Below are 113,451 nucleotides of genomic sequence, written 5' to 3'. Positions count from 1 at the left end.
TTCGGCTGGATGGCGCCGTGTTTGTTGATCCACACGGAGCCGCAGGCCATGCGGCTCGCGACCTTCTTCGCCGCCGCGATATCCGACGACCAGACCGAGCCGCCGAGCCCGTTCGGGCTGTCGTTCGCCAGCCGGATCGCCTCCTCGACATCCGAATAGCGGATGATCGGCAGCGCCGGCCCGAACTGTTCCTCATCGACCAGCGCATCGCCGTTACGCAGACCGGACACGATGGTCGGCGGGAAGAACAGGCCCTCGCCCGGCTCGCCGCCGAGCAGTACCTTGCCGCGTCCCTTGGCATCCGCCACGAGCCGCGAAACCTTGTCGAACTGCATGCGGTTCTGGATCGGGCCGAGAATGCTCGCCTCCTCCATGCCGTTGCCCACGGGGATGTTTTTCGCATAGGCGACGAGCGCGTCGCAGACGGCGTCGTGGATGGAATCGTGCACATAGAGCCGTTTCATCGCCGCGCAGGTCTGGCCGTTGTTGATGAAGGCGCCCCAGAACAGGCCTTCGGCAATCGCCTGCGGTTCGGCATCCGGCAGCACGATGCCCGCGTCGTTGCCGCCCATTTCCAGCGTCAGGCGCTTCATGGTCGATGCTGCGGACTGCATCACCTTCTGGCCGGTGGCGCAGGAGCCGGTGAAGACGATCTTCGCGATATCCGGATGCGCCGACATGGCACCGCCGAGATTGAACGCCTTGTCATCGCCCGTCACGACATTGACGACACCGGGCGGCAGCACCTCGTTCATGATCTCGACAAGCCGCAGCGTCGAAAGCGGCGTATAGGGCGACGGCTTCACCACCACCGTGTTGCCGGTGCGCAACGCCGGCAGGATATGCCAGACGGCGATCATGACCGGGAAATTCCACGGCGTGATCGAGCCGACGACGCCGAGCGGCTTGCGGTGCAGCTCCACCCGCCCTTGCTCGTTGTCCTGCACAACCTTGACCGGGATCGACAGCCCCGTCGTATAGCCCGCCCAGGCGACGGCGCCGCCGACCTCCCAGCGCGAACCGAGGCCGTTCAACGGCTTGCCCTGCTCCAGCGTGATGATTTCGGCGAGTTCCGCCGCATGTTCCTCGATCTTCGCCGTGACAGCCGCACAGGCCGCCTGCAACGCCTCATCGCTCTGCGCCGACCACGACGCGAACGCCGCCTTGGCGACCGCGACGGCCGCATCCAGCTCGACACCACCCATGTTCGGCGCGCGGCCGACCTCTTCGCCCGTCGCCGGGTTGATGACGGCGAAGTCCGCGCCTGATGGCGCCGGCTTGCCGCCGATGGTCGCCTTGAATTCCATCATTTCCGCCTCCTCCATGGCAGGCCACCTCCTCCGGCGGTCCTATCTGGTGGCAGAGATTAGAAGCGGGCGCGGCATCAGACTTGGACGGCGCCGTCCCGCCTTTTGGACAAAAGCGTCAATGACAGCGCGCAACCGCACCCGGCGTCGCGCCGTATTTCTTGCGGAACTCGCGGTAGAAATAGGAGAGATCGTTGAAACCGCAGTCGAAGGCGACGGCAGTGACGCCTTCCGACGGTTGCTCCCGGCGCGCCGTCAGCCGGGCATGGGCCAGTTCCAGCCGGCGGTTGAGCAGCCGGTGGCCGGGCGTTTCGCCAAGCGGCCGGAAATGCCGTTGCAGCATGCGTTCGGACACATTGAGACGGGTGGCCAATTCGCGCGGGCCGAAGGTCGGGTCCGCCCGGTTACGATCGATCATCGCCAGGGCGCGCGACAGCAGGGTCTCGGCCGGCGTTGCGGCACCCGTCACCCGGCTGGAATGCAGGTAAGCGCCCATCAGGCAGAGGAAGGCTTCGCCGAGCTGCGCCTGCGCGCCGTCTTCCAAAAGCATCTTGGCGATGACCGCGCGCATGGCGACCCAGAGCGGGTCCTCCCGCGAGATCGAAAGACCGCCCGCACAGGCATTGCCGAAACGATGCACCACCTCGTCGCGCGGAATGTGCAGCGAGACCTGGTTGGAGCGTTCGCCGCGATAGAGGAAGGTTGAGGGCTTGACGGAATCGACGAGGAACATGTCCCCCGGCAAAAGCTCGGCCACGTGGTCACCCTGTTCGACGCGACACTGGCCGGCATCCTGCACGAGCAGAAAGAAATATTCGCCTGGGTCCTGCCGGATGGAACGGGTGCTGCGCGCCACCTCGGAAGCATCGAGCGCGACGATCGCCGTATCGAACGGGCCGACGCGCCGCGTGGTCACGTCACCATTGACGACGCCGGTGCGCCGCATGGGCTCCAGATCGAAGGACCCGCAGACCTTGCGGATTTCCGCCTCGAGAATTTCCACCTGTACCGGCTTGTGCCCCGGTGTCATCAGCGACTGCATTGCGCCCTCCCCGGCTCCCGCAGAATGCTACGTCTCCCAAACTATCTCATCACAGTCCGCAGCGCTTGCCTATCGTTCCAGCGCTGAAAATCCACCGGCTGCCGCCGCCCGGCGCAGCCCCTCCGAGGGCGCCTCGGCAAGCCCATCCGCCGCGAGCCGGTCGAGCACGGCCACGACCTCCGCAAGCCCGCGCGCCTCAGCATAGTGCATCGGCCCGCCACGCCAGCGCGGAAAACCATAGCCGTGGATTTTCACGAGATCGATATCGGCGGCGCGAAGCGCCACGCGCTCCTCCAGAATACGCGTCGCCTCGTTGACCATCGGCAGCAGGATCGCGTCGGCGATCTCGGCTTCACTCCATGCTCGTCGCGGCCGGTCCGCCGCCTCTTCGGCGATGATCGCCGCCACGGTTTCCGAGGGTTTTGGCGCACGATCACCCGACTGGTAATCGTACCAGCCGGCCCCGGTTTTCTGGCCGAAACGCTGAAGCCCGCAAAGCCGCTCCGCGACCGGGGCAAAGGGTGTTTCACCCCGCTCGCGCGCCGCCTTGCGCTGGAAGGCGGCGATGTCGAGGCCGCCGAGATCCTGCGCCTCGAACGGCCCCATGGGCAGGCCGAAAGCGCGCATGGCGGCATCGACCGCCGAGGGCGTCGCACCCGACAGCAGCAGGCGCTCGGCCTGGGCACGCGTCACCTTCAGGATGCGGTTGCCGATGAAGCCATCGCAGATTCCGGCGCGGACCGGAATTTTCCCAAGCTGGCGGGCGAGCGCGAAACCGGCCGCCAGAACCTCCGGCGCCGTCGTTTCCGTCGGCACGATCTCCAGCAGTTTCATGACATGGGCCGGGCTGAAGAAATGCAGGCCGAGGAACCGCTCGGGATGCGCGATGCCGTCGCTGATCGCGCCGGGATCGAGATAGGAGGTATTGGTGGCGAGCACCGCATCCGGGCGGCAGACCGCCGAGAGCTTTTCGAAGACGGCGCGCTTGACGGCGAGGTCCTCGAAGACGGCCTCGATGACGAGGTCCGTGTCGGCAAGCAGGCCGTAATCATCGCCGCCGGTCACACCGGCCATGCGCTGATCGGCAACCGCCTGCGTCATACGCCCGCGTTTGACGGAGCCGTCGTAGATCGACTTCACATTGGCAAGCCCGCGCTCGACCGCCGTGGCGTCGCGCTCGATCAGCACTACCGGCAGGCCGGCATCGCGCAGGGCCGCGGCAATGCCCGCCCCCATCGTGCCTCCGCCGATCACGGCCGCCGAACGGATGTCGCGCGGGGTGATGCCGGCGAGTTCCGGCGGACGGGGCGCGGCGCGCTCGGCGAAGAAGACATGGCGCAGGGCTGCGGCCTGTTCGGAGCCGCGCAGAGCGAGGAAGGTTTCGCGCTCGAAGGCCATGGCATCGGCGAAATCCGTCTCGCAGGCCTTGCGGATGGAGGCGAGCGCGCGCAGCGGCGCGATCTCGCGCTTCGCCTTGGCCGCGACGGCCTTTTCGGCGCTCTCCCAGAAGCCGGCTTCGATGGCCGGAACGGCACGGCGGGAGATCGGCTGGGGCAGCAATTTTTCCGCAATGCGCTCAGCGAAAGCGACAGCACCCGCGCGCAGATCCCCGTCGATGACGGCATCGATAAGCCCGAGGCCTTCCGCCTTCTTCGCACTGAGCGGGCTGCCGCCCGTCACCAGATCGACGGCCGCCGCTGCACCGATCAGGCGCGGCAGACGCACCGTGCCACCGGCACCGGGAATAATGCCGAGCTTCACCTCCGGTAGGCCGAGGTTGGCGGAGGAGACGGCGACGCGATAGGCGCAGCCGAGCGCCACTTCGAGGCCGCCGCCGAGCGCGCTACCATGAATCGCCGCAATCCAGGGCTTTTTCGTCCCCTCGATAGCCGCCACGACATCCGGCAGATGCGGCGGCTGCGGCGGCTTGCCGAATTCGCTGACATCGGCGCCGGCGATGAAGGTGCGGCCGGCGCAGATCAGGACCACGGCCTTCACCGCCGCATCCGCATCCAACCCCACGACCGTGTCGACAAGCGCCTGGCGCAGCGCCTGCGACAGCGCGTTGACGGGCGGATTGTCGACGGTGACGACGGCGATGGAACCTTCTCGGGCGATGGTTACGGTCATGATCTCAAATTCCCAGATAAGCGGCGCGGATGCGTTCGTCGGCAATCAGTTCAGCGGACGGGCCGGACATGGTGATACGGCCCGTCTCCATGACATAACCACGGTCGGCGACGGACAGCGCGCCAAAAGCGTTCTGCTCGACAAGGAGCACAGTGAAGCCGAGCGCCTTCATGCTTTTGACCACGTCGAAGATCTGCGCGACGAGAATGGGGGCAAGGCCCATGCTGGGTTCGTCAAGCAGCAGGCAGGAGGGCCGCGCCATCAGCGCGCGGGCAATGGCCAGCATCTGCTGCTGGCCGCCGGAAAGGCCGCCCGCCGCAAGATTCCGCTTCTCCTTGAGGATCGGAAACATCGCGAAGGCGTCCTCTCTATCGCGGTCAACCTTGTCATCGGCGAAGAGATAGGCGCCGAGACGCAGGTTCTCCTCCACCGTCAAATTGGTGAAGATCTGCCGGCCCTCAGGCGACTGAGCGAGACCGCGCCGAACGCGGGCATGGGCCGGCACCGTTGTCAGCGCCTCGCCGCGGAAGACGATCGAGCCAGACGAGACCGGCTGAATACCGGAGAGGCATTTGAGCAGCGTCGTCTTGCCTGCACCGTTGGCGCCGACCACCGTGACGATCTCACCGGAGGCGACATCGAGGTCGATGCCGTGCAGCACCTCGATACGGCCGTAGCGCGAGCGCAGTCCCTCAACCGTCAGCATGTTTCGCCTCCGCCGCCTGCGCACCCAGATAGGCTTCGATGACGCGCGGATCGCGCGCAATCGCCGCCGGCTCGCCCTCGGCGATCTTCTCGCCGTGATCGAGCACCACGATATGGTTGGAAATACGCATGACCATCTTCATGTCGTGCTCCACCAGGAGGATCGAAACGCCCTCGGCTGCGACCTGCGCGATGAGGTGATCGATCTCCTCCGTCTCGACGGCATTGCAGCCGGCGGCGGGTTCGTCGAGCAGCAGAACGCGGGGCTTCAGCGCCAGCGCACGGGCGATTTCCAGCCGCTTCAGCGCGCCGTAGGAGAGCGAACCCGCCTCCTGTTCGGCGGCGCGGCCGAGGCCGACGCGGTCGAGCAATGCACGGGCGCTTTCCTCCGAGGCCTTGCTGCGCTGGCGCGCGGCGGGCAGCGCGAAGAGATCGGCAAGCACCGAGCCGCGCTCATGCAGGTGATGGCCGGCGACGGCGTTTTCGAGGACGCTCATCGACTGGAAGATTTGCAGGTTCTGGAAGGTGCGCGACAGGCCGCGCCGCGCCAGAAGATGCGGCGGCACGCGGGTGACGTCCTCACCATCCAGCACGACGCGGCCGCGCGCCGGGGCATAGACACCCGAAATCATGTTGAACAGCGTCGTCTTGCCGGCGCCGTTCGGGCCGATGACGGAGACGATCTCTCCGGGTTTCAAGGAGAAGCCGACACCGTTGACGGCGCGCAGGCCGCCGAAATCGATACCCAGGCCTTCGATCTGAAGCAGGCTCATTCCGCCCTCCCCCGGATACGGCGCGCAATGGAGGGCAGCAGCCCCTCTCGCATGAAAATCATCACGAGCATCATGACCAGGCCGAGCATGAGCTGTTCGTATTCCTGGAAGATCGTCAGCACCTGCGGCAGCGTCGTTAGGATCGCGGCACCCAGGATAGCGCCGAGCACGGAGCCCGCGCCGCCGAGCACCGTCATCGTGACCATCTCGATGGAGTGCATGAAGCCGGCGACGTCAGGCGTGATGAACTTGTTCTGCAGGGCCAGAAGCGAACCGGACACCGAGGCATAAACCGCCGAGATGACGAAGGCTACGAGCTTGTAATGCGCGACATCGACGCCAACAGTGCGGGCCGCAATCTCCGAACCGTGCAGGGCGCGCAGCGCCCGGCCGGTCGGGCTGTGATAGAGATTGAGCGCGAGCCAGGCACCCAAAACCAGCACGAAGCCGGAGAAGGCATACCAGAATTCGGTGTTGGAAAGATCGAAGCCGATAGCCTTCAGCGCGCCGCGAAGGCCAAGTTCCGGCACCGCCATGCCATCAGGCCCACCCGTGAGCTGCGCCTCGTTGGAGAGAACCATGGAGACGAGGATGCCGAAACCGAGGCTGGCGACGGCGAGATAATAGCCCTTGAGCCGCAGGATCGGCCGGCCGACGAGATAGGCGATTGCCGCGGACAAAAGCGCGCCGAGCAGGGCGGCGAGTGCCGGATGCAGACCAAGATGAACCGGCGCCAGCGCGCAGGCATAGGCGCCGATGCCGGCGAAACCGGCATGGCCGAGGCTGATCTGGCCGGCATAGCCGATGAGGATGACGAGGCCCGTCACCGCCACGCCGTTGACGAAGATAAGCGATCCCACGCGGAAATAATAGGAGGACGGGAAGAAGACCGGCGCGATCGCGATGACCGCGGCGAGAACGAGGAGCGTGGTAACCTTGCTGGAGAGCCGCATGATCATACCCGATCCGTCGACTTGCGGCCGAACAGGCCCTGCGGCATGGCGAAGAGCACGGCGAGGATGACGACGAAGGCCGCCGCATCCTTGTATTGAGAGCTGATATAGCCGGCCGTCATCGCCTCCAGCATGCCGAGCAGTAGGCCGCCGACCAGCGCCCCCTTGGGATTGCCCATGCCGCCGAGCATGGCAGCGGCAAAACCCTTCAGCGCCAGCGCGAGACCGACATCGTAGCCGGTCAGCGTGATCGGCGTCACCAGCACGCCGGCCAGCGCCCCGATGGCGGCGGACATGGCGAAGGACAGCGTCATGACATAATTGGTGTTGATGCCGACGAGTTGGGCGGCGATGCGGTTGTTCGCCGTCGCCAGCACCGCGCGGCCGATAAGCGTGCGCGTGAAGAACAGCCAGAGACAGAGGAAGACGGCGAGCGCGCCGGCAATGACCCACAGGCTCTGCGGCAAGATGGTCGCGCCGCCGATCAGGATCGGCTGGTCACCGGAAAAGGCCGGGAAGCGGTGCAGCTGCTTGTCGAAGACGAGTTGCGTCGCCCCGCGGATGAAGATCGACGCGCCGATGGTGATGATGATCAGCGAGACGACAGGCGCGCCGCGGGCGGGCTCGATGGCGAGCTTGTTGAGCGCCACGCCCACCGCCGAGGTGATGATGATGGCGATCAGCGCGGCGAGCGGCAACGGCAGGCCGCTAGCATGCGCGAAGAAGGTGATCATGCCGCCGAGCATGACGAACTCGCCCTGGGCGAAGTTCACGACGTCGGATGCGTTGTAGATGATCGTGAAGCCGAGCGCGACCAGCGCATAGACCGCGCCGACCGTGATTCCGGACAGGAGAAATTGCAGGAGTTCGGGCATGGATGCCTCCGCTTCGCGCACGACGGTATCCGCCGGCCCGCGCCTTGAAGAGGCGGGCCGGCAGGCTCGATTACTCGACGATCTTCCAGCCGCCCTTTTCGATCTGCAGCATGCGGAAGGCCGAGAGGTCGAGGCCGAGGTGGTCCTCGGCCGTCATGGTGACGGTGCCTGTTGTGCCGACGAGACCCTTCGTGCCTTCGATCGCGTCGCGGATGTCGGACGGTTCGGCGCTGCCGGCACGCTTCAGCGCGTCGACGAGGATGCGCAGCGCATCATGGGCATAACCGCCGAAGGTCGAGACCGGCTTGCCGGTCGCCTTCTCATAGGTGTCCTTGTAAGCCGTGACGACGGCGCGCTGCGGATCGCTTTCCGGCAGCAGCTTTGCAACCAGAAGCGCCGTGCCCGGCAGGCGCACGCCTTCGGCCGCTTCCGCCCCGGCAAGCTCGATGAAACCATCCGAGGCAACGCCATGCGACTGGTAGAGCGGCAGGCCTACGGCGAGCTGGGCATAGTTACGCGTCACGATGGCCGGGCCCTGGCCGAAGCCGGGGTTGAGCACGGCCTGGATGCCGTCCTTGCCCTTGATGTTGGTGAGCTGCGGCGTCATGTCGGCATCGGTCGGGCCGTAGGTCTCGTCGGCCAGCACCTCGATGCCGTATTCGCCGATGATGGCGAGGCACTGCTTGTGCATGGAGGCGCCGAAACCGTCGGAACCGGAGATCATGCCGATCTTGGTGATGGCGTTCTTCTTCATGTCTTCAAAGATCTTCGCGCAGGCCATGCGATCCGTGTGCGGCGTCTTGAAGGTATAGGGCTTTACCGGATCGATGATCTCGATGGCGCCGGCGAGCGAGATGAAGGGCACTTCCGCATCCTCGAAGACCGGGATGACGGCCATGGAGGTGCCGGTCGTCGTGCCGCCGATCACGGCGACCACTTCGTCGTCCTCGACGAGACGGGTGGCGAAAGTGCGCGCCTTATTCGGGTCGCCGCCATCGTCATAGATGACGAGTTCCAGCTTCTCGCCGTTGACGCCGCCGGCCGCATTGATCTCTTCGACCAGCAGCTTCAGCGTCTTGGCTTCCGGGTCGCCAAGGAACGAGGCGGGGCCGGTTTCGGAAATGGTCGCGCCGATCTTGATATCGGCAAGCGCGGGCGCTGCAAGTCCTAGGATCAGGGCAACTGCGGTGGTGGTGAGCGCAAATTTCATGTCGGTTTCTCCTCCCAACAAAGACAAAGGGTTAAAACGAAAACTCCTCTCACGCCGCCGCAGGGCGGCGCCACATGACCACGCGGAACCGGTTGGCGACGAAAGCCGCATCCGTGAGGCTGGCATTGCCGGCCGGGTTGGCGCCGGTGACGTGGAAGTCGCTGAAGGCGGCGCTCTGGTTCACATAGATGCCGCCGGTCAGGTTGACCGAAAGATTGACGCCCGCCGCGGCAAACCGGTCGGCGACGGCGAGAATCTGTGCCTCGTCGGTGGCATAGAGGGCGGCGGTGATCGCGCCCTTGCGCTCGGCAAGTTCAGCCGCGCGGTTCACGCCATCGACGACATCGTCGACCGCAACGACGAAGGCGATGGGGCCGAAACGTTCCTCCGCATAGGTTTCGCTGTCTGCCGCGTCGACGGCGAGGATCAGCGGCGTTGCTGTGCGAGCATCGTCGAGACCTTCAACCGGGGCGGAATCGCGCACGAGACGGCCGAGCGCGCGAACGGTGGATATACGGGCGAGCGTCGCGGGATTGGCGATGGCGCCGCAGACGCCGGCTGCGCGGGTCGGATCGGAGAGCAGACCATCGACGGCAGCGGCGATGCCGGACGCCACCGCATCGAAGCTCTTGTGCCCCTCATTCGTCTCGATGCCGCCGCGCGGGACAAAGATATCCTGCGGGGCCGTGCACATCTGGCCGGAATAGAGCGACAGCGAGAAGGCGATATTGCCGCACATGCCGGCGAAATTGTCGGTGGCGCCGATGACGATCGAATTGACGCCGGCCTCTTCGGTATAGACGTCGGCCCCGCCGGCATTTTCGCGCACCCATGTGCCGAAGCTGTTGGAACCGGTGTAATCAACGATGGCGACGGCCGGGTGCTGCACGAGGTCCTTGGTGATCTCCGAACCAGGTGCATCCGCGGCGAGCAGCACGATATCGGCGGCAAAGCCTTCTTCCACCAGCACCTGCCTGATAATCTCGACGGTGATGGCAAGCGGAAGGATCGCGGCGGGATGCGGCTTGACGATGACGGTGTTGCCGGTAGCGAGGCTGCCGAAAAGGCCCGGATAGCTGTTCCAGGTCGGGAACGTGTTGCAGCCGATGACGAGCGAAACACCGCGCGGCACGATGCGCCAGTGCTTTTCCATGACGATGGGCGCGCCCTTGCCCTGCGGCTTGGTCCAGATCGCGGTCGCCGGTATGCGGGTCATCTCCGCATAGGCGTAAGTGACGGCTTCGAGGCCGCGATCCTGCGCATGCGGGCCGCCGGCCTGGAAGGCCATAGCAAAGGCCTGGCCCGTCGTGTGCATGACGGCATTGGCGATCTCGAAACTGCGCGCATTGAGGCGGGCGAGGATTTCAAGGCAGATACCGACACGGACTTCCGGCGCGGCGGCGGCCCATTGCGGGGCGGCGGCACGCGAGGCCGAAACGATCCTATCCACGGAGGCGGCGGGATAGGTGATGCCGAGGGAGGGTCCGTAAGGCGAGACTTCCCCACCGACAGTGCCTTCGGAGGGGTGATCGACAAGCGCGAAGGGTTGGCCGAGACGCGCCTTGTAAGCGGCAAAGCCGTCGTCCTTGGCGGTCTCGCCATAAATCTTGCCGCTTGGCACTTCCGGATAGGCGGACCAGAAATCGCGCTTGGCGGCGGCCTGCAAGGCGGCTTCCAGCGTCGGGCGATGGCGCTCGAAAAGTGCGGTCATGATCTGTCCTCCCAGTCAGTGCTTTTATAATTGACTGACCGGTCGGTTTATGCAAGAGTTTTTTTACGGTCGCCCCTGGGAAGGGCGACAGGGAGGAAAAATGTCCAATTCCGACACCATTCTGTCGGCGCTTGCCGATGGCGTTCTCACCCTCACGCTGAACCGCCCCGACAAGCTCAACGCCTTCAACGACGAGATGCATCTTGCGCTGCGCGCCGGCTTCGAGAAGGCCCATGCGGATGACGCCGTGCGTGCGGTGCTGCTGACCGGTTCCGGCCGCGGCTTCTGCGCGGGCCAGGATCTCGGCGACCGCGACCCGAAGAAGGGCGCGCCGGACCTCGGTCACACCATCGAGACCTTCTACAATCCGCTGCTGCGCCTGATCCGCAGCCTGGAAAAGCCCGTTATCTGCGCCGTCAACGGTGTTGCCGCCGGCGCGGGCGCCAATATCGCCTTTGCCTGCGACATCACCTTCGCCGCCCGCTCTGCCCGCTTCATCCAGGCCTTCGCCAAGATCGGCCTCGTGCCGGATTCCGGCGGCACCTGGAGCCTGCCGCGCCTGATCGGCGAAGCGCGCGCCAAGGCACTGGCGCTGACGGCCGAGCCGCTCAGCGCGGAAACCGCCGCCGACTGGGGCCTCATCTGGCGCGCCGTCGATGACGACAAGCTGATGGAAGAGGCGACGGCGCTCGCCACCCGCCTTGCCGCCGGCCCGACGCGCGGCCTCGGCATGACCAAGCGCGCCATCCAGGCCGCCGCGACCAATTCGCTGGATCAGCAACTCGACCTCGAACGCGACCTGCAGCGCGAAGCCGGCCGCAGCGCCGACTATGCCGAAGGCGTCTCCGCCTTTCTCGAAAAGCGCAAGCCGGAGTTTAGGGGTAAATGAGCGCCGCGACCCTTACCCCACAAGCGCTGGCCGAAGCCTGCGCGAAGGCCATGTGGGACGACGACAACGCCACCCGCCATCTCGGCATGGAGCTCGTCTCCATCGCCCCCGGTGAAGCGACCATCGCCATGACCGTGGCCGAGATCATGACCAACGGCCACGGCACCTGCCATGGCGGCTACATGTTCACGCTGGCGGATTCGGCCTTCGCCTTCGCCTGCAACACCTACAACCAGCGCACCGTCGCCCAGCACTGTTCGGTGACGTTTCTCGCACCGGCTTTCAAGGGCGACAGGCTGACGGCCACCGCGCGCGAAGTATCGCGCCGCGGACGGGGCGGCATCTACGATATCCGCATCACCAATCAGGTGGGCGAGGCGATCGCGGAATTCCGCGGCCACTCGCGAACAGTCAAGGGCATACATCTGCCGGAGTGAGGTAGATCATCCCCCATTCTTGCCCGTATTCTTGGAGGAGAATTTCATGGAAGACCTGTCCCCCCGCCCCGGAGACCTCGAACCGATCGAGACCGCCTCGCGCGATGAGATTTCCGGGCTGCAGCTTGAGCGCATGAAGTGGTCGCTGACCCACGCCTACGAGAACTCGCCCTTCTACCGCCAGCGCTTCGACGAGGCGGGCGTGCATCCCTCGGACCTGAAAACGCTGTCCGATCTCGCGAAATTCCCCTTCACCACCAAGAAGGACCTGCGCGACACCTATCCCTTCGGCATGTTCGCCGTGCCGCGTGAAAAACTCGCCCGCATCCACGCCTCCTCCGGCACCACAGGCAAGCCGACCGTCGTCGGCTACACGAAGAACGATATCGACACCTGGGCGACCGTCGTCGCGCGCTCGATCCGCGCCTCGGGCGGCCGAGCCGGCGATATCGTGCATGTCGCCTATGGCTACGGCCTGTTCACCGGCGGCCTCGGCGCGCATTACGGCGCGGAAAAACTCGGCTGCACCGTGGTGCCGATCTCCGGCGGCATGACGGAGCGCCAGGTCACGCTGATGCAGGATTTCAAGCCGCGCATCATCATGGTGACGCCCTCCTACATGCTTTCCATCCTCGACGAGTTCCGCAAACACGGCATCGATCCGCACGAAAGCTCGCTCGCTGTCGGCATTTTCGGCGCAGAACCCTGGACGAACGCCATGCGCGAGGAAATCGAGCAGGCCTTCGACATGCATGCGGTCGATATCTACGGCCTCTCCGAGGTCATGGGCCCCGGCGTCGCCAATGAATGCGTCGAGACGAAGGACGGCCTGCATATCTGGGAAGACCATTTCTACCCCGAGATCATCCATCCCGAGACCGGCGAAGTGCTGCCGGACGGCGAGATCGGCGAGCTGGTCTTCACCACGCTCACCAAGGAAGGCCTGCCGATCATCCGCTACCGCACGCGCGACCTGACGCGGCTGTTGCCCGGCACCGCCCGCTCCATGCGTCGAATGGAAAAGGTCACCGGTCGCTCGGACGACATGATGATCCTGCGCGGCGTCAACGTCTTCCCGACGCAGATCGAGGAACAGATCCTGAAATGTCGCGGCCTGGCGCCGCATTTCCAGATCGAGCTGAGCCGCACCAGCCGTATGGACAATATGACGGTTCATGTCGAATGTACCGTCGAAATGGCGGACGAAGGTGCCCGCGCCGGTTCGGCCAAGGAACTCGCCCATCACATCAAGAGCATCGTCGGCGTCTCCACCAAGATCACCGTGCACGAGCCAGGCGGCGTCGCCCGCTCGGAAGGCAAGGCGAAACGGGTGGTCGACAACCGACCCAAAGAGTGAAACGTCGGGATAGCCGGGCACCGGCTTGACTGTGTATAGGAAGGGCGGCCGCCCTTCCCGCGGCCACCAGCCGGAAAGAGCAGAGCAGGACATATGGCACGCACGCGCGCAGTGGATTTCGAAGAAAAACAGCGTGGCATTCTGTCGAGTGCCGCAGCGGTGTTTGCCGAGATGGGCATGGAGAAGGCGTCCATGTCGCAAATCGCCTCACACAGCAATGTCTCGAAGGCCCTGCTCTACCACTACTATCCAAGCAAAGACGCGCTGATCTTCGACATCGTGCGCACGCATCTTTCGGAGCTGGAAAGCGCCATCGAAGCGGCGGATCGTCAGGATGTGCCTCCTCAAGACCGGCTGCGGCTGCTCGTGAAGGCGGTTCTGGCAAACTACGAAGGCCGCGACAACGAGCACAAGGTGCAGCTCAACGGCACCAGCGCCCTTTCACCGGAGCAGCTTGCCGAATTGCAGGCGATCGAGCGGCAGATCGTCAAACGTTTCTCCGGCGTCATCCGCGACATCAACCCGGATCTCAACAAGGACCGCCCGCTCCTCATGCCCGTCACCATGTCGCTCTTCGGCATGATGAACTGGGTCTATATGTGGTTCCGTCCCAACGGACCGGTAACGCGGGACGAATATGCGGATATCGCCACAACACTGATCCTCGAGGGCGTCAAGGCCGTAACCTGAGGCTTACGCAATCTAATTGACGCGCGTCGGCCGCAACAGCGTGCGCTCCGTCACCGGGCAGCCTCCCTCGATCTTTGTCCAGGACGAGACATTGAGCTTCATCTCGCAACGCGCGAGATAGGAGCCGCCATCGACCCTTAAGCAGGATGTCTGGCCTAGTTCGAACATAACGCCGCGATTTCGGCATTTGCAGTTGTGAGCATCCGCCACAGTGGGGGTCAGGGCCAAGGCGAGACTCAATATGAGCGCTCCAAGATGCATGATCGATGCCTCCGGACGAAGGCGAATAGAATACACCCCGCCGAAGGCATCGTCAAAGTGACAGCCAGGCATGCGGCGACAAGCCGGGCAACGCGCAGGAACGCTTACGCGCCATCCTTCTCCACATCCTTGCCCGTCGCGGCAACCGACTCCAACCGCTCGGCAAACTCCCGCCGCAACGTGCGGCGCAACTCAGCCGCCTTGTAGCGCCTGACATCCACAGCGTCCTTCGGCTGCAAGTCGGGCACGCGCACCGGCCTTCCCGCATCGTCCACCGCGACCATGGTGAAGTAACAGGAATTGGTGTGCCGACGCTGGCCGGAGCGGATGTTTTCCGCCTCGACACGGATGCCGATCTCCATGGAGGTGCGGCCGGTGTGGTTGACCGAGGCGCGGAAGGTGACGAGTTCGCCGACGTTGATCGGCTCCTTGAACATCACCTGGTCGACCGACAGCGTCACCGCATATTGCTGCGAATAGCGGGAGGCGCAGGAGAAGGCCACGCGGTCGAGCAGGTTGAGCAGCGCGCCGCCGTGGACCTTTCCCGAAAAATTCGCCATGTCGGGCGTCATCAGAACGGTCATCTCAAGGCGGCGCGGGTCCATTCGGTCACTCTCTCGTTTTGGCTACCATCGTCAGAACGTCGTATTGCGCGACGGTAGCGCCCAGTTGGTTCGTCACATTGCAATCCCAGCGCACCTCGCCGTGTTCGGCATTGGCGCGCGGATTGATCTCCTTGCAGGTGAGCTGCACCTTCAGCGTATCACCGGGATTAACCGGTGTCAGGAAGCGTAGGTTATCGACGCCATAATTGGCAAGGACGGGACCCGGCGCCGGATCGACGAAGAGACCGGCGGCGAAGGAGACGATGAGATAGCCATGCGCCACGCGCCCGTCGAAGAACGGGTTTGCCTTGGCCGCTTCCTCGTCCATATGCGCATAGAAAGTATCGCCGGTGAAGTTGGCGAAATGCCCGATGTCGTCGAGTGTCACCGTGCGCGTGGCCGTAATCAGCTGGTCGCCGATCTTCAGTTCGGCAAGCGACTTGCGGAACGGATGCTCGCTGCCGACATGCGCCTCAGCACCCTGCATCCAGCGGCCGGTGACTGCGGTAAGCAGCGTCGGCGCACCCTGTATGGCGGTGCGCTGCATGTAATGTTTGACGCCACGCATGCCGCCCAGCTCCTCGCCGCCACCAGCGCGGCCGGGGCCGCCGTGCACGAGGCCCGGCAGCGGCGAACCGTGACCGGTGGATGACTTGGCGCTGACGCGGTTGCCGATCATCACGCGGCCGTGGAACGGCGCGAGGCCGAGCACGACCTCTTCGGTGAAAGCCGGATCATTGGTGAAAACTGAGGCGACGAGGCTGCCCTTGCCGCGCCGCGCCAGATCGACCGCTTCTTCCGCCGTGTCATAGGGCATGACGGTGCTGACCGGACCGAAAGCCTCGACATCATGGATAGCGCGCGCCGCGCCCGGCTTGTCGCAATAGAGCAGCACCGGATTGAGAAAAGCGCCGGCCGCGGGATCGCCGGACTGGATGTCCGCATTATTGGGATCGCCGGCGACGATTTCGGCATCCGCCGAGAGATCGCGGATACGGGCGCGAACCTCCTCGCGCTGGTCCAGGCTGGCGAGCGGGCCCATGCGGACGGCCTCGTCGGCCGGATTGCCGATGACGGTCTTGCCGAGGCGCGCGCGCAGGCTTTCGATGAGGGCTTCGCTATAGGAACGCGGGGCGATGACGCGGCGGATCGCCGTGCATTTCTGCCCGGCCTTCACCGTCATCTCGCGCGCGACTTCCTTGACGAAGAGGTCGAACTCGTCCGTGCCAGGCGCGGCGTCGAGGCCAAGCACGGCGGCGTTGAGGCTGTCGGCCTCCATGGTGAAGCGCACGGAATTCTGGACGATGGCCCTGTGCGTCTTGAGCCGCTGGCCCGTGGAGGCTGAACCGGTGAAGGTCACGGCATCCTGCCCCTCGACATGGTCGAGCAGATCGCCGACCGAGCCGCAGACCAGCTGCAAGGCCCCCTCGGGCAGAATGCCCATCTCGATAATGCGGCGGACCATCAATTCCGTTAGATAGGCCGTCTGGCTCGCCGGCTTGACGATGGCGGGAACGCCGGCCAGCAGCGTCGGCGCGAGCTTTTCCAGCATGCCCCAGCAGGGGAAGTTGAAGGCGTTGATATGGACTGCCACGCCCTGCAAGGGGCTCAGAATATGCTGCGCGGAAAACGTGCCGTCCTTGGAGAGCAGCTCCACGTCGCCATCGAGCAACACGCGGGTGTTCGGTAGTTCACGCCGGCCCTTGGAGGCGTAGGACAACAGCGTGCCGATACCACCCTCGATATCGACCCAACTGTCGGCGCGGGTGGCGCCCGTCGCGGTGGAGAGGGCGTAAAACTCTTCCTTCCTCTCCATCAGCGCTTGGCCGAGCGCCTTCAGCATGGCGGCGCGCTCGTGGAAGGACAGGCGGCGCAACGCGGCCCCGCCCTTCTCGCGGCCATAGGCAAGGCTCGCCTTGAAATCGACGCCGGTGGAATCGATGAAGGCGACGGGCGCGCCCGTCGAGGCGTCGAGCAGCGGCACGCCCTCCTTCGCGCCGGCAACCCACTGGCCGCCGACATAGCTTTCGAGCCGGCGCGGCCGGTTTGCCATGACGTTCATGTCACTATCCTTTCAATTCAGGCCAAGCGCAGAAAGCTGCGCATCGACCTCGGCCCGCCATTCGGCAAGCAGGGTCTCGTTTTGCGTGTGCCGCAGGCCGAAGCGCGACAGCGTCTCGAAACGAGCTGAGCCGGAATGGCCGAAACTCGCAGCAACGCGCGGATACCAGTAAGCGACCGAGGCTTTCGCTTTAGCGCGACCTTCCGCATCGTCGACGATCTGCACGAGACCGGCGAGGCCGAGTTCCGCATGGCGCGTCTCGCGCGGCAGGATGGCGCGAAAAACCTCGGCGAGCGGCTGGTATGAGACCCGCGACAGCTCCTTGAGCTGCACGACGCTTGCCCGGCCCATCAGCACGTTCATGACGACGGCATCCACCCAGCCTTGCAGCGGATAGTGGAAGACGGAGAGACGCATATCGCCCCCCTGCCGCGCCGCGCCGATATCGGCCTCACGGGCAAGCCTGATGGACCAGGGGTGATGCACGGCGTAACGCCCACCATCCGCGCCAAAGGTCTCCATTATCTGAAGGACCTTGCCGGCGTGATCGGCCTTTTCCAGCACGATACGGGCGGCGGAAATGCGTTCCTGAATGCCCGGCGCATCGTTGATAACATCGGCAAAGCCGGCGGAACCAGCCAGTTCGCTGTCAACGAAGCTCGCCATCAGGCGCAGCAACTCGCCGCGATAGCGCGGTGGTACATTGGCAGGAGACGAGAGAACGCCGCCCTGGGCGAGATAATCCTCGATCGGCATCGTATCGGACATGGCGTATCCCCCTTACTGGTCGTAGCTGACGACGATGCGGTCGGTGAGCGGGGTGCATTGGCAGGTCAGCACATAACCCTGGCGCACCTCGTAATCCTCGAGCGCGTGGTTGACCTCCATCTCGGCCTCGCCCTCGATGATCTTGGCGCGGCAAGTGGAACAGACACCGGCCTTGCAGGCGTAAGGCGCGTCCATGGCGTTTTCGAGCGCCGCGTCGAGCAGGCTCTGGCCCTGTTTCGGGAACTTGAAGGTCCGTGTCGCACCGTCGAGCGTGACGGTTGCCTCGCACATCGCCCCCTGGTCCACACCGGCAACGGCCTCGACCTTGCGCCTGATACGGCCGGGCTGCGAAGACGCGAAGAGCTCAAACTTGATCTGGTCGTCGCGAAGGCCGTGCTCGCGCAGCGCGGCGGCAATCGCCAGCATCATCGGCTCGGGGCCGCAGATGAAGGCGGTTGTCACCGACTTCGGGTCGATCCAGTTGCGGAAGAGCGCCGCACATTTCTCGCCGTCGATGCGGCCGGTGAAGAGGTCGATGTCCTGCGCCTCGCTCTCCAGCACATGCAGCACGGAGAAGCGGCCGAGATAGAGGTTCTTCAGGTCCTCCAGCTCCTCGCGGAACATGATCGAGCTGATCTGGCGGTTGGCATAGACCAGCGTGAAGCGGGCGCGCGGCTCGCGCGACAGCACCGTCTTGATGATCGAGAGAACGGGCGTGATGCCGCTGCCGCCGGCAAAGCCGAGATAGTGTTTTGCGGCATCGGGTTCCAGCGCGGTGAAGAAAGCGCCCATCGGGGGCATGGCCTCCATCACATCGCCGGCCTTCAGGTTCTCGTTGACCCAGGTGGAAAAGCAGCCGCCGTCAACGCGCTTGATGCCGACCTTCAAGACACCCTCATCCTTGCCGGCGCAGATCGAATAGGAACGGCGCAGCTCCTCATCCTCGAATTTCTGGCGGAAGGTCAGGTACTGGCCCTGCGTGAAATCGAAGACGGCGCGGTCCTCGTCCGCAGGCCGGAGCGTGACCACGACCGCATCGCGCGTCTCGCGGCGAACATCCGTCACGGTCAGGGGGTGAAAACGTGCCATGCGCGGGCCTCTCCCTATGGGTCAGATGCACTTGAAATAGTCGAACGGTTCCAGGCAGTCGGTGCAGCGATAGCTCGCCTTGCAGGGCGTCGAGCCGAACTGGCTGATCTTCTCGGTATTCACGGATCCGCAGCGCGGACAGGCGATCGTCAGGTTCGAGCGGCCGGAGAGCCGGTCGACGCGTTTCATCAGGATGCCGTCGGCCGCCGTGCCGTCGATCGGCGGGGCGATGCCGTAGGCCTTCAGCTTGTCCCGGCCTTCGGTGCTGATCCAGTCCGTCGTCCAGGCCGGTGAAAGCCGGCGCTCCAGCCGCACCTTGGAAAGCCCCTTTTCGGCAAGCGCCGTCTCGATATCGAGATTGATGATCGTGGTGGCGGGACAGCCCGAATAGGTCGGCGTCACCGTCACGACAAGCGTATCCTCCCGCCATTCGACATCCCGGATAATCCCAAGGTCGGTCAGCGAAATGACCGGGATTTCCGGGTCAGGCACCTGAGCCAGCCAGTGCCAGACCTCATCCAGCGAGGGGCGGAGTGCCGGTTCCATGGCCGCCTCCTACCAGGTCGCGCCCGGATAGGCGCGCTGCAGGAACTGCATTTCGGTCAGGATGAAGCCGAGATGCTCGGTATGCACGCCGCGCCGGCCGCCCTTGTGCATATAGCCGTCGGCGGGCTTCTTCAGCGTGCCCTCAGTCAGCGCCTCGGCGACGATCTCGTCCCAGCCGGCCTTGAGGCTCGCAGGTGCCGGGATGACGCCGGCCTCCACCAGTTCGGTATCCAGCGCATCGCTCATGAACATCTCGCCGGTATAGGGCCAGAGATCGTCCAGCGCCTCCTGCATGCGGCGATGGCTTTCGGCTGTGCCGTCGCCGAGGCGGATGACAAGGTCGCGGCTGCGGTCGAGATGGTAGGACACCTCTTTGAAGGCTTTTTCCGCGATCTCGGCGACGCGCTGGTCGGAAGACCCCTTCAGCGCCTTCAGCAGCAGATAGTGCCAGGCGTCGAACAGGAACTGCCGCATCAGCGTCTTGCCGAAATCGCCGTTCGGGCGCTCGACGAGCAGGATGTTGCGGAAGTCGTAGCCGTCGCGCAGATAGGCGAGGTCATCGGCAGAACGCCCCTTGCCCTCCACCTCGCCGGCAAGGCCGAGCCAGAGCTGGGTCTGGCCGATCAGGTCGAGCGCGGTGTTGGAAAGGGCAATGTCCTCTTCCAGTGCGGGCGAATGACCGCACCATTCGGAAACGCGGTGGCCAAGGATCAGCGTGTTGTCGCCGATGCGCGCCAGGAATTCGAAAAGCGCCGCGTTCGCCATCACATGTGCCCCACTTCATCCGGAATGTCGAAGAAGGTCGGGTGACGATAGACCTTGGAATTCGACGGGTCGAACAGCGGGCCTTTTTCCGAGGGCGCGCTGGCGGTGATCTCGGAAGACCGCACCACCCAGATGCTGACGCCCTCGTTGCGGCGCGTATAGACGTCGCGGGCATTGTTGATCGCCATCTCGGCGTCGGGCGCGTGCAGGCTGCCGACATGACGGTGGTTGAGGCCATGCTGACCCCGGATGAAGACTTCCCAAAGCGGCCATTCGCTGGACATGTTCTCTCTCCCCTACTCAGCGGCGATCTTGGCGGCGGCGCGGCGCTCGGCTGCCTTTTCCGCATGGGCCGTCAGGCCGTCGCGGAACCAGGCGCCGTCGCTCCAGGCTTGTCTGCGGGCGTCGAGACGCTCCGCATTGCACGGGCCGTTGCCGGCGATCACGTTGAAGAATTCCTCCCAGTCCGGCTCGCCGAAATCGTGGCCGCCCTTTTCCTCGTTCCACTTGAGATCAGGGTCGGGAACGGTAAGGCCGAGATATTTCGCCTGCGGCACCGTCTGGTCGACGAATTTCTGGCGCAACTCGTCGTTGGAGTTCTGCTTGATCTTCCAGGCCATCGACTGGGCCGAATGCACGGAAGCATCGTCCGAGGGCCCGAACATCATCAGCGACGGCCACCACCAGCGGTTCAGCGCATCCTGCACCATGGCCTTCTGGGCCGGCGTGCCCTTCACCATACGCATCAGCGCGTCATAGCCCTGGCGCTGGTGAAAACTTTCTTCCTTGCAGATGCGCACCATGGCCCGCGCATAGGGGCCGTAGGAACAGCGCTGCAACGGCACCTGGTTCATGATGGCGGCACCATCGACAAGCCAGCCGATCGCGCCGATATCGGCCCAGGTCAGTGTGGGATAGTTGAAGATCGAGGAATATTTCGCCTTGCCGGAATGCAGCTGCTCATACATCTGGTCGCGGCTGATGCCGAGCGTTTCGGCGGCACAGTAGAGGTAGAGGCCATGGCCCGCCTCGTCCTGCACCTTGGCGAGCAGGATCGCCTTGCGCTCCAACGTCGGCGCGCGGGTGATCCAGTTGCCCTCGGGCAGTTGCCCGACGATTTCCGAATGGGCGTGCTGGCTGATCTGGCGCACCAGCGTCTTGCGGTAGCCCTCGGGCATCCATTCCTTCGGCTCGATCTTCTGGCCGGCATCGATGCGCTCCTGGAAGGCGCGCTCCTGCGGCTCCATCTCGTCGAGGGACCGGACGCGGGCGGCATCGGTCTTCACCATTTGTGCGTACATGGTCTCTCCTCCGGTTTGCGCGTCAGACGCGTTCGAGAATGATGGCGATGCCCTGGCCTACGCCGATGCACATGGTGCAGAGGGCATAGCGTCCGCCCTGGCGGTGAAGCTGGTAGGCAGCGGTCGTCACGAGGCGCGCGCCGCTCATGCCGAGCGGATGGCCGATGGCAATCGCGCCGCCGTTCGGATTCACATGCGCGGCATCGTCGGGCAGGCCGAGATCGCGCAGCACGGCGAGTGCCTGCGAGGCGAAGGCCTCGTTGAGTTCGATGACATCCATCTGGCCGAGCGAAAGACCGGCGCGTTCGAGCACCCGGCGCACCGCAGGCGCAGGACCGAAGCCCATGATGCGCGGCTCAAGCCCCGCCGCCGCCATGGCGACGACACGCGCCTTCGGCGTCAGGCCCTGTGCCTTTGCGGTCGCTTCGTTGGCGATGATCAGCGCGGCAGCACCGTCATTGACGCCGGACGCATTGCCGGCAGTGACCGAGAGATCCGGGCCGTTGACACCCTTCAGTCTGGCAAGCTGTTCGGCAGTCGTGCCGGGACGGGGATGCTCGTCGGTATCGATGACAAGCGGATCGCCCTTCTTCTGCGGCAGGGAGACCGGCACGATCTCGTCAGCAAAAACGCCGGCTTCATGCGCGGCCGCCCAGCGCGCCTGACTGCGCGCGGCAAAGGCGTCCTGATCCTCGCGGGTGATGGCGAAATCGGCGGCGACGTTGTCGGCCGTCTCCGGCATGGAATCGACGCCGAATGCCTTCTTCATCTTCGGATTGACGAAGCGCCAGCCGATCGTCGTGTCGTAAACGGCATTGGCGCGGGAGAAGGCGCTTTCGGCCTTGGGCATGACGAAGGGCGCACGGCTCATGCTCTCGACGCCGCCGGCGATGACGAAATCGCAGTCGCCGGCGCGGATGGCGCGCGCCGCCATGCCGACGGCGTCCATGCCGGAGCCACAGAGGCGGTTGACCGTCGTTGCAGGAATGGAAACGGGAAGCCCGGAGAGCAGCACGGCCATACGGCCGACATTGCGGTTGTCCTCGCCGGCCTGGTTGGCGCAGCCATAGATGAGGTCATCCACCTTCGACCAGTCGACTTGCGGGTTACGCGCCATCAGGCCGGCAAGCGGCAGGGCGGCAAGATCATCGGCACGCACCGACGACAACAGCCCGCCATAGCGGCCGATGGGTGTACGAACGGCATCGCAGATAAAGGCTTCGGACACGCGGCTTCCTCCCTGGCATCCAGGCCGGTTTCCCTCTCCTCGAAAGATTAACCGACCGATCGGTTACTTATTAACAGCACAAACATCACAAATCAATGGCGATTTTCATATTTTCTGTGACACTTCATTCCAGCAGCTCCCATCATACCACAAGGGTCGGCTTTTCCGTGCAAATTGTGCGCTAGTTTGCGCCGCGCAACAGCGAAAGACGGCGCGCCGTCGCCTCGCTCATCTCCGGCAAGCCACCATCCACCGTTACGAAATGGCGGGCGACATACTGGTCCGCTTCCGGCGAAAGGCGAAGATAGAGATCGGTGAACAGGCTGCGCGCCGCCTCGCCCGGCCAGTCCGCGGGCAGCGCTGCCTGCGGCAGGCGCGGATCGCGCAGCACGACCAGACGGAACTGATGCACCAGAACCAGTCGCGCCACGAGGCTTTCGGCCGCACTAAGGCGCACTCGCCCTGCCAGCAGATCGGAAAGGCGCCGGAACCGGTCGATAAAGCCGCGATAGGCATCCGCATGCTGCGCAAGGTTCCAGTGATCGGCGGCAAACGCCCCGAGATCGCCCTGGCCGCTCACCACCTCCGCGCGGAAGATGACGGCGGACTGTTTCAGCACCGGCATGGCGCGGGCGCCGACGGCAAGCCGGGGCCCAAGCCGGGCGTGACCGGCCCGCTCCAGCTGCTGCATCGCCTCGTCCGGCGCGTCACCGGTCAGTTGCACGAAATGCCAGTCCGCCGTCTCCGGCGGGCCGAACAGCAGGCGGGCGGCAGCGGCGAATTCCGCGCGGGCAGGAGCTGCGAGGCGATAGAAACTGCGCCGTCCCTCGCGCTCGCCCGAAAGCTGGCCGGCGGCGACCAGCCGCGAGACGGCGGTGCGCACCAGGGTTTCGCTGATGCCGACAGCCGCACAGGTCTCGATGAGATTGCCGGTCCAGACCACGCCGCCGCGCGGCTCCACCACGTCGCCATAGATGGTGACGATGAAACCGGCCGCCTTCAGCGGGCTCTCCTCGACAATCCCGCGGACCAGCGCGCCGAACACGCTTTCCGCCCTGTCCTGATGCGACGGCAAACCTGCCCCCTTCTGTTTCGATTGCGCCGAGGACTAGCGCGAACGGACGGTGACGGAAAGAGCCCGTGCAAAAGTGCTCCCCAAACCGTTCAGAATCGGCCGACACCTCGTCAGCAAATATTAAGTTGCATCTGCCATCGTTCCCCAAACGCCCAAGAGCCGCCTGCCGGTGGCGCGAGCAAATGGGAACGAACTGGCAGAAATGAACGATCGCAATGCGACATTCTCCTTTCGAGGGCTGGGATACTACATCCCCGCCATCGTCGTCGCATTCGCGGTTCTCGTCGCCGCCGTGCTCGCCGATGCCCAGAAGCGGCGGCTGGAAGAAGAATATCTGCGCTCTTCCACCACCGAACAACTCGGCCTGCTGCGCTCCCGCCTTGAGGGCAATATTCTCGGCAATGTAAAGCTCGTGCAGGGCCTCGTCGCGACATTCTCGACCGAACCGGACATGTCGCCGACGCATTTCGACGATCTTCTGAGCCGCATCTTCCGCGAAGAAAACCAGCTGCGCAGCCTCGCCATCGCACCGGATTTCGTCGTCAACCGCGTCTACCCGCTGAAGGGCAACGAACGCAGCCTTGGCCTCGACTATCGCAAGAACGAGCGCCAGCGCGCCGCCGCGCTCCAGGTGATGGAACAGGATCGGCTGATCGTCACAGGACCGGTCGATCTGGTTCAGGGCGGGCGCGGTGTGATCGCCCGCTATCCGATCCATGTTGGCAAGGAAAATGCCTTCTTCGGCATCGCTTCCGCCGTCATCAGTCTCGACAAGCTCCTGGCCACCAGCGGGTTCACCGACGACCTCAAGATCGCGGTCACCCTCTCAAGCAAGCCGCACAACGGCCAGGAGGCACGGACGTTCTTTGCCACGCCCAACACGGTCGATGCCAATCCCGTCGATATGACGATCGATATCGGTCACGAGATCTGGACCATGTCGGCCGCGCCGCTGAAGGGCTGGCGGCAGCCCTCCGCCGATCTCGGCACCTTCCGCGCGGGCCTTGCCCTGCTCGCCATCATCATTGTCGCCCCGATATTCTGGGTCGGCTACCTCATGAAGGAGCGCCACAAGCACATCCTCACCCTGCAGGATCGCGAAGATCGCCTGGAAACCATCTCGCAGCGCCTGCAGCTCGCGCTCGATGCTTCCAAGGTGGGTGTCTGGGAATATGACAGCGAGACCTCGGCGCTCTCCTGGGATGCGCGCATGCGCGCGCTCTACAATGTACCGCCGGAGCAACCGATCTGCGGCTACGACGATTGGCGCGCTGCACTTCATCCCGATGATATCGCAGAAGCCGAACGTGTCTTCGCGACAGCCATTGCCGATGAAAAACCCTACATTACCGAGTTCCGCGTCATCGGGCATGACGAGCGTATTCGCCATATCCGCGCCCATGGCATGACCTATCGCGCCTCGTCCGGCGCCAAGCGCATCGTCGGCGCCAACTGGGACGTTACGGAAGATACGCTCTTGCAGGCCGAACTGCTCGAGGCCAAGCTGACGGCCGAGGCGCAGAACCACGCGCTGGAGGAAGCCCGCCGCGTCATGGAGCACAATTCGCTGCATGACGCGCTGACGCGCCTGCCCAACCGCCGCTTCCTCGATCAGCAGCTGGCGCTCGCGGGCAATGGCGACGGCCGTCCGCTGACGCTGCTGCATATCGACCTCGACCGCTTCAAGGACATCAACGACACGCTGGGCCACGCTGCCGGCGACGAAGTGCTGAAACACGCCGCCGGTGTGCTGCGTGCCCATATTCCGCTGGAAGACTTCATTGCCCGCATCGGCGGCGACGAATTCGTGCTGCTGTCGCGCCGCGATCCGGCACAGGCCGATTTCACCGGCCTCTCCGCCCGCCTCATCGAGGCGATCAGCGAGCCGATGATCATCGAAGGCCATGACTGTCGCATCGGCGCGAGCATCGGCATCGCCACGCGCAACGATGCGGACGAGTCCCCCGAGCAGCTTCTCGTCAATGCCGATATCGCGCTCTACGAGGCCAAGCGCCGCGGCCGCAACCGCGTCGAGGCCTTCAACGATGAACTGCGTTTGCGCACGGTCGAAGTGAAGCGCCTCAGCGACGATATCCTGCGCGGCCTGGAACGCGGCGAATTCCGCCCGTTCTTCCAGCCGCAGTTCGATGCGGAAACGCTTGAAATCGTCGGCGTCGAAGCACTCGCCCGCTGGGAGCATCCGACGCGCGGCTTCATCGCGCCCGATGTTTTCCTGCCGGTCGCCGAAAGCCTCAATGTCGTCGCCCGCATCGACGAGACGATCCTCGACCAAGCGCTGTTCCAGGCGACACGCTGGGAAGGCCAGGGGCTCGGCATTCCGCGCGTCTCCGTCAACGTCTCCTGCCAGCGCCTGCGCGACGAGGGCCTGATCGACAAGCTGAAGGCGATGAACATCCGCCCCGGCGCGCTGACCTTCGAACTCCTGGAGTCGATTTCCTTCGACACGGCCGACGACGGGCTGCGCCAGGCCATCGAGGAGATCAAGGCGCTCGGCATCGATATCGAGATCGACGATTTCGGCACCGGCCACGCCTCCATCGTCAGCCTGTTGGAGCTTTCGCCCAAGCGCCTGAAGATCGACCGCCGGCTCGTGCAGCCACTGTTGGAATCGACGTCGCAGCAGAGCCTCGTGCGCTCGATCATCGATATCGGCAAGGTGCGCGATATCGAGACCGTCGCCGAGGGCGTCGAGACACTGGAGCATGCCGCGCTGCTGCGCAGCCTTGGCTGTCACACCCTGCAGGGCTATGCGCTGGCACGGCCCATGGCGGCCGATGATTTCCTCGCCTTCGCCAAGGGGCGAAGCTGGATGCCGGACGCCAGGATCACGCCCGCAAAAGCGAGCTGAGACTGTCGGCAACCGCCGCGCCGTCATGGTGGCCGCGCTGCCAGGCATCCTCGAACTCACCGATGACGGCCTCGGTGCCAAGTCGCGCGCAGGTCGCCTCCAACGCCCCGTTGCCGAGATAGGCGAAAGCGCCGACGGTCTTTTCGAAGGGCAGAAGCTGTCGGTTTGCCAGCGCATGGGTGAAGGGCCGCACATCCACTCCGCCGCGCTCGCGCCAGACGGATGCCGCGGTCTGCAGCATCTGGGCGAGGTCGAGGCCCCGCGTCTCTCGGCATTGCAGAATGTTGCCGATGAAGACACGGCGGGCGTGCAAATTCCGCGCGATGGCCGGCACGACGCCCTCGACGAGAAAATGCGGCAGCACGCTGGTATAGAAGCTGCCGGGGCCGAAGACCACGACGTCGGCACTTTCAAGGCTTTCGATCACCGCCTCGTTGGCAGGAGCCGGCGCGCCGTTGCGGCCGGATAACAGGATCTCGCGAATGCCGGTCCTGCCCTGCTCCTCGGGAAGCGCCGTCACGCGGTGCTGGCCGGATACAACAGTCTCGTCCTTCAGCACGGCCGAGAGATCGGCGCTACTGTCCGCCGTCGAGGGCCAGACATGGCCGGCGACATCGCAGAGCTTGCGGAAGACGAAGATGGCGGTGTTGATGTCGCTGTTGTGGGCAAGATGCGCGCCGGTGAGGATGAAATTGCCTATACTGCCATTGCGGAAATCGAAATCCGCGCCGATGGCCGCGCGGAAGGTGCGCAGGTAGTTGAGGATCGCGCCGCGCAGGCCGGGCTCCATGCGCTCCAGCAGCGGATGGCGGCCTTCGGCATAGAGCGCGAATTCGGTATCGGCATCGGCAAGGCTGCTGCTGGTAAGGCGTGCATTGCAGACCTTCACCACATCGCCCGCCCGGCCCTCGCCATGCGCCATGGTCATCAGCGCCTGGCGGATATCGCCGACGCCGAGCACGTCGAGGCTTTCGCGGATCACCTTGGAACTGCCGCCGCTATCCCAGGCGGGCACGATACGGGTGAGCCGCACCGGCTTGGCGCAGAGCGCCAGATTGGTGGAGCGGCAGGCCGTCCCGCCGGAAAAGAGCACGATATGCGGCAAGCGGTCGGTGGCCATGCGGTCTCCCAGACGTAAACCCCGGAAACGCGGCTGCGGTTTCCGGGGTGGAACTCTTGATACAATTACGGTCTTTTCGCGATGGAGGGAAAGCGAAAATGCCTGTTGTCAGGGGCAGATATTGTAGGCCGCCCCGATCAGCGTCCTGGTATAATCCGCCTGCGGCGCGTTGAAGATCGCGTCCGTCAGCCCCTCCTCGACGATCCTGCCATCCTTCATCACCACGACGTAATCCGACATGGCGCGCACCACCGACAGGTCGTGGCTGATGAAGACATAGGACAGGCCATGGCGGGACTGGAGATCGCGCAGAAGCTCGATCACCTGGCCCTGCACGGAGCGGTCGAGCGCCGAGGTCGGCTCGTCGAGAATGACGGCCTGGGGCTTGAGGATCATCGCGCGGGCAATCGCGATGCGCTGCCGCTGGCCGCCGGAAAATTCATGCGGGTAGCGGTTGCGCGCCGCAGGATCGAGCCCGACCTCCTTTAGCGCCTCGATCGCCCGCTTGTCGCGCTCGGCCCGCGTGAGCTGCGGCTCGTGCACATAGAGCCCCTCGGTGATGATCTCGCCCACCGTCTGGCGCGGCGAGAGCGAGCCGTAGGGATCCTGGAAGACCACCTGCATGCTGCGGCGAAGCGGCCGCATGCCCGTCCGGTCGAGTTCGGAAATATCCGTTTTGCCGAACCGGTAAGCGCCCTTGCTGGCGATGAGGCGCAACAGGGCCCGCCCGAGCGTCGACTTACCCGAGCCGGACTCGCCGACGATGCCGATCGTCTGCCCCTCGCGCAGGCTGATGCTGACATTGTCGACGGCGCGGAAGGTGTTGGCGCGATTCTTCAGCAAGCCACCGTCGATCTTGTAATAGACGACGACATTGCGGCCTTCGAGGATAACAGGCGCGTTGTCCGCAGGAGCGGCCTTGCGGCCATGCGGCTCGGCCTCGATCAGCATGCGCGTATAATCGGCTTTCGGGTTTCCAAAAATCTCGGCCGTCGCGCCCTGCTCCACCACCTCGCCGTGCCGCATGACGACGACCCGCTCGGCGAAGTGCCTGACAATACCGAGGTCGTGCGTGATGAGCACGATCGCCATGTCGAAACGCTCTTGCAGATCGCGCAGCAGCTTGAGGATCTGCGCCTGGATGGTTACGTCGAGCGCCGTCGTCGGTTCATCGGCGATCAGGATGTCCGGCTCGTTGGCGAGCGCCATGGCGATCATCACGCGCTGGCGCTGGCCGCCGGACATTTCATGCGGGTAGCTGTTGATGCGGCGCTCCGGGTCGGGAATGCCGACGAGCTTCAATAGCTCCAGCACGCGCGGCCGCGCCTCTCTCTGCGAGCCGCCGCGGTGATGCACGATCACCTCGGCGATCTGCTTGCCGACGGGATAGAGCGGATCGAGCGAGGTCATCGGCTCCTGGAAGATCATGGTGATCTTCGCACCGCGGATCTCGTTGAGTGCCTTGGGCGGCAGCCCGACCATCTCCTGCCCGCGGTATTTCGCGGAGCCGGAAACGGTGCCGTTGCTGGCGAGCAGGCCCATGATGCCCATCATGGTCTGGCTCTTGCCGGAGCCGGATTCGCCGACCACCGCCAGCGTCTCGCCGGGGCGGACGTCGAGGTTGATGCCCTTCACCGCATTCACGGCGCAGTCGGGAGTCTCGAAGGTGACCTTCAGGTCCCGGACGGCAAGGATCGGTTCCATGGTGTTTTTCGTCTCGTCCATGTCAGCGATCCCTGGGGTCGAACGCGTCGCGAAGGCCATCGCCGACGAAGTTCAGCGAGAAGAGCGTGGCGACGAAGAAGATGGCGGGGAAGACGAGCAGCCACGGCGCCGACTGGATGTTGTTGGCACCTTCGGCGATCAGCGAGCCCCAGCTCGTGAGCGGTGCCTGGACGCCGAGGCCGAGGAAGGAGAGGAAGCTTTCGAGCAGGATCACCTTCGGCACGATGACGGTGACGAAGATGACGACCGGGCCGATCGTGTTGGGAATGACGTGCCGGCGGATGATCTGCCAGTCCGTCAGGCCGAGCGCCTCCGCCGCGCCGATGAATTCCCGCCGTTTCAGGGACAATGTCTGCCCCCGCACGATGCGGGCCATGTCGAGCCATTCCACCGCCCCGATGACGAGGAAGATCAGAATGAAGCTGCGCCCGAAGAACACGACGAGCACGACGACGAGGAAGACGAAGGGCAGCGAATAGAGGATTTCGACGAAGCGCATCATCACATTGTCGACGCGTCCGCCCATATAGCCTGATATCGCGCCGTAGCTGACGCCGATGCCGAGCGAGACGAGGCTGGCAAGCAGGCCGACGGCGATGGAAATCTGCCCGCCAAGCATGACGCGCGCCATGAGGTCGCGGCCGTTTGTATCCGTGCCGAACAGGAAATATTCCCGGTCGACGACGCCCTTGAGGGTGAGCTTGCGGCCCTCGTCCTCGGTGGCAGTCACCTCGGTTTTGTCGAACTCGTTGGCCCGGTCGAAATAGCGCGTGGCGCGCGGATCGATCGGATCCTTGGCGGTGATGACAGCCGTGAAGGTCTCGCCCTCGACGGAGAAAGATTGCAGCTCGACGCGGGCACGTGCGGCGACACCCTTCATTGCCTCTTCCAGCGTATCTTCGCCCGGACGCGGCTCGAGGCTTGGCGGGATGGTGACGTAGGAGGAAAAGACCTGATCGTAGCTGTGGCTGATGAAGAACGGCCCGAAGAACGAGAAGCAAGCGATCAGCACCAGCATGACGGCGCCCACCATGGCGGGCCGGTTGCGGCGGAAGCGCATGACGGCGAGCTGGAAGAGGCTGCGCCCCTTCATCTCGGGCGCGGAGGAGAGGATGGCATCAGTCATGGCGAACCCTCGGATCGAGCAGGCCATAGAGGATGTCGACGGCCAGGTTGAACACGATGACGAAGATGGCGATCAGGACGACCGTGCCCATGACGAGCGTATAGTCGCGGTTGATCGCACCGAGCACGAAATAGCGCCCGACGCCGGGAATAGTGAAGATCGTCTCGACGACCGCCGAGCCGGTGAGGAGCGCCGCCGCACAGGGCGCGAGATAGGAGACGATCGGCAACATGGCGCCGCGCATGGCATGCACCACCACCACCGACCTCGCCGGCAGGCCATAGGCCCGCGCGGTCCGGATATGATCGGTGCGCAGGGCCTCGATCATCGAGCCGCGCGTCAGGCGGGCGAAGACGGCAAGCTGCGGCAAGGCAAGCGCGATCATCGGCAGGATGAGGAAGCGCAGCGACCCGTCACCCCAGCCGCCGGCCGGCAGCCAGGCGAGCGTGATGGCGAAGATCAGGGTCAGCACCGGGCCGACGACGAAATTCGGCACCGTCACGCCGACGGTCGCGACCGACATGACCGCGAAATCCAGCGCGCTGTTTTGCCGAAGCGCGGCGATCGTGCCGACGATGACACCGCCGACGAGCGCGAGCAGCAGCGCATAGAAGCCGAGCTCCATCGAATAGGGCAGCCCCTTGCCGATCAGTTCGGCGACGCTGTTGTCTTTGTAGATATAGCTCGGACCGAAATCGCCGGTCAGCGCGTTGCTCATATAGGTGAGATATTGCCGCCAGAGCGGCTGATCGAGTTGATAGGCCCGCATCAGGTTTTCCATCGTGGCAGGCGGCAACGGTCGTTCGAGGTTGAACGGACCGCCCGGCGCAAAGCGCATCAGGAAAAAGGAAATCGTGACGACGATGAACAGCGTCGGCACGGCGCTGGCAAGGCGCCGCAGAACGAAAGCAAGCATGACCAGGTCTCCCCAGATACGCAGTGCGCGACCCTTACGGGCCGCGCACTTACGTTAGATCATTCGGAAACGCTGAGGAAGCGGCTGAGGTGCTGGTTGGCGGCATTGTCCTGCCAGCCCTGGACCTTGCCGGAGACGAGCCACAGATCGGCCTGCGTGAGGAACGGCGCGATCGGCTGTTCCTTCATGAGAACCGCTTCGGCATCATGCAGGACCTTGGCACGGGCGGCCGGGTCGCGCTCTTCATACGACTTCTTCATCAGAGCGTCGAAGTCGGCATTGTTGAACTGGCCGTAGTTGAAGGTCTTGTTGGTGCTGACGCTGAGGCCGAGGAAGTTTTCCGGGTCCGCATAGTCTGCGACCCAGCCGGCGCGCGCCACGTTGAACTTGCCGCCTTCCTGAAGGTAGGCGTAGTGCGATGACACGTCGAGGTTCACCATGGAGACATCGGCGCCGAAGGTGTTCTTCCACATGTCGGCCACGGCGGTGGCTACGCGCTCGTGGTTCGGGTTGGTGTTGTAGCGGATCTCGATCTTCAGCGGCTTGCCGCCTTCGCCGTAGCCCGCTTCCTTCATCAGCTTGAGCGCCTCATCCTCACGGTCGAGCTGCGACATGGTGCCGAAATCGGCCGTCGCCGGCGTGTAGCCCTGGATGCCCGGAGGCACCATGGAATAGGCCGGCAGCTGCGAACCGGAATAGATTTCCTTGGCCAGGAAGTCGCGGTCGACGGCCATGGAGAGCGCACGGCGCACGCGCACGTCGCTATAGGGCTCCTGGCGGGTGTCGAAGGCGTAATAATAGGTGGCCAGCGTCGGCGAGACATGCACCTGATCGCCATAGCTCTTCTTCAAGCGCTCGATCTGGTCGGCGGAGAAATTGTAGACGAGGTCCATTTCCTTGGCCTCGAAGCGGCGCACGGACGCGGCCTGATCATCGATCGGGTAGAACACCACCTTGTCGAGCTTGACGTTCGCGGCATCCCAGTAGCTGGCATTCTTTTCGACGACGAGGTTGTCGTTCGGAACGTGGCTGACCAGCTTGAAGGCGCCGTTCGACACCATCGTGCCGGGCTTGACGAAATCCGCGCCGTTCTTCTCGACGCTCGCCTTGGAGACCGGCAGCGCCGTCTGGTGCGCCAAGAGTTCGAGGAAGAAGGGCGTCGGGCGCTCCAGCGTGATTTCCACGGTCTTGGCATCCACGGCCTTCACGCCGAGCTGGTCGAGGCCGAGCTCGCCCTTGTTGACCTTTTCGGCATTCTTGATCGGGTAAAGGATATTGGCGTAACCGGCTGCCGTCTTCGGATCTTCGACGCGGGTGAACGAGAAGGCGAAGTCTTCCGCCGTCACCGGCGAGCCGTCCGACCACTTGGCGTTTTCGCGCAGCTTGAACGTGTAGACCGTGCCGTCGTCGGAAACGGTCCAGCTTTCGGCCGCACCGGGCACGATCTTGCCGGCGGCGTCATAGATCGTCAGGCCTTCATAGAGGTCCTTGAGGATGAATTCCTCGATATTGATGGAGGTGTGCGCCTGGTCGAGCGTCTGAGGCTCGCCGGCATTGCCGCGGTGGAGCACCGCTTCGGCGAGTGCCGGGCTTGCGCCGATGAGGATCGCGCCGGCCAGAAGTGCCGCACGAAAACCGATCATTTTTTTTGCCATTTTGTTGTCCTTCCCCTTTGTTGTTTTTTGGGTGCACAATCAATTGTCGCTGTTTTGTCCGTTGGCAAGACCCTAAAAACAGGAAATGCACCGCGCATCTGCAACCTGCGAGAAGCATGCAAAAGCTGGAAAAACACGACCTTAAGCGCGGGAAGGACGAGGCGAGTGAGAAGAATATTTCCATTTGCCCAAATTATTCGCAGTTTTCTGCCCACCGTTTTGCACGAATTTCTGCGATTGATCCGCCATCGAACACGAGCCAGAAACGGAGTCCCACGATGAACTGGTTGAAGACCCTCGCTGCCGCCGCAGCGCTCCAGGCCGCTATCCTCGCACCCGCCCATGCCGGCGAAAACCTCGCTGCCATCCAGTCGGCCGGCGCGCTGAAGATCGGCACCGAAGGCACCTACGCGCCCTTCACCTACCATGATACCGACGGCAAGCTGGTCGGCTTCGACGTCGAGATCGGCGAAGCCATCGCCAAGAAGCTCGGCGTCAAGGCCGAGTTCCTCGAAGGCAAGTGGGACGGCCTGATCGCCGGCCTCGACGCCAACCGTTACGACGCCGTGATCAACCAGGTCGGCATCACCGAAGCGCGCAAGCAGAAATACGACTTCTCCGAACCCTATATCGCCTCCAAGGCCGTGCTGATCGTGCGCGCCGACGACGACAGCACCAAGGGTTTCGCAGACCTGAAGGGCAAGAAGTCCGCCCAGTCGCTGACCAGCAACTTCGGCAAGATCGCCGAGGGCGCCGGCGCCGAACTCGTCGGAACCGACGGTTTCGACCAGTCGATCCAGCTCGTGCTGACCGGCCGCGCCGACGCCACGATCAACGACAGCCTGTCCTTCCTCGACTTCAAGAAGCACAAGCCCGACGCCAACGTGAAGATCGCCGCCGAGCAGGAAAATGCCGATTATTCCGGCGTCATCATCCGCAAGGGCGAGCCGGAACTCCTGGAGGCGATCAACAAGGCGCTTGTCGACATCAAGGCCGACGGCACCTACAAGACGATCTCCGACAAGTATTTCGGTCAGGACGTCTCGAAGTAATCAAGTGACGGCCGCTTCGCGGCGGCCCGTTCCTGTACTATAGATGAAACGACAAACTGGCCGGGGATCACTCCGGCCAGCCGCATTTCGGAGGGTTTCCCGTGCCGCCGTGGCTTCAACTGATGCTGGATTCGCTGGCGCCCCTTTTGTGGGCAGCGCTTGTCTTCACCATTCCGCTTACCCTCCTGTCCTTCGTGCTGGGCCTCACGCTCGGCCTCTTGACCGCCATCGCGCGGCTGTTCGGGCCGAAGCCGCTCGTCGCCGTCGCCCGCTTCTATGTCTGGGTGATCCGCGGCACGCCGCTGCTCGTGCAGCTCTTCGTCATCTTCTACGGCCTGCCGAGCGTCGGCATCCTGCTCGACGCCTTCCCGGCCGCCCTCATCGGCTTCACGCTGAATGTCGGCGCCTATACGTCGGAGATCATCCGCGCCGTCATCGCCTCGGTGCCACGCGGCCAATGGGAGGCGGCTTATTCGATCGGCATGAGCTGGTCGCAGGCCATGCGCCGCACCATCCTGCCGCAGGCGACCCGCGTCGCCGTGCCGCCGCTGTCCAACACCTTCATCTCGCTGGTGAAGGACACCTCGCTTGCCGCCGCCGTCACCGTGCCGGAACTCTTCCAGACGGCGCAGCGCATCGTCGCCACCACCTACGAGCCGCTGATCCTCTATATCGAGGCGGCGCTGATCTATCTGGCGCTGAGCTCTGTGCTCTCGGCCCTGCAGGTGCGGCTGGAGAAGCGCTTTGCCCGCTATGGCGGCTTCCTGGAGGCCCGCACATGATCGAACTCAGCCACATTGAAAAACGCTTTGGCGACAATCATGTCCTGCGCGACATCAGCCTCAGCCTTGCGGAAGGCACCGTGACGGCGCTGGTCGGCCCCTCGGGCGGCGGCAAGAGCACGCTTCTGCGCTGCATCAACCTGCTGGAGACGCCGACCTCTGGCTCCATCAAGCTCGGCGACGAGACGATCGACTTCGCGCCGGGCCGCAAGGTCGGCTGGGACGCGATCCAGAAGCTGCGCCGGCAGACCGGCATGGTCTTCCAGAATTTCCAACTCTTCCCGCACCAGACGGCCATCGCGAACGTGATGGAAGGTCTCGTCACCGTCTTGAAATGGCCTGCCGACAAGGCGCGCGCCCGGGCGCTGGAACTGCTCGAAAAGGTCGGCATGGCGCACAAGGCGGATGCCTGGCCGGCCACGCTGTCCGGCGGCCAGCAGCAACGCGTGGCGATCGCCCGCGCACTCGCCCCTTCGCCGCGCGTGCTGCTCTGCGACGAGCCGACCTCGGCGCTCGATCCGGAGCTTGCCGAAGAGGTCGTGGAAGTGCTGAGCCGGCTTGCCCGCGAAGGCACGACCATGGTCATGGCGACGCATGATCTGCGGCTTGCCTCGCGCGTTGCGGACACGGTGGTGTTCCTCGATGGCGGCGTGATCGTCGAGCAGGGTCCGCCGCGCTCGATCTTCTCCGCACCGGAGCGGGAACGCACGAAAAAATTCATCGCCTCGCTGAGCGCACCGCAGAACTACGATATATAGACTGCACGCGACCTCACGTTACGGTAGCGACTAAATACGCGACGCGGCAGTTGCATCCGCTCTGCGATTCAAGCAGAGTGAGGCGATAATCGCATCTCGCCATGCCCCGGCATGCTTAAGGGGAGAAAGTCTCATGAACAAGAAAGTCCCTAACCCGATCGACGTCTTCGTCGGTTCCCGCGTCCGCCTGCGCAGGCTGATGGTGGGCATGAGCCAGGAGGCACTGGCCGACCGGCTGGGTGTCACCTTCCAGCAGGTTCAGAAATACGAAAAGGGCACCAACCGCATCAGCGCGAGCCGCCTCCAGGCGATCTCCGACGTGTTTCGCGTGCCGCCGAGCTTCTTCTTCCAGGACGACGACAACAACGCACCGAGCACGGGTGCCGGGCACGAGACGGGCGACGTCTCGACCTTCGTCTCCTCCAAGGAAGGCCTCGACCTCAACCGCGCCTTCCTGAAGATCGAGGATGCCGGCGTGCGCAAGTCGATCATCCAGCTCGCGACCGCGCTTTCCAAGGCAAGCGCCGCCGACGCGGCCAGCGATCGCGCCGACAGCGCACCGGAACTGCGGATCTGAACCCGGAATGCCGGCACGGCTGCAGACGTTCGGTCATCTGCGCCTGCTCGACGAGGGCGGCAACGACATCGTCTTTCCCGAAAAGGCGCTCCTGATCCTCTGCTATCTCCTGACGCGCGGCATCACAGAGATGCCCCGCGCGGAGGCGGCGAGCCTTTTCTGGGATGAGGAACACAGCGCCAGCGCCTTCGCCAATCTCCGGCAGACGGTCTCCCGCGTCCAAAAGCGCCAGCGCGAGCTGGACCGATCCTATCTTACCTTTACCGACACGGCGGTTTTGCTCGGGCCTGAATCTATCGAAAGCGATGTCGGGCAGGTTCGCGACGGCGCGCATCTCGATACGTTGACAGACCTCCTGAGCGAGGACTTCCTGAAATATACCCGGTCGGGTAACCGCGTGCTGATGAGCTGGATCACGTTGCAGCGAACGGCGCATATAGCGCTTTTGCGCAGCACGCTGCTCAGCGGAAACGTAACCGAAAACGGCGTGACGCGGCAGGTGCGTTCTGCAGCAGCCCTTCGCCTTCTGGAAAGCAGCCCGGACGATGACGAGGTTCGGGCCGTGCTGACGGGCCGGCCGGTCTTGCACGCGCCCCTGATGACGCTTCAGCCGACCATCCAGGTGCTGACGCCGCACGAGCACGACATTTCACGCCCCCGCAAGAACCCGCCACGCGTCGTGCTCTTGCCCCCCGTCACCACGCTTGCCGCCCGCAACGCCGCGCGCTTTTCCGAAGCATTGATCGAGGATGTGACGATCGGGCTCTGCGCCCTGCGCTCCATCTCGATCATCGCGCCGCACACCGCAGCCCAGATATCGCTGCAGACCGACCGGGCCGCCACCTACGAACGCCACAAGATCAGCTACATCCTCGAGACGAGGCTGCGCGACGAAGGCGACGGCCATACGCTCTTTGCCCAGCTGATCTTCTTCGGCAGCGACGAAGTTATATGGGCCGATCGCTTCCCGCTGACGGCGGAAGGCCTTGCCCGCTCTCGCCAGATGATCGCCCATCAGATTGCCGGTGCGATTGCCACCGAGATCGAACGCAACGAACTCGTGCGCAGTGACTACGAGGGCGACGCCAATGCCTATCGGAGCTTCCTGACGGGCCAGAGCCTCCTGAAAAAGCTCGACCTGCGTGATATTCGCCGCGCCCGCAAGAGTTTCCGCGATGCCCTGCAACTGAAATCTGATTTTGCGCCGGCAATGGGCGGGCTATCACGCAGCTACTTTCTTGAGTGGCTCGTCACGGCACGCGGCGATGCGGACCTCTTGAAGAAAGCCGAACAGCAGGCAGAAGAAGCCGTCCGCACGGATAGCTATCTGCCCTCCGCCTATCGCGAGCTTGGCGTTGCCAAGCTCTATGCCCGTCAGTTCGATGAGAGCGCCGAGCATTTGGAACGAGCCGAAACACTGGGCCCGAACCACGCAAATGCCGTTGCCAGTTACGCCGACACGCTGGTGCAGGGTTCCCGCCCGGATCTTGGCATCAAAAAAATACAGCGGGCAATCGACCTCAATCCTTTGCCTCCGGACGATTATTTCTGGATCGCCGCCGGTGCGAGTTACTCGATAGGCCTGTACGAACAGGCCCTTGATTACATCGCCCGCATGAAGGATCGGTTACCCGCTGATCGCCTTGCTGCCGCAAGTTGCGGCATGCTTGGTGATGCCAGGAAGGCGCGGCAATTCATCCGTCGTACATACAATGTACACCCCAACTTCGATCTGGAAAGCTGGATGGCGATCGTACCCTTCAAGGAGGAATGGCAGCGCCAGCATTATTATGAAGGGTTGAAGAAGGCCGGTTTTTGAAAGTGCCACTCCATAGAAAGGGAACACGATATGGCAAACATAGTTATACTGGGCTTGCAGGGGGAAGAAGGATTGTGGATGGTCGATCTCGGTGTCGGCACTGTGACGGCCCTGCCAGTACCCGCAACTGGCGCTCTGAAAGCGGCTGATGATATGCGCAAAGCAGGTGCAACCATAGCCAAAGGTGTCAATCTCGCAGCTCTTGCGACGTCAGCAGAAGCCGCCTCCGGCGGGTACATGGATGCAGGTGGCGGATATATGGACACCGACGGTGGATATATGGATAAATAAGCCGATGCTAACTGGCACGCTGGCGAAGTGTCATCAAATCAACTGACAATCTGGGAGATTGGAAATGTCGAAACTTGTTGTTCTCGGTCTTGAAGGAGAGGACGGTCTTTGGGTTGCTGACCTAGATGCCGGTACTGTCGCAGCTGTCACAGGCCCCGCAGCAGAGACCCTGCGCAAGGCCGATAAGGCTGCAATGAGCGGTGTCAAATTTGCGACCGTCGCTGTAGCAGCAGAGTCGCTCTCCGGCGGCTTCTACGACAAGTGAACATCAAACGGCTCATCGCATGACAGCCTATTCGGACCGCATCTGCGGACCCGAGGAAACATGGAGCCGGATCGAGGCCTTGCTGCCTCGGTTCGGCATCACACGGCTTTCCCGCCTCACGGGCCTTGACCGGCTCGGCATTCCCGTCTGGAATGCCGTGAGCCCGAATGCACGTTCCATCGTCATCAACCAGGGCAAGGGTATCACCGATATCGATGCCCGGGTTTCCGCTGCGATGGAGGGACTTGAACGGGCGATTGCCGGCGATCCTCTCGTGCCTATACGAAAATCCTCGCGCCGGGCCTTTGCCGAGACGGGACAAACATGCCTGCCGCTCGACATTTTCGTTGCCGCCGGGCAGGCCTTCATCGACGAAAATGAAGAAATCGACTGGCTTACCGGCCATGACATCGTGAGCGGCGAGCGCGTCTTCGTGCCACGAGAGGCCGTCTGCCTCGACCGGACGAACCCAGCGCCACGCTTCTGGCAATCCTCCGATGGACTGGCCTCCGGCAATTCCGAATCCGAGGCGATCCTGCATGGCCTACTGGAGCGCATCGAGCGCGATGCCGACCGGCTCTGGCGCCTGGTGCCACGTGCAAAACGCCTTGCCTGTGCGATCGACCCCGCCACCATCGACGACCCCGTCGTGACCGATCTTGTCGGACGTATCCGCGATGCCGGCCTCCACCTGAAGCTCTTCGACATCACCAGCGATCTCGCCATTCCCACCTATGCCGCCGTGCTGGGCAACGAGGGCCTCGCCGAAAAACAGCAGCCGCTCTTCCACGACGCCACGATCGGCTACGGCACGCATCCGGTCGCGCTGCGCGCCGTCATCCGCGCGCTCACCGAAGTCGCGCAATCGCGCCTGACCTATATCAGCGGTGCCCGCGACGATCTTTTTGCCGAAACGTTCACGCGGCCACTGGCGCCGGAAACGCTTGCTCTGTTCGATGCTCAGCCCAGTCCCGCCCAAACCTATTCCTCGCCGCAAGGCGATGCGGCGGCCTTGCTCGTCCACTGCCTCGAAAAACTGGCGCATGCCCGCATCACACCTATCGTCGCTGTGCCACTCGGCGACGCTGCGCTGCCGATCTCGGTGGTGAAGGTCGTCGTTCCCGCGCTGGAAAACCCCGAGGGCGCGCGCCGGCACACCGTCGGCGCGCGGGCGCTCTCGCGCATGGTCTTCGGATCGATATGAAAAAAGTTCTCTTCGTCGGCCCCAGCCTGCCCGATGCGGCCACCCTGTGCGGCGATGCCGTTCAGGTGCTGCCCCCTGCGGCGCACGGCGACGTGCTGACCGCCGTGCGGGCAGGCGCAGTAGCGATCGGTATCGTTGACGGCAATTTCGAACATGTCGCGCCCGTCTGGCACAAGGAAATCCTCCATGCGCTGGAAGAGGGCGTCACCGTTTTCGGGGCCGCCAGCATGGGCGCACTGCGCGCCGCCGAGTGCGATGCATTCGGCATGATCGGGGTCGGCTGCATCTATGCGGACTATGCCGCCGGACACCGGATCGATGATGCCGACGTCGCACTGCTGCACGGTCCGGCGGAACTGGGGTATCCCGCACTGTCGCTTCCGCTCGTCAACGCCGACGCCACGTTGGACCGGTTGGATGCACTGGAAGCCATTGATAAGTATGACATATCACGCCTTCGTGATGCCGCCGGCAGCCTTTTCTACAAGGACCGGACCTGGCCCGCGATCCTCAAAGCCGCTGGATTGGGGGAAGATGAAAAACGCCTCCTACAACTTCTCCATGCAGCAACGGTCAACCGGAAGCGCGAGGACGCGCTTGCCCTTGTTGCTGCAATACGGGATTTCCAGCCGGGAACCCCTGCCAAACAGGGAAACTGGACCTTTCGGGCAACCTCGCTTTGGCGCATCGCGGCCGATCAACCCAGAACGAAGCAAAGCGTGTAGTTTCCCATTCCGCGTGTGTCACGCTTGAGTCACGCGCAAAAACCCGGAGTCACGCCTATAGTTCAGGCAGGGCTTAAGACGAGCATTGCTCTGGGGGCATGGGACATGAAAATCGACATCGTAGAAACGGAAGACCGCAGCACCGAGCTGATCGCCTTGGCGCGTCTCGTGGCCTTTGCAATCGAATCCGCCAAATCGCTGGACGCCGAAGTTGTCGAGTTCTGCCTCGACAAGGCGCTCCGCGCCGTGCTCGACCAGATCGACGAGCCGGCCCGCATGACGTTGACGGCAAGCGACATCATGCTGATGAATCGGTCTCCGCTCTGCTGAGCGGGGCAAGACCATAGAGCGGGTTCGCTTTTCTTCGAATCGCGAAACCGCCCTGGTTGATTTTTTTACGCAATTCCGGACGCAAAACCGCTACGCACTTTTGCTGGAATTGCTTTAGCCGCCGTCTCCTCCACGGCGCCGATCGTGCGGGCGGCCCGAACCTGCGGGCCGCCGCCGATCTCCTGATATGCGGATTGTCTTGACCGGCGCATTCAGTGCAAGGCGGTGGCTCATTCCGTTCACAACCACGTCATCCATCCGCTTCCCCGCCGGAAATCGCCTTTGCGGCCTTTTCCCCGGCAGCGTCTCGCCTTAGGCAGGCGGGCAAGGCGGCCATTCCGGCACCCGGAAAGAAGAATGGCATGGTCGTCTCGGTGGATACTTCACGAAACAGGTCGGAAGAGCGACGACATCGCATCCATGCCGCGCAACGATCGCTGACGGCATGGTGTGCGTCGCCATGAGCGCGCTTGCGGCCTATGGCGGCCTTTTCCTCGCGGCTTTCCTTGCCGCGACCCTTATTCCCGCGCAGTCCGAGGCCGTGCTCGCCGGCCTGCTCGCCCTCGGGCACCACTCTCCGGCCTTGCTCATCCTCGTCGCCGGCACCGGCAATGTGCTCGGCTCCGTCGTCAACTGGCTGCTGGGGCGCGGCATCGAGCACTATCGCGAAGCGCGCTGGTTTCCAGTCAGTGCAAAAAGCCTGGAACGCGCCGGACGCTGGTATCGCCGCTACGGCTGGTGGAGCCTGCTGTTGAGTTGGCTACCCATTATCGGTGACCCCTTGACGCTTGCCGCCGGCATCATGCGCGAGCCCTTCCCGCGCTTTCTGCTGGTCGTCACCATCGCAAAATTCGGCCGCTACGTTGTCCTCGCCGCGGCAATCCTGCATTGGCTTTGAATTTTTTTGCCATGACGATGGAATGAGCGCCGCGCAGCTTTCGTATATTGGATCATGAACGGAAAGACACCCGGCTTCAACGTGATCGGACAGCTTGCGGCGCTCAGGCGCTATGCCCTGTCGCTCGTCCGCAATCCGGACGAGGCGGAAGATCTCGTGCACGATGCGCTCGTGAAAGCCTACGAGCGGCAGTCGAGCTTCCGCACCGGCGCCAATGTGCGCAACTGGCTGATGTCGATCCTGCACAATGCGCATATCGACCGCCTGCGCCAGCGCCGCTCGCTGGAGCGCCGCCACGATGCGGCCGCCGATCTCGCCGAGCGCGCGATGCCGGCGAACCAAGACCATTCGGTGCGGCTCACACAGCTGCGCGACGCTTTCTTCGGCCTGCCTGAAGACCAGCGCGCGGCGCTGCATCTCGTCGCCATCGAGGAGCTCTCCTATCAGGAGGCGGCCGACACGCTGAAGATTCCGGTGGGCACGCTGATGTCGCGCGTTGCGCGCGCCCGCGAACGGCTGCGCACCTTCGAACAGAGCGGCCCGGCCGCGACCGTAACCCATCTCAAAATCGTCGGAGGCACTGGCGATGACAAGCAATGACCCTATTCTCGAGGCCGATCTCAACGCCTATGTCGACGACCAGCTCGCCGTCGGCCGGCGCATCGAGGTGGAAGCCTATTTGTCGGAACGGCCCGAAACCGCAGCCCAGATCATGAAGGACCTGCGCGTGCGCGACGAACTGCGCCTGGCGCTTGCCGACCACCGCGCGGTGATGCGGCAGGAAACGCGCGAGGCCGCACGCTTGCTCGAACGGGCGCTGTCCCGCCGCCGCGTCTTCGGTTTCCTGCGCCGCGCCGCCACCATCGCGCTCTTTGTCGCCGCCGGCTGGGTCGCCCATGCGGCCTTCGGCCCCTTCGGCGCAACCGAGGTCGTGGCATCGACGCCGCCGCCCGCCTTCGTGGAGGAGGCAGTGCGGGCACACAAGACGACGCTTCTGCGCGATTCCATGGCGTCGCAGCCCGAAACGGAAAACTTCGACCCCGCCGAGATCCGCTCTGCGACGGCAATCGTCCTGCCGGACCTGCCGAAGGGCTGGGGCGTCGTCGATACGCAGGTCTTCCCCTCGGCCTACGGCCCAAGCGTCGAACTGGTGCTGGAGCCCCGGAAGGATGAGCGCCTGTCGCTTTTCGCCGTGCGCCCCGGCTCCTTTGCCGTGCAGCACGTGCTGCTCTTCCACGCCGACAATGCCCGAGCCGCCTATTGGCAGATTGGCGATGTCGCCTATGCGCTGGTGTCGGAAAGCCGCAAGGCCGACGAGCTGGCCGAAACCGCACGGGATCTTTCCCGCACGCTCTACTGATCAACCGTTTCCAGAAGGAGATTTCAGATGGAACCCGTACAACAGCGATTTGGCTATGGCGCGCAGGCGCAATCGGCCGCCCTCTTCGACGAGGGCCTGCGCCAGCACATGCTGCGCGTCTACAACTACATGGGCGCCGGCCTCGTCATCACCGGCCTCGTCGCCTTCATCGTCGGCTCGACGCCGGCGCTCTACGTGCCGATTTTCTCCTCCCCGCTGAAGTGGGTGGTGATGCTGGCGCCGCTCGCCTTCGTCTTCTTCTTCTCATTCAAGATCCAGACGATGTCCGCCAGCACCGCGCAAATGACCTTCTGGGCGTTCTGCGCCGTCATGGGCCTGTCGCTCGCCTCGGTATTCCTCGTCTTCACCGGCATGAGCATCGCGCGCACCTTCTTCATCGCCGCCACCATGTTCGGCACGACAAGCCTTTACGGCTACGTGACGAAGCGTGACCTGTCGAAGGTCGGCTCGTTCCTGATGATGGGCCTCATCGGCGTCGTCATCGCCTCGGTCGTCAACATCTTCCTTGGCTCGAGCGCGCTACAGTTTGCGATTTCCGTTATCGGCATCGTCGTCTTCGTCGGCCTCACCGCTTGGGACACGCAGAACATCAAGGAGCAGTATGCCGAAAACATCGACCAGGAATCGAGCCAGAAGATGGCTGTGTTCGGCGCGCTCTCGCTGTATCTCAATTTCGTCAACATCTTCCAGCTGCTGCTGAATTTTACAGGCGAGCGCGAATAGTTTTCGTGAATGATTTCAATGGGAACGGCGGGGCTTTGCTCCGCCGTTTCTTTTTGCGCGCATGCAATAAACCGTAAGAATTGACTTACATAAATTACCTATGTTGACAAATCGGCCCGCAGCGTTTTTGCTTAAGGCATTCACCAGGGGGGTCCCGACAAGCGGCTGAGATACTGCTGGCTTTCGCAGCGCAGTGACCCGTTGAACCTGATCCAGTTCATACTGGCGTAGGGACGGTGCAAGCGCTGCGGCAGGACATCCGTGAACCCGGAGTCCGCGTCCGGCGTCCTTCCATCATTCCGGCTCTAGGACTGGGTCTCCAAACGAACACTTGGAGCCTCACGATGAATATTGCCGCCCAAAAGCTTACCCCGACCGTCACGACCGGCGCCCTGCCCGCCTCCCGCAAGATCCACATTGCCGGCGACCAGCATCCCGATATCCGCGTGCCGATGCGCGAGATTTCACTGCACCCGACCTCGGGCGAACCGCCCGTCATCGTTTACGACGCCTCCGGCCCCTATACCGACCCGAACCACGTCGTCGTCATCGATGCCGGCCTGCCGCGGCTGCGCGAAAGCTGGGTGATCGCCCGCGGCGACACCGAGGGTTACGAGGGCCGCCATGTCCGCCCCGAGGATAACGGCTTTGCCACCGGCGAACGGCTGACACCGGAATTTCCGGTGCGCAACCAGCCGCGCCGGGCGAAGGACGGCAAGGCGGTGACGCAGCTCGCCTATGCCCGCGCCGGTGTCATTACGCCGGAAATGGAATTCATCGCCATCAGGGAAAATCTCGGCCGCAAGGCTGCCAAGGAAGCACTCGCCCGTGACGGCGAAAGCTTTGGCGCGCACATCCCCGATTTCGTCACGCCGGACTTCGTCCGCCAGGAGGTCGCGAGCGGCCGGGCGATCATCCCCGCCAATATCAACCATCCGGAAGCCGAGCCGATGATCATTGGCCGGAATTTCCTGGTCAAGATCAACGCCAATATCGGCAATTCCGCCGTCACCTCCTCCATGGCGGAGGAGGTCGAGAAGATGGTCTGGGCGATCCGCTGGGGCGGCGATACGGTCATGGACCTCTCGACCGGCCGCAACATCCACAACATCCGCGAATGGATCATCCGCAATTCGCCTGTGCCGATCGGCACCGTGCCGCTCTACCAGGCGCTGGAGAAGGTCAATGGCATTGCCGAGGACCTCACCTGGGAGGTTTTTCGCGATACGCTGATCGAGCAGGCCGAACAGGGTGTCGATTATTTCACCATCCATGCCGGCGTGCGGCTGCACTACATCCCGCTCACCGTCAACCGCGTCACCGGCATCGTCTCGCGCGGTGGCTCCATCATGGCCAAGTGGTGTCTGCATCACCACAGGGAAAGCTTCCTCTACAAGCATTTCGAGGAAATCTGCGACATCTGCCGCGCCTATGACGTCTCCTTCTCGCTCGGCGACGGCCTGCGCCCCGGCTCGATTGCCGACGCCAACGATGCCGCGCAGTTCGCCGAACTGGAGACGCTCGGCGAACTCACGCAAATCGCCTGGAAAAAGGACTGCCAGGTCATGATCGAGGGCCCCGGCCATGTGCCGATGCACAAGATCAAGGAGAACATGGACAAGCAGTTGAAGACCTGCGGCGAGGCCCCGTTCTACACGCTCGGGCCCCTGACGACGGACATCGCACCGGGCTACGACCACATCACCTCAGGCATCGGGGCGGCCATGATCGGCTGGTTCGGCACCGCCATGCTCTGCTACGTCACGCCGAAGGAACATCTCGGCCTGCCCGACCGCAACGACGTGAAGGTCGGCGTCATCACCTATAAGATCGCGGCGCATGCGGCCGATCTCGCCAAGGGTCATCCGGCCGCAAAAATCCGCGACGATGCCCTGTCGCGCGCCCGCTTCGAATTCCGCTGGGAGGACCAGTTCAACCTCTCGCTCGACCCGGACACCGCCCGCTCTTTCCACGACGAGACCCTGCCGAAGGAGGCACACAAGGTGGCGCATTTCTGCTCCATGTGCGGCCCGAAATTCTGCTCCATGCGCATTTCGCACGATATCCGCGCCGAGGCCCAGAAGGAGGGGCTGGAGGCGATGGCCCAGAAGTTTCGCGAGGGCGGCGACCTCTACATGCCGCTTGCGGGAGAATGACCATGCGCATCCTCGTCAAGGGCGCCGGCGTTGCCGGCCTGACGGTCGCCTGGCAACTCTATCGCCACGGCTTCGACGTTACCATTCACGAACGGGCCGAAAAAGTCGGCCAGGGTGCCTCCGGCTTCGCCGGCGGCATGCTCGCCCCCTGGTGCGAACGGGAAAGCGCGGAAGAACCCGTGCTGACGGTCGGCCGTCTCGCGGCCGACTGGTGGGAGGCGGCCCTTCCCGGCCATGTGCAGCGGCGCGGCACGCTGGTCGTGGCCAGCGGGCGTGATGCCGGTGAGCTTGAGCGTTTTGCGGGACGAACCAGCGGCTGGGAATGGCTGGACGAGCAGGCCATCGCCGCCCTGGAGCCGGATCTCGCCGGCCGCTTCCGCAAGGCGCTGTTCTTCCGGCAGGAGGCGCATCTCGACCCGCGCAAGGCGCTCTCCGCGCTGACGGCGGGGCTTGAGGAGGCGCGTATGCGCTTCCTCTTCGGAGCTGACAACGACACGGTCCGCTACGACCGGGTCATCGATTGCACCGGGGCCGCCCAGATCGGGCGGCTTGCCACTCTGCGGGGCGTGCGCGGCGAGATGATACAGCTCGAAACCGGCGAGGTCAGCCTCTCCCGCCCCGTCCGCCTGCTGCATCCGCGCCACCCCATCTACATCGTACCGCGCGAGCGCAACCGATTCATGGTCGGCGCGACGATGATCGAGAGCGACAATGCCGGCCCCGTCACCGCCCGCTCGCTGATGGAGCTTTTGAACGCCGCCTACAGCCTCCACCCCGCCTTCGGCGAAGCGCGGCTGGTCGATAGCGGCGCGGGCATCCGCCCCGCCTATCCCAATAACCTTCCGCAGGTGACGGAGGACGGCGACACCCTGCATGTGAACGGCCTCTACCGTCACGGCTTCCTGCTCGCGCCGGCCATGGCCAGCGAGGTCGCGCGCCGGCTGCTTACCGAACATGCCCAGCCGGAAAGGATGGCCTCATGACCCTCATCATCAACGGCGAGGAGCAGGAGGTTGCCGCAGCAAACCTCGCCGATCTCCTGCTCGCCCTCGACTATGAGGGCGACTGGCTGGCGACGGCGGTCAATGGCGAACTGGTGCACCGCGAGGACCGCGCCAGCTTTCCCATCGGTGCGCATGACCGCATCGAAATCCTCTCGCCCATGCAGGGGGGCTGACATGCTGAAACTCTACGATATCGCCGTGCAATCCCGTCTGCTGCTCGGCACCGCCCGTTACCCCTCTCCAGCGATCCTCGCGGAGGCGGTGCGGCGCTCGAGGACGGAGATCGTCACGGTCTCGCTGCGTCGTGAAACCGCAGGCGGCAAGTCGGGCGGCGCCTTCTTCGAGCTGATCCGCGATCTCGGCGTGCGTGTGCTTCCCAACACCGCCGGTTGCCACAGCGTGAAGGAAGCGGTGCTGACAGCGAAGATGGCGCGTGACGTCTTCCGCACCGACTGGATCAAGCTCGAGGTGATCGGTCATCACGATACGCTCCAGCCCGATGTCTTCGGCCTCGTCGAGGCCGCCCGCATCCTCACCGGCGAGGGCTTTCAGGTCTTCCCCTATACGACGGACGATCTCGTCGTGGCGGAAAAGCTGCTGGAAGCCGGTTGCCGCGTATTGATGCCCTGGTGTGCGCCGATCGGCTCGGCCATGGGGCCGGTCAACCCGATGGCGCTCAGGGCGTTTCGCGCGCATTTCCCTGAGATCCCGCTGATCGTCGATGCCGGTATCGGCCGCCCCTCGCACGCCGCCGACGTCATGGAGCGCGGCTATGACGCCGTGCTGCTCAACACCGCCGTCGCCGGTGCAGGCGATCCCGCAGCCATGGCCGAGGCCTTTGCGCTGACCATCACCGCCGGCCGGCTCGCCCATCAGGCCGTGCCGCTGGAACCGCGCGACATGGCCGTCCCCTCCACGCCCGTCATCGGAAAGGCGGTGTTCTCGTGAAGCTCGACCCCTTCTACCTCATCGTCGACAGCGCCGACTGGATCGATCGCCTCGTGCCCGTCGGCGTCAGGCTTGTGCAACTGCGCATGAAAAACGTACCCGAGCACCGGCTGCGCGACGAAATCCGCCGCGCCAAGGCGACCTGCGAAGAACACGGCTGCCAGCTCATCGTCAACGACCACTGGCAGATCGCCATCAAGGAGGCCTGCGACGTCGTGCATCTCGGGCAGGAGGACCTTGCACATGCCGACATTGCCGCCATCCGTGCCGCCGGACTGAAGCTTGGCCTCTCCACCCATGACGAGGCCGAGCTTGACACGGCACTTGCCGCAAAACCCGATTATATCGCACTCGGCCCCGTCTGGCCCACCATCCTGAAAAAGATGAAATGGGCGCCGCAAGGGGCGGAAAAACTGCGGGACTGGAAAACACGGATCGCGCCGATCCCGCTCGTCGCCATCGGCGGCCTCAACCCGGATCGCCTGCCCGCCGTCTTCGAAAACGGCGCCGACAGCGCGGCCGTGGTGACGGACATCACGCTGAACGCCGACCCGGAGGCGCGCGCTCGAGAATGGATCGCCCGCACCGCGCGCTGGCGCTGATCAGAGCTTCCACAGCCGCCGCGCGTTTTCGGAAAGCACGCGGCGCTTCTCCTCCAGGCTCACACCGGAGAGAAGCGCCTGCGTCGCGCCGATCCAGGTGGAAAGCCCGCCGCCGAGCGTGCAGACCGGCCAGTCGCTGCCCCAGACCATGCGGTCGAAGCCGAAGCTTTCGGCGATATGGGCGAAATAGGGCTTCAGGTCCTCCAGCGTCCAGCTTTCCGAACCATAGGCCGGGATACCCGAGAGCTTCACGGTCATGTTCGGCCGGCGCGCGATGTCGGCGACCGGTCCCTTCCAGACGTCGAAACCGCCGCCCTTGATGTCAGGCACGCCGCAATGGTCGAGAACGAAGGAGACATCGGGCGCGAGATCGGCAAGTGCTATCGCCTTGTCGATCTGGTGCGGCAGGACGCAAAGATCGAAGTTGAGACCGGTACCCGCCAGACGCCTGATGTTTTCGCGAAACAGCGCGCCTTCGGACAGATCGTCCGGCATCACATGCAGCACACGGCGGAAACCGCGCACGAAGGGATTGGCGAGAACCGTCTCGAGATAGGCCGGGAAATCCGGTGATTCCGGCCGGCAGGAGGCGATCGCGCCGACAAGCAGACTGCCGTCCTCGCCAGACAGCCCCTTCACCATCTCCGTTTCACGCGGAATGTCGCTTTCGGCAACATCGACTTCCATATGCAGCGCCGCGACGATACCGAGCCGCCGGGCTTCGCGCGCATAAAGGTCCTGCGTGAAATCCGCATCGAGCGGCGGCACGCTGGAAAGCCAGGGATAGGAGAGCCGGTCGCGGTAGATGAGATGCAGATGGGTATCGACGATCATTCGGGGCCTCCTCCAGAGCGCGAACACTGGCACATAGGAATGATCTATTCAAATACGAATTAACGGAGCCAACCTAGGATTCCACGACGATTCCGCTAAATCTCCCCATGAAACCAAAGGAGACCAACATGAAGATCAGCGCACGCAACCGCCTGAAGGGCAAGATCGTCGAAGTCATTCTCGGCGCGACCACCGCCCATGTCCGCATCGACGTCGGCGGCTCGATCATCACCGCAGCCATCACCAACGAGGCGGTGAACGAACTCGGCCTTGCCGCCGGGCAGGAGGCCTATGCCGTTGTCAAGGCATCGGATGTCATGGTGGCCGTGGACGACTAAGGAGCCGAAAGCTCCCTAGTCAACCTTCTTGCACATATGCACTTCGTCGGTCTCGTCGTCACCCTTCTGGCGCGGCGCGATCGGCTTGAAGAGCGTGCGATCCGGCTTGAGGTCAACAAGCGGCGTGCCGTCGAGGCAATCGAGGCCGCGCACGAAGAGCGTCTTGCCCTCGATCCTTTCCAGCAGCACGATCGAGGTGCCGATAGGATTCGGCCGCACCGGCGAGCGCAGCGAAAACGTGCCGTGCACCTCGCCGTTCGAGGCTGGGCTTTGCAGCACGAGATCGCGGCGCGACTGGTGCAGCCAATAAAGCACTTCCAGCCGTTCATAGCGCTCGACGCCCGTCAGCGCCTGCACCCAGGGTTCGAAAATCTCGATCGTGCAGACCGGGCCGTCAGGACGCCCCTGCCATGGCGTTTCCATGCGCGAGGTCCAGGGCGTCGAAATGCGGCCGATGAAGACGATCTCCGCATCGGCAGCCTCCGGCGCCGATATCGCCACCTCGTTCTCACGGATTTCGTTCAGCCGGACCACACGCATCTCCATCGCTATATTTTTCTGGATACGACGATAGCGACCCGCAAAATCTTTTGAAAGATATAAATCTCGATATATCTTGATTTTCGATATATCGAGATTTATATCGACTTCATGAGACACAGAATGGGATGCGGCCCTCACCGCCACTTTTCACCGCCCGACGACCGTTCGGGTCCTTTTCATCGCGGCCGACCTCATGGTCCCGGCCGGGGCGGCCGGCATGGCGGGCGCCTCTTCGACTATGGCGAACTGCGCCTGCTGCTGCTCGCCATCATCTCGGATGCGCCGAGCCATGGGTATGAGCTGATCAAGACCGTCGAGGAGCGCTTCGGCGGCAGCTACAGCCCGAGCCCCGGCGTCGTCTATCCGACGCTTTCCTGGCTCGACGACATGGGCTATGCGGCCATCGAGCCGGCCGAAGGCGGGCGCAAGCGCTACAGCATCACGCCTGATGGCAAGGCCTTCCTCGCCGCCAACCGCGCTGCCATCGACGACCTGATGGCACGGGCCGGCGGTGGAGGCCCCGGCGGCCGCGAGGGCGTGCCCGCCCCCGTCGTTCGCGGCATGGAAAACCTGAAACTTGCCTTGCGGCTGCGCCTGAAACGCGGCGATCTCGATGCGGCCTCAGCCGAGGCCATCGCCGCCGCCCTCGACCTTGCCGCCCAAACCGTGGAGAAAAGCTGATGACCACAAGCACGACCGCCATCCCGACCGAGCATGCCAGCAAATACCTGCAGCAGCTCTGCAAGCATTTTGCCCACAAGCTCACCGTCACCTTCGATGAACATGCGGGATCGATCACCTTCTCGATTGGCGAATGCCGGCTGAAGACGGAGAACGGCGCGCTGCGCATCGCCCTCACGGCACCTAATGCCGAGGATATGGAGCAGCTGAAGGACGTGGTCATCCGCCACCTCGTGCGCTTCGCATTCCGCGAAGAGCTTTCCCCGACCTGGCAGGACGCCTGATCAGCCGGCGCCGGCGGCTTCCGAGTTCTGCCGGCGCCAATCGGAGGGGGAAGACCCCGTCCGCTTGCGGAAGAAACGCGAAAAATAGGCGGGATCCTCGAAACCGATCTCCCGGCCGATATCCTCCATGGGACGGATGGTGAAGCGCAGCAGGCGCTTGGCTTCCAAGAGGCGCCGCTCCAGCACCATGTCCTTCACCGTCTGGCCGAACACCGCGCGCGCCGCCTTGTCGAGCAGATGGGGCGTCGTCGCCAGGGTCTCGACATAGCGCCCAACCGGCCAGTCCTCGCGATAGTGCCGGTCGATCGCCCGGCGCAGCTCCAGCCCGAGCGCCACCACGGGTGCTGCCACCTCAAAACCGACCGTGCCGCCAAGCCGCGCCATCAGCGACAGCACGACGCCGATCAGCCCGGCCATGACCCGCTCGCTCGCCGCCGCACCGCCGCGATATTCGTCCATCACCATGGAAAGCAGCACGCCGATGCGCGAAAATCCCGGCGCATCGGCTTCGCCGGATAGCAGCACGGGCTCTGTCAGCGACAAATCCACCTGCGAAGCCATGGCCCGCAGCAGATCGTCCGAGATCGACACGACGATGGCGTCGGATTGCTCGTCCACCTCGAAACCATGCACCACGTTGCTCGGCACGAAACTGGTCGCCGGAGCGGAAAAATTCCAAGTCCGGTCTTCGATCTGGTAGCGCCCCGCCCCCTTGAACCAATAGGTCAGCTGCCCCATCAGCGGGTGTTTGTGCGGCGCGACCCGCCCGAAATGCAAGCTCTTGCGCTCCATCACCGTTTCGACATGCAGGAAGCCAACATCGAGCGCGCGGCTCGGCTCGCCGTAGACGAAAAAGGCTGGAACATCGCGGCTCGCGGTCATGCCGGAAAAAGTACCAGCGAATTGCCCGCTTTGTCCATGGCGCATCCGCTGTCCCCGACCTAGCATTTGTCAGGATTTTTGAGGAGGACACCCCCATGCGCGCGGAAGATCATCGCAGAGAAAAGACCCGGCCGTTCACCGGCGCCGAATATCTCGCCAGCCTTCGGGACGGACGCGAGGTCTATATCAACGGCGAACGCATCGCCGACGTCACCACCCACCCTTCCATGCGCAATTCCGCCCGCTCCATCGCCCGCATGTATGATGCGCTGCACGATCCCAAGCGTCAGGAACGGCTGACCTCGCCGACCGATACCGGCTCCGGCGGCTACACGCACAAATATTTCCGTGTCGCCCACTCCTCGGCCGATCTCGTCGCCCAGCAGGGCGCGATCGCCGATTGGGCGCGCATGTCCTACGGCTGGATGGGCCGCACGGCGGATTACAAGGCCGCGCTGATGAACACGCTCGGCGCCAATGCCGACTGGTACGGCCCCTTCAAGGACAATGCCCTTTCCTGGCACAGCCGAGCGCAGGAAAGCGTGCTCTTCATGAACCACGCCATTGTCAATCCGCCGATCGACCGCCACAAGCCGGCCGATGCGGTGAAGGACGTCTTCGTGCACATCACCAAGGAGACGGATGCCGGCATCTATGTCTCCGGCGCCAAGGTCGTCGCCACCTCCTCGGCATTGACGCACTATAACTTCCTCGCCCAGAGCTCGGCGACCGTCACCGAAGACCCGTCGCTCTCCGTCATGTTCATCCTGCCGATGAATGCGCCGGGCGTGAAAATGTTCTGCCGTGTCTCCTACGAGCAGACCGCCAATACGGCGGCGCATCCCTTCGACTATCCGCTGTCCTCGCGCTTCGACGAGAATGACGCGATCCTCGTGCTCGACAATGTCTTCGTGCCCTGGGAAGACGTGCTGGTGCTGCGCGATGCGGCCAAAATCCTGTCCTTCCACCCGGCCTCCGGCTTCATGCACGGCTATTGCTTCCAGGGCTGCACGCGCCTGGCGGTGAAGATGGACTTTTTGGCCGGGCTGCTTGCCAAGGCGCTGCGCGCCACCGGCGGCGATGCCTTCCGCGGCAACCAGGCCATGCTCGGCGAGGTCATCGCCATCCGTCACCAGTTCTGGGCCTTCTCCAACGCCATGGCCTATAACCCGATCCCCTGGGCGAACGGCGCCGTGCTGCCAAACCTCGAGGCTGCGCTCTGCTACCGCACCTTCATGTCGGAGGCCTATCCGAAGGTCATCGACATTGTGCGCCGCACAGTGGCCTCGGGCCTCATCTACCTGCCGTCCTCGGCCAAGGATTTCGCCAATCCCGACATCGATCGCTATCTCGCGCAATATGTCCGCGGCTCCGACAATATGGGCCATATCGAGCGCATCAAGATCATGAAGCTGCTCTGGGATGCGACCGGCACGGAATTCGGCGGCCGCCATGCGCTCTACGAGCTGAACTATGCCGGCGCGCCGGAAGAGGTTCGCCTTCAGGTGCTGAAGGGCGCCGAACGCGGCGGGCGTCTCCGGGAAATGGAAGCGCTTGTCGACCAATGCATGGCCGACTACGACGAGAGCGGCTGGACCGGCGAAACCTGGCTGCCGCCGCTTAGCGACGACGCCCTACCCAACGCTGCCGAATGAGGGTGCGACCATGGACCTCAATGTCTCCAAGACCGAATTCCGCAATGCGATGGCCCGGGTCTGCGCGCCCGTCAACGTGATCACCACCAACGGAGCCGCCGGTCGCGGCGGCTTCACCGCCACCGCCATGTGCTCCGTGACGGACGAGCCACCGACGCTGCTCGTCTGCATGAACAGCCGCTCGGCACAGACGGGCCTGTTCATTGAGAACGGCCGCTTCTGCGTCAACGTGCTCACCCAGGAGCACAAGACGCTGGCCGCCTCCTTTGCCGGGCAGCAGGCGGACATGGAGGCGCGCTACGCCGATGCGACCTGGACGGACCTTCCCTCCGGCAACCAGGCGCTGACCGACGCCATCGTTTCCTTTGATTGCCGGCTGACGGAAGCGCGGCTCGTCGGCACGCACAACATTCTCATCGGCGAGGTCGTGGACATCCGTAGCAGGCGCGACGGGCATGCGCTCATCTATTTCGACCGCAACTATGTGCATGTGCCGACCCAGACCGGCAGCTTCGGCGGCTGATGACGATACAATCCTCTTGACAAGCGCCCCTCTATTTAACATGTTAAATAAAAGACTGCATTTGGGGAGGAACAATGCCGCATCTCACCGTCGAATATTCGGCCAATCTCGAAGGCCGCACCGACCTTGATGCGCTCTGCAGAGCGCTTCTCGAAACGCTGCTGGAAACCGGGCTCTTCGAAGTTGGCGCCGTGCGTGTGCGCGCCCTCAAGGCCGATCACTATGCCATCGCCGACCGGCTGGCGGAAAACGCCTTCATCGACCTGAACCTACGCATCGGCAAGGGCCGTAGCGCGGAAGAGAAGAAGCGCACCGGCGAGGCGCTGTTTTCCACCGCCGGCCGGCTGCTCGCTCCTCTTTTCGAGACGCCGCATTTCGCGCTCTCGCTCGAAATCCGTGAGATCGATGCGGAGCTGAGCTGGAAGAAGAACGCCATTCATCCGCGCCTGCGCGGCAAATAACAGGAAACCCCATGTCGAAACTTCAGGAAAACATCGCGAAGGCGGAAACCTATCTCGCCCGCTTCAAGGAAAAGGGCGTACTGAACCGCATCGCCGGCGAAGACGTGGGCGGCGGCGACGGCGCGACCTTTGAAAGCATCTCTCCCATCGACTTGAAGCCTTTGGCGACGGTGGCGCGGGGCACGGCAGCCGATATCGACCGTGCCGCCAAGACCGCCAAGGCCGCCTTCGCGGAATGGTCTGCGATGCCGGGCGACACGCGCAAGAAACTCCTGCACAAGGTCGCCGACGCCATCGTCGCCCGCGCCGAAGAAATCGCCTTCGTCGAATGCATGGATACCGGGCAGTCGTTGCGTTTCATGGCCAAGGCGGCTCTCCGTGGCGCTGAAAACTTCCGCTTCTTCGCCGACCGCGCGCCGGAAGCCCGCGACGGCAAGACGTTGCGCACGGAAAACCAAGTCAACATGACGACCCGCGTGCCGATCGGCCCTGTCGGTATCATCACGCCGTGGAACACGCCGTTCATGCTCTCCACGTGGAAGATTGCGCCTGCGCTCGCCGCCGGCTGCACCATCGTGCACAAGCCGGCCGAATTCTCGCCGCTGACGGCCCGCCTGCTCGTCGAGATCGCCGAAAGCGCCGGCCTGCCGAAAGGTGTGTGGAACCTCGTCAACGGTTTCGGCGAGGATGCCGGCAAGGCACTGACCGAACACCCCCTCATCAAGGCCATCGGCTTTGTCGGCGAAAGCCGCACCGGCTCGATGATCATGAAGCAGGGCGCCGACACGCTGAAGCGCGTGCATTTCGAACTCGGCGGCAAGAACCCCGTCGTGGTCTTCGCCGATGCGGACCTCGAACGCGCCGCGGATGCTGCCGTCTTCATGATCTATTCGCTGAACGGCGAGCGCTGCACCTCCTCCTCCCGCCTGCTGGTGGAAGAGAGCATCTATGACAAATTCACCGGGCTGGTCGCGGAAAAGGCCAAGCGTATCAAGGTCGGCCATCCGCTCGACCCGGAAACGGTCGTCGGCCCGCTGATCCATCCGGTGCACGAGAAGAAGGTTCTCGAATATATCGAGATTGGCAAATCCGAGGGCGCGACGGTTGCAGCCGGCGGCGAGAAATTCGCCGGGCCCGGCGGCGGCTGCTATGTCTCGCCGACACTGTTCACCGGCGCGAACAACCAGATGCGCATCGCCCAGGAAGAAATCTTCGGCCCCGTGCTGACGGCCATTGCCTTCAAGGACGAGGCCGAGGCGCTCGCACTCGCCAACGACGTCCAGTACGGCCTCACCGGCTATCTCTGGACGGCTGACGTCACCCGCGCCTTCCGCTTCACCGATCATCTCGATGCGGGCATGATCTGGGTGAACTCGGAAAACGTCCGACACCTGCCCACGCCCTTCGGCGGCGTCAAGAATTCCGGCATCGGCCGCGATGGCGGCGACTGGTCCTTCGATTTCTACATGGAAACGAAGAACATCGCCTTCGCCACCCGCGCCCACGCGATCCCGAAACTCGGCGGTTAAGCCGCCGGCCCGAAACTCGGCGGCTGATCCCGCTTGTTCATAGACTGCGCCCGTCCTCGTTTCTTGAGGCGGGCTTGAGGAGGACAACATGCCCGTACCGCAGCCCAATCTCTACCCGGCCTTCAACATCGTGCGCCTCAGCCATGTCGAATTCGGCGTCACCGATCTTGCCAAGTCGCGCGCCTTCTATGTCGATACGCTCGGCCTGCAGGTGACGGACGAGACCGCCGACACGATCTATCTGCGCGCCATGGAAGAGCGCGGCCATCATTGCATCGTGCTGAAGAAGTCCGACAAGCCCGAGGCCCGCGACCTCGGCTTCAAGGTCTTCGACGAGGACGATCTCGACAAGGCCGTGCATTTCTTCAAGGGCAAGGGCCTGCCGGTGGAATGGGTCGAGCGCCCCTATCAGGGCCGCACTTTCCGCACACGCGACCCGATGGGCATCCCGCTGGAATTCTACACCAAGATGGACCGCCTGCCGCCGATCCACCAGCAATATGCGCTCTATCGCGGCGTGAAGCCGCTGCGCATCGATCATTTCAACTGCTTCTCGCCCGACGTCGACGCGTCCGTCGCCTTCTACAACGAGCTCGGCTTCCGCGTGACGGAATATACCGAGGATGCCGAAACCGGCCGCCTCTGGGCCGCCTGGACGCACCGCAAGGGCGGCGTGCACGACATCGCCTTCACCAATGGCCGCGGGCCCCGCCTGCACCACACCGCCTTCTGGGTGCCGACGCCGCTCAACATCATCGACCTGCTCGACCTCATGGCGACGACCGGCTGGGTTTCCAACATCGAGCGCGGCCCCGGCCGCCACGGCATTTCCAATGCCTTCTTCCTCTATATCCTCGATCCCGGTGGTCATCGCATCGAAATCTACTGCTCGGACTACCAGACCGTCGACCCGGATCTCGAACCTATCAAGTGGGACCTCAAGGACCCGCAGCGCCAGACGCTCTGGGGCGCCGCTGCACCGAAATCCTGGTTCGAGCACGGCAGCCTCTTTGCCGGCGTCGAGCCTGAAGACGCCAAGCTGAAGTCCCAGCCGATCATCGCGCCGTAAGGAAGGGATCAGGCCATGGACGTGAACCACCCCCGATTTGCGAGCTTCACCACGGGCGGACGCAAGGCCTATGGCCTGATCACCGGCAACGGCATGATCGATCTCTCCGCCCGCTTCGGCGCGCGCTTCCCGACACTGCGGGAAGTGGTCGAGGCCAACGCCTTCGACGAACTCGTCGAAGCTGCGGCCGATCGCCAGCCGGATTTCCCGCTCTCCGAGATCACCTATGAGATCCCGATCCCGGCACCGGAAAAGATCATTTGTGTCGGCGTGAATTTCCCGGATCGTAACGAGGAATACAAGGACGGCCAGGCGGCCCCTGCCAACCCGTCCCTCTTCATCCGCTTCCCGCGCTCCTTCACCGGCCACGACCGGCCGCTGATCCGCCCGCCGGAAAGCCCCCAGCTCGACTACGAAGGCGAGGTCACCATCGTCATCGGCAAGGGCGGCCGCCGCATCGCCGAGGCGGATGCGCTCGATCACATCGCAGCACTGACCCTCTGCAACGAAGGCACGATCCGCGACTGGGTGCGGCATGCGAAATTCAACGTCACGCAGGGCAAGAATTTCGACACCACCGGCTCCATCGGCCCCTGGCTGGTGCCTTATAAGGACGAAAGCCAGCTCGCCGACATCAAGCTCGAAACCCGCGTCAACGGCGAGGTGCGCCAGCAGGATCGCACCAGCCGGATGATCTTCTCCTTCCGCAAGATCATCAATTACATCTCCACCTTCACCACACTCGTACCGGGCGACGTCATCGTCTGCGGCACGCCGACGGGTGCCGGTGCACGCTTCGACCCGCCGATCTGGCTGAAGCCGGGCGACGTGGTAGAAGTGGAGGTCGAGGGCATCGGCCTTCTGCGCAACACCATCGCCGACGAGGTTTTCCGACCATGATGACGCAAGACCAGATACGCGCCGCAGCGCTTGGCCTCGACGAGGCCGAGCGCACGCGCGTCCAGACGGGCCTGCTCTCGCTGAAGCACCCCGGCATCACCATGGACGACGCCTATGCGATCCAGGGTGCCTGGGTGAAGAAGAAGATCGCCGATGGCCGCAAGGTCATCGGCTGGAAGATCGGCCTCACCTCCAAGGCCATGCAATATGCGTTGAATATCGACATTCCCGATTCCGGTGTGCTGTTCGACGACATGGTCTTCGAGGACGGCGCCACCGTGCCGGCCGGCCGCTTCATCCAGCCGCGCGTCGAGGCGGAAATCGCCTTCGTGATGAAGGCGCCGCTGAAAGGCCCCGGCGTGACGGCCTTCGACGTGTTGAACGCCACCGACTACGTGACGCCCGCGCTCGAAATCCTCGACACGCGCATCCTGCGCGTCGATCCCGAGACGAAGAAGGCACGCACCATCTGCGACACGATCTCCGACAATGCCGCCAATGCCGGTATCGTCACGGGCGGCCGCGCGGTGCGTCCCGACCAGATCGACATGCGCTGGATGGGCGCCATTGTCAGCCGCAATGCGGAAGTAGAGGAAACCGGCCTTGGCGCCGGGGTGCTCAACCAGCCAGCCCGCGGCGTCGCCTGGCTCGCCAACCGCCTTGCACAATATGGCGACGGCATCGAGGCCGGGCAGATCGTGCTGGCCGGCTCGTTCATCCGCCCCGTCGAGGCCCGCCATGGCGATACAATCGTCGGCGATTTCGGCCCTTACGGCACGGTCAGCCTGTTCTTCGCATAGGAGGTTTCGATGCCCGCCCCGAAAAACCGCTTCAAGCAGGCGTTGAAGGAAGGCCGTCCCCAGATCGGCCTCTGGCAGGCGCTCGCCAATCCCTACACGGTCGAGATCTGCGCCGAGGCGGGTTACGACTGGCTGCTGCTCGACGCCGAACACGCGCCAAACGACGTCCCGCTGCTCGTCTCGCAGCTCCAGGCAATGAAAGGGTCTTCAAGCCACGCCGTCATCCGCCCGCCGATCGGCGAGACCTGGATCGTCAAGCAGCTGCTCGATATCGGTGCGCAGACGTTGCTGATCCCGATGGTCGACAGCAAGGCGATGGCGGAAGCTATGGTGAAGGCCGTGCGCTACCCGCCGCATGGCGTGCGCGGCGTCGGTGCCGCCCTTGCGCGTGCCTCGGCCTTCAACCGTACGGTGGATTACCTCCAGACGGCTAATGACGAAGTCTGCCTGCTGCTGCAAGTCGAAAGCCGCGCCGGCCTCGAAGCGCTCGACGACATCGCCGGCACGGACGGCGTTGACGGCGTCTTCATCGGTCCGGCCGACCTCGCCGCCGATATGGGTTTTCTCGGAAAACCCGGTGCGCCCGAGGTGCAGGCCGAGGTGGAGAAGGCGCTGAAGAAGATCCAGTCGCATGGCAAGGCGGCCGGCATCCTGATCGGCGATCTCGGCCTTGCCAAGCGCTATCTCGAACTTGGCGCCACCTTCGTCGCCATCGGCAACGATGTGACGCTGCTCGCCAATGCTACGACGAAACTGCTCGCCGACTTCAAAACCGCCGAGCCGGCCGCGGCGCCGGCGGGGGCAAAGGTCTATTGAACCAAAGGCGGCCCGGCGGGCCGCCTTTTTGTTTGTGGGAGCCGCATCTCCCGGCGGCCGGCCGGGTGCAGCCCTGGACAAGAGAATGTGCAGAACCGGACGCGACGCGATGGCCCCGGCGCTGCATGATCAATGCGGAAAAGGGAGGAAACCATGCGTTTTGACAACAAGGTTGCCATCGTCACGGGCGGCGGCACGGGTATCGGTGCCGCCGTCGCGCGGCGCATCGCCGCCGAGGGCGGCAAGGTGGCGCTGGTCGGCCGACGGCCGGAGCCGTTGCAGGCCGTCGCCGAGGAGATCGGCGCCGCCGTTTTCGCTGCGGATGCGGCCGATACCGCCAGCATGAAGGCCGCCGTCACGGCGACGGCGGAGAAATTCGGCAGCATCGATATCCTGATCGCCAATGCCGGCGGTCACGGCATGGGGCCGACCGTCTCGATGAGCGACGAGACCTGGGCGCTCGCCACGCGGCTCAACCTCAACACCGCCTTCGTCTCGGCGCGTGAGACGCTGCCGCACCTGATGCGTTCCAAGGGCAACATCGTCGTCCTGTCGTCGATCGCGGGCCTGTTCGCCGGACCGGATGCCGCCGGCTATGTCACCATGAAGCACGCCTGCATCGGGCTCGCGAAATCGCTCGCACGCGACTACGGCCGCTTCGGGGTGCGCACCAACACCATCTGCCCCGGCTGGGTCTCGACGCCGATGGCGGACGAGGAGATGCAGATGGTCATCGAGAAGTTCAAGCTGAACTCGGTTGCGGAAGCCTATGCGCTGGTCACCAAGGACGTGCCGCTCGGCCGGCCGGCAACGCCGGAGGAGGTCGCCAATGCCGTCTGCTTCCTGGCGTCAGGCGAAGCCGCGATGATCAACGGCGCCATCCTGACCGTGGACGGCGGCGCCACCACCGTCGACCTGCCGACGCTGGCCCTTGTCGATTGAGGAGGAATTTCAATGGCTCAACAGAACCCCAAGGACTGGAAGACCTACGACCAGTTCGCCTATGGCATCGACACCAACCGCCTGCCTTTGACCGAAGCGCTGGCCGGCACGAAACACACCGTCCATTTCGATGACGGCCGCGAGCTCGCCCTCGATTTCATCAAGGACAAGGTGACCTGGAACGACGCCTCCGGTTCAGGCACCGACAGCGTCGAGGTGGTCGAGGTCGCCCCCGACACCTATTTCGTCGAGATCGCCTTCGCCGAAAAACCGCTCGAAGCCGAGACCGTCATCCTCAACCTCGCCTCCCGCCGCGCGCTGTCGATCCTCTCGATCGTGCGCTCGAAGGAGGAGACGGTGGGCGAACCGCAGGTCGGCCAGATCTTCCGGCCGGGCGTGATTGCCGGCGGGGAAGTAAGCGGCATTGTGCCGGAGGAAACGCGCGACCTGATCGGCCTGCGCGCCCATTTCACCTACAGCCCCAACCATGTCTATGAGCACACCTACCTGTCCTCCAAGCGCTATGCATGGCAGTGCCTGGTCGGCGTGCAGCGCGGCCATGGCGACGTGGACCTTGCCACCACCTACAAATTCGCCGAGGGGCAGTACATCTTCACCTTCCGCGAGTTCAAGATTCCGGTCGCCTCGACCTTCTTCTACAACTTCGCCGACATGCGTTCGACGGGCAAATTCCTCGGCATCAATGGTGAGGGCGCGATCCAGAACAGCAATGCCGGCGCCTTCATCCGCAAGGCCTCCGTGACCTTCTACCAGCCCGGCGAGGCACCCGTCTGATGCGCACAGCCTACGAGATCGTCAAAGCCCACTACGACGCCAACGCCCGCCGCGACATGGCCGGCATGCTCGCCGACATCGCCGAGGATTGCCGCTGGACGGAGATGGACGGCTTTCCCTGCGCCGGCACCTATGTCGGCCCCGATGCCATCGTGCAAAACGTCTTCGCAGCGCTGGGTGCGGCCTGGGATGGCTACACCTTCACGCTGGAGCGCCTTCTCGATGCCGGCAACGACGTGGTCGCCATCGGCAATTACACGGCCACCTACAAGGTGACCGGAAAAGCGATGAATGTGCGCGTCGTGCATGTCTGGGGCGTGGCGGACGACAAGATCCGCCGCTTCGAGCAGTTTACCGACACGTTGCGCGTCGCAGAGGCGATGCAGGCCTGAGCCACCCACGGAGGCGGCGGGATCACTCCGCCGCCTCCCGCCATTGCGACGGCGTCTGCTCGTAACGCTGGCGAAAGAGCCGCGAAAAATGCGCGCTGGAGGAAAAACCGAACTCGAAGGCGACTTCGGCGATGGAGCCGGGACGGACCGGGCGGTTGCGCAGCGCATCGGCTGCCGTCTGAAGGCGCTGCTCCCAGATGAAGTCGGCCGGTGTGAGGCCCTGCGCCTCGAAGGCCCGATAGACATAGCGCACCGAGCAGCCCATGCGCCGCGCGATATCCGCCGCGTCGAGATCGGTCCGCTGGATATTACCAGCCACGTAAGCCTTGATGCGATCGAACAGCAAAGCCAGCGGCGGCGCATCGGCCCGATGGTCAACCAGCGAGCAATCGGTGATGATTGTGCGCGTCAGGTCCGCCATCGCCCGGCCGAGGCTTTCGCGGCCGGCGGCATCGAGCCGGTCCATCTCGACCACAGCCCCCTGCATCATCGAAAGCAGGATGTTTTGTAGTCCGCCGGGCGCAAGCGGCGCCGCCATCGGGCGGCGCAGGCGCCCGACCACCGCACGGGGCAGCGTCTCGCGCGGCACCTGCAACATCAGCACTTCGACGGGCATGGGGTTTTCGAGCCGGTAGCTATAGGCGGGATCGTAGATCACCAGGGCCTGTGAACTGACGGTCAGGTCACAGCCGCCCTGATGGAAGACAGAGCGACCATGCGGCTGGATGATCAGCTTGATCATATCCGGCCGGCTGCCATCGGACAGCACGCGACTGCCATCGACCAGATGCGCCTCCGCATTCAGCCGCGTCAGCCGGCACTGGCCGAGTTTCGCCGAAACGATGCGGCTCGCCCGCTCCCGCCCCTCGGAAAAATGCAGCCGCACGGAGCCGAACAGCCGGCGGGCGACGAAGCGGACATCCATGCCGGTTGCGGTTTCGAGCGGCGAAAGCGTGCCCATCGATCACACCGCCAGATAGGCGCCATGCAGGATATCCGGCTGCTGGCGCAGGACCTGCGAGGAACCGTCGAAGACGATGCGGCCGCGCTCCATCACCAGCGCATGGCTGGCAAGGCCGAGCGCCAGATTGGCGAACTGCTCGATGAGCAGCACGCCGATGCCGTCCTGGGCAGCAAGCGTGAGTGCTTCCGCCAGCCGCTTGACGATGGCGGGCGCAAGGCCGAGCGAGAGTTCGTCGACGATCATGAAGCGCGGCTTTGCCAGAAAGGCCTGCGCCATCGCCACCATCTGCTTCTGGCCGCCCGAGAGATCGCCGGCAAGCTGATGGCGGCGGGCTTCGAGTTCCGGAAAGATGGCGAAGGCCCGCGCCAGCCCGTCGCGCCGCGCCGACGCGCCGCGCTCCAGCACCGAGACGAGCAGATTGTCCTCGACGCTCATCTGGCCGAGCACGCGATGTCCTTCCGGCACCATGGCCACGCCGCGCCGGCGCACCGCATCGGGGGAAAGCCCCGTCAGCCTGAGGTCGCCGAGCGAAACACTGCCCGATACGGTGGGAATGGCGCCGGAAAGCGCCATAACGGTGCTGGATTTTCCCGCACCGTTCGCGCCGAGAAGGGTGCTGATCGCGCCCGGCTGGAGCGCGAAGGAAATGCCGTGCAGCACACGCTTGCCGCCGCGCTCGACGACGAGATTGTCAACGGTGATCGTTCCAGCAGACATCACAATTCTCCCAGATAGGCGCGGCGGACATCGGGATCGGCCAGCACCGTTTCGGTACGGCCGAGCGCCAAACGCTTGCCATAGTCGAGCACCAGCGTTTCCGCGCACATGGCGCGGATGAGCTCCACGTCGTGGTCGATCACGACGACCTGCGCGCCGAAGGCATCGGGAATGGCGAGCACGAGGTCGCGCAACCGCGCGCTCTCCTCGTCCGTCAGGCCGGCGGCGAGTTCGTCGAGCAGGATCAGGCGCGGCGTGCCGATCAGGCATTTGCCGAGCTCCACCAGCCGCCGCTCGAAAAGATTAAGCCGCATGCCGAGGCGGTGGGCGACGCCGCCGAGACCGACGAAATCGAGCGCGCGATCCGTCGTTCGGCTGCGCTCGCCCACGGCGGCGACATTGTCGGCAAGCGCCGCGAGATTGTCGCGGGCGGTCAGGTCTTCCACCACCTGCTCCGTCTGGAACGAGCGGCGCAGGCCGGCCCGCACTCGTTGCAGCGGCGAGAGCGGCAGCAGTGAGCGGCCATCCAGCCTGATGGCGCCCTCGACGGGGCGAACGAAGCCGGAGAGCACGTTGAGCAGCGTCGTCTTGCCGGCACCGTTGGGGCCGATGAGGCCGGAGACGGGTGCGCTCAGCATGGCGGTCAGCTGGTCGATCGGCTTGATGCCGCCGAAACGGACCGAGAGCGTTTCGATTTCGATCATCGCTCCCCTCCCCTGGTGAAGCGTGCAAGAAGGTTGGCGATCTTGCCGGCAATGCCGGTCGGGGCCGTCGCCAGCGCATGGAACAGCGCGACGCCGAAAATGCCGATGGTGACATAACCGTCGATGCCGAGATCGGTGAGCAGCGCCGGCAACGCACGCAGCAGCAGGCCGGCGATGACGGCGCCGTACCAGTGGAAGGCGCCGCCGACGGTCGCCAGCGCGAAGAGATTGAGGCTTTCGAAGGCCGAGAAGGCGCGGCCTTCCAGCTGACCGACATTGCCGGCAAGCAGCCCGCCCGCGATGCCGGCGAGGAAGCCCGAGAGCGCGAAGGCCCAGGCTTTGTAGGCGAGCACATTGACGCCGGAGGCGATCGCCACCGTCTCGCCCTTGCGGATCAGCGCCCAGGCGCGGCCCGGCCGGGTGATCTTGTGCGCCTGCACCAGCATCAGGCCGAGCGTGGCGATGACGGCGCAATAGAGGAAATACGGCACCGCCTCGGTTGCGAGCGCCGGACGCGCCAGCATGGAGCGGCCCACCCCATCGGCGCGGCCGAGGAAACCCGGGCCGCCATCGGGAAAACCCCAGGCGGAAATGACGATCTGGAAGGCGCCGGCCAGCATCAGCGTCACCAGCGCGAGATAGAGGCCGCGCAGGCGGAGCGCCGGCACGCCGAACAGCAGGCCGAGCAGCGCCGCGACCACCCCGGCGGCAAGCAGGCTCACCTCGAAGGGCGGCTGCAAACCATGGCCGATGCGCAGCGTCACCCAGCCGCCGACGCCGACCAGCGCGAACTGGCAGAGCGAGACGAGCCCGAGCTGGCCATAGAGCACCGCGACACCGGCGACGGAAAGCGACAGCGCCATGGCCGAGGTCAGCGCCGACAGCCAGAAGGCATTGGCCAGAAACGCGACGGCAGCGGAAAAGATCGCCATGGCAAGGGCTACGGCAAGCAGCGGGCGCGGCTTTCGAACGGTCACGTCCGGGGCAAGCGGCACGGCGGCCGGGACAAGGGTTCTCTCGGTGTTCATCGGTCCCTCATCGAGGCACGGGAGGTGCTGCCGAGAATGGTCACGGCGATGAGCGCGATGACGAAAGGGGCGGCGGCACGATAGGGCGAGATCAGCGTGATCGGCGTAAGCATGGCCTCGGCAAGGCCGATGCCGACACCGGCGATCGCGGTGATGTAGAGCGAGCGGAGCTGGCCGAGGATCGCGGCAGCGATGGCCGGGATGACGACGAAGGTCAGGAACGTGCCCTGCAGGCGCACGAGATCGGCCAGCAGCAGGCCGGCGAGGCCGGAGAACAGGCCGGTGATGACCCAGGCCGCCGTCTCCGTATGCAGCACGCGCACGCCGAGAATGGCGGAGAGGTCACGGTCATTGGCAAGCGCGCGCATGTCGAGGCCGAGACGGGTGCGGTTCAAAAGCAGCGTGATGGCGCCGACCATGGCAAGCGACAGGACGAGCGCGATCAACCTCGTAAAAGTGAGCCGCACGCCAAAAACGGTGAGATACATCTGGTCGGTCGGAAATTGCAGGCGGCGCGGCAGCTCGCCCCAGATGACGCCCATGGCGGCGATCAGCACCAGTGCGGGCGCCAGCGTGCCGACGGCGCGCACGACGATGTCGCGGTGGGAGAGCAGCGGCGCGAAAAGGCGGCCGTAGAGAAAGCTCACCAAGGTTGAGGTGAGGCCACCGAGGAGAATGGCCAGCGCCAGCGGCCAGTTCCATTGCAGGACCTGCCAGGCGACATGGGCGCCGAGCGCACCGAAGGCGCCGAAGGCGAAATTGAGTACGCCGGTCGAGCGGTAGAGAATGACGAGACCGACACCAGACAGCGCGTAGACCGCGCCGATCCCGAGGCCGGAAATCAGGAATGGCAGGAGAGACATGAGGCCCTCGATCATGCGGGAAAGGAGACCCTGCGGGACACGATGCCCGCAGGGTCGATCGATCACTTCAGGCTGGCCTCGAAGGCGCGCACATCCTTCAGCTCCGGATCCGGCGACGGCGCGCAATCGGAAACGACCTTCCACTTGCCGCCTTCGCTGATCGCCATGCGCGTCGTCGAATTGGCATTGTGGCGCGGCTGGCCCTCACCGAAATACCAGGGCGCGCAGAAGATATCGCTCTTGAAGTCCTTGACGCCACGCACCGCGGCCGAGACGGTCTCGCGGGTGATGTTGGCGCTGTCGAGGCTCATCAGGGCCTTTTCGGCGATGCGCGCGGCGAGATAGCCGGCCTGGGCGAAGGTATCGCGCGGGTCGGATTCCTGGCTGTATTCGTCCATCACGGCAAGCCAGTTGGCATTGTCCGGCGTCGTTGCCTCCAGGTCGTTGAACTCCATGTTGACGAAGAACTTGCCATCCCAGCCGGCGCCGAGCGTTTCCGGCACGGAGAGGTCATAGGCGGACGCGGCCGAGAGGAATTTGATCTGTTCGTTCAGGCCCTGCTCCTCGGCGGCGACAAGCAGCGGCACGGCGACGCCCTTGGACATGCCGAGCACGATGACGTCAGGCTTGCTGGCCGCGGCCTGCAGCATGATCGAGGTGGCATCCGCACTGCCCGGATCCATCAGGATCGTCTCGGCGGCAAAACCCTTTTCCTTGGCCAGCAGCATCACGCCATCGCAGGACCAGGTGCCGACATTGGGGATGTTCGGGCCGATGCAGACGACCGACTTGGCGGCAAGCTGGTCGAGCGCATAGCCCATGGCGCCGAGCATGGAGACGCGCGGGCCGGCATTCGTCGGCGCATAGTTTTCGGCAAAGAAGCATTCGCGCGGCACGCCGACGCCGGCCACGACATAGATGCCGCTCTTCTTGTAGTAGTCGGCGTTCGCCCCGCATTCGACATAGCTCGAATTGCCGACCATCAGCACGGCCTTCTCGTCATCGACGAGCTTTGCAGCAAGCTGGGCCGCCTTTTCCGGATCCCACTGGTCGTCCTCGACGAGATATTTCACCGGCCGGCCCTTGATGCCGCCATTGGCATTGAGGCAATCGAAATAGGCCTTGGCCGCCTTGGTCGAGTTCGAAAAATCGTCCGGCCCGGTCTTGCCGGTGATCGCGCCGATGACGATCGGCTCGCCGGTCGCGGCCGTGCCCGTACCGTCGCCGCAGGATGCGGCCGCATGTGCGCCTGCCGTGCCGGCAAGGCTGAACGCCAGGCCGACCAGCAGTCCCTTCAACACTTTCAACATGATTTCCTCCTCCTTGGTTTTTGACCGGCCGGCGCTCCTCCGCGCCAACCGTTTTTCAGCGTGCCGTCATGAAGGCTGCGGCGCGGGCGCCGATCATCATGCAGGGCGCATTGGTATTGCCAGAGACGAGCGTCGGCATGACCGAGGCATCGGCGACGCGCAGACCCTCGACGCCGCGCACCTTCAGCTCCGGCGTGACCACCGCCATCGGGTCGTCGTCGCGGCCCATCTTTGCCGTGCCGGCGGGATGGAAAACGGTTTTCGCGCTCTGGCGGATATAGTCTTCCAGCGCCGTGGCATCGTTTTCGACGCCGGGACGCGGCAGCACGCGACGCTTGACGATCGCCTGCATCGAGGGCGTGTCCAGAATGCGGATCGCCGCCTTGACGCCGCGCACCAGCGTTTCGACATCCTCCCGGTCGGAAAGCACATTGGCGTTGAAATCGACCTTCGCCGCGGGATCGGCGGCGGTGATGCGGATCGAGCCACGCGAACGCGGGCGCAGATAGCAGGGGCCAATGGAGAAGCCGTGACCCGGTTCCGGTTCGCGATCAACGAAGCCGATCAGCACCGGCAGCACATGGAACTGCACATCCGGCTGTCCCACGCCCAGCGTATCGACGAAACCGCCGCATTCCACCACGTTCGAGGTCAGGAGCCCCTGCTTCGACGTGAGATAGCGCAGCATGTGGCCGACGGCCTTCAGGCCCGTATCATGACCGAGGATGGAAATCGGCTCGAACGTTTCGGCCTGAACCGGCACTTCCATATGGTCCTGATAATTCTCGCCGACACCCGGCAGGTCCGCCACGATATCGATGCCGAGTGAGGCGAGATGTTTGCCGTTGCCGATGCCGGAGAGCTGCAACAGCCGCGGCGTCGCGATGGCGCCGGCGGCAAGCACGATCTCGCGGTTCGCGCGATAGACCGTGCCGTCGGCGAGCTCGACACCGACGGCCTTGCGGCCTTCGAACAGCACGCGCGCCACCTTGCGTTCGGTCAGCACGGTCACATTGGGCCGTTTTTCCGCCTCACGCAGGAAGGCCATGGCCGAGCTCCAGCGCCGGCCGTTCTTTGTGGTGTTCTGGTAGAAGCCCACGCCTTCCTGGTCCGCGCCGTTAAAATCGGCATTCGGCTTCAGGCCGGATTCGACGGCCGCCTTGACGAAAGCTTCCGACAAGGGATGGCGGTGGCGGGGATTGGAGACGGTGAGGGTACCGTCCTGCCCGTGATACTGCCCGTTGAAGGTCTGGTTGTTCTCCAGCGCCTTGAAGACCGGCAGCACCTCGTCATAGGACCAGCCGCGGCAGCCCATCTGCGACCAGGTATCGTAGTCGTTGCGATGGCCGCGAATGTAGATCATCGCATTGAGCGACGAGCCACCGCCCAGCACATTGCCCTGCGGAACGATCGAGGGACGGCCGTTGAGGCCCGGCTGCGGATCGGAGGCATAGGGATGGATATCGATCCCCTTGCCGAGCACCTTGAAGAAGGTTGCGGGGATATGGATCCACGGATCCTTGTCGCGCCGGCCGGATTCGATCAGCAGCACCCGGTTCGCGGGATTTTCCGAGAGACGGTTGACGACGACGCATCCCGCCGAGCCGCCACCGACGACGATATAATCGTAGGTCGCGCTCATCAGCTCAGCACCGTCTGGATCGTGGTGAATTCCTTGAGACCATCGACACCGAACTCGACGCCGATGCCGGACTGCTTGACACCACCGAAGGGCGCGTTCGGCTGGATGGCACCGTGTTTGTTGATCCAGACCGAGCCGCATTCGAGCTGGAGTGCGACGGCGCGCGCCTTGTCCGGATCGCCAGACCAGACCGAACCGCCGAGGCCGGCGGGGTTGTCGTTGGCGCGCCGGATCACCTCGTCGAGATCGCTGTAGCGGATGATCGGCAGGACGGGGCCGAACTGCTCCTCGTCCACCAGCCGCACGCCGTTGTCGACATCGGCAACTAGCGTGATCGGGTAGAAATAGCCTTCACCCGCAGGCGCTTCGCCACCGATCAAGATACGCCCGCCCTTCGCCTTGGCGTCCTCGACCAGCTCGCGCACCTTGTCGAACTGCATGGCATTCTGGACGGGGCCGAGAATGCTCTTCTCGTCGAGGCCGTCGCCGACGGGAATGTTTGCCGCATAGTCGGCAAGCCGCTGGCAGACGTCGTCATAGAGGCTGTCATGCACGTAAAGCCGCTTCAGCGCCGCGCAGGTCTGGCCGTTGTTGATGAAGGCGCCCCAGAACAGGCCTTCCGCGATGCGGGCCGGGTCGGCATCGGGCAGCACGATGCCAGCATCGTTGCCGCCAAGCTCCAGCGTCAGGCGCTTCAGGGTAGCGACGGCCGAGGCCATCACCTTCTTGCCCGTCTCGGTTGAACCGGTGAAGGTCATCTTGGCGATGCCCGGATGGGCCGAAAGGGCAGCACCGATGGCATTCTCGCCGGTCACGACATTGACGACGCCGGGCGGCAGGACCTCATTGATGATCTCGACGAGGCGGATCGTGGAGAGCGGCGTCAGCGGCGACGGCTTGATGACGACGGTGTTGCCGGCGCGCACGGCCGGAATGATGTGCCAGCAGGCGATCATCACCGGCCAGTTCCACGGGGTGATCGACCCCGTGACGCCGACCGGCTTGCGGTGGATTTCGACACGGCCCTCATTGTCGTCCTGCACCAGTTCGACGGGCAGGCTAAGTTCGGCGGTGTGGCGCGTCCAGGCGAGCGCGCCGCCCAGCTCAAAGCGCGAGCCGAGACCGTTGAGGGGCTTGCCCTGCTCCAGCGTCAGCAGGCGAGCAACCTCCTCGGCATTCTCAGCAAGCTTTTCCGCAACGGTGCGGCAAGCGTTGGCGCGCAGCGCGTCGTCCGTCTTCGACCAGGTATCGAACGCGGCGGCGGCAGCGGCCACTGCGCGGTCCAGATCGGCCTCGCTTGCCAGCGGCATCAGCCCGACGACGTCACCGGTCGACGGATTGCGCACTTCGGCGTGGTGGGGCGTGGCGACGCGTTCGCCGCCGATGAGCAGCGTGTACTGCTTCAAAGTCATGTCCTCCCTTGACTGTCGGGAGGAGTATCGCCGGATGGCTTACGGCCGTCTTGGGGAGAAGCGCGCGCCGGCTTGGACCGGAGCGCAGATACCTATCGTTCCGCGCCCTTCAAGAGGTCCGTCGGCGCGCAGTCGAACAGCTCCTTGAAGCTGCGGTTGAAATAGGAAATGTCGTTGAAGCCAGCGGAATAGGCCACCTCGGCGATAGTGCCGCCGGATTTCTGCTCTTTCAGCTGCTCGATCTTTTCCTTGGCCAGCCGCAGGCGCTTGTCGCGGATGATGGTGGTGCAGGTGACCCCCATGCCCTGGAAATCCTGTTGCAGGGTGCGGATCGAGACACCGAGCCGCGTCGCCAGCCAGCGGGCGGAGAGGTCGTTTTCCGTCAGATGCCGGTCGATCAGCATGTCGACCATCTGCAGGCGCTTGCTCGCGCTATCGTGCAGCGCATGCAGCGGCTCGGCCTCGCGGCTGGAATGAAAGGCCTGACGCGTCGCGGTGAACATCAGCTGGCGCAGATGCGGAGAAGCCGAATCCGATTCCGCCGTCGTCATGATCTTGGCGATCAGCGCATGCAGCATCTGCGCCATCGGATCATAGGCGAAGAGCTTGCGCGCGACGTCGAAATGGATACGGCTGTCGGAATACATCATCTGACGCGGCAGGTGCAGCGAGATGTGGTTCGAGAAATGCCCGCCGAAATGGAAGGTCGTCGGCCGCGTGGAATCGACAAGGATGCATTCGCCGACATCGAGCACGTTCTGACGGTCGCCATGCTCCAGCCCGCAGCTGCCCTCAATCTGCACGATGAGGAAGAGGTGCTCGTTCGGGTCGCGGCGGATATCGTCCCAGCCGCGGCGCACATATTCGAGATCGTTGGAGACATGGGCGAATTCCATGCCGCAGACATCGATGCGCCGAGCCGCGCCCAGCACGGCGTCGCCGCGTTCCATGGTCTTCGGATTGAAATTGCCGCAGATCGAGCGCAGGTCGTCGGCCCATTGATCATAGGATACCGGCGCCCAGGCCTCCGGCACGAGGGTCTTGTGCTGAACGAGATCCAACTTTGCCTCCCAACAAAGGTCGGTCGCGCCGCACGGGGCGTGCGGAACGGACGGCAAGGATGCGCCGCCCTTGCCGCCGAGTCAATGTGGTTCACCTGTTAAGCAAATCAGGCCGCGGCGTCGCCCAGATAGAGCCGGTGCAGATGCGCCGGATCCCTCGCCAGTGCCGCACAATCGCCGTCATAGACGATCTGGCCGCGGCGCAGCACATAGGCGCGGTTGCCGATGGCAAGTGCAAGGGCCGCGAACTGCTCCACCAGCACCACCGCCATGCCGTCGTCAGCGAGCTGCCGCACCGCCCGCATCAAGCGGCTGACGATGACGGGCGCAAGCCCTGAGGACATCTCGTCAATGAGGATGACACGCGGCCGATTGACGATGGAGCGGGCGATGACCACCATCTGCTGCTCGCCGCCCGACAGCATGCCCGCCTCGACATTCCGGCGCTGGAAAAGCTCCGGAAAGAGGTCATAGGCCTCCTTCAGGTCCGCATCGGGATGCAGCGCCACCTTGAGATTTTCTTCCGTCGTCATGGCCGGGAAGACGGTGCGGCCCTGCTCGACATGGCTCAGACCCGCCTTGGCGCGGGCACCGGGGCGCAGCTTGGCGAGCTCCATCCCGTCGAGATTGATGAAGCCCGAACGGACCGGGATGATGCCGGAGAGGCTTTCGAGAAAGGTCGTCTTGCCGGCACCGTTGGAGCCGAGCAGCACGCTGATCTCGCCGCCCTTGGCTTCTAGATCCACACCGCGGATGACGGGAATGCCGGACCGATCGACCTGCAACGCACCGATGGAAAACGTGGTCACTCTGCGGCCTCCTCGAATTCGACACCCATATAGGCCTTCTGCACCACGGGCATGTCCAGCACTGCTGCGGGGGCACCCGAGGCGATTACGCGTCCGAAATCGAACACGGTGATCACCGAGCAGGCCCGCCGCACGAGATCCATGTCGTGCTCGATGAGGAGCACGGCACTGCCGAAGGTTTCAGGGATGGCGGCGATACGCTCGCCCAGTTTCAACGCCTCGTCATAGGAGACGCCGGCCGCCGGTTCGTCGAGCAGGATGACCGGCGCACGGGAGGCAACCGCGCCCGCGACGTCGAGCAGGCGGCGTGTGCCGACATCGACGGTCGAGATCGGTGTTTCCGGGCCGGGGCAGCCGAACCAGGCGAGCAGGCTTTCCAGCTCGCTTTCGCTGATCGGGCCGGCAGCAAGGCGAATATACTCGCCGACGCGCAGTTCCGGCGCGATGCGCGTCGTCTGCCAGGTGCGGCGGATGCCGAGCTTGGAACGCGACGTCGCGGAGATGCCTTCGAGCGGGCTGCCGTTCAGCAGGATCGAGCCGTCATAACGATAGAGGAAGCCGGCAATGGCGTCGACCAGCGTCGACTTGCCCGCGCCGTTCGGGCCGACGAGGCCGACGACCGTTCCGGCGGGCACCGTGAGGTTCACCCTGTCGAGCGCCGTGACCGTGCCATAGCGCACGGTGAGATCGCGCACTTCCAGTGCAATGCCGGCGGGATGGCTGGTCTTTTCCGGCAGGCTGCCGGCTGCGGTCGCCGCTTCCACCGCGCGCTTCGGGCGCAGCTTGCGGGCGAGCCGCATCCAGGTCTCGGCGATCGTCTCACCGGTCGAGAGCGCTTGCACGGCGCCGAGCGCGAAAAAGACGTTGCCGACATCCTGCGGCAGGTTGAGCCGGCGCAGCAGCTCCGGGAACAGCACGATCATCATGCCGCCCGCAATAGCGCCGAGCGCGAAATGCGCGCCGGCCATGGTGGCGACGGCAAACAGCGCAAGCGACTGCATCATCGAGAAGTTTTCCGACACCAGCGTGCCGAGATAACCAGCCAGCAGGCCGCCGGAAATGCCGGAGATGAAGGCGCTGATGGCGAAGGCACTGAGCTTTGCGCGCGGAATGCTGATGCCGTTGGCGGCGGCGGCACGCTCGGAATGGCGCACGGCAAGCCAGGCAGCACCAAGACGCGAGCGGCTGACGAATTCCAGGACCACGGCGATGACGCCATAGGTCATGAGCACGAAGAGGAAATAGCCCTTGTCGCTGTCGAAAGCCTCTGGGCGGACAACCTGGGTAAAGGTCGTCTGACCAGGAAAGGTGATGGTGGCGAGCACCGTATCGAAGGCCGCCGCGAAACCGAGGGTGACGATGGCGAGGTTAATGCCGCGCAGACGCAGCGCCGGAAGGCCGATGGCAATGCCGACGGGAACGGCGGCAAGCCCGCCGATCAGCATCCAGACGGCAAGCCCGCCCGGTGCGCCGATGAGGTTCAGATAGCCCGTCACCCAGGCGCCGACGCCGGCAAAGGACATCTGGCAGAGCGAGATCATGCCCGTGCGGCCGGTGACGAGACCGAGGCTTTGCAGCGCGATGCCGACGATAAAGACGGCGGTGATGAGGAACACCCAGTACTTCGGCAGCAGGAAGAAGATGAGGGCGCCGAGAACGGCGAGCGACAGGGCCGTGGTGGCGGCGGCGCGGAAACTAGCGTGCTTCATCCCAGCGGGCTCCTCTTTGCGACCAGAGCAGGACGGCAAGAATGACAAGGAACGGCACGGCGCCGCGATACTGGCTGACCGGCCCGATGGCGCTGACGCTGCCTTCGAGGAGGCCGATCATCACGCCGCCGATCAGGGCGGCGCGGAAACTCGAGAAGGCACCGATCAGCGCGGCGGCCAGCGCCGGCACGACGAGCAGGCTGAGCGAGGCGAAATCCGGCGAGCGCAGCGGCGCGATGATCATCAGCGCAAAGGCCGTGACGCCGCCGGTGACGGCCCAGACACCGAGCGCCAGCAGCCGCACGCGAATGCCGATCAGCTCGGCTGCCATGGGCCGCTGCGAAAGCGCGCGCAATTGCAGCCCGGTGCGGGTGCGGGCGAGGAACTGTTCGGTCAAAAGGGTGAAGGCGACGGAGAGCGCAAGCGTCGTGACGGCGGCCCAGGTGACTTCCACGCCGGCAAGCCGGAAGGCGGAACCCGGAATGATTTCGGGGAAATAATGCGGATGCTGGCCGCCGGTGAGACGCAAGCCGACAGCAATGATGCCGACGAGCAGCGCCGCCGTCACGGCCGCCTTGGTCGAGGCATTGCTGCCGGCAAACCATGTGGTCATGACGAGGCCGATCGCAAGGCCGGCAAGCGCGCCCGCGGCAATGCCGAGAAACACAGCCGGGAGCAAGGGCATGCCCAGCTCGAACAGCGCGACCATGGCGAAAGTGCCGGCGGCGCCGATGGCCGCACCAGTGAAATTCACCACGGCAACGAGCCGGTAGGTGAAGATGGCGCAGACGCCGAGGATGGCATAGGCCCCGCCGGCCGATAGCCCGGCAACGGCGGCAGTGAACAATGAATCCATTCCGGAACTCCGGGTCGATGCGCGCGGCGCACCGCGTCAGTCACTCATGGTCTCCGGTCCCATGCATGGGATCCGTCAGTTTATCATGCGGGAGCCATTCCAGACCTCGCGGTAGAGACGAAATGGCTCTCCAGCCCCCTTCTCCCCCGTGGGGAGAAGGTCGCGGCAGCGGGATGAGGGGGTGGTGTAGACCTTAAAGGCCGAGCAATCCCCCTCATCCGACCCTTCGGGCCACCTTCTCCCCACGGGGAGAAGGGAGAGGTTGGCAACGGCCTGCCCTCAGCACCTCATTCCGCCGCAGGCAGAACGAACCAGTCCTTGGTCTTCACCGTCCACTTGCCGTCGACGAGCTGCATGATCTTGGTGGCCTGCATCGGCGAATGGGTTTTCGCGTCCCCGAAGGAATAGGCGTTGCCGGCGAGCGGATAGGTCAGTTCCTTGCCTTCCTTCAGCGCCGCCGTCACCGTCTCGCGGGTGACTTCGCCCTCGATACCGGAGATCGTGTCGATCAGGACCTTCGCCGCCATGTAACCGCCCTGCGAGAAGGCGGTCTTGGCGAGGCCGGCCGTCTCCATGGTCTTGGCCCAGTCGGCATTGGCCTCGGTTGCTTCCGTATAGGGCTCCCACTCGGTGCCGACATAGATCGGCTGCTTGCTGTCGGCGAGCGCCTTGGAGACGCCTTCCGTGTAGCCGGGGGCCAGGAACAGCCAGTTGATGCCGCTGATCTTCTGCGCATCCGCCGTCTTGATCCACTGCACGACGCCCGGCTCGACCTGGTTGGTCAGCACTGCGTCGCAGCCGGCATCACGCGCCTTGACGAGATAGGGCGTCAGATCGCCCTGCAACGGCAGCGTCATGTCGCTGAGCGTGATCGTGTTGCCGCTGATCTTCTCCCAGCGTGCGACGGCCGCGGCATAGGCTTCCTGCGTGCCCCCGATGATGCTGAAGAAGGTGCAGAGTTTCTTCGCACCGAGATCCTTGGTGGCGTATTCGAGCACGGCGGTGGTCAGCGTATAGGGGCCGACGTTGACGGGTGCGACGCTCGGCGCGTTGAAGCAGAGCGGATCGACGCCGACGCCCTGCACGGCGAGCACATCGTTGCGGTCATAGGTCGCCGCGTTGACGGCGCAGTCGAGCAGGCTCGCGCCCCCGGCCAGCGCCACGACGCCCTTGTTGTCGATGAGGTCGCGCGCCGCCTGGGCGGCGACCTGCGGGTCGCCCTTGTCGTCGGCGATGGTGAACTCGACCTTGCAGCCGTTGATGCCGCCGGCATCGTTGAGCTGCTGGAAGACGGCCTGGGTGGCACGCGGCGCGTCAGAGAAGTCGACGACGCCGGTCACGGTGGAGACGGCACCGATCTGGATCGGGCCGTTTTCGCAGGTCGGCGCGGCCTTTGCCGACACGGTGGCGGCAAGGAGGATCGCTGCGGAGGCGAGAAGAAGATTGCGGGTCTTGGTCATGCTGTTCCCTTTCTTGTTGTTTCCTGAAGAGGCCTAGCGCTGATAGACGGCGCGGCCTTCGAAATAGGTGGTGAGGACCTTGGTGGCGGCGATGCGCTTCGCCTCGATATCGAAGAGGTTCTGGTCGAGCACGATAATATCGGCCGACTTGCCGGGCTCGATGGAGCCGGTCTCCTCGCCAAGGCCCATGGCGATGGCGGAGTTCAGCGTGTAGATGCGGATGGCGGTGGAAAGGTCGATCGCCTGCTCCGGCCAAAGCGAAACGCCCGGGAAGGCGCCGGACGGGTTCTGGCGCGTCACCATGCCCTCGATGCCGTTCAGCGGATCGGGGATCGGGATGACAGGCCAGTCGGAACCGCCGGCCAGCAGCGCGCCGGTCTTGTGAAGATCGGCGATCGGCCAGAAGCGGGTGGCGCGCTCCTCGCCCATCGCTTCCTTGTGACCTTCGAGGAAGGTCGTCGGATACCAGATCATCGGGCAGAGATCGGCCACCACATTCAGCGAGGCGAAACGCGCGATATCCGTGGGCAGGACATAGCTGGCATGGGCGATGTGGTGCAGCACCCTGGTCGGGCCGTTGAAGTGGCGCACGGCCTCGACGGCATCGAGCATCTCGGTGACGGCATAGTCGCCGGCGCAATGGATTTTCAGGCCCAGCCCAAGCTTTTCCGACTTGTCGACATATTTGACGAGCTCGGGATAGCTGACCAGAACCTCGCCGCGATAGCCGTGCGGATGCGCCGCGTCATCGATATAGGCATCGTGGAAGGCGCCGGTGCGCGCGCCCGGCACGCCGTCGAGGAAGATCTTCGTGTAGTTGGGATGGACATGCCGAGAGCGATAGTCGTCGCGCAGCGCCAGCAGCTCGTCGCCGGAAAGTCCGAACATGAAGGATGGCTCGATCAGCGGCAGCGAAGTCACGGCCCAGGCCGTCAGGTCGCCCTTGTCATCGAGGCCCTTCAGCGCCTTGAGGATGGAGAGCACCGAAGCGGCATCCTGGAAGGCGGTGACGCCATAGGAATTGACGATCTCGACGGCGCGAGCAACGGCGGCCTCGCCCATTTCCTCGGTGAAATGATCGGCGGCGACGCGCTCGACGATGCCGGCGGCGGATTCGATGAGAAGGCCGGTCAGCCTGCCGGTCACCGGATCACGGCCGAAGGCACCGGCCGGCGGGTCGGGCTGGTTGTCGGAAATGCCGGAGAGGCGCATCGCCTCGCTGTTGACCCAGCGGTTGTGCATGGTCTCGTCGCGCAGCAGCACGGGATGGCCGAGGCTGGCGGCATCGAGCTTCGCAAGGGCCGCTTCCGAGTTGAGCGCGCTGATCATGTCGGCGCCCCACTGGTTGGCGACGATCCACTGGCCGGGCGCGGCACCTTCTGCCTGTGCCTTGACATGGGCGCAGATCGCCTCGACGGAGGCGCCAGCGGGAAGCTGCGTCTCGAAGAGATCGGCCTGCCCGCCCATCATGATGTGGTTGTGAATATCGACGAAGCCCGGCATCGCCATGCGACCGGCAAGATCGATTACCTCGGTCGCCGCAGCGCGATAGGCGTCGATATCAGCGGCGCTGCCGACGGCGAGGATGCGTCCACCGGCAATGGCGACGGCTTCCGCCCAGGAATTGGCGGCGTCGACCGTATAGATGCGGCCACGGGTCAAGATGAGGTCAGCGTGTGACGTCCCAGTCATGATAGCGATGTTCCCTTGTGGTTCATTATTCGAACCTACTATTCAACAGGAGAGTGCCGCAGTTGGAGGCAGCTGTCAATATAGTTCACACGTTAAACATATTGACCGAATGGACAAGGATTCCGTCAGCACGGCGCCGCCGCCCAAAAACAGAAGACCGCCGCAGATGCATTCGGCATCGCGGCGGTCTGGAAGCACTGTCGGTACGGTCGTTTAGAGCTGGATCCACGCCGTCTTCAGGTCGAGATATTTTTCCAGCGCATGCAGCGACTTGTCGTGCCCGTTGCCGGACTGGCGCACGCCGCCGAGCGGCACCGTATTGTCCGCGCCGCCATAGGTGTTGACATGCACGACACCCGCGCGGATGCCGCGCACCATGCGATGCGCCCGCGAGAGGTTCGATGTCCAGACGGCGGAGGCGAGGCCGTAATCGGTGCCATTGGCGATGGCGAGCGCCTCCTCCTCGGTGTCGAAGGGGATGATCGACAGGATCGGGCCGAACACCTCTTCGCGGGCAAGCGTCATGCCCGGCGTGACGTCAAAGACCGTCGGCTCCATGTAGAAACCGCCTGTATCCGTAAGAACACGCTTACCACCGGTGCGCAGTTTTGCGCCCTCGACCAGCGCCTGCTCGGCAAAACCGAGATCCTTGCGCAGCTGCATTTCGCTGGAGATCGCGCCGGCCTCTGTGGACAGCAGCAGGGGATCGCCAACCTTCATGGAGGCCGCAATGGCCGCGACCTTTGCGGAAAAATCCTCGACGATTGAGCGTTCGACCAGCAGGCGCGAACCGGCGACGCAGACCTGGCCGGAATTGCGGAAGATGCCGTAGGCCGAGGTTTTCGCCGCCTTGTCGAGATCGGGCGCGTCGGCGAAGACGACATTCGGCGACTTGCCGCCGAGTTCGAGATAGACGCGCTTCAGGTTGGACCGTGCGGAATATTCCAGAAGACGCCGTCCGACCGGGCCGGAGCCGGTGAAGACCAGCACGTCGATTTCGGGATGCAGGCCCATCGCCTCACCGGCGACGGCACCACGCCCGGTCACGACATTGAGCACGCCTTCGGGAAGGCCGGCTTCGGCGCAGAGTTCGGCAAGCCGCAGCAGCGACAGCGACGCCACCTCCGCCGGTTTCAGCACCACGGAATTGCCCGCGGCAAGTGCCGGTGCGATCTTCCAGGCGCCGATCATCAGCGGGAAATTCCACGGCACGATGGCGCCGACGACACCGACCGGCTCGCGGTGCACGAGGCCGAGAATATCGCCCGCCGTCGGCGCGATCTCGCCATAGACCTTGTCGATCGCCTCGGCATAGTAGCGGAAGCTGCCGGCCGCACTGCCGGGCTCGGCCTTCAGCGCCATGGCGATTTCCGTGCCATTGTCGCGCACGCCGAGCACCGCGAGTTCCAGAGCATGCTTCTCGATCAGCTCGGCGATCTTGAAGAGCACCCGCTTGCGCTCGGCCGGTGCGGCCTTGGCCCAGCGGCCCTTCTCGAAGGCCGCACGTGCGGCCTTCACCGCCCGGTCGACATCGACGGCACCCGCGTCCGCAATGCTCGTTAAACGCTGGCCGTTAATCGGCGAAATGACATCCAGCGCCGCCCCTTCGGCCGGTTCGCGCCAGTTGCCGTCGATGAACAGCGCCTGCGGGGCGATGGTGAGATTGCGGAGCGCTTCGATCTTTTCCTGCATGTTCTTCCCTCGAAAGGTCGGGCGGGCGGCGCCGAAGCACCGCCCCATTTTTCAGACTTCGCGGCCGACGCCAAGCCGCGCGAAGGCAACGGCGTCACCGGACTTCAGCCGCAGCGCGCAGAGCACGCCGATGACGGCTGCGATCAGCACGAGGCCCGGCAGGAACACGGCCAGCGGCCCTTCCGCACCGGCGAGTGCGCCGAAATTGGTGGCAATATAGACCACCAGCGCGGCAAGGATCAGCCCCGTCAGGATTGGCAGCACGACCGTCACCAGCTTGTTGCCTTCAAGGCCGGGATTGCGGCTGAAGAAGGCGACGATGGAGAAGGCGGTGAGCGCCATCAGAAGGATGATCGCCAGCGTGCCGACATTCGTCAGCCACGAGAACAGCGCCAGCACCGGATCCTGCCCCGTGAAGGCGAAGAGCGCGACGACGAGAACGGCGATGACCGTCTGCACGACCGAGCCGGCATGCGGGCTCTGGAATACCGGATGGGTGACGCCGAGCGCCTTGGGCAGCAGGCCCTCGCGGCCGGCGACATACATGTAGCGGGCAACGCCGTTGTGGAAGGCGACGACGCCGGCAAACAGGCTGGTGATGAAGAGGATGCCCATGACGGTGGTGATGCCGCCGCCGACATAGCGGTCCGCCAAGCCGAAGAGGAAGGTCGTCGGATCGGCAAGACCCTGGATTTCCGGCACGAGCTTGTCGACGCCGGCCCCGTTGACCATCAGCCAGGAGGTCAGCATGTAGAACAGGCCGATAATCAGCACCGAGATATAGGTGGCGCGCGGCACGGTCTTTTCCGGCTCACGGGCTTCTTCTGAATAGATGGTCGTCGCCTCGAAGCCGATGAAGGCGGCAAAGCAGAACAGGATGCCGATGGCCGGCGTGCCGCTCATGAAGGCCGAGGGCGTGAAGGGCGCGGCGGAGAGCCCGCTGTCGCCGCCCTTGACGAAGATCGCGGCATCGATGACCAGCACGACGAGATATTCGAGGATAACAAGCACCGCGAGCACACGGGCGGAGAAATCGACCCGGCGATAGCCGAAGACCGCGACGAGCGCGATGCCGATATAGGTCCAGACCCACCAGGGCAGGTCGATGCCGTAACCGGCGAAGAAACCGGCGGTCGCGGCACCGAACAGGCCGAAGACGCCGATCTGCATGGCATTGTAGGCGAGGATGGCTATGAGCGCGGCGGCACCGCCGGCAAGCCCGCCGAGGCCCTGCGCGGTATAGGCATAGAAGGCGCCGGCATTGCTGATATGGCGGGCCATCGCGACATAGCCGACGGCAAACAGCAGCAGCACGGCCGTCACGAAGGCGAAGGTCAGCGGAATGCCCGGACCGTTGCCGAGCATCATCGACAGCGGCACGCCGCCGGCAACGGCCGTCAGGGGCGCCGCCGCCGAGACGACGAGAAACGTGACGGCCCCGACACCGAGGCTGTTCTTGCGCAACTGGTTCGCGCCGCCAGACGGCACGGTTTCATTGGTCATGATCTTGCTCCCTCCTGACGGCCCACCCCACACGGCTGCCGCCTTCAATGCCGTGCGCGAGGCGCCCGGCGGTTCCCATTTTGAAAATATGCTTGCGGTTCATTATTTGAACCCGTATTTTAATTATAGATTTGCAAAAGCCCGCTTCGGCGTCAAGTTATTTCTCATGTTAAGTATCTCGACAGGGAGGAGATGCTTGTGAAAGGCTGGACGCGAAGAGAAGGCCGTGCAGAAGTCCTGCGCCGTATGGCCATAACGAAAGGTCCAGAAGAGACACATGAGCACCATCGGCAAGGCCCTCTCGCTCCTCGACGCGATTTCCCAACTCGGCAAGGATATCGGGCTCACCGACGTCGCCCGCCTGGCCGAACTCGACAAGGCGACGGCGCGGCGCTTCCTGGTGGAGCTTGAGAAATACGGCTTCGTGGAGCAGGACGAGGAGACGCGAAAATACCGGCTGGGTGCGGCACCCGTGCGCCTGGCGCGCATCCGTCAGGCGCGTTTTCCCTTCGTTTCCGTCGCCGCTCCCTTCGTCAAGGCACTGGCGGAGGAGGTGGGCGAGACGGTGCATCTCTCGGAATTCAGCGGCGGCCGTCTCTCCACCATCCATGTCGAGGATTCCTCGCAGGCCCATCGCGTGATCGTCGATCTCGGCACGCCGCTCCCCTTCCATGCGACGGCCTCGGGCCTCGCCTATCTCGCCTTCCTGCCGGCCGACGAGATCGAGCGTGCGCTGAAGCGCCCGATGGAGCGGTTTTCCGCCGAGACGATCACCGAGCCGGAAGCGGTTCGCCTTCTGGTGAAAGAGACCGCCCGGCGCGGTTTCTCGATCAACCAGCAGGGTTTCGAAATGGGCGTGATCAGCGCCGCGGCACCGGTCCTCGCACCGAGCGGAAAACCGATCGGCGCGCTTGCGGTCGCAGCCCCGACCGCCCGCACCAACAGGACCCGCATGCTGGATATCGGCCAGAAGACCATGGCCGCCGCCCAAGGCATCGCGCAGAAATATTATGGTGCGAAACCTGACCGGCCACGGCACTGAGGCCGTTCGAAGGATTTTTCTCCGGGTCGTCATTTTATAATACATAATATCTATCGATTTTATTTTTTACTGCGAAACTCTCCTCAAACCAACCGGAGAGCTTTGCCATGGGGATTATCGAAAAACAGCCAATCGACTACACGCAGCACCCGCGCGTGAATTCCGACGATCCGGTGCCGCCGCGCCCGCGCCCGCAGAGCCCCGCCCACATCATCGGAAGCGATGAGGAGGCGATTGCCGTCGCCAGGCGGCTTGCCGCCGATTTCGCGCAAGGCGCAGCATTGCGCGACCGCGAAGGCTTGCTGCCGCTGAAGGAAATCGACGCCTATTCGCAAAGCGGCCTCTGGGGCATCAACGTGCCCAAGGCCTATGGCGGTGCAGGCGTGTCCTACAAGACGCTCGCCCGCGTCATCGCCATCCTTGCCGCGGCCGATTCCTCGATCGCCCAGATCACCCAGAACCATCTCGCCATCAACGGCCATATCGACCTCGACGGCACGGAAGAGCAAAAGAAAGAATTCTTCGGCTGGGTCCTGTCCGGCCTGCGCTTCGGCAACGCTTTTTCCGAACTCAACAGCAAGACCGTCGGCGCCTTCGAGACGCGCGTCTCCCATGAGAGCGACGAGGCGGTGGTGAACGGCGAGAAGTTCTACACGACGGGTGCGCTCCTCTCGCACATCATCCCGATCGTCGCCGTCGATGCCGAGGAGAAGGGCTATCTCGTCTTTACCGATCGCGATGCGCCCGGCATCACCGTTACCAACAACTGGTCGAGCTTCGGCCAGCGCACCACGGCCTCCGGCGCGGTGAAGATCGAGAATGTCCGCGTGCCGAAGAGCCGGCTTTTGCCGGTCGCCGCCTTTGATCGGCCGACCATTGCCGGCCCCGTCTCGCAGATCATCCAGGCCGCCATCGATGCTGGCATAGCGCGCGGCGCCATCGACGACGCCATCGCCTTCATCAAGACGCAGAGCCGTCCGTGGATCGACAGCGGCAAGGAGACGGCGGGCGAAGACCCCTTCACCATCGCCGCCATCGGCGACCTGAAGATCCGGCTGCATGCGGCCGAAGCCCTGCTCGACATCGCCGGCGAGGCGATCGACGCCGGCCTGAAGAGTGCGACGGAAGAGACGATCAACGATGCGACCATCAAGACCGCCGAAGCCAAGGTGCTGACGACGGAGATAGCGATCCTCGCCACGAACAAGCTGTTCGAACTGGCCGGCACGCGCTCCACGCTCGCCAAGCACAATCTCGACCGCCATTGGCGCAATGCGCGTGCGCATACGCTGCACGATCCCGTGCGCTGGAAATTCTTCCATGTTGGCAATTTCTATCTCAACGGCATCAACGCCCCGCGTCATGCCTGGAGCTGAGCCGTCCATCCGGGTGCCGGCCCAGCCGGCACCCGTTTCCCACCGGATACCCAACCATGCCGCTGCACCGCCACATCGTCGCCAACGCCGCCCCGCCGCCGAAAACAGCGCGCTACGCGCATGCTGTGGAAGCGGGCGGACTGCTCCATGTCACCGGCCAGCTGCCGATCGATCCCGATCAACCCGATGCACCGCTGCCTGCCTCGATCGAGGCCCAGACCGAACTCGTCTTCCGCAATCTACTCCGCATTCTCAACGCCACGGAATATCGGCTGGAAGACACCGTCTTCGCCCGGATCTATCTCACGAATTTCGCTGGCGACTATGCGGGCCTCAATGCGGTCTATCACCGGTATTTCAGTGCGGATGCGCACCTGCCGGCCCGTACCACGGTCGGCGTTGCCACGCTTGGGCGGAATGCGCTGGTCGAGATCGACCTCGTCGTGGCGAAGGCGTGACAGGGCGGAAAACTTCTTCCATAAGAACGGGATCCGAAGCATCCATCGCCGAAAGCCCCCGTGAGCCTCGAAGACGACACGCCCGCCGATGTGCCCACCCCGCGCATGTTCTCCTGGGCGCGCAATTCGACGATCTATCGCATCGAACGGCGCATGCACACGGAAAAGCAGCTCTTCGACGCAATTTCCCGCAAGGCACGGGAAAAGTTCGAGGATATCAGCGACGCGCAGGTCAAGGCATTGGCCGATGCCGCGGTGAAATTCGCCTATGACAACAAGGCGCTCGACGACACGGCCTTTGCCGAGATGAGCAGCCGCTCGGGCATGCGCAGCGGCCGGTCGAAGCGCGCGGTCGTGCAGAAGCTTTCACAGAAAGGCATCGCCAAGGAAACGGCCGCTGCCGCGGTGGCCGAGATGGACGACCTCTATGCCGCCGTCGTGCTCGCCCGCAAACGCGCCTTCGGCCCGTTCCGCAAGGTGGAGCTGGACGACAAGCGCAAGGCCAAGGAATTCTCGGCCTTCGCCCGCGGCGGCTTCGGCTTCGATATCGGCAGAAAAATCTTCGCCATGACGCTGGAAGAGGCCGAAGAGGTGCTGGACGCCGGCCGTCATCTCTGAGTACCGGTGTCGCGGCTCACATCACCCGGTAGAAGGTCGCCTTTGCCAAGGTGCCTGCCCCGTCGGTCAGCAATGTGCCGATGAAGGCCGCATCGCGCAGCCAGGCATAGGGCCCGTCGGCCACTTCGAACTGCGGCACCGTGCGTCCGCGAAAATCGCCGTGCTCATCCGCCCGCACCGTGCCGGCATTGATCAGCGAGATCAGCACGCCATCCTGGGTGCGCAGCGTGTATCGCGCCCAGATTTCGCTGACGCCGTCCGGCCGGGTCAGGCACCAGTCAGCGCCGCCGGGCAGGACCTCGCCGCCGATGCCGGGTCCGGTGAAGCGCCCGCCAATGATCGGGATGATTTCGCGCACACCGCCGCCAACATCGCCGACGACGAGCGCTGGCGCGATCTCCGCCTCGATGCGCATGACAAGTTCCAGCCCCGGCTGATCCATCTCCGCCATGATCTCCTCTCCTCAAAGCCCGAGCGCTATGCCGTCCTTGCGCGATTCCGACCCGCCGATCAGCGTGCCGTTTTCCCAATCGATGCGGATCGCCTGTGCCCCGCCGATCGGCCCTTCGGCCGGCACGAGCGAGAAGCCGCGCCGCTGGAGTTCGCTTGCGGTTGCGGCCGGCAGCGTGTGTTCGGCTTCGACGAGCGTGCCTTCCGACTTGGGAATGAGACGCGGCAAGTCGATCGCCTCCTGCAGGTCCATGCCATAGTCGAAGACCTTGGAGATGAGATGGGCGTGGCCCATCGCCTGATAATAACCGCCCATGACGCCGAAGGGCATTTCCACCCGGCCGCCCCGCGTGACCATGCCGGGGATGATGGTGTGCAGCGGCCGCTTGCCCGGCGCCACGACATTGGGATGGCCGGGCTTCAGCGAAAAACTCTGGCCGCGATTGTGCAGCACGACGCCCGAGCGCGGCGCGACGAGGCCGGTGCCGAAACTGTCGAAGACCGAATTGATGAAGCTGACGGCATTGCGGTCGCGGTCCACCACGGAAATATAGACCGTGTCGCGGTGCAACGGCATGTCGAAGGCCGGCAGGTCGGTCAGCGCGCGATTGAGGTCGATCATGCCGGCCAGCCGATCTGCAAGCCCGTCCGACAACAGCTCCTCGACGGGCACATGCGCCTTGTCCGGATCGGCAAGCCAGGCGTCGCGCGCGGCATAGGCAAGCCGCGTCGCCTCGATTTCCAGATGCAGTCTGTCAGGCGATTGCGGATCGCCCTTGGCCTCGAAACGGCTCAGAATGTTCAGGATCAGCAGCGCGATGATGCCCTGCCCGTTCGGCGGGCATTCGTGGATGGTGTGGCCGCGGAAATCCGTCGTCACGGGCGTTACGTAATCGCCCCGCGCCTCCGCAAAATCCTCCAGCGTGTGCAGGCCACCGAGGGAACGGAGATAGGACACCATGTCCTCAGCCACCGCCCCGGTATAGAACCCGTTGCGCCCTTCGGCCGCAATCCGCTTCAGCGTGGCCGCAAGCTCCGGCTGGTGGTGCACCTCGCCGATCTTTGGCGCACGCCCCTTCGGCAGGAAGATGCGCGCGGCGGTGGGCTCGGAGGCCAGCAACTCCTCCTCGATCAACCAGTCGCGATGAACGCGCGGGCTGATCGCGTAACCTTCCTCGGCAAAGCGGATGGCCGGCGCCAGCACGTCGGCAAAGGGCATGCGGCCGTGATCGGCATGCAGCCGCGTCCAGGCATCGATGGCGCCGGGAATGGTCACGGCCGAGGGCGATTGCCGCGGCACCTCGGCAAGACCCCGCTCGGTGAACCAGTCGAGCGTCAGCGCCGCCGGCGTGCGCCCGGACCCGTTATAGGCGACGACCTTGTCGGACCCGCCCGGCGCATACAGCACGAAGCAATCGCCACCGATGCCCGTCGAGCCCGGTTCGACGACGCATTGCATGGCCGAGGCGGCGATCGCCGCATCCATCGCATTGCCGCCGGCCTCCATGATCTGCAAGGCGGCGAGCGTCGCGGATGGGTGCGACGTCGCCGCCATTGCATGGCGGGCGACGGCAACGGAGCGGGTCGGCCTTTCGAAATTGCGCATTCTCTTCGTTCTCCTCGGTATTTTTTACCCCGCCGGTCCGGCAGGTTCTTATGAAGTGATGTCAGGGGCCGCAGTGACGGCAAAGCCCTTGCCGAAGCGCTCGCGCACCTTGCGGGAAAAGGCGGAAACGGTGGCGTGATCGGCCGAGCTTGCGGTGACGAGCACGAATTCCACATCCTCCAGCGCCGGCAGCAGCGGCGGGGTGATTTCGCGAAGGCCTGCCGGGGCCAGGCTGCGCGGCTGCACCAGCACGCCCATGCCCGCCCGCGCCGCCGCCGTCAGCCCGCTCAGGCTCTGGCATGAACAGACGATGCGCCAGGGCGTGCCCGCGTGCTCCAGCGCCTCCATCAGCAGCGCCCGCGTGAGGCTCGGCGGCGGGAAGACGATCAGCGGCAGAACGGGCTTGGCGAGGATCGCCTCGGGATCGCTCGCCAGCCACACGAGCGGTTCGCGCAGGATGGCATCGCCGCGCTGCTCGCCGATCCGGCGCTTGGCCATGACGAGATCGAGCTCGCCGCGATCCTGCATGTCGGCCAGGGTCTTGGAGAGCGCGACGGAAAGCTGGAGATCGACGGAGGGGTGATCGGCGATGAAGTCCTCCAGCAGACCCGGCAGCTGCCCGCTCACCAGATCTTCTGAAATGCCGAGCCGGAAGGGACCGCGCGGCGCATCGGCATCGAAGCGCGCCACCGTCTGCCGTTCCAGCGCCAGAAGCTGGCGGGCATTGGGCAGCAGCGCCTCCCCGTCGCTCGTCAGGCGCACCGCATGCGTATCGCGGTCGATCAGCCGCCGGCCAAGGCTTCGCTCCAGCCGCTGAAGATGCTGGCTGACCGTCGACTGGCCAAGGTTCAGCCGCTCCGCCGAAAGTGTGAAACTTTTGGTCTGGGCCACCATGACGAAACTGCGCAACTGAGCAAGATCGAGCATATCACGTTTCTCGATAAGCATTATCGATTGCATCGCAAAACAGGATAGCGCATTTTAAGGGCCTGTCGAGACCTTCCCGGATCGTGACCGATGAAACGCTTCCTGCCCGATACATTCACCTTGCTGCTCGTTGGCGCCGTGCTGCTCGCCTCGCTCGTGCCGATTTCGGGCGAGCCGGCGGAGTGGTTCGGTATCGCCACCAACATCGCGATCGCGCTATTGTTCTTCCTGCACGGCGCACGTCTTTCGACGGACACCGTCGTCGCCGGTTTCCTGCACTGGCGCCTTCAGCTCTTCATCCTGGTGACGACCTTCGCAATCTTCCCGCTGCTCGGCCTCGGGCTCGGCCTGTTCTCGCCCTGGCTGATCGACCAGCCGCTCTATCTCGGCCTGCTCTTCCTCTGCGTGCTGCCATCCACCGTGCAGTCGTCGATCGCCTTCACCTCGATTGCCGGCGGAAATGTGCCCGCCGCGATCTGCGCGGCATCGACATCGAATATTCTCGGGATTTTCCTGACGCCGGCGCTGGTGGCGCTGCTCTTCTCCACCGGCGGCAATGCCGGCATTTCCTTCGACATGATCTGGAAGATCATGCTGCAGCTCTTCCTGCCCTTCGTCGCCGGCCAGGTGCTGCAACCCTTCATCGGCAACTGGATCCGCTCGAAGAAGACGCTGCTCAATCCCTTCGACCGCGGCTCGATCCTGATGGTCGTCTATCTCGCCTTTTCGGAAGCGGTGACGGAGGGCATCTGGCACCGGCTTGCCATCGGGGATCTCGCGCTGCTCATCCTCGTCGACATCCTGCTGCTCGCCGCAGTCCTTCTCATCACCAGCCTCGGCGGCAAGCTTCTGGGTTTCAACCGGGAAGACCGCATCACCGCCGTCTTCTGCGGCTCGAAGAAGAGCCTTGCCAGCGGCGTGCCCATGGCGAGCGTCATCTTCGCCGGCCAGTCGATCGGCGCCATCGTGCTGCCACTGATGCTCTTCCATCAGATCCAGCTGATGGTCTGCGCCTGGCTGGCGCGCGTCTATGCCGACCGGCAGAAGACGCTTGAGGCGGAGCCGGTACAGGCGGGCTGACGCAAACCCGGCCTGCGCATCAGAACAAGGCGTCGTCGAACAGATCGTCGTCGCTCATGGCTGCGGGTTGGACGGGTGCCGCCTCGAGCGTCCCGCCAAAGTAGCGGGCATGAATTTCGCGTTCCGAGGCCATAGTATAGACACGCGCGATACGGCTGCCGAGATCGGCCATCGCCTCCTCAAGTCCGGCGGTATCCGGCATCTCATGATCGATCAGATCGCCGGCACTTGCCGCACAGTCGGCGAGCACATCGCCGAGTTCAGCGTTGAAATCGAGGCCGGCAATCGTCCTGCCCGCCTTGGCGGAGACATCCGCGCCGCAATCCCGTAGCGCAGCCATATCCTCTTCCATCCGGTCGCCGGCGCGGCGAATATGGTCGAGCACCTCTTCGAGATGGATATCGAGCGAGCCGCCGGCCGCATTGCCGGCTTCGCCAAGCTTGCCGGCATCGCCCTCCAGCGATTGCAGCGCAACCAGGATGCGTTCGGCCGTCTCGTCGAGCTGGGCGGAGAAGGTGCGCAGCTCCGCGGTCACCACGTTGATCGCCCGCCCCTCTTCGCCGAGCTTGCTGCAGCGCAGGTTGGTGTTGAGTGCCATGTAGTGGATATCAGTGCGGACCAGCTGGATCGTCTTCACGCCCTTCAGCAGCTCCCGCACAGTCTCCACCGTGCTCGACCCCAGCGCATTGGCCTTGCCGGCCGCCTGCTCGATATCGCGCACGACGGCGCGGGCAGCATCGATATCGGCTTCCAGCGTGCGCATGGCACGGTCGGCCGATTGGCCGTCGGTGGCAGCCATGTCGCCGTAAAGCGCCATCAGACCATCGATATCGGTCCCGAAACTACGGATCGTTCCGACGACGGTCTTGCATTCGCGCCCGAAGTCGCTGGTGATCGCGACAAGCTGATCGCGCACGAGATGGTGCACAAGGGCCGTCAGACGCCCGGCCGCGTCACCATCCAGCGTGCCGGCCGCCAGATGCTCGTCCAGAAAGGCGAAGGCTGACTGGCAATGTTCGATGCGCTGGCGCGTAATGTCGCCGATCTGCATGGCGGAGAGCGTGGTCGCGACCTTCGTCTGCACGAGACGGGCCGAACTGCCGACCTTACCGGCGAGCTGCGAAAGATGCTTGCGCTGGGATGTGAGGTCCGCTGCATTGCGCGAGAGATTGGTGGCAATGTCGGGTACACTGCGGCGGAAGCGCTCCAACGCCTCTCCTCCGCCCAAGGACGCCGCGTCGATCACGCCGCTGAGCGTGCCAATCTTCGCGCCGAGCGCATCGACTTCCTTCCTGCCGAACTGGATGCGTTCGAGGATTTCTTCCGCAAAGCCCGAGAAATCCGGAATGGCGGCGCCCGTGATCTTGGCCGTCGTCGCGAAAGTGCGCAGATAGCGCAGCGTCTCCTGCATATCCGCAATATGGGTGCCGAGCGACTTTTCCGTCACCGAAACACTGGCGAGGCGCTGCTGGCGCGTTTCCTCGATGGCCGGCAGGGCGGTCAGCTGGTCGACCGTGGCAACCAGCCGGCCGATCGTCGCCTGCGCAGTCTCGTCATCAAGCGAACGGGAGAGGTTTTCCAGCGATGCAACCAGTCGGTTGAGCACATCGAGCACGGCGAGCAGCACCACGCCACCGTCGAGGAAGCGTTGTTCGATGCGGGAACGGGCCCCTTCGAGACGGGAAACGAGTTCCGTCCCGGTCGTCTGCCGCTCCACGCGGACTGCGCTCGCTGTTCCTGACACGCCATACCCCACTTTCAAGAAATCTAGGCCTGACCCTAGGACGAACAATGTAACGCGCAGTAAATTCGCATCTCCTTATGAAGTGAATTCGGGCCTTTAAGAGCTGTTTGCACGCCACCACCCGAGGATGCAGGCATCCCTAGAATTAGGGATTTATAAATAATATCTCTAATGTCTTATGTTTTAATTTACGTAATATTATCAGCTGGTTAAGCCGAACTCGTCACCTAACGTGAATTGTTGTATAAGCAATGCAGCAACCACCAAAAGGTGAATTTAGCAACCGCGCTTTACGGATCGTTAAGGCTATCGATGAATTCTGGCGCGGGGAATACTCCCTTGCAAAACGTTTATCGGGGCCAGCATGTCCTCCACCTTGTCCGGTGACGCGCCATTAACCTTACCAAATGCGCTCACCATCAAGAATATATTAGCCGTTCAAGAGATTATCCTGAGCCATTTGGCGGATAATCCAGCAACGATACTTGATATCGACGCGGAGGCTCAGGTCGACCTGAGCTTTGTCCAGCTCGTTACGGCTGCGCGCAAACACGCGGAAGCGCACGCGAACCGGCTTCTACTTGCTCGCCCGGCGACGGGAGACCTTTACGACGTGCTGAAGCGTGGCGGATTTCTCGACGAGATGACGCCGGACGCCGCACATTTCTGGTTGCATCAGGAGAAAAATTGATGACCGCGAAAATCTTGACCGTGGATGATTCCGCCAGCATCCGGCTGACGACACGCGTCACCCTGAGCAATGCCGGCTACACCGTGACCGAAGCGGTCGATGGGCTCGACGGCCTGAGCAAGCTTCAGGCAGGTGAATACGACCTGGTGATCACCGACCTCAACATGCCCAATATGGACGGCCTGACCATGATCCGCGAGCTGCGCAAGCTGCCCGCGCATACCGGCGTTCCGGTCATCTTCCTCACCACGGAGTCAGACGGTGAGATCAAGGCGCAGGCCAAGGCGGCCGGCGCCACGGGCTGGCTGACCAAGCCGTTCGACCCGGAAAGCCTCGTCAAGATCGCCAGAAAGGTTCTCGGCAAATGAGCAATCCGGACCCGATCTCAGTTTTCCGGACAGAAGCGGCCGAACTGCTGGAACAGATCGAGTCCGGCCTTCTCGACCTGACGCGCAGCCTCGACGACCGCGACCAGATCGATGCGGTCTTCCGCGGCCTGCACACGCTGAAGGGCTCCGGCGCGATGTTCGGCTTCGAAGCGCTGGCCGCCTTCACGCACCATTGCGAAACCGCCTTCGACCGCGTGCGCAAGGGCGATGTGCCGGCGACGCATGAACTGGTCTCGGCGGTCTTGTCCGCCCAGGACCATATGCGGGCGCTGCTCGAAACGCCGAACGGCGACCACGATGCGATGAGCGCCAGCCTGCTCGACAACCTGCACCGCGCCGTAAATGGCGCAGGCTCGCCCGCCCCGGTCTCAACCGCAACCCTTATGGCCGTAGCATCGGACCAGGATGCCGGCGGCATGCGCGAATGGCGCATCCGTTTCAGCCTGCCGGCCAATGCCATGGCGAACGGTACCAATCCGCTCGGCCTGCTCGACGAGATGCGCGATCTCGGAGAATGCAAGATCGTTGCCGACACCACTGATGTTCCCGATCTCGCCACGCTCGAACCGCGCGATATCCACCTCGCCTGGAACGTCACCCTCAAGACGGAAAAGCCGCGCAGCGACATCGAGGACGTCTTCATCTTCGTCATGGACGATATGGAGCTCGACATCACGGAGATCGCCGCCGAACGCCCGGCCGCCCTTCCCGTCGCCGCCGCCCCAGCAGCCGCAATGCCGAAGGCCGTGGTGGTTTCGGAACGCGAAGCCCCTGCCGTTCAGGCGGCCAACGATTCCAAACAGGCGAAATCCGCCGAAAATGTCCGCGTGCCCGCAGAACGCCTCGACGAAATGATGGACCGCGTCGGCGAGCTGGTCATCGCCCAGTCGCGCCTCACCCAGCTTGCGGGTGCTGCGGCCGATCTCGGCCTGCGCTCCGTCTCGGAGGAAATCGAACGCCTGTCCGGCGAGTTGCGCGACACGATGATGGTGCTGCGCATGATGCCGGTCGCGAGCCTGTTCAGCCGCTTCCGCCGCCTCGTGCACGACCTCTCGCGCGAGACCGGCAAGGAAATCGAGCTCATCACCGAGGGCGAAAGCACCGAGGTCGACAAGACGGTCATCGACCGACTTGCCGATCCGCTCGTCCATCTCGTGCGCAATTCCATCGACCATGGCCTGGAAAAGCCCGAGGAACGCATCGCCGCCGGCAAGGACCCCAAGGGCAAGGTCATTCTCTCCGCGCACCAGACGGGCGGCGAGGTGATCATCACCATCAAGGACGACGGCCGCGGCATCAATCGCGACCGCGTGCGCGCCAAGGCCGAGTCTTCCGGGCTAATCCAGCCGGGTCAGGCACTGTCCGATCCGGAACTGCTGCAGCTCATCTTCCAGCCGGGTTTCTCGACCGCCCAGGCTGTCACCAATCTCTCCGGCCGCGGCGTCGGCATGGATGTGGTGAAGAAGACCGTCGAAGCCCTGCGCGGTGCCATCGACATTATCAGCAAGCCCGGCGACGGATCGGAAGTATCGCTGCGCATTCCGCTGACGCTCGCCATCATCGACGGCCTGCTCGTGCGCGTCGGCGGCGGGTGCTACGTCATCCCGCTTTCGGCAGTCGAGGAATGCCTGGAATTGTCGCTCGAAGACGACCTGCGCTCGCGCGGCCGCTCCTTCATCTCGCTGCGCGACAGTCTCGTGCCTTTCCTGCGGCTGCGCGAACTGTTCCGCACAGGCACCCAGCCCGACCAGCATCAGAAGGTCGTGGTCATCTCGACCGGCTCCGAGCGCGTCGGCCTCGTCGTTGACCAGATCATCGGCGACCACCAGACAGTCATCAAATCCATGTCCAAGCTGCACCATGACGTCGCCACCTTCTCGGGCGCGACCATTCTGGGAGACGGTAGCGTCGCTCTGATCCTCGACGTCACCCATCTCGTCGCGGCCGGGCAGCACCAGGAGGCGCAGATGCGGGCGGCAGGATGAGCGAAGCGGCACGGAAACTCGACTACGGCACCATCTGGGGCGATGAGGAGGACCTTTCCGTCCTCACCTTCAACCTCAACGGCGAGACCTTCGCAATCGAGGCGATCGTCGTGCAGGAAATCCTAGATCTTCTGCCGGAAACCCACGTTCCTGGCAGCAAGCCCTTCGTTTCGAGCGTGATCAATTTTCGCGGCAAGGTGATCCCGCTTGCCGACATCCGCCTTGCCTTCGGCATGGACGCGACGGAAACCACCATCGACAGCCGCATTATCGTCATCGAACTCGATCTCGACGACGAGCCGACCCTTGTCGGCATCCGCACCGACAAGGTCAACGAAGTCACGACCCTTGCCAAGGTCGCCAGCGAGCCGCCACCGAGCGTCGGCATGCGCTGGCGCGCTGATTACATCAACTGCCTCGTCAAGCGAGGCGGCGAATTCATCATCGTTCCGAACCTGCACGCGATCTTCTCCTCTCGGAAAGACCGCACTGGCAACGCGCAAGCGCCGAACTAGGCACTCAGGAGAGACCCATGCGCTTCACCATCAAATTCAAGCTGTTCCTGACCTTCGGCTTCATGATCGCGGTTCTGGTCGGCACCGCGGCCTACGGCATCATGAGCCTCGGCGGCCTCAACACGACGCTCGGCGACGTGCTGAACGGCCCGGCCGAGCGCCTGAAGCTCGCCCAGGCGCTGAACAACCTGCAGCTCCAGCAGATCCGCCAGCAGAAAAACATGCTGTCGTCGGCAAATGTCACTGAGACCAATCGCTACATTGGCCTCAGCGACAAAGCCCGCAAGGAATTCGACGCGACGTTCGAGGCTGTCCTCGCCAAGGCGACAGAGCAGGGCAAGGTGATGTGGAACAAGCTCGCCGGCTTCACCACCGACTTCCGCCGCAACGATGACCATATTCGCGCATTGGCGCTGGCCGGCGATACCGACAGTGCAACACGCATCTCGAACACCGACGCCCGCGCAGTGACAAACGAGATCGACAAACTGCTCGACGAAGTGGTGAAGCTCGAGGAAGGCCGTCTCGACGAAGCCGAAGTTAACGCCCAAGCCCAGTATGAGAGCACACGCACGCTGATGGTGACAGCCGCCGCCATCGCGGTCCTGATTGCCGCCATGGCAGCGGTCTGGATCGTGCTGTCGATCAACCGTGGTCTCAGCCGCGCTGCCAGCGCCGTCCAGAGCGTGGCGGATGGCGACCTCACCCGCTTTGCCGACATCACCACGAAGGACGAGATCGGCGATATGCTCGGCCATGTCAACACGATGATCGAGCGCCTGCGCGGTGTCGTGGCGGATGCGCTGTCGGCCTCCGACAATGTCTCCTCCGGCAGCCAGGAACTGTCGGCGAGCTCCGAGCAGCTCTCGCAGGGCGCGACCGAACAGGCGTCGTCGGCCGAAGAGGCCTCCGCCTCGATGGAGGAAATGGCCGCCAACATCAAGCAGAACGCCGACAACGCCGCCCAGACGGAGAAGATCGCCCGCCAGTCGGCCAAGGATGCCGAAACCTCCGGCGAAGCCGTCGGCCGGGCCGTCGGCGCCATGCGCACCATCGCGGAAAAGATCTCCATCGTGCAGGAAATCGCCCGCCAGACCGACCTGCTCGCGCTGAACGCCGCCGTCGAGGCGGCCCGCGCCGGCGAACACGGCAAGGGCTTTGCCGTCGTCGCCTCGGAAGTACGCAAGCTCGCCGAACGCAGCCAGGCGGCCGCTGCCGAAATCAGCGCGCTCTCCGGCCAGACGGTGTCCGTCGCGACCGAAGCCGGCGACATGCTGACCCGTCTGGTGCCCGACATCCGCAAGACCGCCGAATTGATCTCGGAAATCTCCGCCGCCTGCCGCGAGCAGGATATCGGCGCCTCGCAGATCAATGAAGCGATCCAGCAGCTCGACAAGGTGACCCAGCAGAACGCCGGAGCCTCCGAAGAGATGTCCGGCACGTCGGAAGAACTCGCCGCCCAGGCGGAAGAACTTCAGGCCTCCATCGCCTTCTTCCGCGTCGACAATGCCGGCCGCAAGGAAGCGGACCACGCCGGAAAGCTGCGCGCGACCGCCGCCAAAATGGCCGCGCCTGCCGCCACCAAGCGTCCGGTTGCTCAACGCACCGCAACGGCGACGTCCAAGACACCGCGCAGCAACGGCTTTGCCCTCGACATGTCGATGGGCGGCCCTGACGCCGACGATGCGGATTTCCGCCAGAGCGCTTGATCATGTGACTATTCGCGACGCATCCCGATAACGGATGCGTCGCGCGGACCAGCCGGCGCATGTAGGCATCGGTAAAAAAGGGCTGCATCGGCAGCCCGCGGAAGGGTGAGTGTATCGGTCTTCACGCATGGGAGCGCCGCAATAGCGGACGCCTCGCCCCAAAGGCATCTGCGACAAGGAGAATCCGAGATGCGCCTAACCATCAAGTTGAAGCTGGGCCTTGCCTTCGGCTTCCTGATCATCCTTCTGTGTGTTTCGGCCGGTATCGGCATCCGCAGCCTCAGCGAAATGAACACGCTGCGCAACGACCTCATCGAGGGTCCGATCCAGCAGGACGACTATGCCAACGATCTCGCGGCCGCCTTCGACGGGCTCGGCCTTGCCGAAGGCGACCTGCTGATGGCCACCACGCCGGAGCGGGTAAACAAGGCGAAGGCGACCATCACCGCCGAGCGGGCCGCCTTCGAAAAGGCGCTCAACGACGGCCAGAACGACGCGACCGGCGAATTCAAGGCCAAGTGGCAGGAAGTCCGCGACTTCTGGGATGACTATATGGCCATCAACGACCGCGTCGTCTCGCTGGTCGGCTCCGGCCAGCGCGATCTCGCGCTTGAACTCAATCAGACCGATGGGGCTGCCGCCTCCGACAAGCTCGACACGATGACCGCAGGCCTTTCGGCCCTAACCGAGACGGCCATCAGCGATTCCGACACCGTGGCCGACGCCAGCTATGTGACGGCCTTCTACACGCTGGTCACGCTGACGGTTGCCGCCTTCCTGCTTTCGGTCGGTGCCGCTCTCTGGATCGCGCTCGGCATCAATACCGGCCTGCGCAAGATCAGGACGGTCGCGGAAGCCGTCGCCGTCGGCGATCTCAATCAGACGGTCGAGATCAAGACGAACGACGAGATCAAGGACCTTGTCGACACCATCAATGTGATGACCGGCAACCTGCGCAACACCGCCACCATCGCCGACCAGATCGCCAATGGCGACCTGACCGTCACGCCGAAGCCGCTCTCCGACCAGGATACGCTCGGCCTGTCGCTGGAAAGCATGGTGGAACGCCTGCGCGGTGTCGTCGCGGACGCTCTTTCCGCCGCTAACAACGTCTCCTCGGGCAGCCAGGAACTCTCGGCCAGCTCCGAGCAGCTCTCGCAGGGCGCGACCGAACAGGCGTCGTCGGCCGAAGAGGCCTCCGCCTCGATGGAGGAAATGGCCGCCAACATCAAGCAGAACGCCGACAACGCCGCCCAGACGGAAAAGATCGCCCGCCAGTCGGCCAAGGATGCCGAAACCTCCGGCGAAGCCGTCGGCCGGGCCGTCGGCGCCATGCGCACCATCGCGGAAAAGATCTCCATCGTGCAGGAAATCGCCCGCCAGACCGACCTGCTCGCGCTCAACGCCGCCGTGGAAGCGGCTCGTGCCGGCGAACACGGCAAGGGCTTTGCCGTCGTCGCCTCGGAAGTGCGCAAGCTCGCCGAACGCAGCCAGGCGGCCGCTGCCGAAATCAGCGCGCTCTCCGGCCAGACGGTGTCCGTCGCGACCGAAGCCGGCGACATGCTGACCCGTCTGGTGCCCGACATCCGCAAGACCGCCGAACTCATCTCGGAAATCTCCGCCGCCTGCCGCGAGCAGGATATCGGCGCCTCGCAGATCAACGAAGCGATCCAGCAGCTCGACAAGGTGACCCAGCAGAACGCCGGGGCATCCGAAGAGATGTCCGGCACGTCGGAAGAACTCGCCGCCCAGGCGGAAGAACTTCAGACCTCGATTGCCTTCTTCCGCGTCGATCGTGCGGCAGGTGTTCCGGCGTCCGCCCAGCGCCGTCCGGCACCCGTCGCAGCCCGCCCTGCGGCGAAGTCCACTGCGGCACCGGCTCGCAAATCCGACAACAGCGTCAATGCCCAACAGGCCCGCGCCCGCGGCTTTGCCCTCGACATGTCGATGGGCGGTCCGGATGCCGACGACGCAGACTTCAGGGAAAGCGCTTGATCATGGCCGGCACGTCCTCCGAATCCCAGTACGTCACCTTCTCCCTCGACAACGAGGTCTTCGCGGTCCCGGTTTCCGTGGTCCGGGAAATCCTCGACCATGAGGATGCCTTCAGGATCCCGCATGGGCCGGACTACCTGCTCGGTCTCAGGGACGTGCGCGGCCAGGGCGTGCCGGTCATCGATCTGCGTCTTCGTCTCGGCATGACGAAGACCGAAAAGACGCCGCACACGCGCGCACTCGTGCTCGATGTGCCGATCGGCGAAAAGACCCTGACACTGGGCCTTGTCGCCGACCGCGTCTACGAGGTCATTCCCTTCCGCAACGAGGAAATCGAGGGCGCGCCTGATATCGGCGTGCGCTGGCCGTCCGATTACATTGCCGGCGTCGTGCGCCGCAATGGCGGCTTCGTCGTCATCGTCGATCTCGCCCGCCTGTTCTCCGGCGCGGAGGTGGCGATGATGGGTTCGGCAAACCGTCTCGCCGCTACGGCATAATTCAGGAGAGCGGCGTGGGAGCAGCATTGCGGGCGCAGGCGAGCGAAGACGGCTTGACCAGCCGGAATTTCGAGGCGCTGTCGCGCTATATCTACGACTATAGCGGTATCAAGATGCCGATCACGAAGTTGACGATGCTGGAAGGCCGCCTGCGGCGGCGTCTCAGGGCCACCGGCATTCCCAATTTCAACGCCTATTGCGACTATCTTTTCAAACATGGCGGTATCGAGAAGGAAGCGATCTTCCTGATCGACGCCGTCACGACCAACAAGACGGACTTCTTCCGCGAGCCGAAGCATTTCGAATTCATGGAGCGCACCGGCCTGCCGGAACTCGCCGCCGCCGGACACAAGCGGCTGCGGCTGTGGAGTGCCGCCTGCTCCATCGGTGCCGAGCCCTATACGATGGCGATGGTTCTGCAGGATTTCGCCGACACCACACCGGGTATCGACTACCGCATTCTCGCGACCGACCTTTCGACCGACGTGCTGCAGGCCGCCCGCCGCGGCGTCTATCCCCGCGACATGGTTCAGCCCGTGCCGGCGGACGTGCAGCGGCGCTACGTGATGGTTTCGCGCGACGCCGCACGCGGCGAAGTGCGCATCCATCCACGGCTGCGCGCGACCATCGGCTTTGCCCGCATGAACCTCATGGACAGCGCCTATAAGGTGGGCGAGCCCATGCACATGATCTTCTGCCGCAATGTGCTGATCTATTTCGACAAGCCGACGCAGGCCAAGGTGCTGTCACGGCTCTGCGATTGCCTCATCCCCGGCGGCTATCTCTATGTCGGTCACTCCGAAACGGTCACCGGCATTTCCCTGCCGGTGCGCCAGGTCGCCAACACGGTTTTCAAGAAGATCTGATGCCCCTTCCCGGCCGCAAAATCCGCGTTCTCATCATCGACGATTCCGCAAGCGTGCGTCAGGCGCTGACCCATGTGCTGGAAGAGGACCCCGAGATCGAAGTGATGGGCGCAGCCTCCGATCCCTTCATGGCGGCGAAGAAAATCCAGGAGGAAATGCCCGACGTCATCACACTCGATGTGGAAATGCCCCGCATGGACGGTATCACCTTCCTGCGCAAGATCATGTCGCAGCGGCCGATCCCCGTCGTCATGTGTTCTTCGCTGACCGAGGAAGGTTCGGAAACGTTGATGCAGGCGCTGGAAGCCGGCGCCGTCGATATCATCCTGAAGCCGAAGATCGGCGCCGCGGACCACCTCGCCGAATCCGGCACCCGCATCCGCGAGGCGGTCAAGGGGGCGGCCGTCGCCCGCCTCGGCACGAACCGCCGCAGCGCCGCCGCAGGCGGCCCGACGGCAAAGCTCACCGCCGATGCCGTCCTGCCCCCACCGACGGGCCGCGCCATGGCCAAGACGACGGAAATGGTCGCCTGCATCGGCGCCTCGACCGGCGGCACGGAGGCGCTGCGCGTTCTCCTGGAACAATTGCCGGCCAATTCGCCCGGCATCGTCATCGTCCAGCACATGCCGGAGAAATTCACCGCCGCCTTCGCCAAGCGGCTGAACAGCCTCTGCGAAGTCGAGGTCAAGGAAGCGGTGCACGGAGACCCCGTGCTGCGCGGCCATGTGCTGATCGCACCCGGCGACCGCCACATGATGCTGGAGCGGCAGGGCGCCCGCTACCATGTCGCGGTGCGCGAAGGCCCGCTCGTCTCGCGCCACCGGCCCTCCGTCGACGTGCTCTTCCGCTCCGCCGCCCGCGCGGCGGGTGCAAACGCCATGGGCGTGATCATGACCGGCATGGGTGACGACGGCGCCCGCGGCATGGCCGAAATGCACCAGGCCGGCGCCTATACGGTGGCGCAGGACGAGGCGAGCTCCATCGTTTTCGGCATGCCGAAGGAAGCCATCGCGCATGGCGGCGTCGACAGGATCCTGCCGCTCGACCAGCTCGCCCGCGAAATCCTCGCCGCCGACCGACGCCGCTAGGGTAGAAGCGCGCTATCTCTCTGTTTTCATGCAATTCCACGCGGAAAATGCTCGTGCGCCTTCGCCCGGAATTTTCCGGATTTTCACCGGCCGTTAACCATAATTGGCGACAGTGAAGAGACACCATGCAGGGTGTTTGTTCGAGCGATGACCGGCTCACGAACCGATCCGGAGAGGCCCATGCCCGTCATCACCTTCGCCAACACCAAGGGCGGCGCCGGCAAGACGACCGCGGTGCTTTTGCTTGCGACCGAGCTTGCCCGCCTAGGCTTTCGCGTCTCGGTGCTCGACGCCGACCCGCAACACTGGATCACCCGCTGGCATGAGAATTCCGAGGGCACGCTCGGCAAGCGTCTCAATGTCGTGCCCTATGTCACCATGAGCACGATCGACCGGCAGCTCGCCGAGGAAAAAGCCCGCGCCGATTTCGTGCTGATCGACCTGCCGGGCTCGCGCAGTTCGCTGCTCGCCAAGGCCGTCGGCCATGCCGACTATGTGCTGATCCCCGTGCAGGGCTCGGCCATGGACGCCCAGGGCGGCGCCAATGTCATTGAGCTCCTGCACTATCTCGAAGACAAGGCCAATATCCGCATCCGCCATTCCGTCGTGCTCACCCGCGTCAACTCCATGGTGACGACGCGCGCCATGAACGCCGTGAAAGACCTGCTCGCGGCCCGCCGCGTGCATCTCCTGGAAACCCCGATCATCGAACGCTCCGCCTTCCGCGACATCTTCGGCTGCGGCGGCACGCTCTATTCGATGGATGCCAAGCGCGTCAGCAACCTCGACAAGGCGCAGGAAAACGCCCGCGCGCTGGCGCTCGAGGTGCTCAGGCAGATTCCGGCAGCCGTCGCTCCCGCAGTAAGTCGTCTGAAGGACGTGGCGTAGCGCACGGCCTGCTTCCCTCGCGGAAGACGTACCGGGCGAACGTCAGAAGCGGAATTTGACCATGCCTTTGAAGACACGGCCCCAGCCGTTCCAGCCGGGCGTGACCTCGAACTTCTCATCGAGAAGGTTGTAGGCGCTCGCCTCGAAAATGACGTTCTTGTCGAACGGCTCCCAGGTCAGGTTCGCATCGAGCGTCCAGTAGTCGTCCAGCTTCCGCGCTGTCGGATCGCCATATCGCTCGCCGATATAGTTGGCGGCAATCGTCGCCTTGATATTCGCCTCGCTGACATAGGTGACCGCGACCTGTCCAGAATGACGCGGCAGGAAGGGAAGATCACGTCCGAATGACAGGCTGGCCGCGTCCTTGTCCTCCGAAAAGGCGAGCGCATAGGTCGCCGACAGCCCGAAGCCGTAGTCCAGCGCCAGATTGGCAGTCACCGCGACACGATCCGCCGTCGCCTTGCTGAAAGCAAGATTCGATACGACCAGGGCGTCGCTGATCGTCAGGTCGTTGAACATCTGGTGCTGATAATCGACCGTGGTGAAGAACCGGTCGGTCCATTCCGCATCCCATTTCAAGGCCAGAGTATCGGCATATCCGTCGGCCCCCACGCTGAACTCATTGGGCTGCAAGCCGACGATACCGATCGGCGCAAGCGTCGGCGTCGTCGCATCCATGCTCTGGCGGATATAGCCCGCCCGCAGCCATTGCCCCTCGGCCGGTGTCCAGGCAAGCCCGATCCTCGGGTCGAGATGTTTTGAATCATTGCCGTTGCCGCCGCCCCAGATCGTCGCGAACAGTCCGTATTCGGCCTTGAGATCCGGCGTGATTTCCTGCGTCAGATCGATATAGGCTTTGGCGAAGTAGCTGTCGTCCTGCGTCGAGGCTCTCACCGGCGGAATGCCCGTTGCGGAGAACTCAATGCTCGTGGCATTGTCGAGAAGGCCGCCTTCCACACCATATCGCCAGATCAGGTCCTCGCTTTCGACCGTATGATTGAGCGCCGCGACATAACTTTTCTGACCAAAGCCAAGCGTTGTCTCGACAAATACCGGCGGTATCAGCTGCCCGATCGACCGTTCGAAATCGAATGACGAATATAGTAGCGCCGCATTCACGACGTTGCGGTAGTCGATCGTGTGGCTCCAGCCCAGACCACCCGTCGTGAAGGTCGTATCGACCCCGTAGGTCTGTCCGGGAAAGAAATCATTCAAATAGGGAAGGCCCAACGCGAAGGTGTTGGTGCTGTGGCTCGCATAGGCGACCAGCCTGTCATCCGGCGTGACGGTGGATGTCAGATAGCCGTTGAAGCTCAGGATATCCAGATCGGTCCCGATATTGCGCACAAAAGCACCATTGTCGATATGGCGCGTATCGTCGGGCGATTTCGAATATTGCAGGCTCAGATTGCTGCTGAACGGCACCGGCTCGTTCGAATAGCTCTGGAACTCCAGCGACCCCAGCCAGCCCTCGGTTCCGGGGTTGAGCGTCGTGCCGATGCCGACGGCTCCCTCGAAGAAAGGACGGTTCAGGAGCGAGGTTCCGCGAGACCGGCTGGACACGAGGTGAGGGTTGAACAGCAGGCCCTGAAAAAACGACGAGAACGCCGTGCTGTTCGGATTGTCGGTAATGACGTCGTCGCCGGGAAGATAGGAACTCACCAGCGGGGAGGCGCCGCCGCGCAGCACCTGGTCCATATAGGCGCTGCCGGCAAAGGGATCGAAAACGGCGTCGCCGTAATATTGTCCCCAGGCATTGAGCCCCTGCAGGCGGAAGGCGGCATTCAGCGTCGAACCGGCCCGCTGATTTGCCTGCAACGATGCAAACTGGCCGCCCTGCGCCCGCGAGCGACGAAGATATTCCTGCGCAGAGTGGATCGCGCCGGCCGCATCATAGTCGTCGATGGCGATGGCGGTCCGCATCTCGGAGATGACCCGGTCGTTCTTGTCGAGGCGTTCGGCATTGTCGAGGGCCTGTTGCCCCGGCTCTCGGGCACCGCCTTCATAATGCGCGGCGGCCAGCATGAGTTGGGATTGCGAATGAGCCGGGTTGGCTGTCGAGGCCGCGAGAAGATCGTCCAGCGCCTTGTCGATCTCGCCCGTCTGCAAATAATACCGGCCGCGTGCCAGGAAAGCGATGCTGAAGGACGGATCGGCGGCAATCGCGAGATCGATCTCGCGCTTCGCGTCCTTCATCCGAGACTGGTCGAGATAGAAGATGGCCAGATTGGCGTGGCCGATCGCGCTTTCCGGATCGAGTGCGATCGAACGCTTCATCGCCGCTTCGGCCCTGCGCTCATCACCGCGGGCACTCTGGGCGAGACCGATATCGTTCCACACCATGGACGAACCCGGCATGAGCGTCGCGGCGCGGTCGAGGTCCGCGAGCGCAGCCTCTATATTCCCCTCGAAATCCCCGCGCAACCGCGCACGGGCGATAAGAGCCAGTGCATCGTCAGGATCGATCGCCAGTGCCTGATCAACCGCCTCGCGCATCTGCGCGCGATCGTTGGTGAGCTGGGCGAGAAGCGCGCGGATCGCGGGCAGCGAGGATTCCCCGGGAAAACGCGCTTCCGCCGCCTTGATGGTCGCAACCGCCGCCGGGATATCCTCCAGGAAACCGGCGGTATAGGCTTTCATGACAGCCGAATAGGGATCGCGCACCTCCGCCGGCGGCTTCAGGGCGAGCTTGGGATTGGCGAGCGTTCGTGCGTAATATTCGCCATAGGCCGCAATCGCCCGGCGCTTCGGGTCAAGAGCCGGCATCGCCTCTGCAAAAAAGCGGGCTGCGTCGTCATAACGCTTTTCCGCGCCGGCCATGAGCGCGTCGAGATAGGCCACGCGCGCCTTGCCCGCGCGCGTCATCGGCCTCTTGCGGGCCTCAGCCAGCGCCTCCAGAGTCGGTCCCCGCCCTTCGAGGCTGAAGCGCGTCTCCGCAAGCGTCAGCCAATCCTCAGCACTTCGCCGTTCGGGTGCAATGGCCTGGACCCGTACGTCTTCCGCGCGCATCTCCTTGACCGGCAGCGGGTTGGCCGGCATGAAGGTAAAACCGTCGCGCAGCGTAATATAGAAGAGCATCTGTTCGCGATCATCGGGCGTGACGATCACGAGTTTCTGCGGTGCCTGGCCGAGCGTCGCGACGGCCGCCTCCCCCTGGGCCACCTGCACACTGCCATAGTCGTTCTTCAGCTCGACCTGGCCTTCAAGCACGATCAGCGAGGTCTTGCCGCCCTGGACCGTCAGCGACCAGTCCGTGCCGCGGATCGCCGCCGTCGCCGCCGGGGTCTCGACCGCCAGCCCCTGCCCGCCCCGCTCGGCGCGCGCCCACATCGTGCCGCTTTCGAGGTTGAGCATCGTGTCGCCGGCCGGCGCCATCTGCTTGACCTGAAGGGTGGAGTTGCGTCCGAGCCGCACCTGCGTGCGATCGGCAAAGAGGATTGCGAGCTGTCCGGTCGCATTGGTGCGCAGAAGATCGCCGCCCAGAAGGTTCTGATGCCGCACGACATCCTGCCAGTTCGACAGGTCGACGAAACGCACCTCCTCGCCCAGCTTCTGATCGATGACCGAACCGGCCACCGGCCTTGCGCCGCGGTCGAGAGGATCGGCAAGCGACGCGCCGGAATGAGCCACGAGAAGGCTGCCCGCCAACAGCGGCACGGTCAGAACGGAAAGCGACGCGATACCCGCCCGGTATCGGTACAGATGCTGGTGCCTGTGCAATCCAACCCCCAACTGGATGCGGAAGACCGCGTGAGACCGGCTTGGAATTTGCCCTGGTCGCCTCGGCCGCAGGAAAATCGAGCGGGGTGGAAACAGCACGCAGGTAATAAATGTTACAAGCTGAACGCGAATACCCGGCAACGTTACCGGCTTTTCCTCCAGGAGGCAATGAGGGCGAAGGTTGCACCCTTCACAAGGTTCGCGTCATCCACGCCTCCGCGGCGCTGGCGACGGTTCGATCAGGCTCCAGCCCGTCGCCAGCGTCGGCGTTGTGTCGGTCGAAAAGCCCGTTTGCTTTCAGAAACCCAGCGCCAGCAACCCCAAAAGCGGCGCGCTGAGGATGAGCATGAGGGCCGCGACAAGACGGTAGCCCATCATCGAGCGGACTGCCTCATGCCGATGCGGGAAAAGGGCCGGCCTCGGCATGAGGATCCTTCCGAAGCGGGCGTTACGGAAATTTGTGATCAGCAGGGACCATCTGCGTTTCGATCACCAGGGTTACCTCGTCGCTAAGTGCGGGAATGCCGAAACCAAGGCCCCATTCGCTGCGCCGGATATGCCCGGTTGCCGAGAAGCCGATCTTGGGAATGCCCATGAACGGATGTTTCAACATCGAGCCGTTGAAAGTGACGTCGAGCGTTGCGGGATGCGTTTGTCCGCGGAAGGTGAGCAGCCCTTCGACGACGCCCGTCTTCTCTCCGGTCACACGGACCGATTTCGAGACGAAGCGGATCGGCTTGCCGGCAAGGAATTCCTCGTCGCCGCCGATCTTCTTGTCGAAATCCACCACCTCGGGCCAGGGATAATCGGTCCGCACGGACATCGGGTCGATGTCCACGCTGAGGCTCGACCCCTCGGGCTCGGCCGGCTTCCAGTCCAGCCGCGCATCCACTTTGATGAAGCGCGCAGTGTAGTTCGACAGGCCGGAATGATGGAACGACCAGGCGAGGCTCGAATGCGAGGGGTCGGTCTTGTACAGGCCGGCGGGGGCGGCTTCCTGCTGTTCGGCGGCAAGCGCCGGGGCAAGGCCCGCCATGAGGGTGAGGGAGAGGATTGTCGTGCGGATCATTGCAATGGTTCTTTTCTGAAGGGTGGGCATGCGCCATCGCCCTGCCGACTGGCAGTTTTCGAGGAAATGGCGGGTTGGATTGATGGCCGGCCGGCCGGCCGCGGTGGAAATTACGGGGTCATTTCTTTCAGTCTCCAGGTCACTTTCGCCAGGAACTCCGTCTCATGGAAATTCGGCGCCTGCCGCTTCCATGCGGTCGGGTCGTCGCCATCCGGAAGGATCTCCAGCGTGGCAGCGGTGCCGGTCGGGCGGCTGACACCGTTCATGCTGCCCTTGATCTTGAAAGCCCGCTCGGCGTGGCCGCTCAGCGGCGCATTCTTGAGAACATCGGTAATCCACTGCGTCACCGTGCTCTGGCTCACGATATCCGGACCACCCGGTAAACCGCCGTTCACGGTGCTCTCCAGCAGGCCGCCCCGCAGTTTCGACCGGATCGTCTGGTGCACGGGGATGGCCGGCATGTAGAAGGTCTGGATATACATTTTCCCGGTCCAGACATCCGTGAGGATCTGATTGCCGGAGCAGACGACCGGCATTTCCGACGCGACGACGGCGCCTTCGGAGGCACCGACGGCCGTCTCCTGTCCCGCAACGGGACCGGTCACGTCGTTCAGCATTTCGGCGGCCTCGTATCTGTAATCGGCGACGACGGTCGCGCCGCAGCCGCCGTCGGCTCCCCGATTCATGTCCCAGCGCTGGAAGCGGTCGGGGGCCGGCTCGGCAAAGCCGGGGCCGGTGTCGGTCGTGTCGATGCCATCGGTTTCCATGGCGTATCGACTGCCCTTTTTCTGCAGGCAGGCATCGAATTTCCGTCCGTCGGCCATACCGACGGTCGCGCTGCATTCCGTGCTGATCTGCTGCATCGTCTGTACCAAGGCAGCGTCCTGGCCGGTCGCCTTCTCCGCCATCATCTCCAGGCCGAGCGCCATGAGGCAGGTCCGGTCGCCGTTGCAGGCTTGCGAGCGCGCTGCAAGATCGGCCTGCCGATCCGGATCGACCTGGATCAACTCGCCCGGATCGAGCACGGTGTTGAAAGGGCTCGATCCGTTGCCGCCTCGCCGGGCGATCGCAGCCGCGCGGGACCGATCCTCGGCCCCCTTGCGCAGCGCGGTCGCGCCGTAGTCCGGGTCATAGGGGTTAACGCTGTCCAGCGACGGCGCCGCGACATAAGGAATGTTCAGCGTGAAGGACTGGCTGAAGGCGCCGTCCCTCCATTCCGTTCCGTTCTTCCACCTTTCGCGGCCGGATTCGATTTCAACCTCGACCTCGAAAACCGCGTTGGACGCGGTTTCACCGGCGATGGCCGTGCCGGCGGGAAGGACGACGCCTCCCCAGACGACGAGCGCCGCGGTCAGGACGGGCGCTCCAGCGCGACGCAGCCCACGGCGGGACCGCTGCATCTTCAACGGCTGATCGACGTTCATATCCAGAAACCTTCCTGAAAATCGCGATTGAACGGCGGTCGTCACGGGCTGCAGATCACGCTGCCGAGGTGAACCATGGTTCCGTTTCCGCAATGATCGTGCGGCTTCTTCGCCCCATAGTCCGGTTCCGATGCATTCGCGGTCGTGGCCTCGCCGGGAGGCGTGTCGGCGGTCTGCTCCGGCATTGCACCGCCGAATCCGGCACCGGCCAGGCTGCCCATGGCAACACCGCCGATGACCTGCTCGGCAGGGGTGCTGCAGGCGGCAACCGAGAGCAAGAGAATGCCGGCGGCAATCGCTGCAATGATCCTGTTCATGGGATTTCCCTGTTTTATGGGCTTGCGACGATGCCGGCTGTCAGGCCGCCTCGGATGTATCCTCGGGCAGGAAGGTCAGGCCGAAATCCCGCGCGACGGAGGCCACCTGTTCCGGCGTTTCGGGCTTGCAGAGCTCGATGACGGGAAAGAAGGTTTCGAATCCGCCCGGCGTCACGACGACCATGATGCGGCCTTCCGTCTCTCCGACATTCTGGAAGCGATGAGGCACGCCGCGCGGCAGCGCGATGCAGCCGCCCTCGGCAAGCTCCACATAGTCGCCGGCGCACCAGAAGCCGAAACGCCCCGAGAGCACGCGGAAGAACTCGTCCTCACGCTCGTGCACATGCAGCGGCGGTCCGCCGGCGGGCGGCACGACGGCTTCGAACATGCCGAATGCGCCACCCGTATTGGCGCCCATCATGCGGATGATATGTTTGCCAAACGCCATTGCCGGCGTTCCGTTGTCCGGCGGGGATACCGCCGCATAGCTGAAGGGTTTCATCGTCTTCTCCTGATCGACTGTTTCGTGTTTCCGGATGGTTGCCGGCAGCACCGCGATCCGTGGAAGGCTCTATAGCCGAGCAAAAAACCGGCTGTTCCTAAATGAATGTGCAAGCCCGTGCCGATATCCTAAAAGTTTGCTAAGAGGGCTGGAAACACGCGGGCGGGGGCAGCAGTGCGGCTGGACGACAAGCTTTTCGATTTCTTCAAACGGCCGCTGATGTGCATCGTCGCCGTCGCGGACGAGGCACGCCGCCCTTCCGCCGGGCGCGGCGTCGGTTTCCATGTCGGGGAGGACCGCGAGACGATCGACGTCATCTTCTCAGCCTGGCAATGGCCACGGCTGGAGCCCGCCATTCGCCAGACGGGCCGGGTCGCCGCGACCTTCGTCAGCCCGTCGGATTATGTCAGCTTCCAGCTCAAGGGATCGGCCGTCATGCGTGACGCCGACGCCCGCGACGACGAGATCGCGCAGCAGTTCATCGCCAGGGCGACGGGTGAACTGGAGGGGCTCGGCGTGCCGCGCGACATCATCGCGCCCTGGTTGACCGCCCACGAGGCGCGGGTGGCGCGGCTTACCGTCAGCGAAATCTACATTCAGACGCCCGGCCCGCTCGCCGGAATGCTGGCCGGCGCGAGGTCCTGATGCCCATGCGCCTCAGCGATCTCTCCGCCTGTTTCGAGGGCGTCATCCCCTCCATCATCGCCACCGCCTCGGCGGACGGCATGCCGAACATTTCCTATCTTTCCCATGTGGTGCGGGTCGATGAGCAGCATGTCGCCCTCTCCAACCAGTTCTTCGCCAAGACGGCGGCGAATGTCCGCGCCAATCCGCATGTCACGCTGATCCTCGTCGACGGCTTCACGGGCGATCAGTATCTGCTCGACATCGGCTTCTTGCGCTCCGTCGATGCCGGCCCGCTCTTCGAGCGGATCGCCCTGCAGCTCAAGGCGAGCAGCGCGCAGGTCGGCATGTCCGAGGTGATGCGGCTGCGAAGCGCCGATATTTTTCGCGTGCACGGGATCGAGAAAGTACCCTCCCCCGTCGAGACGACCCAGGCTCCTGCGGTCCGCGCCGCCGTCAGCCTCCCGGCGCTTTCCGAGGCTGTCCGCACCATCGAGCGGCAGGCGGAGGCGGACGAGATCATCGACAGCCTGCTTTCCGGTGTGCGGCAGGTTCTCGGTTATCAGAACGCGCTCGTGCTCATCCGCGACGGCCATCGCGGCTCGCTGGCCACCACCGGCAGCATCGGCTACGAGCGATCGGGGCTGGGATCGGAGGTTGCAGGCGGCGAGGGCATGATCGGTGCGGCGGCGGCAAGCGGCCAGACGATCAAGGTCAGCGACATGAGCCGGGTGCGCCGGTTCGGCGAAGCGATCAGCCACGAGGCCGAGGCGCAGGAAAACACCACGCGCATCGTCGCCTTTCCAGAGCTGCCCGGCGCGATGAGCCAGATCGCCGTGCCCATGGCCGCCCGCGGCGTGGTGGTCGGCGTGCTTTTCATCGAAAGCCCGCAACGGCTCGCCTTCCGCGAGGAAGACGAGGCCGCGCTGGCCATCCTGGCCGGTCAGGCCGCCGTCGCCCTGACGGTCAGCGAGGGCGAGGCCGCGTCGATAGAGCCGGCCCGAAGCGCGCCCCGGCTCCAATCAGGCACCACCGGCCGGGAAATCCGCGTGACCCATCACCGCGCGGACGACAGCATCTTCATCGACAACACCTATATCGTGAAGGGCGTCGCCGGTGCGCTGCTGCGCCTGATGGTCGAATGGCATCACGGCGACGGGCGCATCGAATTCACCAATCGCGAAATGCGGCTGGCGATCGGCGGCCGGATGCCGGAGATCAAGGACAATCTCGAGACCCGCCTCCTCCTGCTGCGCCGCCGGCTTGAGGAAAAGCAGGCGCCCATACGCCTTGTCCGTGCCGGGCGGGGCCGCGTCCGGCTGGAAGCCGATGGCCCGCTCGTGCTCAGGGAGCCCGGAGAATAGCGGGAAGGCGTCTGGATATAAGCGACCGATTGCCGCTTGAGATGCGTCGCCGCAAGGACGCGGCGTTGTCTGCAAAGCGCCCATCCCGCCTGTCAGCCATAGGCCTTCGACCCAGTTGCGGCAGAACTGCCTGCCTTCCTCGGGCTTGAAGGAAGCCGGGGTTCAAGCAGCCGCTTCGCGGGTCGATCCTGTCGCGCAGATCGTCATTCCCAAGACAAGCCTGCACCGTCTGGTGAAAGGTATCTCCCGACGTGCCGCATCCCGATCGGCCGTCATGGCTTGCCGAGAATGAAGAACACCTTGCGCACCGGCGTCAGGTTCTCCCAGGTTCCCTCGAAGCCCGCGGAGACCACAAAGGTTTCGCCGGCCGCGAACACGCGGGAGTGGCCTGCCTTGTCGGTCAGCCGCACGGTTCCCTCAAGGATGTGGCAAAGCTCGTCGTAGTCGCACTGGCAGCGCTCCAGATGGGGCTCCGCCTCCCAGATGCCGGCGAGGGCTGCGCGATCCGGCGCTTCGAAATGGCGCCAGCTTTGCGCGCGATAGGGCGTGTCCACGACGGCAGGATCGGAAGTTTCCGTTATGCGCGGCGCGATTTTTGCCGCATCGAAGGCGATCACATGGGCTGGGTCGGTCACATCAGGTCCTCTCTGGTTGCATCAGGATGCGAAGCCGACGCCGAGTCGGTCGAATGTGCGCAGCATCCGGGAGCGCCGGCCGGTCTCGTCTTCGCGGGCAAGATCGCGCTGGGTCCACCGCACCGCCATATCGCAGAACGGTTCCGGCGGGAACGGCACCGGGCGGCGGCGCAGCATCCGCAACGCGGTGCGCTCCGTCTGCTTGTCCTCGATGAGGTCGAGCATCGTCAGCGCGGCGAAGCGCGAAGCCGACACGCCTTGCCCGGTGAAGCCGAGCGCATAGGCAACCTGGCCGGCAAAGGCGGTGCCGGCAAAGAACGTCATGCGCGCCGAGACGTCGATGATGCCACCCCAGCGATAATCGAAGCGCACATCTGATAGAGCCGGGAAAGCAGCCGAGAAATTGGCCTGAAGCGTCGCAAATGTCTGTTCGCGGTCCAGAAGCGCCGGATCGCGGCGCCCGCCGCGATGATAGATCGCATCGAAGCCGCCCCACAGGATGCGGTTGTCCGCGGTCTTGCGGGAATAGTGAAACTGGTTTCCGCTGTCTGCGATCCCGTAGTGACCAACCCAGCCGATGGCGCGCAGCTGCGCGTCAGACAGAGGCTCGGTTACAAGCGCATAGTCGAAGACGGGAAGGATGGTGGGACGCAGGCGACGCAGCAGCGGCAGGTCGGCATTGGTGGCCAGTGCCACTTTCGGCGCCGTCAGGACGGCCTCGGGTGTGCCGAGACGGATCTGCCCGTCCCGGCGCGCAATCGACGTCACCCGCGTGTTTTCGTGGATCGCGATCCCCGCCGCAAGGCAGGCCGCACGAAGACCGGCGACGAGTTTGCCGGGATGGACAAGGGCGTAATTCGGCTCGAACAGGCCGGCGACATAGTGCGGGCTGTCCAGCCGCTCCGCCAACGCCTGCCCCGTCAGGAGCTGCGTCTCGACACCGAAGGAACCGTAGAGGTCTTTCATGGCCCGCAGGCCATCGACCTGCCATGGTTTGGCGGCGACGTTCAGCTTGCCGGACCGCTGGAACTCGGCGTCGATACCATAAGTGCCGAGATCGGCCTCGAGATCGTCGAGGTTCTGCCGGCCGAGGCGAACGAGGCTCTCCGCCTCCTTCGGCCAGCGGCCCACGGCATTGGCGACGCCATGCGAAATGCTGGGCGCGCAGAAACCGCCATTGCGACCGCTGGCGGCCTCGCCGCAACGGCCCGCCTCGATCAGCACGATCCGCGCATCGGGCCAGCGTTCCCTCGTCTTCAAGGCACTCCAGAGCCCGACGAACCCGCCGCCGACAATGGCGAAGTCGGCCGTGGTGTCCCGCGCCAGCGCCGGACACGCCGCCAGGACCGGCAACCCCTGCCGCCAGACCGGAAAACGGGACGCTTCATCGAAGCGGGAGGATTGAGACATCGCATATATCCTTGAATACGGCCGCATCATTCCGGCTTGCCGCGCCGGTCGCTTCCGCAGCCGTGGCTCACAAACCCCACCTTCGTGCCCTCGGTCAAGCCTCCCAGGTCACGGCACCGTCGCATATGTCATGCGAACGGTAGCCTGCCCGAGTACCGTTGGTTCCAGCGCCTCGATATCCCAGTCCATTGAAATCCTCCTTCCATGCAATGATAGTGGCGCGCGTCTGGACAGGCGACGAGAACAAGGTCTCGTTTAGGCATTGGTCTTGGAAGCTACCGTTAAGACTTTCGACGAAACCGTTCTGCGTCGGCTTGCCGGGCGGTGTAATGACATTCGACAAGCGTTCCTATCACGCCACCATAGGTCGTCTTGTATTTGTAGACGGCTGCATACGAGATGCCGTATTTGCGGCAGACATCGGCCATCTTCGCCCGCCTCCTGCTCTTTCAAAATCCCGATGATCTGTTCTTCCGTGAGCGGAAACGCTTCAGGTCGGCCGTCTAATCGGACGGACTCTACGAAAATATGAAGGAAGTTTAGGCGCTCAGGTCAAGTTCTTAGTGGCAATCAACACCCCGAACGTCAAAAACCTCCGTCGCGTATGCTCCGGGGCTTCGTTTGGTTTGCTGGTCTTGCTCTCTTCCGCCCAAGCGTTAAAACATCGAAAGCCCCGGGACATTACTGTCACCGGGGCTTTTTGTTATTTGGTTGCGGGGGCATGAGGACACAGAGACTTGTAACATCCACGCTTTGAAAGGGATCGAACCAACGTCCCATCTTACCGTGCAGGTGACGCGTTTCGATTCCAAAGTCTTAGTTTATCATTCCCGCTAATGATGGCCCTCTTTCAGCTCGCTTGGATTCGGGCCAAGACAACATCGAGTGCAT

General features: G+C 64.1%; 111 protein-coding genes, 2 pseudogenes and 1 riboswitch (1 of these 114 only partly in view). Of the genes and pseudogenes, 55 read left to right on the top strand and 58 right to left on the bottom strand.

Features of this window, described 5'->3' with window-relative positions; translation table 11 throughout:
- The 9 genes from AC27VQ_RS06505 to paaN form a co-directional block, all read right to left on the bottom strand.
- Positions 1-1,310 carry the 5' portion of an aldehyde dehydrogenase family protein gene (locus AC27VQ_RS06505; RefSeq protein ID WP_488715668.1) on the bottom strand. The gene continues 97 nt to the left of window position 1, outside the view, so only the first 1,310 of its 1,407 coding nucleotides appear in the window; the start codon lies at positions 1,308-1,310; its stop codon lies off the left edge, out of view.
- A 115-nt stretch (positions 1,311-1,425) separates the two neighbouring features.
- Complete coding sequence (locus AC27VQ_RS06500) at positions 1,426-2,349, bottom strand: helix-turn-helix domain-containing protein (protein ID WP_488715667.1); 924 nt, start codon at positions 2,347-2,349, stop codon at positions 1,426-1,428.
- Between the two features lie 69 nt (positions 2,350-2,418).
- Positions 2,419-4,479, bottom strand: a complete 2,061-nt coding sequence (locus AC27VQ_RS06495; RefSeq protein WP_488715666.1) for a 3-hydroxyacyl-CoA dehydrogenase NAD-binding domain-containing protein — start codon at positions 4,477-4,479, stop codon at positions 2,419-2,421.
- A 4-nt stretch (positions 4,480-4,483) separates the two neighbouring features.
- Positions 4,484-5,185, bottom strand: a complete 702-nt coding sequence (locus AC27VQ_RS06490; protein WP_488715665.1) for an ABC transporter ATP-binding protein — start codon at positions 5,183-5,185, stop codon at positions 4,484-4,486.
- Positions 5,172-5,957, bottom strand: a complete 786-nt coding sequence (locus AC27VQ_RS06485) for an ABC transporter ATP-binding protein (RefSeq protein ID WP_488715664.1) — start codon at positions 5,955-5,957, stop codon at positions 5,172-5,174. The genes AC27VQ_RS06490 and AC27VQ_RS06485 overlap by 14 nt, the downstream gene beginning before the upstream one ends.
- The gene (locus AC27VQ_RS06480; RefSeq protein ID WP_488715663.1) at positions 5,954-6,910 is read right to left on the bottom strand and encodes a branched-chain amino acid ABC transporter permease; all 957 of its coding nucleotides are present in this window, start codon (positions 6,908-6,910) and stop codon (positions 5,954-5,956) included. Before AC27VQ_RS06480 ends, AC27VQ_RS06485 begins: the two co-directional genes overlap by 4 nt.
- A gap of 2 nt (positions 6,911-6,912) precedes the next feature.
- Positions 6,913-7,785, bottom strand: coding sequence for a branched-chain amino acid ABC transporter permease (locus AC27VQ_RS06475; RefSeq protein WP_488715662.1), 873 nt, complete (start codon positions 7,783-7,785; stop codon positions 6,913-6,915).
- A 70-nt stretch (positions 7,786-7,855) separates the two neighbouring features.
- Entirely contained in the window at positions 7,856-8,995 is a 1,140-nt protein-coding gene (locus tag AC27VQ_RS06470; RefSeq protein ID WP_488715661.1) for an ABC transporter substrate-binding protein, read from the bottom strand.
- A gap of 49 nt (positions 8,996-9,044) precedes the next feature.
- Positions 9,045-10,706, bottom strand: coding sequence for a phenylacetic acid degradation protein PaaN (gene paaN / locus AC27VQ_RS06465; protein ID WP_488715660.1), 1,662 nt, complete (start codon positions 10,704-10,706; stop codon positions 9,045-9,047).
- A 100-nt stretch (positions 10,707-10,806) separates the two neighbouring features.
- Between paaN and paaG the strand changes: the two genes are divergently transcribed.
- From paaG to AC27VQ_RS06445, 4 genes are all read left to right on the top strand, one after another.
- Entirely contained in the window at positions 10,807-11,595 is a 789-nt protein-coding gene (gene paaG / locus AC27VQ_RS06460; protein WP_488715659.1) for a 2-(1,2-epoxy-1,2-dihydrophenyl)acetyl-CoA isomerase PaaG, read from the top strand.
- The gene (gene paaI, locus AC27VQ_RS06455) at positions 11,592-12,032 is read left to right on the top strand and encodes a hydroxyphenylacetyl-CoA thioesterase PaaI (protein ID WP_488715658.1); all 441 of its coding nucleotides are present in this window, start codon (positions 11,592-11,594) and stop codon (positions 12,030-12,032) included. The genes paaG and paaI overlap by 4 nt, the downstream gene beginning before the upstream one ends.
- Positions 12,033-12,078: 46 nt before the next feature.
- The gene (gene paaK, locus AC27VQ_RS06450; protein WP_488715657.1) at positions 12,079-13,389 is read left to right on the top strand and encodes a phenylacetate--CoA ligase PaaK; all 1,311 of its coding nucleotides are present in this window, start codon (positions 12,079-12,081) and stop codon (positions 13,387-13,389) included.
- Between the two features lie 93 nt (positions 13,390-13,482).
- Positions 13,483-14,079, top strand: a complete 597-nt coding sequence (locus AC27VQ_RS06445) for a TetR/AcrR family transcriptional regulator (protein WP_313532162.1) — start codon at positions 13,483-13,485, stop codon at positions 14,077-14,079.
- Between the two features lie 12 nt (positions 14,080-14,091).
- Here the strand turns inward: AC27VQ_RS06445 and AC27VQ_RS06440 are convergent, their stop codons facing one another.
- The 11 genes from AC27VQ_RS06440 to paaX all read right to left on the bottom strand — a co-directional run bounded on the left by AC27VQ_RS06440 (position 14,092) and on the right by paaX (position 23,779).
- Positions 14,092-14,340 carry a hypothetical protein gene (locus tag AC27VQ_RS06440; protein WP_488715656.1) on the bottom strand — a complete coding sequence of 83 codons (249 nt, stop codon included), beginning with the start codon at positions 14,338-14,340 and terminating at the stop codon, positions 14,092-14,094.
- Between the two features lie 104 nt (positions 14,341-14,444).
- Complete coding sequence (locus AC27VQ_RS06435; protein WP_488715655.1) at positions 14,445-14,945, bottom strand: acyl-CoA thioesterase; 501 nt, start codon at positions 14,943-14,945, stop codon at positions 14,445-14,447.
- Positions 14,946-14,949: 4 nt separating this feature from the next.
- A complete protein-coding gene (paaZ, locus tag AC27VQ_RS06430; protein WP_488715654.1) occupies positions 14,950-17,007 on the bottom strand; it encodes a phenylacetic acid degradation bifunctional protein PaaZ in 2,058 nt (685 codons plus the stop codon).
- 12 nt (positions 17,008-17,019) lie between these two features.
- A complete protein-coding gene (locus AC27VQ_RS06425; protein WP_488715653.1) occupies positions 17,020-17,775 on the bottom strand; it encodes a Phenylacetic acid catabolic protein in 756 nt (251 codons plus the stop codon).
- A gap of 12 nt (positions 17,776-17,787) precedes the next feature.
- Entirely contained in the window at positions 17,788-18,864 is a 1,077-nt protein-coding gene (paaE, locus tag AC27VQ_RS06420) for a 1,2-phenylacetyl-CoA epoxidase subunit PaaE (protein ID WP_488715652.1), read from the bottom strand.
- 21 nt (positions 18,865-18,885) lie between these two features.
- Positions 18,886-19,410: a 1,2-phenylacetyl-CoA epoxidase subunit PaaD gene (gene paaD / locus AC27VQ_RS06415; protein ID WP_488715651.1), complete on the bottom strand. Its 525-nt coding sequence runs from the start codon at positions 19,408-19,410 to the stop codon at positions 18,886-18,888.
- A 9-nt stretch (positions 19,411-19,419) separates the two neighbouring features.
- Positions 19,420-20,175 (bottom strand): 1,2-phenylacetyl-CoA epoxidase subunit PaaC, encoded by a 756-nt coding sequence (paaC, locus tag AC27VQ_RS06410; RefSeq protein WP_313532174.1) that lies wholly within the window; start codon positions 20,173-20,175, stop codon positions 19,420-19,422.
- On the bottom strand, positions 20,175-20,459 hold the full coding sequence (gene paaB, locus AC27VQ_RS06405) for a 1,2-phenylacetyl-CoA epoxidase subunit PaaB (protein ID WP_069061017.1): 285 nt from the start codon (positions 20,457-20,459) through the stop codon (positions 20,175-20,177). The genes paaC and paaB overlap by 1 nt, the downstream gene beginning before the upstream one ends.
- A gap of 12 nt (positions 20,460-20,471) precedes the next feature.
- Complete coding sequence (gene paaA / locus AC27VQ_RS06400; RefSeq protein ID WP_488715650.1) at positions 20,472-21,476, bottom strand: 1,2-phenylacetyl-CoA epoxidase subunit PaaA; 1,005 nt, start codon at positions 21,474-21,476, stop codon at positions 20,472-20,474.
- A 22-nt stretch (positions 21,477-21,498) separates the two neighbouring features.
- Positions 21,499-22,704, bottom strand: coding sequence for a 3-oxoadipyl-CoA thiolase (pcaF, locus tag AC27VQ_RS06395; protein ID WP_421594033.1), 1,206 nt, complete (start codon positions 22,702-22,704; stop codon positions 21,499-21,501).
- 181 nt (positions 22,705-22,885) lie between these two features.
- Positions 22,886-23,779 carry a phenylacetic acid degradation operon negative regulatory protein PaaX gene (gene paaX / locus AC27VQ_RS06390; protein WP_488715649.1) on the bottom strand — a complete coding sequence of 298 codons (894 nt, stop codon included), beginning with the start codon at positions 23,777-23,779 and terminating at the stop codon, positions 22,886-22,888.
- 202 nt (positions 23,780-23,981) lie between these two features.
- On the opposite strand from paaX, the gene AC27VQ_RS06385 reads away from it, so the two are divergent.
- Complete coding sequence (locus tag AC27VQ_RS06385; RefSeq protein ID WP_488715648.1) at positions 23,982-26,648, top strand: bifunctional diguanylate cyclase/phosphodiesterase; 2,667 nt, start codon at positions 23,982-23,984, stop codon at positions 26,646-26,648.
- On the opposite strand, the gene AC27VQ_RS06380 is transcribed toward AC27VQ_RS06385, so the two are convergent.
- The 5 genes from AC27VQ_RS06380 to AC27VQ_RS06360 form a co-directional block, all read right to left on the bottom strand.
- Complete coding sequence (locus tag AC27VQ_RS06380) at positions 26,626-27,768, bottom strand: gluconeogenesis factor YvcK family protein (RefSeq protein WP_488715647.1); 1,143 nt, start codon at positions 27,766-27,768, stop codon at positions 26,626-26,628. The genes AC27VQ_RS06385 and AC27VQ_RS06380 overlap by 23 nt on opposite strands.
- Positions 27,769-27,876: 108 nt before the next feature.
- Positions 27,877-29,493 carry an ABC transporter ATP-binding protein gene (locus AC27VQ_RS06375; protein ID WP_488715646.1) on the bottom strand — a complete coding sequence of 539 codons (1,617 nt, stop codon included), beginning with the start codon at positions 29,491-29,493 and terminating at the stop codon, positions 27,877-27,879.
- A gap of 1 nt (position 29,494) precedes the next feature.
- Positions 29,495-30,619, bottom strand: coding sequence for an ABC transporter permease (locus tag AC27VQ_RS06370; protein WP_488715645.1), 1,125 nt, complete (start codon positions 30,617-30,619; stop codon positions 29,495-29,497).
- Positions 30,612-31,535, bottom strand: a complete 924-nt coding sequence (gene oppB / locus AC27VQ_RS06365; protein ID WP_488715644.1) for an oligopeptide ABC transporter permease OppB — start codon at positions 31,533-31,535, stop codon at positions 30,612-30,614. Before oppB ends, AC27VQ_RS06370 begins: the two co-directional genes overlap by 8 nt.
- A 59-nt stretch (positions 31,536-31,594) precedes the next feature.
- Positions 31,595-33,190, bottom strand: a complete 1,596-nt coding sequence (locus tag AC27VQ_RS06360; protein ID WP_488715643.1) for a peptide ABC transporter substrate-binding protein — start codon at positions 33,188-33,190, stop codon at positions 31,595-31,597.
- A 278-nt stretch (positions 33,191-33,468) separates the two neighbouring features.
- On the opposite strand from AC27VQ_RS06360, the gene AC27VQ_RS06355 reads away from it, so the two are divergent.
- The 19 genes from AC27VQ_RS06355 (at position 33,469) to AC27VQ_RS06265 (ending at position 48,705) form a co-directional block, all read left to right on the top strand.
- Positions 33,469-34,242: an amino acid ABC transporter substrate-binding protein gene (locus tag AC27VQ_RS06355; RefSeq protein WP_488715642.1), complete on the top strand. Its 774-nt coding sequence runs from the start codon at positions 33,469-33,471 to the stop codon at positions 34,240-34,242.
- 101 nt (positions 34,243-34,343) lie between these two features.
- Entirely contained in the window at positions 34,344-35,024 is a 681-nt protein-coding gene (locus AC27VQ_RS06350; RefSeq protein ID WP_313525132.1) for an amino acid ABC transporter permease, read from the top strand.
- Positions 35,021-35,782, top strand: a complete 762-nt coding sequence (locus AC27VQ_RS06345) for an amino acid ABC transporter ATP-binding protein (RefSeq protein ID WP_488715641.1) — start codon at positions 35,021-35,023, stop codon at positions 35,780-35,782. Before AC27VQ_RS06350 ends, AC27VQ_RS06345 begins: the two co-directional genes overlap by 4 nt.
- 133 nt (positions 35,783-35,915) lie before the next feature.
- Positions 35,916-36,359, top strand: a complete 444-nt coding sequence (locus AC27VQ_RS06340) for a helix-turn-helix domain-containing protein (RefSeq protein ID WP_488715640.1) — start codon at positions 35,916-35,918, stop codon at positions 36,357-36,359.
- Positions 36,360-36,366: 7 nt separating this feature from the next.
- Positions 36,367-38,178 (top strand): AfsR/SARP family transcriptional regulator, encoded by a 1,812-nt coding sequence (locus AC27VQ_RS06335; protein WP_488715639.1) that lies wholly within the window; start codon positions 36,367-36,369, stop codon positions 38,176-38,178.
- Between the two features lie 30 nt (positions 38,179-38,208).
- A complete protein-coding gene (locus AC27VQ_RS06330; protein WP_488715638.1) occupies positions 38,209-38,469 on the top strand; it encodes a hypothetical protein in 261 nt (86 codons plus the stop codon).
- A 64-nt stretch (positions 38,470-38,533) separates the two neighbouring features.
- Entirely contained in the window at positions 38,534-38,734 is a 201-nt protein-coding gene (locus AC27VQ_RS06325; RefSeq protein ID WP_488715637.1) for a hypothetical protein, read from the top strand.
- 19 nt (positions 38,735-38,753) lie between these two features.
- A complete protein-coding gene (locus AC27VQ_RS06320; protein ID WP_488715636.1) occupies positions 38,754-39,938 on the top strand; it encodes a YcaO-like family protein in 1,185 nt (394 codons plus the stop codon).
- A complete protein-coding gene (locus tag AC27VQ_RS06315) occupies positions 39,935-40,663 on the top strand; it encodes a TfuA-like protein (protein WP_488715635.1) in 729 nt (242 codons plus the stop codon). The genes AC27VQ_RS06320 and AC27VQ_RS06315 overlap by 4 nt, the downstream gene beginning before the upstream one ends.
- Before the next feature lie 105 nt (positions 40,664-40,768).
- Positions 40,769-40,993, top strand: coding sequence for a hypothetical protein (locus AC27VQ_RS06310; protein ID WP_421594049.1), 225 nt, complete (start codon positions 40,769-40,771; stop codon positions 40,991-40,993).
- 460 nt (positions 40,994-41,453) lie between these two features.
- Positions 41,454-41,891 (top strand): YqaA family protein, encoded by a 438-nt coding sequence (locus AC27VQ_RS06305; RefSeq protein WP_488715634.1) that lies wholly within the window; start codon positions 41,454-41,456, stop codon positions 41,889-41,891.
- 54 nt (positions 41,892-41,945) lie between these two features.
- On the top strand, positions 41,946-42,491 hold the full coding sequence (locus AC27VQ_RS06300; protein ID WP_117370711.1) for a sigma-70 family RNA polymerase sigma factor: 546 nt from the start codon (positions 41,946-41,948) through the stop codon (positions 42,489-42,491).
- Entirely contained in the window at positions 42,478-43,251 is a 774-nt protein-coding gene (locus AC27VQ_RS06295; RefSeq protein ID WP_488715633.1) for an anti-sigma factor family protein, read from the top strand. Before AC27VQ_RS06300 ends, AC27VQ_RS06295 begins: the two co-directional genes overlap by 14 nt.
- A 27-nt stretch (positions 43,252-43,278) precedes the next feature.
- A complete protein-coding gene (locus AC27VQ_RS06290) occupies positions 43,279-43,995 on the top strand; it encodes a Bax inhibitor-1/YccA family protein (RefSeq protein WP_313525107.1) in 717 nt (238 codons plus the stop codon).
- Positions 43,996-44,130: 135 nt separating this feature from the next.
- Positions 44,131-44,247, top strand: a riboswitch (TPP riboswitch).
- Between the two features lie 92 nt (positions 44,248-44,339).
- Complete coding sequence (thiC, locus tag AC27VQ_RS06285) at positions 44,340-46,151, top strand: phosphomethylpyrimidine synthase ThiC (RefSeq protein ID WP_488715632.1); 1,812 nt, start codon at positions 44,340-44,342, stop codon at positions 46,149-46,151.
- A gap of 2 nt (positions 46,152-46,153) precedes the next feature.
- Positions 46,154-47,134: a glycine oxidase ThiO gene (thiO, locus tag AC27VQ_RS06280; protein ID WP_488715631.1), complete on the top strand. Its 981-nt coding sequence runs from the start codon at positions 46,154-46,156 to the stop codon at positions 47,132-47,134.
- Positions 47,131-47,328, top strand: coding sequence for a sulfur carrier protein ThiS (gene thiS / locus AC27VQ_RS06275; RefSeq protein ID WP_488715630.1), 198 nt, complete (start codon positions 47,131-47,133; stop codon positions 47,326-47,328). Before thiO ends, thiS begins: the two co-directional genes overlap by 4 nt.
- 1 nt (position 47,329) lies before the next feature.
- Complete coding sequence (locus tag AC27VQ_RS06270; protein WP_488715629.1) at positions 47,330-48,103, top strand: thiazole synthase; 774 nt, start codon at positions 47,330-47,332, stop codon at positions 48,101-48,103.
- On the top strand, positions 48,100-48,705 hold the full coding sequence (locus AC27VQ_RS06265) for a thiamine phosphate synthase (RefSeq protein ID WP_488715628.1): 606 nt from the start codon (positions 48,100-48,102) through the stop codon (positions 48,703-48,705). The genes AC27VQ_RS06270 and AC27VQ_RS06265 overlap by 4 nt, the downstream gene beginning before the upstream one ends.
- On the opposite strand, the gene AC27VQ_RS06260 is transcribed toward AC27VQ_RS06265, so the two are convergent.
- The gene (locus AC27VQ_RS06260) at positions 48,706-49,539 is read right to left on the bottom strand and encodes an amidohydrolase family protein (protein WP_488715627.1); all 834 of its coding nucleotides are present in this window, start codon (positions 49,537-49,539) and stop codon (positions 48,706-48,708) included. It lies immediately after the preceding gene.
- A 128-nt stretch (positions 49,540-49,667) separates the two neighbouring features.
- On the opposite strand from AC27VQ_RS06260, the gene AC27VQ_RS06255 reads away from it, so the two are divergent.
- Complete coding sequence (locus AC27VQ_RS06255; RefSeq protein WP_313525090.1) at positions 49,668-49,877, top strand: TOBE domain-containing protein; 210 nt, start codon at positions 49,668-49,670, stop codon at positions 49,875-49,877.
- Between the two features lie 15 nt (positions 49,878-49,892).
- Here AC27VQ_RS06255 and tsaA read toward each other — a convergent pair whose 3' ends face one another.
- Positions 49,893-50,411 (bottom strand): tRNA (N6-threonylcarbamoyladenosine(37)-N6)-methyltransferase TrmO, encoded by a 519-nt coding sequence (gene tsaA, locus AC27VQ_RS06250; protein ID WP_488715626.1) that lies wholly within the window; start codon positions 50,409-50,411, stop codon positions 49,893-49,895.
- Positions 50,412-50,540: 129 nt separating this feature from the next.
- Here tsaA and AC27VQ_RS06245 point away from each other — a divergent pair, with 129 nt between their 5' ends.
- Positions 50,541-51,101: a PadR family transcriptional regulator gene (locus AC27VQ_RS06245; protein ID WP_488715625.1), complete on the top strand. Its 561-nt coding sequence runs from the start codon at positions 50,541-50,543 to the stop codon at positions 51,099-51,101.
- Entirely contained in the window at positions 51,101-51,385 is a 285-nt protein-coding gene (locus AC27VQ_RS06240) for a DUF2218 domain-containing protein (protein WP_488715624.1), read from the top strand. The genes AC27VQ_RS06245 and AC27VQ_RS06240 overlap by 1 nt, the downstream gene beginning before the upstream one ends.
- Here the strand turns inward: AC27VQ_RS06240 and AC27VQ_RS06235 are convergent, their stop codons facing one another.
- A complete protein-coding gene (locus AC27VQ_RS06235) occupies positions 51,386-52,267 on the bottom strand; it encodes a helix-turn-helix domain-containing protein (protein WP_488715623.1) in 882 nt (293 codons plus the stop codon).
- A gap of 95 nt (positions 52,268-52,362) precedes the next feature.
- On the opposite strand from AC27VQ_RS06235, the gene AC27VQ_RS06230 reads away from it, so the two are divergent.
- The 11 genes from AC27VQ_RS06230 (at position 52,363) to AC27VQ_RS06180 (ending at position 62,149) form a co-directional block, all read left to right on the top strand.
- On the top strand, positions 52,363-53,922 hold the full coding sequence (locus AC27VQ_RS06230) for a 4-hydroxyphenylacetate 3-hydroxylase N-terminal domain-containing protein (RefSeq protein ID WP_488715622.1): 1,560 nt from the start codon (positions 52,363-52,365) through the stop codon (positions 53,920-53,922).
- 10 nt (positions 53,923-53,932) lie between these two features.
- Positions 53,933-54,445, top strand: coding sequence for a flavin reductase (locus tag AC27VQ_RS06225; protein ID WP_488715621.1), 513 nt, complete (start codon positions 53,933-53,935; stop codon positions 54,443-54,445).
- A gap of 74 nt (positions 54,446-54,519) precedes the next feature.
- A complete protein-coding gene (locus AC27VQ_RS06220; RefSeq protein WP_488715620.1) occupies positions 54,520-54,906 on the top strand; it encodes a 5-carboxymethyl-2-hydroxymuconate Delta-isomerase in 387 nt (128 codons plus the stop codon).
- An 11-nt stretch (positions 54,907-54,917) separates the two neighbouring features.
- The gene (gene hpaE / locus AC27VQ_RS06215) at positions 54,918-56,435 is read left to right on the top strand and encodes a 5-carboxymethyl-2-hydroxymuconate semialdehyde dehydrogenase (RefSeq protein WP_488715619.1); all 1,518 of its coding nucleotides are present in this window, start codon (positions 54,918-54,920) and stop codon (positions 56,433-56,435) included.
- An 88-nt stretch (positions 56,436-56,523) separates the two neighbouring features.
- The gene (hpaD, locus tag AC27VQ_RS06210) at positions 56,524-57,504 is read left to right on the top strand and encodes a 3,4-dihydroxyphenylacetate 2,3-dioxygenase (protein WP_488715618.1); all 981 of its coding nucleotides are present in this window, start codon (positions 56,524-56,526) and stop codon (positions 57,502-57,504) included.
- A gap of 15 nt (positions 57,505-57,519) precedes the next feature.
- Complete coding sequence (locus AC27VQ_RS06205) at positions 57,520-58,404, top strand: fumarylacetoacetate hydrolase family protein (RefSeq protein WP_488715617.1); 885 nt, start codon at positions 57,520-57,522, stop codon at positions 58,402-58,404.
- A complete protein-coding gene (hpaH, locus tag AC27VQ_RS06200) occupies positions 58,401-59,204 on the top strand; it encodes a 2-oxo-hept-4-ene-1,7-dioate hydratase (protein WP_488715616.1) in 804 nt (267 codons plus the stop codon). Before AC27VQ_RS06205 ends, hpaH begins: the two co-directional genes overlap by 4 nt.
- Positions 59,205-59,213: 9 nt before the next feature.
- On the top strand, positions 59,214-60,020 hold the full coding sequence (hpaI, locus tag AC27VQ_RS06195; protein WP_488715615.1) for a 4-hydroxy-2-oxoheptanedioate aldolase: 807 nt from the start codon (positions 59,214-59,216) through the stop codon (positions 60,018-60,020).
- A gap of 153 nt (positions 60,021-60,173) precedes the next feature.
- On the top strand, positions 60,174-60,962 hold the full coding sequence (locus tag AC27VQ_RS06190; RefSeq protein ID WP_421594081.1) for an SDR family NAD(P)-dependent oxidoreductase: 789 nt from the start codon (positions 60,174-60,176) through the stop codon (positions 60,960-60,962).
- Positions 60,963-60,974: 12 nt separating this feature from the next.
- Complete coding sequence (locus AC27VQ_RS06185; protein ID WP_488715614.1) at positions 60,975-61,757, top strand: MoaF C-terminal domain-containing protein; 783 nt, start codon at positions 60,975-60,977, stop codon at positions 61,755-61,757.
- Entirely contained in the window at positions 61,757-62,149 is a 393-nt protein-coding gene (locus AC27VQ_RS06180; protein WP_488715613.1) for a nuclear transport factor 2 family protein, read from the top strand. The genes AC27VQ_RS06185 and AC27VQ_RS06180 overlap by 1 nt, the downstream gene beginning before the upstream one ends.
- Positions 62,150-62,171: 22 nt before the next feature.
- On the opposite strand, the gene AC27VQ_RS06175 is transcribed toward AC27VQ_RS06180, so the two are convergent.
- The 16 genes from AC27VQ_RS06175 to AC27VQ_RS06100 all read right to left on the bottom strand — a co-directional run bounded on the left by AC27VQ_RS06175 (position 62,172) and on the right by AC27VQ_RS06100 (position 81,571).
- On the bottom strand, positions 62,172-63,110 hold the full coding sequence (locus AC27VQ_RS06175) for a helix-turn-helix domain-containing protein (RefSeq protein ID WP_488715612.1): 939 nt from the start codon (positions 63,108-63,110) through the stop codon (positions 62,172-62,174).
- A gap of 3 nt (positions 63,111-63,113) precedes the next feature.
- A complete protein-coding gene (locus AC27VQ_RS06170) occupies positions 63,114-63,830 on the bottom strand; it encodes an ABC transporter ATP-binding protein (protein ID WP_488715611.1) in 717 nt (238 codons plus the stop codon).
- Positions 63,830-64,534 (bottom strand): ABC transporter ATP-binding protein, encoded by a 705-nt coding sequence (locus AC27VQ_RS06165; protein WP_488715610.1) that lies wholly within the window; start codon positions 64,532-64,534, stop codon positions 63,830-63,832. Before AC27VQ_RS06165 ends, AC27VQ_RS06170 begins: the two co-directional genes overlap by 1 nt.
- Positions 64,531-65,562, bottom strand: a complete 1,032-nt coding sequence (locus AC27VQ_RS06160) for a branched-chain amino acid ABC transporter permease (RefSeq protein WP_488715609.1) — start codon at positions 65,560-65,562, stop codon at positions 64,531-64,533. Before AC27VQ_RS06160 ends, AC27VQ_RS06165 begins: the two co-directional genes overlap by 4 nt.
- Positions 65,559-66,425, bottom strand: coding sequence for a branched-chain amino acid ABC transporter permease (locus AC27VQ_RS06155; protein WP_488715608.1), 867 nt, complete (start codon positions 66,423-66,425; stop codon positions 65,559-65,561). The genes AC27VQ_RS06160 and AC27VQ_RS06155 overlap by 4 nt, the downstream gene beginning before the upstream one ends.
- A 62-nt stretch (positions 66,426-66,487) precedes the next feature.
- Complete coding sequence (locus AC27VQ_RS06150) at positions 66,488-67,735, bottom strand: ABC transporter substrate-binding protein (protein WP_488715607.1); 1,248 nt, start codon at positions 67,733-67,735, stop codon at positions 66,488-66,490.
- Between the two features lie 55 nt (positions 67,736-67,790).
- Positions 67,791-69,377 (bottom strand): GMC family oxidoreductase, encoded by a 1,587-nt coding sequence (locus tag AC27VQ_RS06145; protein ID WP_488715606.1) that lies wholly within the window; start codon positions 69,375-69,377, stop codon positions 67,791-67,793.
- Entirely contained in the window at positions 69,377-70,783 is a 1,407-nt protein-coding gene (locus tag AC27VQ_RS06140) for an aldehyde dehydrogenase family protein (RefSeq protein WP_488715859.1), read from the bottom strand. The genes AC27VQ_RS06145 and AC27VQ_RS06140 overlap by 1 nt, the downstream gene beginning before the upstream one ends.
- 98 nt (positions 70,784-70,881) lie before the next feature.
- Positions 70,882-71,850 (bottom strand): helix-turn-helix domain-containing protein, encoded by a 969-nt coding sequence (locus tag AC27VQ_RS06135; RefSeq protein ID WP_488715605.1) that lies wholly within the window; start codon positions 71,848-71,850, stop codon positions 70,882-70,884.
- Positions 71,851-71,957: 107 nt separating this feature from the next.
- Positions 71,958-72,659, bottom strand: a complete 702-nt coding sequence (locus tag AC27VQ_RS06130; RefSeq protein WP_488715604.1) for an ABC transporter ATP-binding protein — start codon at positions 72,657-72,659, stop codon at positions 71,958-71,960.
- Complete coding sequence (locus AC27VQ_RS06125; protein WP_488715603.1) at positions 72,656-74,368, bottom strand: branched-chain amino acid ABC transporter ATP-binding protein/permease; 1,713 nt, start codon at positions 74,366-74,368, stop codon at positions 72,656-72,658. The genes AC27VQ_RS06130 and AC27VQ_RS06125 overlap by 4 nt, the downstream gene beginning before the upstream one ends.
- Positions 74,355-75,224 carry a branched-chain amino acid ABC transporter permease gene (locus AC27VQ_RS06120; RefSeq protein WP_488715602.1) on the bottom strand — a complete coding sequence of 290 codons (870 nt, stop codon included), beginning with the start codon at positions 75,222-75,224 and terminating at the stop codon, positions 74,355-74,357. The genes AC27VQ_RS06125 and AC27VQ_RS06120 overlap by 14 nt, the downstream gene beginning before the upstream one ends.
- 287 nt (positions 75,225-75,511) lie before the next feature.
- Positions 75,512-76,684 (bottom strand): ABC transporter substrate-binding protein, encoded by a 1,173-nt coding sequence (locus AC27VQ_RS06115; protein ID WP_488715601.1) that lies wholly within the window; start codon positions 76,682-76,684, stop codon positions 75,512-75,514.
- 33 nt (positions 76,685-76,717) lie between these two features.
- Complete coding sequence (locus AC27VQ_RS06110; RefSeq protein ID WP_488715600.1) at positions 76,718-78,376, bottom strand: amidohydrolase; 1,659 nt, start codon at positions 78,374-78,376, stop codon at positions 76,718-76,720.
- A gap of 213 nt (positions 78,377-78,589) precedes the next feature.
- Positions 78,590-80,068, bottom strand: coding sequence for an aldehyde dehydrogenase (locus tag AC27VQ_RS06105; protein WP_488715599.1), 1,479 nt, complete (start codon positions 80,066-80,068; stop codon positions 78,590-78,592).
- 51 nt (positions 80,069-80,119) lie between these two features.
- On the bottom strand, positions 80,120-81,571 hold the full coding sequence (locus tag AC27VQ_RS06100; RefSeq protein ID WP_488715598.1) for an APC family permease: 1,452 nt from the start codon (positions 81,569-81,571) through the stop codon (positions 80,120-80,122).
- A 277-nt stretch (positions 81,572-81,848) separates the two neighbouring features.
- On the opposite strand from AC27VQ_RS06100, the gene AC27VQ_RS06095 reads away from it, so the two are divergent.
- From AC27VQ_RS06095 to recX, 4 genes are all read left to right on the top strand, one after another.
- On the top strand, positions 81,849-82,613 hold the full coding sequence (locus AC27VQ_RS06095; RefSeq protein ID WP_488715597.1) for an IclR family transcriptional regulator: 765 nt from the start codon (positions 81,849-81,851) through the stop codon (positions 82,611-82,613).
- A gap of 107 nt (positions 82,614-82,720) precedes the next feature.
- Positions 82,721-83,989 (top strand): SfnB family sulfur acquisition oxidoreductase, encoded by a 1,269-nt coding sequence (locus AC27VQ_RS06090; protein ID WP_488715596.1) that lies wholly within the window; start codon positions 82,721-82,723, stop codon positions 83,987-83,989.
- Between the two features lie 56 nt (positions 83,990-84,045).
- A complete protein-coding gene (locus AC27VQ_RS06085; protein WP_488715595.1) occupies positions 84,046-84,447 on the top strand; it encodes a RidA family protein in 402 nt (133 codons plus the stop codon).
- 60 nt (positions 84,448-84,507) lie between these two features.
- Positions 84,508-85,065, top strand: a complete 558-nt coding sequence (gene recX / locus AC27VQ_RS06080; RefSeq protein WP_488715594.1) for a recombination regulator RecX — start codon at positions 84,508-84,510, stop codon at positions 85,063-85,065.
- A gap of 16 nt (positions 85,066-85,081) precedes the next feature.
- On the opposite strand, the gene AC27VQ_RS06075 is transcribed toward recX, so the two are convergent.
- From AC27VQ_RS06075 to AC27VQ_RS06065, 3 genes are read right to left on the bottom strand one after another with little or no spacing between them, the layout of a single operon-like run.
- Complete coding sequence (locus AC27VQ_RS06075) at positions 85,082-85,516, bottom strand: DUF3237 domain-containing protein (RefSeq protein ID WP_488715593.1); 435 nt, start codon at positions 85,514-85,516, stop codon at positions 85,082-85,084.
- A 12-nt stretch (positions 85,517-85,528) separates the two neighbouring features.
- Positions 85,529-87,121 (bottom strand): gamma-glutamyltransferase, encoded by a 1,593-nt coding sequence (gene ggt / locus AC27VQ_RS06070; RefSeq protein WP_421594108.1) that lies wholly within the window; start codon positions 87,119-87,121, stop codon positions 85,529-85,531.
- A gap of 48 nt (positions 87,122-87,169) precedes the next feature.
- Positions 87,170-88,048, bottom strand: a complete 879-nt coding sequence (locus tag AC27VQ_RS06065) for a LysR family transcriptional regulator (RefSeq protein WP_421594109.1) — start codon at positions 88,046-88,048, stop codon at positions 87,170-87,172.
- 90 nt (positions 88,049-88,138) lie between these two features.
- On the opposite strand from AC27VQ_RS06065, the gene AC27VQ_RS06060 reads away from it, so the two are divergent.
- Complete coding sequence (locus tag AC27VQ_RS06060; RefSeq protein WP_421594110.1) at positions 88,139-89,128, top strand: bile acid:sodium symporter family protein; 990 nt, start codon at positions 88,139-88,141, stop codon at positions 89,126-89,128.
- A 19-nt stretch (positions 89,129-89,147) separates the two neighbouring features.
- Here the strand turns inward: AC27VQ_RS06060 and AC27VQ_RS06055 are convergent, their stop codons facing one another.
- Positions 89,148-90,872: a chemotaxis protein gene (locus tag AC27VQ_RS06055; protein ID WP_488715592.1), complete on the bottom strand. Its 1,725-nt coding sequence runs from the start codon at positions 90,870-90,872 to the stop codon at positions 89,148-89,150.
- A 364-nt stretch (positions 90,873-91,236) separates the two neighbouring features.
- Here AC27VQ_RS06055 and AC27VQ_RS06050 point away from each other — a divergent pair, with 364 nt between their 5' ends.
- From AC27VQ_RS06050 to AC27VQ_RS06005, 10 genes are all read left to right on the top strand, one after another.
- Positions 91,237-91,563 (top strand): hypothetical protein, encoded by a 327-nt coding sequence (locus tag AC27VQ_RS06050; protein ID WP_421594112.1) that lies wholly within the window; start codon positions 91,237-91,239, stop codon positions 91,561-91,563.
- Positions 91,563-91,931 (top strand): response regulator, encoded by a 369-nt coding sequence (locus AC27VQ_RS06045; protein WP_244762952.1) that lies wholly within the window; start codon positions 91,563-91,565, stop codon positions 91,929-91,931. The genes AC27VQ_RS06050 and AC27VQ_RS06045 overlap by 1 nt, the downstream gene beginning before the upstream one ends.
- Positions 91,928-93,937 carry a chemotaxis protein CheA gene (locus AC27VQ_RS06040; RefSeq protein WP_488715591.1) on the top strand — a complete coding sequence of 670 codons (2,010 nt, stop codon included), beginning with the start codon at positions 91,928-91,930 and terminating at the stop codon, positions 93,935-93,937. Before AC27VQ_RS06045 ends, AC27VQ_RS06040 begins: the two co-directional genes overlap by 4 nt.
- The gene (locus tag AC27VQ_RS06035) at positions 93,934-94,452 is read left to right on the top strand and encodes a chemotaxis protein CheW (RefSeq protein WP_488715590.1); all 519 of its coding nucleotides are present in this window, start codon (positions 93,934-93,936) and stop codon (positions 94,450-94,452) included. The genes AC27VQ_RS06040 and AC27VQ_RS06035 overlap by 4 nt, the downstream gene beginning before the upstream one ends.
- A gap of 17 nt (positions 94,453-94,469) precedes the next feature.
- Complete coding sequence (locus AC27VQ_RS06030) at positions 94,470-96,161, top strand: methyl-accepting chemotaxis protein (RefSeq protein ID WP_488715589.1); 1,692 nt, start codon at positions 94,470-94,472, stop codon at positions 96,159-96,161.
- 189 nt (positions 96,162-96,350) lie between these two features.
- The gene (locus tag AC27VQ_RS06025; RefSeq protein WP_488715588.1) at positions 96,351-98,156 is read left to right on the top strand and encodes a methyl-accepting chemotaxis protein; all 1,806 of its coding nucleotides are present in this window, start codon (positions 96,351-96,353) and stop codon (positions 98,154-98,156) included.
- Between the two features lie 2 nt (positions 98,157-98,158).
- Positions 98,159-98,653: a chemotaxis protein CheW gene (locus AC27VQ_RS06020; RefSeq protein ID WP_244762957.1), complete on the top strand. Its 495-nt coding sequence runs from the start codon at positions 98,159-98,161 to the stop codon at positions 98,651-98,653.
- Positions 98,654-98,667: 14 nt separating this feature from the next.
- Positions 98,668-99,519: a CheR family methyltransferase gene (locus AC27VQ_RS06015; RefSeq protein ID WP_421594117.1), complete on the top strand. Its 852-nt coding sequence runs from the start codon at positions 98,668-98,670 to the stop codon at positions 99,517-99,519.
- The gene (locus tag AC27VQ_RS06010; RefSeq protein ID WP_488715587.1) at positions 99,519-100,607 is read left to right on the top strand and encodes a protein-glutamate methylesterase/protein-glutamine glutaminase; all 1,089 of its coding nucleotides are present in this window, start codon (positions 99,519-99,521) and stop codon (positions 100,605-100,607) included. Before AC27VQ_RS06015 ends, AC27VQ_RS06010 begins: the two co-directional genes overlap by 1 nt.
- 180 nt (positions 100,608-100,787) lie before the next feature.
- On the top strand, positions 100,788-101,495 hold the full coding sequence (locus AC27VQ_RS06005) for an AAA family ATPase (RefSeq protein WP_488715586.1): 708 nt from the start codon (positions 100,788-100,790) through the stop codon (positions 101,493-101,495).
- Between the two features lie 42 nt (positions 101,496-101,537).
- On the opposite strand, the gene AC27VQ_RS06000 is transcribed toward AC27VQ_RS06005, so the two are convergent.
- The 6 genes from AC27VQ_RS06000 to AC27VQ_RS05975 all read right to left on the bottom strand — a co-directional run bounded on the left by AC27VQ_RS06000 (position 101,538) and on the right by AC27VQ_RS05975 (position 108,527).
- Positions 101,538-105,215, bottom strand: coding sequence for a FecR domain-containing protein (locus AC27VQ_RS06000; RefSeq protein ID WP_488715585.1), 3,678 nt, complete (start codon positions 105,213-105,215; stop codon positions 101,538-101,540).
- A gap of 297 nt (positions 105,216-105,512) precedes the next feature.
- Positions 105,513-105,641, bottom strand: coding sequence for a hypothetical protein (locus tag AC27VQ_RS05995; protein WP_488715584.1), 129 nt, complete (start codon positions 105,639-105,641; stop codon positions 105,513-105,515).
- Between the two features lie 22 nt (positions 105,642-105,663).
- Positions 105,664-106,284: a YceI family protein gene (locus AC27VQ_RS05990; RefSeq protein WP_488715583.1), complete on the bottom strand. Its 621-nt coding sequence runs from the start codon at positions 106,282-106,284 to the stop codon at positions 105,664-105,666.
- A gap of 110 nt (positions 106,285-106,394) precedes the next feature.
- Entirely contained in the window at positions 106,395-107,708 is a 1,314-nt protein-coding gene (locus AC27VQ_RS05985) for a hypothetical protein (RefSeq protein WP_488715582.1), read from the bottom strand.
- Positions 107,709-107,749: 41 nt separating this feature from the next.
- On the bottom strand, positions 107,750-108,025 hold the full coding sequence (locus AC27VQ_RS05980; RefSeq protein ID WP_488715581.1) for a hypothetical protein: 276 nt from the start codon (positions 108,023-108,025) through the stop codon (positions 107,750-107,752).
- Positions 108,026-108,065: 40 nt separating this feature from the next.
- Positions 108,066-108,527, bottom strand: coding sequence for a cupin domain-containing protein (locus AC27VQ_RS05975; protein WP_488715580.1), 462 nt, complete (start codon positions 108,525-108,527; stop codon positions 108,066-108,068).
- A gap of 174 nt (positions 108,528-108,701) precedes the next feature.
- On the opposite strand from AC27VQ_RS05975, the gene AC27VQ_RS05970 reads away from it, so the two are divergent.
- Together AC27VQ_RS05970 and AC27VQ_RS05965 are read left to right on the top strand one after the other, a co-directional pair.
- On the top strand, positions 108,702-109,172 hold the full coding sequence (locus tag AC27VQ_RS05970; protein ID WP_488715579.1) for a pyridoxamine 5'-phosphate oxidase family protein: 471 nt from the start codon (positions 108,702-108,704) through the stop codon (positions 109,170-109,172).
- On the top strand, positions 109,172-110,515 hold the full coding sequence (locus AC27VQ_RS05965; RefSeq protein ID WP_488715578.1) for a GAF domain-containing protein: 1,344 nt from the start codon (positions 109,172-109,174) through the stop codon (positions 110,513-110,515). The genes AC27VQ_RS05970 and AC27VQ_RS05965 overlap by 1 nt, the downstream gene beginning before the upstream one ends.
- Positions 110,516-110,787: 272 nt before the next feature.
- Here AC27VQ_RS05965 and AC27VQ_RS05960 read toward each other — a convergent pair whose 3' ends face one another.
- From AC27VQ_RS05960 to AC27VQ_RS05945, 4 genes and pseudogenes are all read right to left on the bottom strand, one after another.
- Positions 110,788-111,150 (bottom strand): cupin domain-containing protein, encoded by a 363-nt coding sequence (locus tag AC27VQ_RS05960; protein ID WP_488715577.1) that lies wholly within the window; start codon positions 111,148-111,150, stop codon positions 110,788-110,790.
- 21 nt (positions 111,151-111,171) lie between these two features.
- Positions 111,172-112,560, bottom strand: coding sequence for an NAD(P)/FAD-dependent oxidoreductase (locus AC27VQ_RS05955; protein ID WP_488715576.1), 1,389 nt, complete (start codon positions 112,558-112,560; stop codon positions 111,172-111,174).
- Between the two features lie 187 nt (positions 112,561-112,747).
- Positions 112,748-112,882 (bottom strand): annotated as a pseudogene (locus AC27VQ_RS05950) (integrase core domain-containing protein); the annotation flags it as partial.
- A gap of 31 nt (positions 112,883-112,913) precedes the next feature.
- Positions 112,914-113,088: pseudogene (locus tag AC27VQ_RS05945) on the bottom strand (transposase); the annotation flags it as partial.
- Between the last annotated feature and the right edge of the window lie 363 nt (positions 113,089-113,451).

The organism is Shinella sp. 20P9.1.1, assembly GCF_057798995.1.
The sequence above is the reverse complement of the archived record's forward strand: the minus strand, read 5'-3'. Positions and strand labels throughout refer to the sequence as shown.

Coding starts and splice junctions, on each gene's coding strand:
- AC27VQ_RS06270 (WP_488715629.1), top strand. CDS start 47,330: ATGCTGAAACTCTACGATATCGCCGTGCAATCCCGTCTGCTGCTCGGC.
- AC27VQ_RS06040 (WP_488715591.1), top strand. CDS start 91,928: ATGAGCAATCCGGACCCGATCTCAGTTTTCCGGACAGAAGCGGCCGAA.
- AC27VQ_RS06030 (WP_488715589.1), top strand. CDS start 94,470: ATGCGCTTCACCATCAAATTCAAGCTGTTCCTGACCTTCGGCTTCATG.
- hpaI (WP_488715615.1), top strand. CDS start 59,214: ATGCCCGCCCCGAAAAACCGCTTCAAGCAGGCGTTGAAGGAAGGCCGT.
- AC27VQ_RS06235 (WP_488715623.1), bottom strand. CDS start 52,267: ATGACCGCGAGCCGCGATGTTCCAGCCTTTTTCGTCTACGGCGAGCCG.
- paaE (WP_488715652.1), bottom strand. CDS start 18,864: ATGGCACGTTTTCACCCCCTGACCGTGACGGATGTTCGCCGCGAGACG.
- AC27VQ_RS06335 (WP_488715639.1), top strand. CDS start 36,367: ATGCCGGCACGGCTGCAGACGTTCGGTCATCTGCGCCTGCTCGACGAG.
- AC27VQ_RS06425 (WP_488715653.1), bottom strand. CDS start 17,775: ATGTCCGATACGATGCCGATCGAGGATTATCTCGCCCAGGGCGGCGTT.
- AC27VQ_RS06290 (WP_313525107.1), top strand. CDS start 43,279: ATGGAACCCGTACAACAGCGATTTGGCTATGGCGCGCAGGCGCAATCG.
- AC27VQ_RS06010 (WP_488715587.1), top strand. CDS start 99,519: ATGCCCCTTCCCGGCCGCAAAATCCGCGTTCTCATCATCGACGATTCC.
- AC27VQ_RS06340 (WP_488715640.1), top strand. CDS start 35,916: ATGAACAAGAAAGTCCCTAACCCGATCGACGTCTTCGTCGGTTCCCGC.
- AC27VQ_RS06120 (WP_488715602.1), bottom strand. CDS start 75,224: ATGGATTCATTGTTCACTGCCGCCGTTGCCGGGCTATCGGCCGGCGGG.
- thiO (WP_488715631.1), top strand. CDS start 46,154: ATGCGCATCCTCGTCAAGGGCGCCGGCGTTGCCGGCCTGACGGTCGCC.
- paaI (WP_488715658.1), top strand. CDS start 11,592: ATGAGCGCCGCGACCCTTACCCCACAAGCGCTGGCCGAAGCCTGCGCG.
- AC27VQ_RS06360 (WP_488715643.1), bottom strand. CDS start 33,190: ATGGCAAAAAAAATGATCGGTTTTCGTGCGGCACTTCTGGCCGGCGCG.
- AC27VQ_RS06020 (WP_244762957.1), top strand. CDS start 98,159: ATGGCCGGCACGTCCTCCGAATCCCAGTACGTCACCTTCTCCCTCGAC.
- AC27VQ_RS06125 (WP_488715603.1), bottom strand. CDS start 74,368: ATGAAGCACGCTAGTTTCCGCGCCGCCGCCACCACGGCCCTGTCGCTC.
- AC27VQ_RS06035 (WP_488715590.1), top strand. CDS start 93,934: ATGAGCGAAGCGGCACGGAAACTCGACTACGGCACCATCTGGGGCGAT.
- paaC (WP_313532174.1), bottom strand. CDS start 20,175: ATGGCGAACGCGGCGCTTTTCGAATTCCTGGCGCGCATCGGCGACAAC.
- AC27VQ_RS06315 (WP_488715635.1), top strand. CDS start 39,935: ATGAAAAAAGTTCTCTTCGTCGGCCCCAGCCTGCCCGATGCGGCCACC.
- AC27VQ_RS06165 (WP_488715610.1), bottom strand. CDS start 64,534: ATGATCGAAATCGAAACGCTCTCGGTCCGTTTCGGCGGCATCAAGCCG.
- AC27VQ_RS06495 (WP_488715666.1), bottom strand. CDS start 4,479: ATGACCGTAACCATCGCCCGAGAAGGTTCCATCGCCGTCGTCACCGTC.
- AC27VQ_RS06110 (WP_488715600.1), bottom strand. CDS start 78,376: ATGACTGGGACGTCACACGCTGACCTCATCTTGACCCGTGGCCGCATC.
- AC27VQ_RS06105 (WP_488715599.1), bottom strand. CDS start 80,068: ATGCAGGAAAAGATCGAAGCGCTCCGCAATCTCACCATCGCCCCGCAG.
- AC27VQ_RS06355 (WP_488715642.1), top strand. CDS start 33,469: ATGAACTGGTTGAAGACCCTCGCTGCCGCCGCAGCGCTCCAGGCCGCT.
- AC27VQ_RS06190 (WP_421594081.1), top strand. CDS start 60,174: ATGCGTTTTGACAACAAGGTTGCCATCGTCACGGGCGGCGGCACGGGT.
- AC27VQ_RS05995 (WP_488715584.1), bottom strand. CDS start 105,641: ATGCCGAGGCCGGCCCTTTTCCCGCATCGGCATGAGGCAGTCCGCTCG.
- AC27VQ_RS06075 (WP_488715593.1), bottom strand. CDS start 85,516: ATGGCGGAGATGGATCAGCCGGGGCTGGAACTTGTCATGCGCATCGAG.
- AC27VQ_RS06345 (WP_488715641.1), top strand. CDS start 35,021: ATGATCGAACTCAGCCACATTGAAAAACGCTTTGGCGACAATCATGTC.
- AC27VQ_RS06435 (WP_488715655.1), bottom strand. CDS start 14,945: ATGGACCCGCGCCGCCTTGAGATGACCGTTCTGATGACGCCCGACATG.
- AC27VQ_RS06025 (WP_488715588.1), top strand. CDS start 96,351: ATGCGCCTAACCATCAAGTTGAAGCTGGGCCTTGCCTTCGGCTTCCTG.
- AC27VQ_RS06245 (WP_488715625.1), top strand. CDS start 50,541: ATGGGATGCGGCCCTCACCGCCACTTTTCACCGCCCGACGACCGTTCG.
- AC27VQ_RS06225 (WP_488715621.1), top strand. CDS start 53,933: ATGGACCTCAATGTCTCCAAGACCGAATTCCGCAATGCGATGGCCCGG.
- oppB (WP_488715644.1), bottom strand. CDS start 31,535: ATGCTTGCTTTCGTTCTGCGGCGCCTTGCCAGCGCCGTGCCGACGCTG.
- hpaD (WP_488715618.1), top strand. CDS start 56,524: ATGCCCGTACCGCAGCCCAATCTCTACCCGGCCTTCAACATCGTGCGC.
- AC27VQ_RS06240 (WP_488715624.1), top strand. CDS start 51,101: ATGACCACAAGCACGACCGCCATCCCGACCGAGCATGCCAGCAAATAC.
- AC27VQ_RS06065 (WP_421594109.1), bottom strand. CDS start 88,048: ATGCTCGATCTTGCTCAGTTGCGCAGTTTCGTCATGGTGGCCCAGACC.
- AC27VQ_RS06115 (WP_488715601.1), bottom strand. CDS start 76,684: ATGACCAAGACCCGCAATCTTCTTCTCGCCTCCGCAGCGATCCTCCTT.
- AC27VQ_RS06500 (WP_488715667.1), bottom strand. CDS start 2,349: ATGCAGTCGCTGATGACACCGGGGCACAAGCCGGTACAGGTGGAAATT.
- AC27VQ_RS06090 (WP_488715596.1), top strand. CDS start 82,721: ATGGGGATTATCGAAAAACAGCCAATCGACTACACGCAGCACCCGCGC.
- AC27VQ_RS06440 (WP_488715656.1), bottom strand. CDS start 14,340: ATGCATCTTGGAGCGCTCATATTGAGTCTCGCCTTGGCCCTGACCCCC.
- AC27VQ_RS06100 (WP_488715598.1), bottom strand. CDS start 81,571: ATGACCAATGAAACCGTGCCGTCTGGCGGCGCGAACCAGTTGCGCAAG.
- AC27VQ_RS06180 (WP_488715613.1), top strand. CDS start 61,757: ATGCGCACAGCCTACGAGATCGTCAAAGCCCACTACGACGCCAACGCC.
- hpaE (WP_488715619.1), top strand. CDS start 54,918: ATGTCGAAACTTCAGGAAAACATCGCGAAGGCGGAAACCTATCTCGCC.
- AC27VQ_RS05990 (WP_488715583.1), bottom strand. CDS start 106,284: ATGATCCGCACGACAATCCTCTCCCTCACCCTCATGGCGGGCCTTGCC.
- AC27VQ_RS06295 (WP_488715633.1), top strand. CDS start 42,478: ATGACAAGCAATGACCCTATTCTCGAGGCCGATCTCAACGCCTATGTC.
- paaZ (WP_488715654.1), bottom strand. CDS start 17,007: ATGAACGTCATGGCAAACCGGCCGCGCCGGCTCGAAAGCTATGTCGGC.
- AC27VQ_RS06095 (WP_488715597.1), top strand. CDS start 81,849: ATGAGCACCATCGGCAAGGCCCTCTCGCTCCTCGACGCGATTTCCCAA.
- AC27VQ_RS06260 (WP_488715627.1), bottom strand. CDS start 49,539: ATGATCGTCGATACCCATCTGCATCTCATCTACCGCGACCGGCTCTCC.
- AC27VQ_RS06480 (WP_488715663.1), bottom strand. CDS start 6,910: ATGCGGCTCTCCAGCAAGGTTACCACGCTCCTCGTTCTCGCCGCGGTC.
- AC27VQ_RS06370 (WP_488715645.1), bottom strand. CDS start 30,619: ATGACTGATGCCATCCTCTCCTCCGCGCCCGAGATGAAGGGGCGCAGC.
- AC27VQ_RS05985 (WP_488715582.1), bottom strand. CDS start 107,708: ATGAACGTCGATCAGCCGTTGAAGATGCAGCGGTCCCGCCGTGGGCTG.
- AC27VQ_RS05975 (WP_488715580.1), bottom strand. CDS start 108,527: ATGAAACCCTTCAGCTATGCGGCGGTATCCCCGCCGGACAACGGAACG.
- ggt (WP_421594108.1), bottom strand. CDS start 87,121: ATGCGCAATTTCGAAAGGCCGACCCGCTCCGTTGCCGTCGCCCGCCAT.
- AC27VQ_RS06475 (WP_488715662.1), bottom strand. CDS start 7,785: ATGCCCGAACTCCTGCAATTTCTCCTGTCCGGAATCACGGTCGGCGCG.
- AC27VQ_RS06050 (WP_421594112.1), top strand. CDS start 91,237: ATGTCCTCCACCTTGTCCGGTGACGCGCCATTAACCTTACCAAATGCG.
- AC27VQ_RS06300 (WP_117370711.1), top strand. CDS start 41,946: ATGAACGGAAAGACACCCGGCTTCAACGTGATCGGACAGCTTGCGGCG.
- paaB (WP_069061017.1), bottom strand. CDS start 20,459: ATGTCCAGCGAATGGCCGCTTTGGGAAGTCTTCATCCGGGGTCAGCAT.
- AC27VQ_RS06490 (WP_488715665.1), bottom strand. CDS start 5,185: ATGCTGACGGTTGAGGGACTGCGCTCGCGCTACGGCCGTATCGAGGTG.
- AC27VQ_RS06145 (WP_488715606.1), bottom strand. CDS start 69,377: ATGAGCGCGACCTACGATTATATCGTCGTCGGTGGCGGCTCGGCGGGA.
- AC27VQ_RS06385 (WP_488715648.1), top strand. CDS start 23,982: ATGAACGATCGCAATGCGACATTCTCCTTTCGAGGGCTGGGATACTAC.
- AC27VQ_RS05980 (WP_488715581.1), bottom strand. CDS start 108,025: ATGAACAGGATCATTGCAGCGATTGCCGCCGGCATTCTCTTGCTCTCG.
- hpaH (WP_488715616.1), top strand. CDS start 58,401: ATGATGACGCAAGACCAGATACGCGCCGCAGCGCTTGGCCTCGACGAG.
- AC27VQ_RS06205 (WP_488715617.1), top strand. CDS start 57,520: ATGGACGTGAACCACCCCCGATTTGCGAGCTTCACCACGGGCGGACGC.
- AC27VQ_RS05955 (WP_488715576.1), bottom strand. CDS start 112,560: ATGTCTCAATCCTCCCGCTTCGATGAAGCGTCCCGTTTTCCGGTCTGG.
- AC27VQ_RS06485 (WP_488715664.1), bottom strand. CDS start 5,957: ATGAGCCTGCTTCAGATCGAAGGCCTGGGTATCGATTTCGGCGGCCTG.
- AC27VQ_RS06310 (WP_421594049.1), top strand. CDS start 40,769: ATGAAAATCGACATCGTAGAAACGGAAGACCGCAGCACCGAGCTGATC.
- AC27VQ_RS06305 (WP_488715634.1), top strand. CDS start 41,454: ATGAGCGCGCTTGCGGCCTATGGCGGCCTTTTCCTCGCGGCTTTCCTT.
- AC27VQ_RS06160 (WP_488715609.1), bottom strand. CDS start 65,562: ATGAACACCGAGAGAACCCTTGTCCCGGCCGCCGTGCCGCTTGCCCCG.
- AC27VQ_RS06185 (WP_488715614.1), top strand. CDS start 60,975: ATGGCTCAACAGAACCCCAAGGACTGGAAGACCTACGACCAGTTCGCC.
- AC27VQ_RS06325 (WP_488715637.1), top strand. CDS start 38,534: ATGTCGAAACTTGTTGTTCTCGGTCTTGAAGGAGAGGACGGTCTTTGG.
- AC27VQ_RS06320 (WP_488715636.1), top strand. CDS start 38,754: ATGACAGCCTATTCGGACCGCATCTGCGGACCCGAGGAAACATGGAGC.
- AC27VQ_RS06230 (WP_488715622.1), top strand. CDS start 52,363: ATGCGCGCGGAAGATCATCGCAGAGAAAAGACCCGGCCGTTCACCGGC.
- thiS (WP_488715630.1), top strand. CDS start 47,131: ATGACCCTCATCATCAACGGCGAGGAGCAGGAGGTTGCCGCAGCAAAC.
- AC27VQ_RS06380 (WP_488715647.1), bottom strand. CDS start 27,768: ATGGCCACCGACCGCTTGCCGCATATCGTGCTCTTTTCCGGCGGGACG.
- thiC (WP_488715632.1), top strand. CDS start 44,340: ATGAATATTGCCGCCCAAAAGCTTACCCCGACCGTCACGACCGGCGCC.
- AC27VQ_RS06150 (WP_488715607.1), bottom strand. CDS start 67,735: ATGTTGAAAGTGTTGAAGGGACTGCTGGTCGGCCTGGCGTTCAGCCTT.
- AC27VQ_RS06085 (WP_488715595.1), top strand. CDS start 84,046: ATGCCGCTGCACCGCCACATCGTCGCCAACGCCGCCCCGCCGCCGAAA.
- paaK (WP_488715657.1), top strand. CDS start 12,079: ATGGAAGACCTGTCCCCCCGCCCCGGAGACCTCGAACCGATCGAGACC.
- AC27VQ_RS06375 (WP_488715646.1), bottom strand. CDS start 29,493: ATGGACGAGACGAAAAACACCATGGAACCGATCCTTGCCGTCCGGGAC.
- AC27VQ_RS06470 (WP_488715661.1), bottom strand. CDS start 8,995: ATGAAATTTGCGCTCACCACCACCGCAGTTGCCCTGATCCTAGGACTT.
- AC27VQ_RS06220 (WP_488715620.1), top strand. CDS start 54,520: ATGCCGCATCTCACCGTCGAATATTCGGCCAATCTCGAAGGCCGCACC.
- AC27VQ_RS06255 (WP_313525090.1), top strand. CDS start 49,668: ATGAAGATCAGCGCACGCAACCGCCTGAAGGGCAAGATCGTCGAAGTC.
- paaN (WP_488715660.1), bottom strand. CDS start 10,706: ATGACCGCACTTTTCGAGCGCCATCGCCCGACGCTGGAAGCCGCCTTG.
- AC27VQ_RS06045 (WP_244762952.1), top strand. CDS start 91,563: ATGACCGCGAAAATCTTGACCGTGGATGATTCCGCCAGCATCCGGCTG.
- AC27VQ_RS06060 (WP_421594110.1), top strand. CDS start 88,139: ATGAAACGCTTCCTGCCCGATACATTCACCTTGCTGCTCGTTGGCGCC.
- AC27VQ_RS06005 (WP_488715586.1), top strand. CDS start 100,788: ATGCCCGTCATCACCTTCGCCAACACCAAGGGCGGCGCCGGCAAGACG.
- paaG (WP_488715659.1), top strand. CDS start 10,807: ATGTCCAATTCCGACACCATTCTGTCGGCGCTTGCCGATGGCGTTCTC.
- AC27VQ_RS06330 (WP_488715638.1), top strand. CDS start 38,209: ATGGCAAACATAGTTATACTGGGCTTGCAGGGGGAAGAAGGATTGTGG.
- AC27VQ_RS06170 (WP_488715611.1), bottom strand. CDS start 63,830: ATGTCTGCTGGAACGATCACCGTTGACAATCTCGTCGTCGAGCGCGGC.
- AC27VQ_RS05965 (WP_488715578.1), top strand. CDS start 109,172: ATGCCCATGCGCCTCAGCGATCTCTCCGCCTGTTTCGAGGGCGTCATC.
- AC27VQ_RS06445 (WP_313532162.1), top strand. CDS start 13,483: ATGGCACGCACGCGCGCAGTGGATTTCGAAGAAAAACAGCGTGGCATT.
- AC27VQ_RS06175 (WP_488715612.1), bottom strand. CDS start 63,110: ATGGGCACGCTTTCGCCGCTCGAAACCGCAACCGGCATGGATGTCCGC.
- paaD (WP_488715651.1), bottom strand. CDS start 19,410: ATGGAACCGGCACTCCGCCCCTCGCTGGATGAGGTCTGGCACTGGCTG.
- AC27VQ_RS06155 (WP_488715608.1), bottom strand. CDS start 66,425: ATGTCTCTCCTGCCATTCCTGATTTCCGGCCTCGGGATCGGCGCGGTC.
- paaA (WP_488715650.1), bottom strand. CDS start 21,476: ATGTACGCACAAATGGTGAAGACCGATGCCGCCCGCGTCCGGTCCCTC.